The sequence below is a fragment of the Streptomyces sp. NPDC006691 genome (assembly GCF_042869955.1).
Taxonomy (GTDB): Bacteria; Actinomycetota; Actinomycetes; order Streptomycetales; family Streptomycetaceae; genus Streptomyces.
This window is the reverse complement of the sequence record NZ_JBIAGW010000006.1, coordinates 281,677-396,347: the sequence shown is the minus strand read 5'-3', so window position 1 is coordinate 396,347 and position 114,671 is coordinate 281,677. Positions and strand designations below refer to the sequence as shown.

Sequence of the window (114,671 nt, the reverse complement as noted above, 5' to 3'; positions counted from 1 at the left end):
CGTTGGCCACGCTGCGCGCGCTGCACCGGGGCCATGTGCTCTCCCTGCGCTGGGAGAACGTGGACGCGGTGCTCCGCAAGTACCGCCCGCTCGACCTGGAGTCGGTGCAGACCAAGATGGTCGGCACCGCACGGGGCGGCACATGTTTCGAGCACGTCACCCTCTACGCGGCTGCGCTGGAGCGACTCGGTTTCTCCTTCTTCGTGGTCCAGGGACGGGTCCGGATGGGCTCGCCCCGGATCAGGCCCGAGACGCACGCCATGGTGATCGTCGAGCTGGAGGGCGGGCGCTGGCTGAGTGACATCGGGTTCGGCGCGAGCCCCCTGGAGCCCATCGAACTGACCGACGCGACGGACTCCACGGACGGGGTGTGGGCCTACCGGCTGAGGCGCCAGGAGGTGTCGCCGGGCGAGACCGGATGGGCACTCCACCAACCCGCGGAGCGGCGCGAGGGAGTGGAGACGAGCGAGGACGGATGGATGGTCCGGCACACCTTCACCCTGCACCGGCAGTACCCCGTCGACCTCCAGGTCACCAACCACTTCGGCGCCTCCAGCCCGCACTCGGCCTTCAGCGACCGCCTCTACCTCCAGCGCCTGCACCCCGACCGGCTGTACTCCCTGGACAACCGTCTCCTCACCACGGTCCGGCCCGGGGTTCCGGGGGCGCCGGAGCGCAGGGAGCTGGAGGCCGCCGAGGTGCCCCGGGTGCTCGCCGACACCTTCGGCGTCGAGCTGTCGGCGCCGGACGTGGCGCTGCTGCTGCCCAAGCTGGTCCGGCCCTAGGCGAGGAGGCCGGTCATGCCCGCACGGGGGACGTCGAACGGCTGGGCACCTACAGCGTGCCGCCTCCGTCCACCGTCAGAACGGCTCCGGTGACGAAGGACGACTCCGCGCCGAGCAGGAAGCGCACGGCGTCGGCGATCTCGTGCGGCTCGCCGATCCTTCCGAGCGGCCGGTCGGCCGCCTCCGCGTAGAACTCGGCCACCGGTCGGCCGAGTTGCTGTGCCTCGCGTTCGAGCATGCCGGTGCGCACATCTCCCGGCGCCACGCAGTTGGCGCGGATGCCCGCCGACGCGTGGTCGAGCGCCATGGCCCGGGTCAGCATCACCACACCCGCCTTCGCCGCGCAGTAGGCGGCGGCGCGGCGGCCCGCGCGCAGCCCCCAGCCGGAGGCGATGGTGACGATCGAGCCGCCGCCCGCACGGGCGAGATGGGGGACCGCGGCCCGGCAGGTCAGGAACACGGAGTCGAGGTTGTCCTCGAAGCCGGCGCGCCAGTCCGCGGGGGACAGCTCGGTGATGTCGCCGCGCCGGATGCTCCCGGCGACCGTACAGAGCCCGTGCAGCGCGCCGAAGCGCGCCACCACGGACGCGACCAGGGCGGCGACGTCGTCGGGCCGGGACAGGTCGCAGCCGTACGCTTCGGCCCGGCCGCCGGCCGACCGCACCTCCAGGGCGACCTCGCGAGCCGCCTCCACATCGCGGTCCGCCACCGCGAGCGCGGTGCGGTGGTCCGCGAGCCCTCGGCACACCGCGGAGCCGATCCCGCCCCCGCCGCCGGTGACCAGCACGACGCGATCGCGCTCCGAGGCGTCCGTGCCTTCCCTCGCGCCCTCCGCTGTCGCTTCCCCCGGCCCGTTCATCGCGCGCCCCGCTCGGTGGCCGTGTCGGCGGTGGCCGTGCCCGCGGTGGCCGTGCCCGCGGTGGCCGTGCCGGTGGTGGCCGTGCCGGCGGTGGCCGTGTCCGCGGTGTGCGGTGCGGTGCCGATCACTTGGGCGAGCAGGGCCTTCTGGACGTGCAGCCGGTTCTCGGCCTGCTCGAAGATCAGCGAGCGGAGACCGTCCTTGACCTCGGCGTCCATCTCCTCGCCCCGGTTGCTCGGCATGCAGTCGAGGAACGGCGCGCCGGGCGCGGCGAGCGCCATGAGCGGTTCGGTGACCCGCCACCGGTCGGCGAGCCGGGTCCGCGCCTGCCACTCGTGCTGCCCGGGCAACCGCAGCGACTTCCAGCTCTGTACGTACACCGCGTCCGCGCCCCGCACCGCCTCCGCCATGTCCTCGCAGAAGTCGAGCCGCGCCCCGGAGCCGGCCGCGAGTGCCTGCGCCTCCTTGACGTACCGCTCGTCCAGCTCGAAGCCGGGCGGATGGGCGAAGGTGACCTGGTGGCCGAGCAGGGCCGCGGCCAGCAGCGAGGAGTGCAGCACGCCCGGTGTCTTCTGCCGCGAGGAGTACGCCCAGGTGTAGACGACCCGCCGCCCCGGCAGTTCGTCCCCGAACCGCTCGCGCAGGGTCAGCAGATCGGCCAGCACCTGGCAGGGGTGCTCCTCGTCGTCGAGGGCGTTGATGACGGGGATCGAGGAGTGCTCGGCCATGGTGTGCAGCCGCCGGTGGCCGGCGCCGTAGTCGGCCATGTCGTACCAGCGGACGACCAGCGCGCTGAGGTAGCGGCTGAGCACACCGGCCGTGTCCTCGACCGTCTCGTTGTTGGCAAGGCGCAGCTCTTCGGGCCCGTAGGTGTAGCTGCGGCCGCCGAGTTGGGCCGCGGCCACCTGGAAGGAGACGCGGGTACGGGTGGAGGGCACATGGAACAGCAGGCCCAGATCCGTGCCGGTGAGATGGGCGTGGGTGTCCTCGCCGCTCTTCATGTGTTCGGCGAGGGTGAGTACGGCGCGTAACTCGCCGGCGTCGAAGTCGGTCATTCCGAGTATGTGGCGTCCGAACACGGCGTCACCTCTTTCGTCGGTCGTGCGGGGGATGGTGGTGGGGCGGTGCGGAGCCGCACGGGGTGTGCGACTCCGGGGGCGCGCCGGGGTCCGGGGAGGCTGCCGCGAGCGGGGCGGAGCGTTCGCGCTGGCTCTCATGGGCGCGTTCGTGTCGGGAGAGCCACATCTCGACGAGCACCGCGGCGGCGAGCAGGGCGGCCGCGTAGGCGACGCTGACGCCCATGAACGGCAGCATCAGTACGGTCACCGCCGTGACCAGGTAGTTCGTCCAGCGCATGGGTCCGGTGCGTACGAGCCGCACGGCGGACAGGAAGGCGAGGAGAAAGACCAGGAGGTAGCAGGCGGACGAGGCCTTGATGAGGACGGACTCGTTGGAGTCGGTCGCCGCCAGCAGACCGAGGGTGAGGCTGTAGCCCGGTACGAGAGCGAGCAAGGCCCGGGCCGGGGTTCGGGTGCGGGGCGAGATCCGGCTCAGGCCACGGGGGAGGATGCCTTCGCGGGCCAGCGCGAAGACGACCCGGGAGGTGCCCAGGCACCAGGCGTTGGTGGTGAGAACGAGCAGCACGGCCGCGAGGAGATGGCCGAGGGTGGCATGGTCGGCCCCGGTGGCAAGTCTCAACAGGCGGGTGAATCCGGTGAGTTGACCCTCGGCGTCCTGGTCCACCGGCAGGGTGAGGGCGACCGTGAGCGCCATCGCGAAGTACAGCACCCCCACCACGCAGACGGCCCACAGGATCCCCCGGGGGAAGGTACGCGCCGGGTCGCGCACCTCCTCCGCGACGGGGGCCGCGTTCTCCCAGCCGATGAATCCGAAGAAGCAGATCAGCAGGCAGTCCCCGAGCGCCGGCCATCCGTGCGGGGCGAGCGGCCCGAGGTTGGCGGTGCTGCCGCCTGGCAGGGCCAGGGCGATGACGGCACACAGCACCCCGACCACGAGCACCAGGACCCCGAGCTGAACGCGCCCGCTGACCTCAAGGCCGAGCAGGTTGAGCGCGACGCAGCCGAGGATGACGAGCGCCCCGGCCGCGAGCGAGGCCCGGTTGGAGGCGCCCGGTGCCAGCGCCGCGAGCAGATAGCGGCCGGCGATCAGACCCAGTACCGGATTGGCCGCGAGCAGCGTCATCAGCAGGTACAGCGCGGCGACCCGGCCCGCTCGCCGCCCGAAGGCCGCCTCCACGAACTGGGCGACGCCCTTGCTCGTCGGATGCAGCGTCGAGAGCTTGGCGAAGACCAGCGCGAACGGATAGCTGTAGACGATCAGGATGCCCCAGGCCAGCAGCGACAGGGGCCCCGCCGTGGTCCACGCCAGGACCGGGATGACCAGCAGGCCGACTCCGAGGACGGAGGTCAGATAGTGGACGACGAGTTGGGGGACTCCGAGGTGCCGTCGCAGGACATGGGCCGCCACTGGGAACTCTCCTGTTCCGTTCCGCGGGAGGCAGTGTCCCCGGCCGGGTCCGCCCACAGGGCGTCCATGGTCTCGTGGGACAAGGGCTTGGCGAGGTCACGGCGCGCGGCATATCCCATGTTCACGATGAGTCGCCTGCCGCCGGTCACCGGATACACCCGGTGCAAGGTGGTGTCGGAGCGCAGGAAATAGAGGTCGCCGGGCCGGAGTTCGACGGAGTGAATGGGTTGTGACACGAAGTGCCGGTGCAGTTGCGGGTTTTCCTTGTCCCACTCCGTACGCGGTACGCACTGGACGAACCCGCCCTGTTCGAGCGGCGGGCAGTCGATCACCCAGACGAGGGCGAAGCTGTAGTCGTCCCAGTGCCAGCCGTGTGTGTCACCGGATCGGGTGAGCTCGGTGATGACGAACTGCTCGGGCGCGTAAGGGCATTCGAGGACGTCCTCTCCCGCTATGACACCCAGTGCCTCGCGAAGCCCCGTCGAGGAATACATCCGTGGAAGGATCCGGCCGTACTCGGCGATCTCGGCACGGCGTACGTTGTGCATGTGTCGAGGGGTGCCGCCGGTCTCGGTGAACTCCCCGTCCCTGCGCACAGCATGACGGATGATCAGCGCATCGGTCTCCTCCGCGACCAGCCTCTTGACGTCGTAGGGGGCGAGGAATCCGGTTTTCACGAAACCCTGTGTGAGGAATTCGCGGCGGGCCCGCTGGAGCCGGAGCGGGGGTACCTCGTGGACAAGATGGCGTTCCAGGGCGTCGACGACGCTGTCGACGCCTCCGCTTTCGTCGATCATGGCAATTCCGTTCCCCGATCTTCCCGGTGTCGCCATGGGTGTCAGGCCCGAAGTCACGCGTGCTTCCGGGGCCTTTGGTCGATTACCAGTGAACAGGGTCGAACTTCGGACACGAGGGTGACGGCGTGCATTCACGCCATCGCGCAATGGCTCAACTCCATTCGGCCGCGGGTACGCGGAGGTGCCCTGCCGCCCGCCGCCTTGACAGATTCCCGTATTCTGCGGGCAATTCCCTTCGGAATAGGGGGAACGGGTCACGGTGGAGGTGTCCGCGCCCCTATCATCCGCCGGCCTCGCCCCGGCGGGACGACCACGGGCCAGGGGGGAGGGCGTCCCGGCCTTCGACGACGCCGAGTAGTTGGCCGACGGGGCCAGGACGGGCCCAGGACGAGGGCGAGCGGAACCGGACGCCCGGGCGGTCCACGCCGCAGGCGTGCCCGATGCTGCCGGCGGTGTCACTCCCGCCCGGTCAGCCGGTCCAACTCGTCGGAGATCCGCTGCCGCAGCCCGTCGTGCCGGGGCGCGAGGGCGTGCCGCTCGTCGCGCCAGTTCTCCTCCGGGTAGCGCCAGACGGGTACGTGGACGAGGTCGGCCGGCTCCCATGCGAACCGCGGCCACACATGGGCGTGGAGGAATCCGTCCCTGTTGCCGAGGATCTCCAGGTTCACCCGACGGAACTCCGGGTCGAGCAGCCGGCAGGCGCGCTCGACGGCTTCGCCGAGCACGTCCATGTCGGCCAGGAAGTCCAGCCGCTTAGCCCTCGGCAGTTCGGACAGCCGCTCCACCCGGGGATCGTCGACCAGGAGCACCGAGTAGCCGGGCAGGAACTGCACATCGCCGATCGCGGCGAAGCCTGCCCTCAACCGCCGCAGCACCGTGGGGTTTTGACCGCGTAGGGCGCTCTCGATCCGGCTCGTGCGCCACTGATCCGTCATGGCGCGAGCCTACCCGGCGGCCCCGTCGACGAGTTTTGGTCCGGGGCGAAGCCGGAAGGACTGAAGCACCGATGCGGGCCGGTACGGCTACGGCCCGGGGCCGCGACGGCGGCCGGGCCACAGCGGCCGCATCCGACGCACCGGCCCCGACGAAAGGATCGCCATGTCATTCACCCACGTCCTCGCGGTGGCGCCCGTGACCGAGATGGAGGCGGCGGTGGCCTGGTAAGAGCGGCTCCTGGGGCGGCCCGCCGACAAGCGGCCGATGCCCGGGCTCGCCGACTGGCACGTCGCACCGTCCGGCTGGGTGTCGGTGTTCCAGTCCCCGGAACACGCGGGGTCGACACTGATCAACCTCGTCGTCGACGACCTCGACAAGGCGCTCGGCGACCTGGCCGAGCGGGGCATCACCGCTGGGGAGGTCCAGCCGGGCGCCCAGCGCGTGCGGTTCGCCGCCGTCCACGATCCCGACGGCAACCGCGTGACCCTGATCGAGAATCCGGTGTCCTAGGACGGCAGTTGCCCGGCGACGCCCTCTGCCCGGGGGCGTCATCCGTCCCGGGGACGCCCCCCCCCGCGGTGGGCGTCATGCGTCCCGGGACGTCATCCGCGGACGCGGGCGCCCGGCGGCCGACGCGCCATGAACACATCGACGGGGTCCTCGGACTCCACGGTGAACCCGTGACGCTCGTAGAGCCGCCGGGCGGCGCTGCCCTGCAGGACGTCGAGACGTACGGTCTGCCCATCGGCGTCGGTCCGCTCCAGCAGCGATCGCAGCACGGCCGAGCCGAGGCCGCGGCCCTGGACACCCGGAGCCAGATAGAAGTGCTCCAGCCACCGGCCCTCGTCGGCCGGACGCAGGGCCACACAGCCCGCGAGGGCGCCGTCGACCAACAGCACCGAGGTGTGCGGCGCGGAGAAGGCGTCCCGGAACCGCTGACGCACCCGATGCTCGTCGAACCGTCCCAGGCGCTCCAGATCCGGCCGCATCACCACGGCCCGCAGCTCCGCCATCGGCTCGACGTCGGCCGCTTCCGCCGGACGCAGGGACCAGGCCGGCGCCAGCTCGGGCCCGCCCCCGGGCAGCGCCCGGCCGCGCCGCCCCAGGTCCACTCCCATGCTCGTGTTCATGGCCGGGAGTATCTCAACGGGCTGGTCGGACCTGGTGCCGGGCCCCTACGCCCCCCCGCCCTCCGGCGCGGGAGATCATCTCTCCATGACTGATTCCCCGATCGACAGCGACCCCGCCGACACCATCGTCCTGATGTCGGATCCGAAGATCGCGGCCATCGCGGTGCGGGAGTGCGGCGAGCCCCTCGTGGACGTCCGCCTGGACGGTTCCCTTCTGTGCGACAGCTCCCGTGAGGATGCCGGGAGCGCGTTCGCGCACCTGCGCAAAGGCGTACTCGAACGGCTTCTGCGGGCGCAGGAGTCGCTGCCCGACGGACTGCGGCTGCTCTTCGTCGAGGGGTACCGCCCGCCGGCCCTCCAGCGCGCCTACTTCGAGGAGTACGCACAGGAACTGCGGACGCTGCACCCGGATTGGTCCGCCGAGCACATCCAGACGGCCGCGAGCCGGTACGTCTCGCCGCCCGGCATCGCGCCGCACAGCGCGGGCGCGGCCGTCGACCTCACGCTCGCCGACGCCGACGGCCGTGAGCTGGATCTGGGCACAGCGATGAATGCGACCCCGGAGGAGAGCGCGGGCGCCTGCTACACGGGGGCCGGAAACATCAGCGCCGAGGCGCGCGAGCACCGCACGGTCCTGGGTGCCGCGTTGACGGCGGCGGGGCTGGTCAACTACCCCACGGAGTGGTGGCACTGGTCGTACGGCGACCGCTACTGGGCGCTGGCCACCGGCCATCCGTACGCGCTGTACGGCCCCAGGGACCTGTAGGCCGGGGAGGGTACGCCCCGGGGGGCGCCCGGCCCCCGCCCGCCGACGCCGAGAGACCGGACAGAACCGCTCCCGGCCCCGACCAGAGGTAGGTCGGGTCGGAGCCGGGAGCGGGGTGCGGGGCGGAGCGGGTGCTACTTCTGCCAGCCGACTGTTTCCGGGAGGGGGCTGTAGAAGATGGTCGCGCCCACGTTGGCCAGGCCCTTCTTCACGCCGTACGTCGACGGGCCGCTGAACAGCGGCAGGAAGGCGTACTCCTGGAGCGCCTTCTGCTCGACCTTGTTGACCGCCGCGTTCTGCGCGTCGAGGTCGGCTATCTCGGTGGTGGCGGTGATCTCCTTGTTCAGCTCCGGCGTACCCGAGCCGGTGATGTTGGAGTCGTGGTCCGAGCAGTAGAAGTCGCACAGGTAGCGGGCGGCGAACGGGTCCATGGAGCGGTTGCCCGACAGGAAGAGGTCGAAGTCGCGCTCGCTGAGGATCTTGGAGAAGTCCGCGTCGTCGGCCTTCTTGATGACGAGGCGGACGCCGATCTGCTTCAGCATCTCGGTCAGCGCGCCGGCCGTCGCCTTGCCCAGCGCGTCGTCGCCGAGCAGCGTGTAGCCGACCTCCAGCTTTTTGCCGTCCTTCACACGCACACCGTCGCCTCCCGGCTTCCAACCCGCCGCGTCCAGAAGCTTCCTGGCGTCGTCCGGTGCGTATTTCAGGACGGCCGAGACGTTGTCCTGGTACCCCTTCTGGAAGCTGTGCAGCACGGCGGAACCCGGCAGCGGTTCCTTGTAGTCCAGGCCCTGGAACTGGATCTTCGCGATCTGGGCGCGGTCGACGCTCTCCTGGATGGCCTGGCGGACCGCCTTCTCCGACAGGATCGGAGACTTGGTGTTGAAGTTCAGCGAGTACTCGAAGGGGCTGCCGCCGCTGCGGATCTCCGTGCCGCTCAGGCCCTTGATCTGCTTGAGGCTCTCCGCGTCCACGGCGGACGTGTAGTCGAGCTGGCCGTTCTTGAACGCGTTGACCGCGGCCGCCGACTCCAGGTTGACGTACACGCGCTTGTCGAGCTTGCCCTTCTTGCCCCACCACTTCGGGTTGCGCACGAAGGTGATGTTGCCCGAGTGCTCGTCCCACGAGCCGACCGTGTACGGGCCCGCGCCCCACTCGGGGTGGGCCTTCTTGACGTACGCCTGGTTGAAGTTGTCGACCGTGGCGGCCTTGGGGTGCAGGAAGGTGGTGAACAGGCTGGACCAGGAGGCGTCCACGCCCTTGAAGGTGATGACGGCCTGCTTGGCGTCCTGGCCCTGCTCGACCGAGGTGATTCCGTCGTAGCCGGACGTGGTGGAGGCCGAAAAGGCCTTGTTGGAACCGTTGTTGGCCTTCCAGGTGGCCTCGATCGCGGTCCAGTCGATCGGGGTGCCGTCGTTGAAGACGGCCTTCGGGTTGATGGTCAGGACGACCTTCTGGTGGCCGCCCTCGACGGTCACCTTCACATCGCTGTAGTAGTCCGGGTTGTACTGCACCTCTCCCGTCGGCGAGTAGGTGATGGCATCGGCGTTGTACCAGGACCACACCCGCGACGCGGTGAGTGTCGCGTTCACGTTGAACGGGTTGCCCTGGTCGTCGAAGGTGCCGGCGGTCGTGTAGGTGCCGCCGTCCTTGATGTTGTCGTACGGCTGCGGGTTGTAGTCGGCGACCGACGACGCCGCCTTGGGAGCGTCCTTCGCGGCCGCGTCCGACGCGCTCTTCCCGGAGGAGGACTGGCACGCGGTGGCTGCGACGGATACGGCGGCGATGAGGGCGATGGGCAGGGCCAGTCTGGGGCGCATGGCGGGGTGGTTCCTCCGGGTCGGGACGACGGTTCGGTTCGGGGGCGTGACGGGCGCGCTTCAGCGGGAGAGGCCCGTGAGCCCGGGGCGGGTGGGCTCAGGCCGCGTGACAGGCGTACGTGTGGCCGGGCTGTCCGGCCACGACGCTCGGCACGGGACGTTCCGTACGACAGCGCTGCCGTACGTCCTCGCCGGCCAGCCGATACAGCGGGCAGCGGTCGACGAAGACACAGCCCGCGGGCAGCCTGGCGGCACTCGGCAACTCCCCGCGCAGCACGACGCGTTCACGCGTGCGCTCCCGCTGCGGGTCCGGAACCGGGATCGCGGAGAGCAGGGCCCGCGTGTAGGGGTGTCTGGGATCTGAGAAGAGCGCCTCGGTGTCGCCGGTCTCGACGATGTGGCCCAGATACATCACCGCGATGCGGTCGGAGATGTACCGGACGACGGCCAGGTCGTGGGCCACCACCAGATAGGCGAGCCCGAGTTCGCGCTTGAGCTGGGCCAGCAGGTTGATCACCCCGGCCTGCACCGAGACGTCCAGGGCCGAGAGGGGCTCGTCGAGCGCGAGGAGCTTGGGCTCGGTCGCCAACGCCCGCGCGATGCCGATGCGTTGACGCTGTCCGCCGGAGAGCGTGGCCGGGAAGCGGTCACTCACCGAGGCGTCGAGGCCGACCAGCGCCAGCAGCTCGCGAATGCGCGTACGGATCGCGTCCCGGCCTCGTCCGATGGCTTGCAGGGGTTCGGCGAGCAGTTGGTGGACGGGCAGACGTGGGTCGAGGGCGCCGAGCGGATCCTGCATCACGATCTGGACGTTCTGCCGCAACTCCTTTACGGCTGCGGCGGATTGGGCCGTTCCCACCTCGGTGCCGGCGATCTCGATCCGGCCGCTCTCGGGCCGTCCGAGCCGGAGGACCTCCAGCAGCGTCGTGGTCTTGCCGCTGCCCGACTCGCCCACCAGGCCCAGGGTCTCGCCGGCCCGCAGTTCGAAGCTCACTCCGTTCACGGCGTGCAGCGTGCCGACCCGGCGCTTGAGGAGCGCGCCCTTGGTGATGGGGAACGTCCTTACGAGGTCCTCGACGCGCAGCACCACGTCGCCGGCCGCGGCCCGAACCGGGCCCGGGTGCTCGTCGGCGATGTTGTCCGGCCCGGCGGGGTCGAGCCTGCCGTCGGCAACCTCCTCGGCACGCAGGCAGGCCACGTGCCCGTGTCCGGTGACCTCGCGCAGGGCGGGTTCTTCGGCGCGGCAGGCGTCCAGGGCGACGGCGCAGCGGCTCGCGAAGGGGCATCCGGGCGGGAGGTCCGACGGGGTGGGCGGCTCCCCGCCGATCGCGGCGAGCGGCCGGTGCACCCCGCTGTCCACGGTCGGCACGGCGGCGAGCAGCCGTGCGGTGTACGGCATCGTCGGGCGGCGGAACAGCTCGGTGACGCCGGCGCGCTCAACGAAGCGGCCCGCGTACATGACGGCGATGTCATCGGCGTACCCGGCGACGACTCCGAGGTCATGGGTGATGAGGACAAGGCCCGCGCCCGTCTCCCGCTGCGCGAGGCGCAGTACATCGAGGATCTGGGCCTGCACGGTGACGTCGAGCGCGGTGGTGGGCTCGTCGGCCACGAGCACGGACGGCTTGTTGGCGATCGCCATGGCGATGACGACCCGCTGGCGCATGCCGCCGGAGAACTCGTGCGGGAAGGACCCGGCCCGCTCGCGCGGATCGGGGATGCCGACGAGGTCGAGCAGTTCGACCGCCTGCTCCCAGGCCGCCTGTTTGGTCAGGTCCTGGTGGACCCGCAGTGCGTCGCACAGCAGTCGGCCCACGGAGTAGATCGGGGTGAGCGAGGACAGCGGGTCCTGGAAGACCATGCCGATGGACTTGCCGCGTACGCCGGACAGTTCCTTGTCGCCGAGGCCGACCAGGTTGCGTCCGCCGAGCAGTACCTCGCCACGCATCGTGGCGGAGGGAGGCAGCAGGCCCATGATGCCCATGGCGGTGGCCGACTTGCCCGAGCCGGACTCGCCGACGATGCCGAGGGTCCGGCCGGGCAGGAGGTCGAAGCCGACTCCCCGCACCGCTTCCACGGGGCCCGCCTCGGAGGGGAAGGAGATCCGCAGATCCCGTACCGACAGGACGGGGGTGATGCCGGTGGGGTGCGCCGGGTCGGTGCGGGTGGTCGTGAGGGTCATCGTCGGCCTCCTGCCGCGCCGGTCACGGACGTGGGGTCGAGGGCGTCGCGCAGTCCGTCGCCGATGAACGTCATCGACACGGTGAGCAGCACGACCAGACCCGCGGGGAAGGCGAACAGCCAGGGCGCGCTCGTCACCGTGCCCGCGCCGGCGGCGAGCATGGTGCCGAGCGAGACGTCCGGCGTCTGGACACCGAACCCGAGAAACGACAGGGCGGTTTCGCTGAGCACGGTCGCGACCACACCCAGCGTCAGGTTCACGATCAGGAGCGAGCCGAGGTTGGGAATGATGTGACGCACGATGATGCGCAGCGGGCGCACCCCCATGAATTCGGCGGCGGTCACGTAGTCGCGTTCGCGCAGCGACGTCGACACCGACCAGATCACCCGGGCCGTGGACATCCAGCCGAACACGGTGAGCACGACGATGAGGTCCCGCCAGTCACCGGCCAGCCGGTGCGAGACCAGGGCGAGGATGAGGAAGGAGGGGACGATGAGCAGGAAGTGGATGACCGCGAGGGTCGCCTTCTCGACCCGGCCACCGAAGTAGGCCGCGCCGGAGCCGATGACCGCCGCCAGGACCAGGGTCAGGACGGAGACGCTCACGGCGATCGCCAGCGAGCGCTGGAGCCCGTGCACGGCCGAGGCGTAGATGTCGTTGCCGCCCTGGTTGGTGCCGAACCAGTGGGCGGCGCTGGGCGGTTGGGTGAGCGCGGCGAAGTCGGCGTCGGAGTAGCTGTACGAGGTGAACAGGCCGCCGAACGCGCTGAACAGCAGGAGCAGCAGGAAGATCACCACCCCCGCGACCGCGAGGCGGTTGCGCAGGAAGCGCCGCAGGTACAGCCGGCCCAGGCCGATGCGCCGCTTGTCACGCGGTACGGGGAGCAGTGCTGCGGGGGGCACCTGGCCGAGGGGAGACGGGGTGGGGGCGCCGGTCGTCAGATCTGATGCCATGTCAGCTCACCCGCACCCGGGGGTCGAGGAAGACCGTGGCGATGTCGGCGAGGATCGCGCCGATCGCGGTCAGGGCGGCGGCGAAGGCGGCCGTCGCGACCGTGCCGTGCACGTCGTTCTTGCTGATGGTCTGCACGAAGTAGCGGCCCATGCCGTTCCAGCCGAAGATGGTCTCGGTGATGATGGCGCCGGTGAAGATGGCGGGCACGCTGAACGCCACGGACGTCGCCGTCGGGATGAGCGCCGTGCGCAGGGCGTGCCGGCGGATCGCCTGGGCCCGGGTGAGTCCGGTCGCCTGTGCGGTGCGCACGAAGTCGGCGTTGATGGTGTCGAGAAGCAGCGATCGCTGCGTCAGGTGATAGCCGACGTATCCCATCAGGGTCAGGGTGAGTGTGGGCAGGATCAGGTGCAGTAGCCGGTCCCCGATCGTGGGCAACAGGCCCTGCACATCGGGGGAGTTCTCACCGGCGACGTAAAGGAAGTGCAGTCCGGCATGCTGGTTCAGCCAGATGGCGACGAAGACCACGGCGAGCGCGGCGACCGAGGTCGGGATGTTGAACACCACGATGGACACGGCCTGCGAGACGCGGTCGGCCAAGCCGTACTGCCGCGAGGCGGTGTACACGCCGAGCGCGACGCCGACCACGACGGACAGGACCGTCGCGATGACGACCAGCTCCGCGCTGACCAGCGACCGGTAGCCGATCTCCCCGTTGACGGAGACGCCGGTGGGGGACTTGCCCCAGTCGAACCGGAGGACCACCGAGGTGACCCAGTCCCACCAGCGGTGCACCACCGGCACTCGCGGGTCCAGGTTGTACGGCGCCAGCGCCAGGTCGATCTGCGCCTCGCTGCGTACGGGCCTCAGGCCCTGGTAGTTCGACCGGGGGTCGAGGAACCAACTGGCAAGGAAATAGGTCGCGTTGGTCGCGACCGCGATCATCAGAAGCCAGCCGGCCGCCTTGCGGGTCACATGGCGCAGCACGCCCGCCACCTCCTCACCCGATGCGAGAAGTGCGCCGCGTGGGCGCTGGATCCGAGGGAGGTGAGCATGTGCCGTGAAGCCTTCTGGGGGAACGGAACGTGAGGTACCGAGGTGCGGTGTGACCACTTTGGTCCGTACCTTGCGGCCGGCGCCAGGCTGTGGCCGGTGCTGCCACGAGGTCGAAACACCACCGCAGTAAACCGCCCGGAATCAACCGGTTTGCTCGTACTCGCTCCAGGCTCGCGTTACGTTCCCTCCGGCCGCTGGCCGAGCAGGTACCAACTAGGTACCATGGTGGTATGCCGTCCTTGAACATCACCTTCACCGACGAGGAACTCGAAGCGGTCAGGGCAGCCGCGGCCGCAGACGGGAAGTCCCTGAAGCAGTACGTCCACGATCTGCCGCTGCGTGAACAGCAGCGCTTGCAGTTCGTCCGGTACGCGCTGTCCTGGGGCGAAGCACAGCGGGCCGAGTTCGACGAGGCCTTCCCGGACGAGGCGCCGCCCCACTCCCGCAGCGAGGGGGCGGACGCCGCCTGATGGTCCTCTACATCGACGTCCCGTGGCTCCTGGACGTCCAGGAGCAGGCTGTCCCCGAAGACGTGAGCGTCGCCGACTACTCCGCCCTCGTCGCGGCCGTGGCCCGGCACAAGACCCGCATCCCCCGCCCCGCGACCGCCGACCCGGAACCCTCCTGGCGCGCGGCGGCCCTGCTGCACACCCTGGTCCGCCTACAGCCGTTGCCGCACCGCAACAGCCTGTACGCCTGTCAGGTGACCGCGGCCTACATGTACGCCTCGGGCGAGGGGATCGACCCGCCGTACGGCGCGATGGTCGACCTCGTACGCGACATACAGGCGGGGAAGGTGAACGTCTACCAGGCCGCCGACCGGATCCGGGCCTGGCGCATCTGAGGGACTGGAACGGCCCCGCCCGGCTTCAGGGGGTGAGGAGTTCGCCCAGGCGCCGAGTCGCGAAGCGGGTGAGGGCGCGGCTGTTCATGAGCCGGCACTCGGCCCGGCCGATGGTGTGGGTGCGGACCTGGCCGGTGGCGGCGAACTCCTCGCCCACCCGCGGGAAGTGGGTGCTGTTGTCGTCGCCCACGTCGCGGGCCTCCACCCAGACCCGCTGCCCGTCGACCAGGTAGGGGAAGCGGCGCAGCTTGCGGCGGTGGTGGGGGACGCGGGACTCGGCGTGGTGGAGGAAGGAGTTGCGGTTGTGGCCGACGCCGAGCAGGAGGATGTCGGCATCCAGGTCGTGCAGGGCCTCGAAGGGTGACCCGGCACCGAGCGCGTAGGCCAGCGGCTGCCGGCCGGTGATGCTCCGGGCGGCGGGGCCGACGGCGGCCACGGATGCCTGGGGGTGGCTGCCGCGGAGCCTGCCGGGGTGGGCGAGGACGGCCGAGGGGACCGCGCCCATGGAGGTGGGCAGGGCGTCGTGGAAGAGGGGTATCTCGTCACGGGCCGCGGCCACTTTGTCGGAGGTGGGCTCGGTGGCTCGCGGATGCGGGTCACTGACCTCGGGGGTGAAGGTGGGCACGGCGAGGGTGCCGGCGGGGGAGAGGCAGTCGAGCAGCGCGCCGACGACCGTGCCGGCCCCGCCCAGAACCGGGCCGAACGCGGACAACGAGGCGTGCACGATCAGGGTCGAGCCCTCCCGCACACCCATGCGGCGCAACTCGGCGCACAGTCGGGCTCGGTCGAGTGGGACGGGGTTCGGGGTCGACATGGTTCTCCAACGTGCGGGGCCCGCATGGCGGACCGACTGTCTCGGACCGACTGTCTCGGACCGGGCGGTCGGTGGCTCGGTGCGGGAGGGGTGCGAGGTGATCGTGGTGAGGATCTTCGCACGGGCCGGAACGTGCGGTTCGGGTAGTGCGGGGGTGCGGCAGCGCAGGCGCCCGACAGGGCCGGCCCATCCCGCGATCGCGCGCGCACATCCGGCGCTTTCCACCCATATCCCCTATCGTCGAGAGCCCGGTCCCGGGGGCGAAGCCCTGACGGAGGAGTGCGGATCGTGGCGAAGGCGTACCTGGTGGGCAGTGGAATCGCGGGGCTCGCGGCGGCGGCGTTCCTGATCCGGGACGGAGGTTTCGCCGGACCCGACATCGTCCTCCTGGAGGAGCAGGACCGGGAGGGCGGAAGTCTCGACGCGGCCGGTTCGCCCGAGACCGGGTACACCATGCGCGGGGGCCGCATGTTCGAGGTGCACTTCGACTGCACCTACGACCTGCTGAGCTCGATCCCCTCGCTCGACGACCCGGCGAAGTCGGTGACCGAGGACACCTTCGCCTTCCACGACGACTTCGCGTGGGACGACCACGCCCGCCTCGTCGACGCGACGGGCAAGGTGATCGCCGCCCACTCGATGGGGTTCTCCGAACGCGACCGCCTGGAGCTGGTCAAGTGTGTGGCCACCCCGGAGCGGCAGTTGGACGGCAAGCGCATCACGGACTGCTTCAGCCCCGAATTCTTCACCACCAACTTCTGGTGGATGTGGTGCACCACGTTCGCCTTCGAACCGTGGCACAGCGCCATCGAGTTCCGCCGCTACCTGAACCGCTTCGTGCACCTCTTCAAGACCTTCGACAGCATGTCCGGCATCTACCGGACCCGGTTCAACCAGTTCGACTCGATCGTCCGGCCCCTGCTGAAGTGGCTGACCGACCAGGGGGTGACCCTCCAGCTCGGCACCCGCGTCACCGATGTGCGGCTCGCCGAGGGTGAGGCGCTCACCGCGACCGGGCTGACCTGGACCAGGGGCGGCAGGAGTGAGGAGATCGCGCTGGCCCCCGGTGACCTCGTCATGGTCACCAACGGGTCGATGACGGCCGGCTCCACCCTCGGCTCCACCGACACCGTCCCCGCCCTGGACACCTCCGGCGCCGCCGGGGCCTGGAAGCTGTGGGAGACCCTCGCCGCGAAACGGCCCGGCCTCGGCGACCCGGCCGTGTTCGACACCTCCGTCGCGGACTCCACCTGGGAGTCGTTCACGGTCACCACCAAGGACCCCACCTTCTTCAAGCTGATGGAGGAGTTCAGCGGCAGTGAGGCGGGCAAGGGCGGCCTGATCACCTTCAAGGACTCCAACTGGCTGCTGACCATCGTCCTCAACCATCAGCCGCACTTCCGCGAGCAGCCCGAGGACACCTTCGTCTGGTGGGGTTACGCCCTCTTCCCCGACAAGGAGGGCGATTTCGTCAAGAAGCCGATGGACCAGTGCACCGGCGCGGAGATCCTGGACGAGGTGCTCCAGCACCTCCGCTTCGAGCAGGGCCCGCAGATCCTGGAGAACTCGATCGTCATCCCGGCCCTGATGCCGTACATCACCAGCCAGTTCCTCGTCCGCAGCCACGGTGACCGCCCCGATGTCGTCCCCGAGGGGTCCACCAACCTGGCGTTCATCGGCCAGTACGCCGAGGTCCCCGAGGACGTGGTGTTCACCGTCGAGTACTCGGTGCGCACCGCCTGGACGGCCGTCGCGGGCCTCCTGCGCCCGGACAAGCAGCCGCCGCCCGTCTACAAGGGCCGCCACAGCCCCAAGGTGCTCGTCGAGGCGCTGGAGACACTGCACCGGCGGTGACCGACGGCCCACGTAGGCTCGGGGCATGGGCAGTGAGATGGGATTGCGGGAGCGGAAGCGGCGGCAGACGTACGAGGCGGTGTCGGAGGCCGCGATCGGGTTGTTCCTTGAGCGCGGCTTCGACAAGGTCTCCGTCGCGGAGGTCGCGGCGGCCGCCGGGATCTCCAAGCCGACCCTCTTCCGCTACTTCCCGGCCAAGGAGGACCTCGTACTGCACCGGTTCGCCGACCACGAGGACGAGGCGGCCCGCGTCGTGGCCGCGGGCCGGTCCGCGGGCCGGGCCCCGCTGCCCGCCCTGCACACCCACTTCCGCGCGGGCCTGGAACGTCAGGACCCGGTGACCGGGCTCTGCGACAACGCCCATGTCCGGGCGTATCACGCCCTGTTGTACGGCACCCCGAGCCTGGTGGCCCGGCTCTACGGATACCAGGGCCGATCCGAGCAGGCCCTGGCCGCCGAGCTCGGCGACGGGCTCGGGGCGCGCGTCGCGGCCGGCCAGATCATCGCCGTGCAGCGCATCCTCGCCGAGGAGAACTGGCGTCGGATCGCGGAGGGCGCGAGCGCCCGGGCCCTGCACGCGGAGGCACTGGACGCGGCGGACCGGGCGTTCCAGCATCTGGCGCGGGGGCTCGGGACCGAATACGGACAGGTGTGAACAGGTGTGACGCCGTGAGGTGGGTGGCCGGCCGGGGGCGCCGGCCCCGTCCGGGCAGCAGGTAACCCCTCAATTCGTTACCGAGTTAAAAATGTAACCAGGTTGCGTTATCGTGGTCCGCATGACGTCACCCGACCGGCGGCTCGACCGCGCACTCGACCAGGAGCGGACCTTCCACGACACCTGCCGGACGGCCCTCGCCGCGATGACCGAGGGTGCGGGCGAGCGTGTCGTCCTCGGCGAGAACGCCTTCGCCTCCGGCGCCGACGCCGAGGTGCTCGGCTATCAACTCCGCAGCTGGGCCAAGGAGTTGAGGGAAATGCCGCAGGGCCCGCTGTTCTTCGGTCGGCTCGACTTCGACGCGACGGCCGACGCCGGCCACGCCGGCCAGAGCTATCACATCGGCCGCCTCCGCATCAGCGAGCACCCCTCGGCCCCGCCCCTCGTCGTGGACTGGCGGGCCCCGGTCTCGCGCCGCTTCTACCAGGCGAGCGCACGCGACCCGCAGGGCGTCGAGGTCCGTCGAAGGTTCGGCTGGGCGCAGGGGAGCCGAGGGGCCGCCGAGGATCTGACGGGCCTGGAGGACGAGCGGCTCACGGCCGGCGAGGTGGCGAGCGGGGCGAGTGCGATCCTCACCGGGGAGATCGAGCGCCCCCGCGTCGGCCCCATGCGGGACATCGCCGCGACCATCCAGCCCGAGCAGGACGACCTCGTACGCTCCGACCTGGTCCAGTCCCTCTGCGTGCAGGGCGCCCCCGGCACCGGCAAGACCGCCGTCGGGCTGCACCGCGCCGCGTACCTGCTCTACACCTACCCGCAGCGCATCCAGCGCCGCGGCCTCCTGGTGCTCGGCCCCAACCGCACCTTCCTGACCTACGTCTGCGAAGTCCTCCCCGCGCTCGGCGAGAGTGACATCCGGCAGTCGACCGTGGACGAGGAGGTCGTGCGCGAGCTGCGCGGCCGGGAGGTGCGGGCGGTCGACGCGCCGGTGGCCGCGGCCGTCAAGCACGATGTGCGGATGGCCGAGGTGCTGCGCCGCGCGCTCTACGGACGGATCGTCAAGCCCCGCAACTCCGTCGCGCTGCGCGAGGGTTCGTACACCTGGCGAGTGGGGCGCGGCGAGCTCGAAGCGATCGTCGACGCGGTGCGCGAGGAGGCGCCCCCCTACGCGATCGGGCGGGAGCGGGTGCGCAGCCGGGCGGTCCGGACGATCCAGCTCCAGGCCGAACGCCGGGCCGGCCCCATGAACAACGTCTGGCTCCAGAAGATCACCCGGGCTCGTCCGGTCAAGGAGTACGTCGACACGGTGTGGCCGAAGGTGAAGCCGGAGGAGGTACTGGCCGAACTGCTCACCGACGCCGATGCGTTGGCCGCGGCGGCCGACGGCATCCTGGACCCCGGTGAGCAGAAGGCGTTGCTCTGGGCGAGGCCGCCGCGCTCGTGGAAGTCGGCGAAGTGGTCGGCGGCCGACCTGGTCCTGCTGGACGAGGTGTCCGGGCTCATCGAACACCCGGAGGGATATGGGCACATCGTCGTCGACGAGGCGCAGGACCTGTCCCCGATGCAGTGCCGTGCGATCGCCCGGCGCGCGGTGTTCGGTTCGCTGACGGTCCTCGGCGACCTGGCGCAGGGCACCACCCCGTGGGCCGCGCGCGACTGGCCCACCCAGCTGGCCCATCTGGGCAAGCCGGATGCCGTGGTGGTCCCGCTGACCACGGGGTTCCGGGTGCCGGCCGCGATCGTGGAACTCGCCAACCGGCTGCTGCCCGCGCTGGACGTGGACGTGCCGCCGGGTCAATCCCTGCGCAGGGACGGCCGGTTGGGCCGTCGGAAGGTGGCGGCGCCGGCCGAACTGGCCCCCGCGGTAATCGACGCGGTACGGGCCGCGCTCGGCCGCGAGGGCTCGGTGGGCGTGATCGCGGCCGAGCGCGATGTGCCCGCACTGACCGAGGCCCTCGCCTCGGCGGCCATCGACACGGCCGCCGGGTCCCGCGTCGCCGTGCTGCCCGCCACCTTGGCCAAGGGCCTCGAATACGACCACGTCGTGGCCGTCGAACCGGCCGGGATCGCCGCGGCGGAGGACCGGGGACTGCACCGCCTGTATGTGGTGCTGACGCGGGCGGTGTCGGGCCTGGAGATCGTCCACAGCGGACCCTTGCCCGACGAACTGGCCGACGCCGCAGCCTGACGGCGGCCCCGTGCCGCGCGGCAGCGCCGAGAACCGGACGGCGACCCCGCGGCGCTCACTGCCCTCGCGGTGGCCCGGCCTCGGCGTCGGCCATGACGCCGGGCACGGGTTCGGGGGCGGGACGGGCGGTGCGCATGCGGGTGAAGGCGTAGACACAGCCCGCGAGGGCCAGGTCGGACAGGAGCATGAAGCCGATCGAGTACGAGTTCTTCGCGCTGTAGATCGCGCCCATCACCAGCGGAGGTACGAAACCGCCGAGCCCGCCCATCGCTCCGACGATGCCGGTCACGCTGCCCACTTGGGGCTGGGGCGTCACCTGGGAGACCAGCGCGAAGACGCTGCCGCTCGCCGTGCCGAGGCCCGCGCCCATGCACAGCAGGGCGATGGTGCCACCCGGGTACAGGGTGGGGTCGAAGGCCTGCACGATCGCGAGCAGGGCGACCAGGCCGAGCGCGACGGCCGTCACCACGGCGGGGTGGATGCGGTCCGAGAGCCAGCCGCCGATCGGGCGGAAGACGACGGTCGCGAGCGCGAACCCCGCCGCCTTGGAGCCCGCGTCCGTCGGCGACAACGCGTACCAGGTCTTCAGGTACGTGGGCAGGTACACGCCGAACGCGACGATGCCGCCGAAGCCGATCGCGTACAGCGCCGACAGTTCCCACGTCACGCGCAGCCGTCCCGCGCTTCCGAGCCGGGCGGCGAGCGACGCCGTGGGGACCGGCCGGTCGGGCCGGTCCGTGATCAGCAGTGCCGCGAGGACGGCATAGGCGGCGAGGGCGATCGCCACGACGAGGAACGGCACGTGGTAGCCGTGCTTGGCGATGCGGGGCGTCAGATATCCGGACAGCGCCACGCCGCCCATGCCCATGCCGAACACGCCGAGCGCGAAGCCCCGCTTGTGCGGCGGGAACCAGGAGTTGACCAGCGGGATGCCGATCGCGAAGGTGGTGCCGCCGAGGCCCAGCAGGAAGCCGACCACCAGCATCAGGCCGTAGCTGTCGCGCGCCGGGATCAGCAGCAGGACCGGCACGATGGTGAGGGCCGACATCAGCGGGAACATCAGCTTCGCGCCGTAGCGGTCGGTCAGCGCACCGACCGGGATCCGCCCGAGCGACCCGACGAGCACCGGGACCGCGACGAGCAGCGACTGTTGCAGGGAACTGAGGTGCAGCCGGTCCTTGTACTCGCCGGCCAGCGGAGCGATCAGGTCCCATGCCCAGAACGTCAGCGTGAATCCGATCGTCGCCATCACCAGGTTGCGGTAGGCGGCGGCAGAGGGCTTGGTATCGGTGTCCACGCCACCAGTCAAGGTGCCCGGCCGCACCGCGGCGCGCCGGACTGGGCCGTACGGGGGAGGCCCGACGGCAGCCGTTCCGGGCCGGGACAGGTGCCCTGACCTGGCTGTCGTACCGGCCCGTTAGGCTCGGACCACTTGCCTGGAAGCACCTTCCCACAGGGGGAGACCATGACGATCCACCGGCCGGGCCTGCCCGGAGACCTGCCGGAGCCGGAGCTCCTGTGGGCGCGCTGGGGCATGCTCGCGGTCCTGGAGGCGTCGACCGAGGAGGAGAACACACCCTCCGTGCATCGCACGGGCCACTGGGCCGACGCCGGCGGGCTCCACCTCGACGACTGCGGCTGTACGTGGTGGACCCTTGACAGAAGGGGGCCGGGCCGGTTCGTGCTCTACGGGGAGGACGAGTCGAGCGACGTCAAGTGGCACAAGCCCGCCATCGACCTGCTGGCCGGCGCCCCGCACTGGCTCCCGTTCGAGAGGCTCCGCGATCTGATCGAGGGCTATGAGCTGGGCTGCGTCTACTGGTACGAGAACGAAGCCTGGGCGCGCTCCCCGTATCCCGAGAGCCTCGACGACGACGGCCTGGACTGCGGGATGAGCCGGTTCGTCGACCGGGGGGACGTGCTGGACGCCATCGACCTCGGCGGGAGCGCGGAAACGGAACCGGAGTTCCTCCTGGACCGGGCCGAACGGGCAGAGCTGACACCGGAGTTGGTGCAATCCATGGTCTCGGCGTCCGAGTACGACCACTGGGACCTCCCCGCCATGCTGCGGGCCCTGCGCCTCGCGGGTCTGGAGCCCGGCGGCGGGGAGGGTGGCGCCTCTGCTGATGATGCGTCAGAGGTCGCACATCCGCGCTGAGTTGAGCCGCCCTTGCCGAAGGCGGCTCAGGTTGCCCTCCGGCCGTTCGTCAGAGGATCTCGATGGAGTTGACCTTGGGCGGACGGTTCGGGAAGGTGATGTCGGTCCAGCGGTTGACCTTCACCGAATCGCCGTTGGCGTCGTAGTAGATCAGGTCGTTGTTGCCCGTGGAGATCCGGTCGACCCACCACCCGCCGAAGTTCGTCCGGCCCTTGTTCGCGTAGCAGTCGACGCTCTGCCTGCCGCCGCTGTGCGACCAGATCTTCAGGAAGTTCTCCCCGCCGCGGCATTCGACGTGGTCGATGGCGAAGGCGTTGCCGGTCGGCATGCCGAAGCTGATCGCCGCGGTCGCGGCGAACGCGACGGCGAGGGAGCGTGCGGCTTTCTTGCGCTTCGAGATCACGAGTTCTCCTTCGTGGGAGTTCATGCGAGGGTCGGGTCGAGTCCGAACCGAAAGGTCATTTCGCCCACGACGACGATCCTGTGAACTGGCTGTGCGGGGCAACGATGTTGGGGATACCCGGCCGGAATATGCCCGTGGATGTCCGGATCGGGGCGTGTTGGGTGATGTGAGTAGTTCTGGCGTCCGGTCCTTACACACACGTCCGCAGCTCTGGACACACCCGTCCCGGTGCCGGCACACGTCGAAGCGCGGGCCGGACGAATCCGGCCCGCGCTCGGGGGTGTTGGGGGTGACGGCTACTTCTGGCCCGTGTGCTGGTCCTCCCTGACCGCGCGGAGCTCGGGGAAGGGCATGCGGATCCGGGCCGCCAGATAGGAGAGGCCCGTCGTGCCCGCCGTGCCCCGCAGGGTGCCGACGGTGCGGTCCACGAGGGAGAGGTGGGTGATCTTCCAGCGCCAGAACGAGTAGCCGACGTCGAGCATCGCCTCGGCCAGGCGGTGCTCGACCCCCGCACCGGCCGCGCCCCGTTCGCACACCTCCTCGATGTCGGTCGCCCTCGCGGCCAGGGCCTTGAGGTAGGCGCTGTACAGCGGGCTCGTCGCCCCGTCGGACGCGGTGCCGAGCCGGTCGTCCAGGGCGCGGAAGCCACGCGACTGGGCGCCGCTCGCCGTGCCGAGATAGCCGCGGAACGCCGCGAAGTGCTGGATGGGCAGGCGTTCCAGGAGCCGTACGGTCTCGTCCAGGATCCGGACCATGCCGGTCACCCGGCCCAGGTGCTCCAGGGCGCGCTCGGGGCCGTCCCAGTCCGGTGAGCCGTCCGCCTCCGCCAGCGCGTCCACCGCCGCGTCGATGTCCACGGCCGCCTGCGCGAGCCAGAGTTCGCTCGTCTGGTGGGCCACGATGAAGAAGCGCTCGGCGGTTTCGACGGCCGGGTCCTTGTCCGCCGGGTAGAGCGGGTGCTGGAGGCCGAGCAGCTGCTCCAGACGGAGGTACCGCCCGTACTCGGGCGGGCTCACGGGTGCCCGCCGCTCGCCCGGCGCTCCGCGGTGTAGGTGAGCAGGCGCTCGACTCCGGTGTCCAGTTCCTGGGGGTCGCCGCAGAAGGCCAGGCGGACCAGGGTCCTCGCCCCCGGGGCGGGCTCGGCGGACAGCGTGCGGACCGACTCGGAGACCACCGGCCGCAGCGCGAACCCGGCGGCCGGCGCGAGACCCACGTCGTACCGTTCGAGCAGGCCCTGGACGAAGACCTCCGCGTCGTCGCACACCCCGGCGACGTCGAGCACCGCGTACCAGCCGCCCTGCGGGAGTTCCGCGAGCAGCCCGGCGTCCCGCAGGGCCGGCAGGGCCCGGTCGCGGTTGGCCCGCACCAGGGCCGCGTTGCGCACCGCGCTGTCGCGCGACTTGAGCGCGGTCAGGCCCGCGTACTGCACCGGCGTCGACGGGCTGACCAGGCTCGCCTCCTGCACCACCCGCATGGCGTCGGCGGCCCGGCGGTGCGGGGTCACCACATAGCCGAGCCGGTAGCCGGTCATGGCGAGGCTCTTGGAGAAGGAGAACGTCGAGGAGATCCGGCGCTCGTGTTCCGGAAGGCCGCGCTCCAGCGATGCGAACGAGGTGTGCTCGCCGTCGTAGACGAAGTGCTCGTACGCCTCGTCGCTGATGATCTGGAGGTCGTGTGCCCGGGCCACTGCCAGGATCGCGGCCAGCGCGTCGGCGTCGAGGACCGCTCCGGTCGGGTTGGCGGGGGAGTTGACGAGGATCGCCCGGGTCCGCGGGGTGACGGCCGCCCGGATGCCTTCGGCGGTCGGGCGGAAGTCCGGGCCCAGCGGATAGAAGACCGGGCGGAACCCGGCGAGCAGACACTGCTGGAGGTGGATCGGCCAGTGCAGTTCCGGCAGCAGCAGCTCGTCGCCGGGCTCGGCCAGGGACTGCATCAGGGCGGCCAGGCCCTGGCAGGAGCCGGGGGTCACGAAGATGTGGTCGGGCGAGGTGCGGTGGCCGTTCTCCATCTCCAGCTTGACGGCCAGCGCCTCGCGCAGCGCGGGCATCCCCTCGGCCGAGGTGTACGCGGTGCGGCCGGTGCGCACGGCCTCCGCCACGGCCTCGGCGACGTCCCGCGGCGGCTTGAAGTAGGGCTCTCCGACATGGAGTTTGATGACGGGCCGGCCGGTGGCCCGCTCCCTTCGCTCCGCCGCGTTGAAGACCTCGTGCAGGCAGGAGGAGGGGATGGTGCCGGCCCGCGACACGGCGTTCACGAACGTCCCTGACCGGCCACGGGGCCTTCGGCCGCGGCGACGGTGAACTCGTAGACGAAGAAGCTCTGGAGGGCCGGCTCACGGTCGCCGATGACGTGCTTGGCGCGCTGCTGGAAGCCGTTGACGGCCAGTTCGTGCTCGACGATCAGCGGGGAGAGCTTGTGCTCCTCCTCGAAGGAGGTGACCACGTCGTCCTTGGTGATCTGCATCTCCGCGATGGCGACCATCCAGTTGTCGCGCTCGATGGCGTAGTCGATGACGAACTTGTACCAGTTCCACAGGGTCTTGCGGCGGCGGGTCTCCAGCTCGCGGGACCACTCGGGCACCGTCCCGTCCTTGCGGTACGCCGCTATCTCCTCGTCGCTGGCCAGCAGGTAGCCGCCGCCCAGCTCGATGACCTCGGCGGACTTCAACCGTACGGCGTCCTCGGGAGTGCAGTACTCCGGACAGAACTCGTCGCCGAGGATCAACAGACCGTGCTCGCCCAGGAGTTGGCGGGCATGCGTCAGGTGGGTGTGCGGCAGGTGGTGGTGGCTGCCCCACGAGATCATCACGTCGAGCGGCTCCTGCCACTGCTCGAACGGGGAGCCGTACACCTCGGCGCCCGGCTTGTCCGCGAGGCGGTCGCGCGCCTGCTCCAGCGGGTTGCGCGCCACGTCGTTGGCGATGACCCGGCAGTCCGGCAGCCGGTCGGCGATCATCCCGGCGAGCACCCCCGAACCCGAGCCCACGTCCATGACGGTGAGCGGCCGCCCGAGTTCCGCGCGCCGGGCCGCGACGCGCTCCACGATGAGCAGGTCGCCGTCGGTGATGTCGGGGTGGCCGTCGCGCATGATGGCGCCCACGTCGATGGTGCGGAACTCCTCGCGGGTGTAGATGGTGCTTTCCTCGATGACTGTCTCGGTGGTGCCGTCAACGGTTTCCATGTGCCTGATTCCTTCCGCGTCGCCGCTTTCCGATTCGGTGATCACGCGCTACGTCCCCCGTCGATGGCGACCAGCGCACCGGTGACCCAGCCCGAGGCTTCCGGGTCCAGCAGATTGCACACCCACCCGGCGATGTCGTCGGGTGTTCCGAAGCGACCGAGCGGGGTCGCCTCGACCATGTCCGCGACCAGGTCGCGGGTGGCTCCCTCGTCGAGGCCCAGGTCCCCGTACATGGGGGTGTCCACCGGGCCCGGCAGAATGGCGTTGACCCTCACCAGCGGCGCGAGTTCACGCGCCAGCGAGCGGGTCAGACTGTTGAGCGCCGCCTTCGTCGCCCCGTACAGCGCGCGGTTGGGCATCGCGAGCGCCCCGCCGACCGACGAGACGTTCACCACGGCGCCCTGCCGTGCGCGCAGTTCGGGCAGCGCCGCGCGGATGAGGTGGACGGGGCCGAAGAGGTTGACGCCCAGCATGGCCTCCAGGTCGGAGAGGTCCGCCTTCTCGATCGGCGCGAACCGGGCGAGCCCCGCGTTGTTGACCAGGCCGTCCACCGCGCCGAACCGCTCGACGGCGGCCTCGGCCGCGGACCGCGCCCCCTGCTCGTCGCTGATGTCGGCGGGGTGGACCAGGGCCCGCTCCCCGCCCTCGGTGTCCGCCGCCTCGCGCAGCGCCTCGGCCCGGCGGCCGACCAGGGTCACCGACGCTCCGGCGGCCAGCAGCCGGCGGGCGACGGCCCGTCCGATCCCGGTTCCGGCGCCGGTGACCACCATGCTCTTTCCGTGGAGGCTCATGGACGTGTGGCCCACTTTCCTTGATCCGTGGACGGGCGGCCATCCGTGGACAGGCGACCTGGACGTGCGCTCCGACGGGAGGCGGCCGCGGGGGTCGCGGGCCGCGGACGTGCCGTCGCGGCTTACGTTAGGGCGCCGCCGGAAGAGGGAGCGGAATTCTTTCACTGGCCGAAAAGAACCCGGCCCCTGCGATGCGGGGGCGGCCCGGCCCCCGCATCGCGGGGCAACCGGGTGCCTGCGACGCGGCGGCCTACACGCGGCGGATGAGCGTGATGCCTTCCCGCACCGTGAGCACGACCTGCTCGACCCTCGGGTCGTCGCGCACCTTCTCGTTGAACGCCCGCAGCGCGACGGTGTCCTCGTTCTGGTCCAGCGGGTTGGCCACCCCGCCGAACTGGAGCACGTTGTCCGCCGCGATGACCCCGCGCTCCGAGAGCAGCGGCAGCACCCGGTCGTAGTACGCGCTGTAGCCCGTCTTGTCCGCGTCCAGGAAGACGAAGTCGAACGGGCCCTGGAGGTCGTCGAGTTGGTCGAGGGCCGGCCCCTCGCGCAGCTCGATCCGGTCCGCCCAGGGGGAGGCCGCGATGTGCCGGCGGGCGATCTCGGCGTGCACCGGGTCGATCTCGCACGTCACCAGGCTGCCGCCGGGCGGGAGTTGGGCCGCCATCGACAGCGCGGAGTAGCCGGTGAACGTGCCGATCTCCAGGACCCGGCGCGGGCGCAGCATGTGCAGCAGCATCGCGAGGAAGCGGCCCTCCATCGGGCCCACCATCATCTGCGGCAGATCGCAGACCTTGCGGGTCTCCTCGGCGAGCGCGGCCAGCCAGGGCGGCTCGCCGGTGGAGAACTCCTCGGCGTACGCGTCGACCTTCGGCCTGACGATCATGGGTTCTCCCTGTCGGCGGTGGTCAGCAGCCAGGAGGCGAGGGCCTCTTCCCGGCCGCGGAGGTAGAAGTGGTCCCCGTCGAAGAGGCGGAACGCGAAGGCGCCGCCGGTCACTTCGGCCCAGGCCCGTGCCTCGGGCTCGGTGACCTCGGGGTCCTTGTCGCCCAGGCACGCGGCGACCGCGCAGCTCACCCGGGTGTCGAGGCGCGGCCGGTAGCGCTCGACCAGGCGGTAGTCGGCCCGCAGGGTCGGCAGGACGACCTTGCGCACCTGCGCGTTGTCCAGCAGCGCGGCGGGAGTCGCGCCGAGCCGGGACAGTTCGTACCACAGGGCCGCGTCGTCCAGGTGCTTGTCGCCGGGCTTGTGGAAGCGGGGTGCCGGGCGGCCGGACACGGCGAGCAGGGACGGGCCCACGCCGTGCCGGGTCTCCAGGCGGGCGGCCACCTCGTGGGCGACGGCCGCGCCCATGCTGTGCCCGAAGAACAGCACCTCGCGGTCGAAGGCGGGCAGCAGCGCGTCGCTCACGCGCGCCACCAGGCGGTCCATGTCGTCGATGTGCGGCTCCTCCAGCCGGTCCTCGCGCCCGGGGTACTGCACGACGACCGGCTCCACCCACGGCGGCATGCGCTTGGCGAACGGACGGTAGAAGCTGGCCGAGCCGCCGCCGTGCGGAAAGATCACGAGCCGTCGGCGCGCGCCCGGCCGGGGCCAGTAGCAGCGGAACCAGGTGCGGTAGGGCGCGTCCGCGCCCGGTGGCCTGTTCACGGGCCGCTCCTCGGGGCGAGGCCGGGGGTGGGGCCGGGGTCGGGAGCAGGGGCGAACGGACCCGCGTCGACCGCGGCGCCGGCCAGTACTTCGGGCGCGCCGCCCCGGTGCAGACGTACGGGGCCGAACCGCTCGGTGGCCTCGGCGGTCAGCCGGCACAGCGCCAGGTGGTACTGGCCCTCCTTGGCGGGGTCCTCGCCCGACGCGACGGCCGTCCGCAGCGCCCCGAGCGCACGGGCCGCGGCCTGGGGCCACAGCTCGCCCAGGATCCCCCGCTGGTCCGGCGCGGTGGCCGGGCCGAGCGGTTCGGCGCTGGGGAAGGCGAAGGAGGGGTCCGCCGACTCGGCCAGGGTGGCGGTGGTGCGGATGTCCTGCGGCATGTGCGGGCGGGGGCTCCACAGCAGCGGGCCGTGGGTGTTGGCGAGGGTGAGATGGCCGCCCTCGGTGTGCAGGGTGATCCGGTGGAAGAGGTGGATGTGGTTGTCGGGGTCCCCGGGGTCCATGTCGTTCTGGAGCCGCAGGCTGAGCGGCACTCCGCCGACCACCCCGTCCAGGCTCCGGTACACGGGTGCCGAGTCCGTCAACTCGGCTGCTCCGGACGGCAGTTGTGAGGGACCACCCAGGACGAAGGGGCGTACTCCGCCCAGCAGGCGGCCGATGATGTCGAAGGTGGTGTAGAGCACCTGGAAGGAGCACGCCGCGTCGATGTGCAGCGGCCGCTGGCGGGCCAGCAGCCGGCGTGCCGTGGCGATGAACCTGCGCACCGGCTCCACGTGCGGGTAGTGCGTGTTCAGTCGGTAGGCCACCCGGTGTTCGCGGGCGGCCCGCAGGCAGTCGGCCAACTCCCGCTGGTGGAGCGGGTGTTCCTGGAGGACGTGGTGCCCGCGCGCCATCAGGTCCTGGGCGAGGCGGGCGCCGGGACCGCCGTTGATCCCGGCGCCCACGACGACGGCGCACGCCTCCACGTCCTTGGGCACGGCGTCCACCTCGGTGAACAGCGGCACCCCGTAGTGCTCGGCGACCCGGCGCGAGCGTTCACTGCCCCGGGCGAGCACGCCCGCCGGTTCGTACGGCGAGTCGGCGCGGGCGGCCCCGGCGAGGTAGATCCGGCCGAACTTGGTGCCGCACACCACCAGCCGGGGCCGCCGCCCGGCCGCGCTCACAGCTCGCCCTCCTCGGTGTCACCGGCTTCGGCGAGCGGAACGCGGTAGGTCTCGAACAAGGACACCTCGTCCAGCTTCGCCACCCGCTCCACCACCGAGGACGGGTCGAGCACATCGGCCGCGTAGTGCACACCGGTCGGCGCCGAGCCCTCCACCAGGGCGCTCGCCGCGAGGGCCGCGACGAGCCCGGTGAGCCGGTAGGTGTCCCCGGCCCGCAGCACGAGACTCCGGGTCGCGGGCGCCCCCGCATGACGCCCTGTCAGTTCCAGTGCGAAGAGCTGGTAGGGGGCGCGGCCGAACAGGTCCAGGGCGGCCGCGTCGATGAGTTCACGGGCGGCCGGCGCCAGATCGCTCTGGCCGGCCATGGCGCCCTGGAGCCGGCTGAGCGTCTTGAGCATGTGGGAGCCGCCGTCGAACACGTTGTACCAGTCCACCGTGGACAGGCCGAGGTCCCGGGCGAGCCGCTCGATCTCGTAGCTCAGATACGGGTAGGCGCTGACCGTGCCGGGGAAGAACGGGAGCCGCACATCGGCGAGCGGAGTGAGCGCGCGCAGCACCCGTGCCCCGTCCCGCCAGGCCGACTGGGCCTCCCCGTAGCCGCCGCCGAGACTGAGCAGATAGTCGGCGGCGCCCGCCGGGGTGAGCCGGTCCATGGTGCCCGCGTACGCGGTGAGCCGGCTCGGCTCGCTCAGGTCCTGGGCGGCGAGCCAGCGCGGAAGCAGACCGGTGAGGCCGGGCATCATGCCCGCCGTGAGCAGCGCGGTGCGGCCGCTCTCGGCCAGGCGCTGCTCGGACAGGGCCCGGTGCACGGGTTCGTCGCCGCCGGCGTCCACGTAGTCGGCGCCCGCCGCGAGGGCGACCTTGGCCACGGTGTCCAGGACGACGTAGGAGGGGCCCGCGCAGTTGACGACGATGTGGCTGCCCCGGCAGAAGGCGTCGAGCGAGGCCGCGTCGGCGGTGTCCGCAGGGGCGGACTCCACCGGACCCGGCCGGCCGGTCGCCTTGAGCCCGGCCGCCAGTGCCTCGGCCTGTCCGGGGTCGCGTCCGCCGATGCGCAGCGTCGCCCCGGGGTGTGCGGAGGCCAGTTCCTGGGCCACGACGCGGCCCACCGCGCCATAGCCGCCGAGGACCGCGATGGTCGGAGCGTTCACGCTTGGTTCTCCTTCTCCGTACGGACATCGGTGAGCAGGGCCGCGATACGGGCGGCGCGCGCCGGGTCCAGGCAGTCGAAGTGGGTGCCGGGGGCGTCGATCCTTCGCACCTCACCCAGACAGCCGGCGCTCCACCACTCGGTCATGTCCGCGCGCAGCGTCGGCCACAGCGCGATCTCGTCGGTGTGCAGGACCAGGGTGAGGTCGCCCGCGTACGCCTCCGGGCGGTGCGCCGCGCAGGCGTCGGCCAGTGCGCGTCCTGCCCGCAGCCGCGGACGCACGTCCTGGGCGTCGGTGCCGAGCGCGGCGGCGAGCGCCGCGAGCCGCTCCTGTTCGGGCCGGGCCGCGTACTGGCCGAAGGACCGGGCGAGTGGGGCGTGCGGGCCGTCGAGGCGGGCCAGGGCGCCGTCGGGCACCCGCCCCGGCGTCGCGGCGAGCACGGCGGCGAGCGCGGGCCCGACCAGGGTGTCCCCGGGCAGCCCGAGCACGGCCGGGTCGAGGCCCGCGCCGAGGGCGAAGAGGTACTCGGCGAACGCGTCGTCCTCGACCACCGCCGGCAGCGGATAGCTGCTGATCACCGTGAGGTCGACCTCGGCGCCGCCCTCCGCGAGCAGCCGTGCCGTCTCGGCCGCGAGCACCCCGCCCACATGCGCTCCCACCAGGTGGAAGCGGGTGTGGCCGGTGGCCCGCAGGGTCTTGGCCCGGTCATGGGCGATGCGCTCGACGAGCACGGCCGGTGTGGCGTCCGCGTAGTCGGTCAGCGGATGGCTCGCCGAGAGGTCGAGGAGCGGGCCCGCGTCCTCCAGCGGGGCGCACAGCGCGGCGTACCGCTCGGCCGTGCCGAACCCCTCGGCGCAGGTGGCCCACACACCCTCGTCGTCCGCGCCGCCGCCCAGGAACGCGGCGGGCGCTGCCGGGGCGCTCGGCTGCCCGGCGGTCTGCTCGCCGTCGATCTGGCCGGTGGCGAGCAGGGCGGCCAGCCGGGCCACGGAGGCGCCGTTGAGGACCTCGCGCAGCAGCTCGTCGAAGAAGGTGTGCTTGGCCTCGGCCACCTCCTCGCGCAGCACGCCCACCACCTGGGCGGCGAGCAGCGAGTCGCCGCCCGCCTCGTAGAACGTCTCCTCGCGGCCGACCGCCGTCGTGCCGAGCACCGTGCACCACGCGGCCTGGATGCGCTGCTCCAGGTCGGTCATGGGCACCCGGTCGCCCGCCCCGGCGCGCTGCTCGACCGCGCCCCTGGGCAGCAGCCAGGAGGCGAGGGTGCGCCGGTCCGTCTTGCCGTTGTCGGTCAGCGGCAGCGCGTCGACCAGCTGGAGGTGGGCCGGGACCATCTCCTCGGGCAGCCGCTCGGCGACGTGGCCGAGCACCTCGGCCGCGTTCACCGGCACCCGGTCCTGCTTGAACTGCACCGCGAAGACGTGCATGCCGATGGTGGACAGCGGGTCCTTGGTGTCCGGCAGGCACACCACGGTCTCGCCGCCGGCCCCCTCGATCAGGTCGAGCCACTGGTCACGGGCGACGAAGGTCTGGTCCGCTCCCTTGCGGACGTCCTCGAAGTCGCCGTTGGTGGCGTCGAAGAGGAACTCCATCGACGTCAGGATCTGGTAGTTGTCCCGGGTCGTCTCGATGAAGATGAGCCAGCCGCCCGGCGCGAGCATCTCCCGCATCCGGTCCAGGACCACCGAGGCGTCGCGCGAGTAGTGCATGACGTTGCCGCACAGGATGACGTCGAGTGAGTTGGGCTCGATGCCCTGCGGGCGGTACTCCTCGTTCATGTCGAAGAGCTGGTAGTTCACCCACGGGAAGTCGGTGAAGCGCTCGGCCGCCTTGTTCAGGAAGAACTGCGACACATCGGTGAACAGGTACGAGCAGTCGCTCCCGGCCAGCCGGGGCACCGCCTCGACGCTCACCCCGCCCACGCCCGCGCCGACTTCGAGCAGCCGCAGGGTGCCGCGCGGGGCGTGCTCCTGGGCGATCCGCTGGACGACGGAGGTCGCGACCCGGTTGAGGTAGGAGTTGAGGAAGCCCTCGGTGTAGGCCGCCTCCTGGATCTCCAACCGGCCCTCGGGGAAGAGGAGTTGAACGGGATCCTGCTCGTCGCGCAGCAGTTGCGGCAGATGGGCCGTGGCCGTGCGGAAGTAGCTGAGGAGTTCCGAGCCGTCCTGGGCGGTGGGCAGCGCCTCGTCCACCCGCAGCCACGCCGCGTCGACCGAACCGGGCTCGGCCCGCAGAAGGGCGCGGTACTCGCCGTCCTCGGGCGAGCGCTCCATATACCCCTCGCGTTCGAGAGCGGCGAGCCAGCGGCGCACCAGGCGGTGGTGCTTGGGCGCGACGCCCGCGGCCGACAGGATCGTCTCCAGCGTGTGCCGGTCGTCCGCCGTGGCGAACAGCCCGCTGTTCTGGAGCACGTCCATCATCGCGAGCAGCGCCGCCTCGTCCAGACGCCGGGCGAACCCGACGACCTGCTCGGCGTTCACCCCGGCCCGCACCTCCTCGCCGTCGGCGGTCACCGCCTCCACCAGGGCGCTGTCCCGCTCGGCCGCGCCCGCGGGCACGCGCGCGGTCTCGGCGAACGCCATCAGGCGCCGCTCCCACGGGCGTTCGCCCTCCACGAGCACGACACAGTCGGCCACGGCCGGGTGGCTGCGCAGGGCCGCCTCCACCTCCGCCGTCTCGATGCGGTGGCCCCGGATCTTCACTTGGCGGTCGTCCCGGCCGAGGAACTCGATCTCCCCGTCGGGCAGATACCGTCCCAGGTCCCCGGTGCGGTAGAGCCGCTCGCCGGTGCGCGGATGGGTCGGGAAGCGCTCGGTGGTCCGTGCCTCGTCGCCGAGGTAGCCGAGCGCGAGCCCGACGCCGGCGATGTACAGCTCGCCCGCCACCAGGTCGGGGCAGGGCGCCAGCGCCGCGTCCAGGACGTGGAAGCGCTGGTTGGTGAGCGGCCGCCCGTACGGGATGGAGGGCAGCCCGGGGGTCACCTCGCCGATGGGGTGCAGGATCGACCAGATCGACGCCTCGGTCGCGCCGCCGAGAGACGTCACGGTCAGGCCCGGCACCTTGGCGCGGATGGAGTCGGGCAGCGAGACCGGTATCCAGTCGCCGGACAGCAGCGCCAGGCGCAGCGAGGGCAGGGGAAGTGGTTCGGTGCCGAGGTACTCGTTCACCATGTGCAGCTGCGCGGGCACGGAGTTCCACAGGGTGACGCCGTGCCGGGCGACGAGGTCGGCCCAGTGCGAGGGGTCCGCGCGCCGGTCGGGATCGGGCAGGACGAGCGCGCCGCCCGCGGCAAGCACCCCGAACACGTCGTAGACGGACAGGTCGAAGCCGAGGTTGGCGAGGGCGAGGACGCGGTCGTCCGGGCCGACCGCGAACCGCTCGTTGATGTCGTCGATCGTGTTCACCGCGCCGCGGTGGCTGATCATGACGCCCTTGGGGCTGCCCGTGGACCCGGAGGTGTAGATGACGTAGGCGAGATCGTCGGGCGCCCGCGGCGGGGCGACCGGGGTCGTCGGCACCGGCTCCAGCGTGTCCACCTCGATGGCGGTGACGCCCTCGGGCAGGACGGTCCGGCCCGAACGCACCAGCGCGCAGCCGACCTTGGCGTCCCGGAGCATCTGCTCGCGGCGCGCCTCGGGCTGGTGGGTGTCGACGGGGACGTAGACGGCGCCGGCCAGCAGCGTGCCGAGGACGGCCACCACCTGTTCCCAGCTCTTGTCCATCACGACGCCGACCAGGTCGCCCGGCGCGCAGCCCGCGCCCTTGAGTGCGGCCGCGACGGCGTGCGCCCGGGCGGCCACCTCGCCATGGGTGAGGACCCTGTCGCCGCTGATCACGGCGGGGGTTTCGGGCGAGCGGGCGGCCGCCGCGAACGCGCCCTCGTGCAGCAGGGCTTCGGACAGCGGCCCCTCGGTGGCGTTGGCCACGGCGCGGCGGGCGCTCTGCTCGGCGGGCAGCTCGGCCGGCACCGCCAGGTCCCACACGCCGGGGTCGGCGGCCATCCGCTCCACGAGGGTGCGGAAGGAGGCGAACATCGCCTCCACCACTCCGTCCGCCAACACCCCTTCGCGAACGTCCCAGTTGAGCGAGAGGCCCTCGCCGTCCTCCATGACCTGGCAGTCGATCCACACCTGCGGGGTCTGGCTGATGCCGTGCACCAGCCGGCCCTCGGTGTCGTCGGCCGGTGCGGACGCGGCGTCCCCGAGCCCGATGGCACTGGTGAAGACGACCGGCATCAGGGCCGCGTCCTGCCCGCGCCTGCGGGCGATCTCGCGCATCACCTCGACACCGGTGAACAGCCGGTGGTCCAGGTCCTCGAAGAGCCGGCCCACCAGCTGCTTGCCCCGCTCGGCGAACGTGCCGCCGGACGAGCGGTCGACTTCGAGCAGCTCGACAGAGGTGAAGTCCCCTACCAGCGAGCCGACTTGGGGATGCAGCGGCAAGCGGTTCAGGAGGGTGAGGTCGAGCGTGAAGCGCTGCCGGTTGCACCAGCGGCCGACGACCTCCGCGTACGCGGCGAGCACCGCACCCGACGGGGTGAGGCCGCGCGCGGTCGCGGTGTCGCGCAGCGCCTGCCAGTCCGGCCGGGACAGCGCCATCCGATGGCGTACGAAGCGGGCCGGGCCCTCCGCGGCCGGGGCGTCCCGCATCGGGAACGCGGGGGCCGGGGGCAGCTCGTCGACGCGGTCCAGCCAGTAGGCGCGGTCGCGCTCGTATCGGGTGCTCTGACGCAGCCCGCGTTCGGCGAGCAGATAGTCCCGGAAGGTGACGGGCAGATCGGGCAGGGAAGCGGACGGGTCCGCGTACAGGGTGCGCAGCTCGTCGAGCAGGAGGTTGATCGAGACGTAGTCGGCGATCAGGAAGTCCAGCGAGACGTGCAGCAGCGCGTGGTCGGCGAAGAGGGTGGCCCGCAGCTCGAACAGCGGCCACACGCCGGCCGGCCTGATCTCGTGGTCCATCGCGTCCCGCTGCGCGGCCAGCGCCGCCCCGGCGTGCTCCGGGGTGGCCTCGCGCAGGTCGGTGACCTCGATGCGGTACGGGGCCACGGCCGTCAGAACCCGCTGGGAGCCCTCCTCGTCGACGACGGCCCGCAACATGTCGTGCCTCTCGACAAGGAGCTGCCAGGCCTGTTCCATCCGGGCCGGGTCGAGGCTGGTGAAGCGCAGCTCCCCGTACGCGTGGCAGGCGACGCCGCCGTACGCGAAGAGGTCCTTGCGGCCGAGCAGATAGGCGGTCTGCACATCGGTGAGCGGGAAGGGGGTGTGGCGGTCGTCGGGGTGGTGCACGACCGTGCTGCGGGTGCGCTCCGCGCGCAGGTGGTCGAGCACCTGCTCCTTGTGGGCGCGCAGCGCCGCGCGGCGCTCGTCGGTCAGCGCACCCTGGGGGGCGCGGAACCGCAGCCGTCCCGACTCCTCCCACAACTCGACCCCGGCGGCCTCCAGTTCGGCCAAGAGCCCGGCGATGTTCATAGGGTTCCCTCTTCCATGGCGGTCAGGGCGGTCGTGTTCCGTTGCTCCTGGACGAGCGCGGCGAGCGCGCTCACGGTGGGCGCGGCGAAGAACTGACGTAGTGTCAATCGCAGTCCGGTGGCGCGGTACAGCTCTTCGGCGGCCCGGGTGGCGGTGAGGCTGTCCCCGCCGAGCAGGAAGAAGCTCTCGCCGCGTCCCACCCGTTCGGTCTCCAGTACCGCGCCGAAGACGCCGGCGACCAGCTGCTCAAGCTCTCCTCGGGGAGGCTCGCCCCGGTCGGGACCGGCGCCCGCTCCGGACACGAGGTCGGTGAGGGCGGCGCGGTCCACCTTGCCGTTGGCGGTCAGCGGCAGCCGCTCCACGGCCTCGATCCGGTCCGGGATCATGTAGTGCGGCAGCCGTTCGACGAGCGTGGCGCGCAGCGCTTCGGTGTCGGGCGCCATGCCGGTGTCGGAGACGACGAAGGCGACGATGCGATGGCGCGGACGCTCCCCGACGGTCAGCGCCACCGCGCGGGCCACGCCCGGCGCCGAGCCGAGCGCCGCCTCGATCTCGCCCAGCTCGATCCGGTGCCCGCCCACCTTCACCTGATGGTCGGCGCGGCCCAGGAATTCGAGCACCGCCCCCGGCCGGTAGCGGCCGAGGTCGCCGGTGCGGTACCAGCGCTCTCCCGCGTGCGTGACGAACCGCTCGGCGGTGCGCACCGGATCGCCCCGGTAGCCCTCGGCCACGCCGGCGCCGCCGATCCACAGCTCACCGGGCACCCAGTCGGGGCAGTCCCGGGCGTGCGCGTCGGCCACGCGATAGCGCTGGTTGCGCAGGGGAGTGCCGTACGGAATGGACGGCCAGTTCTCCAACAGACCGTCCACCACATGGTAGTTGGACCAGATCGCGGCCTCGGTGGCGCCGCCCAGCGCGACCAGGCGACAGTGCGGGGCCCGTTCGGCGAGCCGGCCCGGCAGATCCAGACCCACCCAGTCGCCGGAGACCAGCGCCAGGCGCAGCCCGTCGAGCGCGGGCCCGTCGGCCGCTGCCACCAGGAGCATGTCGAGCAGTGCGGGCACCGTGTTCCACAGGGTCACCCCGTGGTCGCGGACCGAGCCGAGCCAGCGGTGCGCCTCGCGGCGGTCTTCCTCGGCGACGAGGACGAGCGCCCCGCCCGCCGACAGCGGCCCGAAGATGTCGTAGACGGACAGGTCGAAGTCGAGTGCGGAGACGGCCAGGACCCGGTCCTCGGCACCCACGCCGAACCGCTCGTTGATGTCCTCCACCGTGTTGGCCGCCGCCCGGTGGGTGATCTCGACGCCCTTCGGCTCGCCCGTCGAACCCGAGGTGAAGATGGTGTACGCGAGGCTGTCCTCGGCCACCTCGACGGGCCCGGCCAGCGGCTCGGCGCCGAACGCCGCTTCCACGTCGAGGAGTTGGACCCCTTCGGGCCAGTCCCCGGACGCGCCCCCGGTGAGCGCCACCCGCGCCCCGGCGTTGGCCAGGATGCGGGCGCGGCGCGCCGACGGCTGGTCCACGCCCACCGGAACGTACGCGGCTCCCGCGGCCAGCACACCGAGCACCGCGGCGATCTGGTCCGGCCCCTTGGGCAGGACGACGGCGACCATGTCCGCGGGCCGCACCTGCGCCTTCCGCAGCGCCCCGGCGACGGAGAGGGCGCGGGCGGCCAGGCCCGCGTAGTCCAGCGTGCCGGACCCGCCCCACAGCAGGGCGGGGCGCTCCGGTGCGGTGCGGGCCCGCGCGAAGAACGCCTGGTGCAGCAGCCCGCCGCCGGCCGGGGCCTCGGTGGCGTTGGCGGCGGCACGGGCCGCGCGCTGGGCGGCCGGGAGCGGCACGGTGACCTCGGCAGTCCAGTCCGCCGCGCACAAGGTGCGCAGCAGCCGCTCGTACGCACCGAACATGTCGGCCACGACGCCGTCCGGGAACAGTTCCTCCACCACGTCCCAGTTGATGGCGAGCCCGCCGTCCCGCTCGACCACCTGGCAGTCCAGCCAGACCTGCGGGGTCTGGGAGAGGCCGTAGACCTGCTCCCCGAACGGCATGCGCAGATCGGCGAGCTTGTCCGAGACGCCGAGCGTGCTGGTGAAGACGACCGGCATGGGGGAGTCCATCACCCCGTCGCGCAGGGCGAGTTCGCGAAGGACCCAGATCGCCGAGACCGAGCTGTGCTGGAGGCCGTCCCAGATCTGCTGCTGGAAGCGGCGCGCGGCGGACGCCCAGCCCTCGCCCGCCCGCGGCCGGTGGCCGACCAGGAGCAGCGAGGTGAAATCACCCACGATGTCGTTGATGTCGGGGTGGACCTCGCGCCGGTCGAACAGCGTGAGGTTCAACGTGACGTCCGGGTGCGCGCTCCAGGCGGCGAGGACGTCCGCGAACGCGGTGGCCAGCAGCGCGGAGGGCGTGAGCCCCACCTCGCGGCCCCGCGCGGTGAGCGTCGCCCAGGTGTCCGGCTCCAGGGCGAACTCGCGCCGGGCGAAGCGGGGCGCGGTCACCAGCGCCGGGTCCACGGCGAGCGGCAGCGCGGGTGCGGGCGGCAGGTCGTCGAGCCGGGCCCGCCAGTAGTCCCGGTCGGCCGCGAGGTCGTCGTCGGCGGGCGCGGCCTGGAGGACGTAGTCCCTGAACGACACGCCCAGGGAAGGGAGTTGGGTGCGCGGGGCGCGGTAGAGGGTGGACAGCTCCCAGAACAGGGTCATGATGCTCAGCGCGTCGAGCACGATGTAGTCGAAGCCGAAGGCGATCCGGGTTCTGCCGGCGCCGTAGCGCGTGGCGGCGATGTCGAACAGCGGCCAGCTGCCCACGTCGAAGACCCGGTGGTCCATGGCGGCGCGCTGGCGGGCGAGCGCCGACTCCTCGTCACCGGGCGCCGCGTCCGTGACGGTGAGGCGGAACCGGGGCACCTTCGGCAGGATCTTCTGGTTGCCGTCGTCGTCGAAGACGGCCCGCATCATCTCGTGCCGCTCCACCAGGCGGTTCCAGACGTCCTCCAGAAGGGCGAGGTCCACGTCCTGGCCGTCGAACTCCCAGTACCAGTACGAGCCGACGCCGCCCAGCGTGAAGTCGGAGCCCCGGCCCAGCCAGTAGGCGCGCTGGACGTCGGTCGCCGGGAACGGCTCGCCGCGCCGTGCCAGGTCGGCGGTGACGGTGGGCAGCCGGGTCGGGCGGCCCGGAGTGAGTCCGGCGGCGAAGTCCCGCAGGGTCGGAGCGGCGAACAGGCGCCCGAGGTCGGCGTCGTGCAGGCCCTCCGCCTTGAGCCGGGTGAGCAGCCGGGTGGCGAGCAGGCTGTCGCCGCCGAGCGCGAAGAAGTCGTCCGTGCGGCCCACCCGTTCGGTTCCGAGCAGTTCCGCCCAGAGCGCCGCGACGGCCGTCTCCACGGGGCCCTCCGGCGGCACATGGGCGGTGCTCGCGCGGGGCACGCCGGACAGCAGCTCCGTCAGCGCGGCGCGATCCACCTTCGCGTTGGCGTTGAGCGGCAGCGGGGCCACGGAGGTGATCCGGTCGGGAACCATGTGGGCGGGCAGCAGCGCGGCCAGATGCGCCCGCAAGGCGGTGAACCGCGCCACTCCGTCCGGGAGTTCACCTCTCTGCTCGCGCTCGGACGCGTCGGGGCCCAGCACCACGGCCGCGGCGAGCCGGCGCGGCTCGTCGCCGACGGGCACCACGGCGGCGGCCGTCACGTCCGGGTGCGAGAGCAGGGCGGCCTCGATCTCGCCGGGCTCGATGCGGTGCCCCCGGATCTTGACCTGGAAGTCGGACCTGCCGAGGAATTCGAGGGTGCCGTCCGGCCAGTAGCGGGCCAGGTCGCCCGTGCGGTACCAGCGCAGGCCCTCGTACCTGATGAACCGGTCGGCGGTGCGCTCCGGGTCCCCCCGGTATCCGTCGGCCACCGAGGCGCCGCCGATCCACAGCTCGCCCGGCACCCAGTCCGGCCGGTCGTGGCCGTACGGGTCGGCCACCCGGCACCGCTGATTGGCCAGTGGGACGCCGTACGGCACGCAACGTCCGTAAGGGACAGGCCTGTTGGTCTCGTACACGGTGGAGTGGATGGCGGTCTCGGTGGTGCCGCCGAGTCCGGCGAAGCGCAGCCCGGGGAAGACCTCTGCCGCCCGCTCGGCCAGGGCGACCGGCACCCGGTCGCCGCCGAGCAGGGCCACCCGGAGGCCGCGCGCGCCGCCCTCGGCCTCGGCGGCCTCCAGGAACATGGCGAACAGGGTCGGCACGCAGTTGACGACGGTGACGTCGTACTCCTGTGCCAGGGCGAGCCAGGCACGGGCGTCGCGCCGCTCGGGCTCGCTCACGACGACCACCGCGCCGCCCGCCGACAGGGGGCCGAAGATGTCGTACACGGACAGGTCGAAGTCGAGCGCGGAGACCGCGAGGGTCCGGTCGTCGGGCCCCACCGAGAAGTGCTCGCCCAGTGCGGCGATGGTGTTGCCGGCCGCCCGGTGGGAGACCACGACGCCCTTCGGCGCGCCGGTGGAACCCGAGGTGTAGATCAGGTACGCGGGTGCGCCGGTGTCCGGCGCCGCCGGCGCGTCGATTGGGCGCGCGGCGGCGGACTCGGCGAGCGTGGCGGCGGTGACCTCGGCGCGGGCGCCGCTGGACTGTTGGATGCGGGCGCGGCGCTCGGCGGGCTGGTCCACGCCGACCGGTACGTAGACGCCACCCGCCGCGAGGACTCCGAGGACGGCGACGATCTGGTCCGGGCCCTTGGGCAGGGTGACCAGGACCGTCTCGCCGGGCGTCAGACCGCGCTCGCGCAGCGCCCCGGCGAGCCGCAGGGCGCGGTCGGCGACCTCGCCGTAGCTGAGCGCGCCGTCGCGCGAGAGGAGTGCCGCCCGGCCGGGGTCGGCGGCGGCCCGCGCGAAGAACGCGGTGTGCAGCGGGGCGTCGGGCAGCTCGCGGGTGGTGGCGTTCGCCGCCGCGCGTACTTCGCGCTGCCGGGCGGGGAGCAGATCGGGCAGCGGGCCGTCCCAGTCGGCGCCCGGGGCGGTCAGACGGGACACCAGGGTGCGCAGGGCCGCGAACATCGCGTCCACGGCGCCCTCCGGGAAGAGCGCGTCCACCGCCTCCCAGTTGAGCCGGATCCCGTCGGCCTCCTCGACCACCTGGAGGTCCATCCACACCTGCGGGGTCTGCGAACTCATCCAGGCGGGCTCGCCCAGGACGCCGCGCACCTCCGGCCCGAACAGCTCGCCCATGCTGAGCGCACTGGTGAACACGACCGGGGCGAGGGCCGCGCCCCGCCGGGTACGGGCCAGGTCGCGCAGCACCTCGGTGCCGGGGTAGTCCCCGTGCGCGGCGGCCTCCCGGAAGGCCGCCTGCACCTGACGGGCCCGCGCGGCGAAGGAGTCCGCCTGCTGGGGCTCGACGGTCAGCAGCAGCAGACTCGTGAAGTCACCCACCAGGGAAGGGACTTCGGGATGTACGGGGTCGCGGTCGAAGAGCGGCAGATTGAGCAGGAAGCGCTCCTCGGCGCTCCACAGCGCCAGCACCTGGGCGTAACAGGCGGCGAGCGCCATGGAGGGGCTGACTCCGTGCGTGCGCGAAAGGGTCAGGAGCCGCTCGTGTTCGGCGGCGCCCAGCAGATGGCTGCGCCGGGTCGTGCGCGCGTCACGGATCTGCTCCGGGGCCGCCGCCAGGGGGAGTTGGGGTCCGCCCGGCAGCGTGGCGAGCCGCGACGTCCAGTAGGCGCGGTCCCGCTCCCGGCCCTCGGCGGGGTGTGCGGTGCGCTCGGCGAGGTAGCGCCGGTAGCTGTAGGCGGAGGGCTCGGGGCGCTCGTCCGGGCGGTCGTAGTGGCGGGCCAGATCCGCGATCACGATGCGGAAGCTCATCGCGTCGCAGACCAGCATGTCGATGTCGATGTGCAGCCGCCCGGCGCCGCCGGGGAGCAGGGTGAGCCGGACATCGAGGACCTGGCCGCGCGCCACGTCCATCCGCTGGTGCGACAACTCCCCGCGCAGGCGCGTGAGTTCGGCGTCGCACTCGTCGGACGGCAGGGCGCGCAGATCGTGCACGCCGGCCAGACCGGTGGGTGCCGGGTCGATCTGCTGGGTGCCGTCGTCGAGGAACCGGGCCCGCAGCATGGGGTGGCGGGTGGTGAGGGAGCGCAGCGCGGCATCGAGGCGCTCGGGCTCCAGGGCCGGGCCGTCGAACTCGAAATAGAAGTGGCTCCCGGAACCGAGCGCCTGGCCCTCGGCGCGGCCGATCCAGTAGGCGTGCTGCATGGGGGCCAGGGGAAACGGCGCCCGCTCGTCGAGCTCCGTGTACGCGTCGTCGCGGGCGGTCCCGTCGGCGGAGTCCCGGGGCTTGTCGCTGTCCCGGCCGCCGGGCCGGCCGCTCGCCAGCGTCCACCAGTCGCGGAGCCGGGGCTGCTCGATCAGCTCGCCGAACGTGACCGCCACGCCCTCCCGGCGCCACAGCCCGGCGAGCCGCATGACGCCCATCGAATCCAGCCCCCGGGCCACCAGGTCGTCGTCGTCGAGGATGGACGCGACAGGTTCCTCCAGCAGGTCCGCTACGGCCCTGCGCATGTCATCGAGCGAAATTCCCATGGGTGCCCCCGATGGTGGTCAACAGATCCGGCTGACGGGCAGATCCGCGTTCTTGGCGGCCAATTCGGCGGCGGCCACGAAACGCTGGACGAATTCCTCGGCGAAGGCGGGGGTGAAACGGCCCTCGTTGTAGAAGAGCAGGACGTGAAATCCCTCGCTGTGCGGCACCAGGACCAGTTCCAGCTCGAATCGGCTGCCCACTCCGTCGGGCACCAGGACTTCTATGTCGAGTTCGCCGACGGTGATGCTGTAGACCGGTTCGGCCAGCATCTGGAAGACGATGTCGTCGGCGCGCGCACCGTCGTTCGCCGCACCGGGAAGGGGCAGGAGCTGGTAGGGAATTCCCTGGTTGAGGAAGCCGCCCACGACGGTCGCGTGTGTGGTCTTGAGCGCGTCCAGGACCGGCGCGTCCGGGTTGAGGCGGGTCCGCAGGACGACCATGTTGGCGAGGAAGCCCACCGTACGGCGGGTCTGCGGGCGCAGCCGGTTGGCGTACAGGGACGCCACCGCGAGGTCGGTGCGGCCGGTCGTGCGGTGCAGCGTGGCGTAGTACAGGGTCAGCATGGCGGCGAACAGCGAACTGCCCTGGCCGACGGCCAGCGAACGCAGCGCCGCGACCGTCGCGTCGGACAGCTCGCCGCGCACGAGCGCGGTCCTGCGCGGCCCCGGGTCGGTCCGCGAGGGCAGTGGCGGCAGTGCCAGACCGTCCAGCTCCCGCCGCCAGTAGTCGAGTTGCTTCTTCAGCTCACCGCCCTCCAGGGCGCCGCGCTGCCAGTCGGCGAACTCGGTGAACTGCCAGCCGGGATCGGGAAGTTCCTCGGTCCCGCCGGCCAGCCGGTCGAGCACGGCGCACAGGTCCTGGAAGACCACGCCGCAGGACCAGGAGTCGGTGACCAGATGGTGCATGTTGACGCACAGCACGTGGTCGTCGTCGGCGACCTGCCACAGCGTGCAGCGCACCGCGTCCTCGGTGGCGTCGATCCGGGTGGCGAGCTCCTCGGAAACACGCGCCCGCACCGCGGATTCGGCATCCGGCTCGCCCCGCAGATCGACCTGCCGGATTTCCACCGGGTGCGGCTCCCGCACGATCTGGCGCAGCTTTCTGCCGCCGCCGCTGAATACCGTGCGCAAGGCGTCATGACGGGCCGAAACCCGGTTCAGCGCCTCGCTGAGAACGGAATGATCCAATGGACCTCGAATGCGGCACATCATGGGGCAGTTGAGGGCTCCGTCCTGACCGCGATAGCGATCGAGGAACCACAGCAGCCGTTGCCCCACGGAAGGTTCGGTCTCGCGCTCTTCGGAATTCCCCACGGCGCTCAAGCTACCGACCGTCACCGAGAGGGCTTCGGGGACTGAAAGATACTTGGCGGCATTGAAAGAAACCGCTGGTACCGCGCCGTGCGCTGCTAGCGTCCCCGCCATGCGGGACCTCGACATGACGACACCGGCACACACCCGGCTGTCCTGGGACTACACACCGCGCACGCCCCAGCTGCAACGCCTCTACCAGCGGGCCCAGGAGCAGCAGTGGAGTGCTGCCGAGGACGTGGACTGGACGGTGGCGGTGCCCTTCGGCGAACCGCTTCCGGACGGCACGGACTTCGCGCGCGCCTCCTTCGAGGCCTCGCCGATGGCGGTGCGCGGGCGGCCGATGTGGGACACCTTCCGCTGGGAGCTGCAGAGCTGGCTGGTCAGCCAGTTCCTGCACGGCGAACAGGCGGCGCTCGCCGCGGCCGCCCGGCTCGTCCAGGAGCTGCCCGACGTCGAGTCCAAGCTGTGCGCGGCGAGCCAGGTCACCGACGAGGCCCGGCACGTCGAGGCCTTCGCGCGCTATCTGCGGGAGAAGATCCCGCAGCCGTACGCCGTCAACGAGGCACTGCACGCCCTGCTGAGGGACGTCCTGTCCGACGCCCGCTGGGACATCACCGCGCTCGGCATGCAGATCGTCGTGGAAGCCCTCGCGATGGCGGCGTTCCGGCTCGCGGGCACCACCTTCCACGACCCGCTCATCCGCCGCATCACCACCCTGGTCGCCCGTGACGAGGCCCGGCACGTCTCGTTCGGTGTGCTCTCGCTGCGCGAGGTGCACCGCCAACTCACCAGCGCCGAACGGGCCGACCGCGAGGAACTGGTCCTCGACGCGGCCGCCCTCATGCGCCGGCGCTTCCTGCTCGGCGACCTCTGGGAGCGCCTGGAGGTCGACCACACGGCGGGCATCCAGTACGCGGCGACCGACCGGGCCATGGTCGCCTACCGGCGGACCGTGTTCACCCGGGTCGTGAGCGCGCTCGACCACATCGACCTGCTGACCGGCCGGGTCCGTCAGGGACTCGAACGGCTCGACCTGCTCGGCGACGGCTCGCCGGTGCGCCGGTCGGCCGGCCGGACCGGCTGAACTCGACGGAGGCATCCACCATGACCGCGCCCGACCGCTTCGCACCGAACCCGCGCTCCGCCGCGCCGCCCCGCGTCCCCGGAGCCCGCTCCGCGGCAGACCCGGCCGCGCCCCCGACCTCTGCCCAGGCGCTCTCCGTACGCCTCTTCATGGCCGGCCTCGGCGCGGCCGAACTCATGACCGCGTACCTGGGGCTGCGGCTCGGCCTGTACGACGTGCTCGCCGAGGGCGGCCCCGCGACGGCCCCGGAACTCGCCGAGCGGGCGGGCATCGCCCCGCGCTATGCCCGGGAGTGGCTGGAGCAGCAGGCGGCGGCCGGCATCCTGCTTGCGCAGAGCGGTGAAGTCCCGGCGGAACAACGGGTGTTCACCCTTCCGGCCGGGCACGCGGAGGCGCTGACCGACCCCGGCAGCCTCTTCTCGATCGCCCCGCTCGTGCTGCTGCCGATCGGCGGCATGGCCTCGGTCCTGCCCCAGCTCATCGAGGCGTTCCGCACCGGCGAAGGCATCGCGTACGAGCGGTTCGGTCCCGAACTGCGCGGCGGGCAGGCCGGGTTGAACCGCTCGGTCTTCCAGCACCAGCTGGCCGGCTGGATCGCCGCCACCCTGCCCGCGGTGCACGCCGCCCTCGGCGGGGAGGGCGGGGTGGTCGCGGACGTGGCCTGCGGCTCCGGCTATTCCTCCATCGCCCTCGCCCAGGCCTACCCCAAGGCGCGGGTGCACGGCCTCGACCTCGACGAGCGGTCGGTGTCCGACGCGCGGGAGAACGCGCGCGAGGCGGGCGTGGCCGACCGGGTGACCTTCGAGGTGCGCGACGCCGGCGACCGGGACCTCGCGGGCCGCTACGACCTGGTGTGCGTCTTCGACGCGCTGCACGACATGGCGCGGCCGGTGGAGGTGCTGCGCTCCTGCCGGGCGCTGCTCGCGCCGGGCGGCTCGGTGCTCCTGATGGAGCCCAACGTGGGGGAGCGGTTCACCGCTCCGGCCTCGGAGACCGAGCGCTTCCAGTACGCGGTGAGCCTGCTGCACTGTCTGCCGGTGGGCATGGCGGAGCAGCCCTCGGCCGCCACCGGCACGGTGATGCGCCCCGGCACGGTCCGCTCGTACGCCTCCGAGGCGGGGTTCGCACGGGTGCGGGTGCTGCCCGTGCGGCACACCTTCCACCGCCTGTACCAGCTGCTCTGACGCCTCCGCCGGCTGTACCGGCTGCTCCGGGACCGCGGCACTCGCGGCGGAGCGGCGCAGGGCCCGGACACCGCTGGGGTGTCCGGGCCCTGCGCCTTCGCGGGTCCTACTCCTTCGCGCCGCCCAGGAACTCGTCGAGCAGCATGTTGACCTCGGTGGGCTTCTCCAGGAGCGCCGCGTGCCCGCTGTTCTTGATCTCGCGGTACTCGCAGCCCGGGATGATCTTGGCGAGCTCGCGGGCCATCGGGTACGGGGACATGATGTCGTGCTCCATGCCGACCACGAGACACGGCACGGTGATCTCCGCGATGCGCTTCGGGTCGGGATCGTAGGACGCCGACGCCTCGGCATGGCCGAGCGCCCCGTGCCCGCCGGACTCGGCGAGTCCGCGCAGGCCCTCCAGGTACGGCCCGATGAAGGCGTCGCGGTTGAGGGCGCGCGGCCCGAACAGATACATCGCCCGGTAGATGCCCTCCATCACCGGCGGCATCACCACCCCCGCCCGCAGCCGCTCCAGGGCGTCCTCGCGGATCGCCCGGTGCAGCGCGCTCGGCTTCCACGGCACTCCGACCAGCGCGGCCCGGGTGAGCAACTCGGGCCGCTCAACGGCGAGTTCGAGAATGATGGTGGCACCGAGGGAGTAACCGACGATCGCGCAGGGGCCGATGTCGAGCTGCTCGATGAGGGCGGCCACGTCCTCGGCGAGACCCTCCATGGTGTACGGGGGCGGGGTCTCCTGCGACGGCGGCACACCCCGGTGGTCGAAGGTGATCACGCGGTGGCCGCGCTTGGTCAGGAACGGGACCTGCATCTGGTTGAACAGGTTCGCCTGGTGCTGTCCCGGGACGAGCAGCACGGGGCTGCCGTCGGGGTCTCCGAAGATGTCGTAGCTCAGGGTGACGCCGGTCTTGAGAGAGATCTCCACGCTGCCGTCCTTCACGGACTCGCCCGGCGGGCCGGGCGGGGATTCGGTGGGTGGGGCCCGGGGTGGGAGGGCCGGGGCCGGGCGGTCGGGGACCGGACCGGAGGAGCGGGGCCCGGGAGCCGGGCCGAAGGGCCGGGCCGGGGACCGCGCGGTGCGGTCGCCGGTCGGTGCGGCCCGCCCGCCGACGCTATCGGCGGGGAGCGGGGTGCGGTGCCGCCGGTGACAGGTCCTGTACAGAACCGCCCGTCACCAAGGACTCGAACGCGGCCCGCCCGGGCCCCTCCACGGGCGGTTCGGGCAGCGGGTGGTCGCGCAGGAAGGCGAGGATGCGCCGGGAGACGACCCGGTCCGCCATCAGTTCCTGAGGGGTCATCAGCATGTTGTAGAGGCGCAGTGCGGCATCCCGTACGTCCTCGTCGTCCTCCCGCAGCACCGCCATCGCCCGTACGAAACGGTTGGGCAGATCCTCGGCCGGCGCCGCGCGCTGTCCGAGCAGACCGGCCCGCAGCTGGGCGAACCGGGCCTCGTCCGTGGCGAGTTGGAGCCCGAACCAGCGCCCGGGATGGTCGGCGGTCCACTGCTCGAACGCCAGCAGCGCGGCGAGCGGGTCCCCGGCCGCGTCGTCCGCGACCCGGGCCAGCCGTTGTGCGTGGCTGAAGGCGAGGGAGGTGCCCCGGCCGAAGGTGGGGTTGGTCTGGACGGCGGCGTCGCCGAGCAGCACGAGCCCGGCCACGAACGGACGGCCCCGGTCGTCGAGCAGCCGCCGCCACCGGTTCTCGATGTTGCCCATCGGAGCCGGGTCGTCGATCGGGTCCCCGCGGTCGAGCCAGACCGCCGTGCGGGGCACCGCGGACAGGAAGCGGGTGAAGGTGGCCGGGTCCCGCAGCCGGTGGCGCAGCGGGTCGGACACGGCCACCGTCGCCGAGAGCTGGAAGGTGCCGTTGTCGCCGGGGAAGACCAGCGCGGTCGCGTAGTCCAGCTCGGCCACCTGCGGCACCGTGGTGGAGGGAAAGCGCCGGCCGGGACGCAGCCGGTAGTGCCGGGTCAGATAGAAGAAGCCGCACGGCTGCGCGGTCTCGCTCGGCACCGGCAGCGCCAGGTCCGAGAGCCAGCGGGCGACACGGGAGCGCCGGCCGCTCGCGTCGACCACCAGATCGCCCCGGAACTCCTCGCGCCCGGCGGTCAGCACCCCCACCACGCGTGGAATGCCCTGGGACTCACCCGAGAGCCGCAGTCCGGTGACCCGGGTGCCGTGCACGAAGGTGACCCCCGCCTGGGCCAGTGCCGCCCGTCGTAGCACCCCCTCGTACACCAGGCGCCGGGACAGGACGGTCGCGTCCGGCCGGCCCTCGTGCAGCGGTACCGGTACGGCGCCCCGGCCGGCCAGGGCCGTCAGGACGTCGGGGGCCTCCTCGCCGAGGACCCGGGTCGCCAGGGCGAGGAAGGCATGGCCCTGGCGGGCGTGCGGGACCTCGGGGCGCCGCCAGCGCAGGACGTCGTCGTCGGGGCTTCCGTCGGGCGGCGGCTCCCCGCTCTCCAGGACGGTGACCCGGTGACCGCGGCGCGCGGCGAACAGGGCGGCGGCCGATCCGGCGAGACCGCCGCCGATCACGATGACGTCGGTCATCGCGCGCTCACCTCGCGGCCACGCGGTGCGGCGCGTCCCAGGGGACCCGGTAGCCGTACACGTCGTCCGCGCTCTTCAGGCTCAGCCGCAGGAAGAAGGGGAGCATCAGATCGCGCATCGCCCGGCCCACCGGCCCGTTGGGCGTCATGTGGCCGCCGGTCTTGCGGGCCCGCTGGACCAGGCCCTCCACGCGCGGGCGCCGGATGCCCTCGAAGGCGGCGAACGCCCGCTGGGGATCGGGCTCGTCGCGCAGGCACGTGGCGAGGACCACGGCGTCCTCCATGCCGAGGGCCGCACCCTGGCCCAGGTGCGGCGAGATGGCGTGGGCCGCGTCGCCCATCAGACACACGTTCCGGCGGTGCCAGGTGGGCAGCGACGGCAGGTCGTAGAGCGGCCAGCGGCCTATCGGGCCCTCGGTCGCCCGCAGTATCCCGGCGACCACCCGGTGATCGGCCGCGTGCCGGCGCAGCAGTTCCGCCCGCCACTGCTCGTCGGTGATCGAGGCGGCCCAGCCCCGGGCGGGCTCCTCGGGCTCGGTGTGGTTCTCGAACCAGTACACCTCCCCGCCGGGCAGCACCTGGTAGCCGAAGAAGCCGCGCAGTCCGAACACCATCCGCAGGACGCCGTCCGCCTCACCGGCGCCCTTGGTCCGGGCGAAGCCGCCCGAGCCGACGCCCCGGGTGAAACTGGGAGCCGGAGCCTCGGGGAACACGGCCGCACGGACCGCGGAGTTGATCCCGTCGGCGCCGATCAGCACGGCGCCCTCGGCCGCCGAACCGTCCGCGAAGCGTGCCGTCACGCGGCCCGGCCCGTCCTGCTCCACCCCGACGACCCGTTTGCCGAACTCGACGGACACGCCCGCCTTCTCGGCCGCGTCGCGCAGCCCCTTGTTGAGCAGCCCGCGCTTGATGACCGTGGTCCGCTCGGGGTTCTTGCCGATGGTGCGGCCCCGGTGGTTGGCGAACACCAGCCGCGTGGTGGGCTCGCCCGCGCTCAGGACCTCGTCCGCGATGCCGAGGCTCTCCAGGACGCCGCGTCCGTTGGGCCCCAGGTTGATGAACGACCCGGCCGCGTCGTCCGGTTCCTCGCGGCCCTCGTACAGCACGGGCTCGTATCCGCAGCTCCGCAGGAACAGCGCGAGCACCGGGCCGGTGATCCCGCAGCCCGCGATGAGGACCCGCTGGTCGCCGGGGGTGTCGAAGGAACGTGCGTGGGGCATGGGCGTACTTCCTCCTTCGCCCGGTCGCCGGACTGGCCGGGACCGGAGCTAACCTGCAACGAAATTACGGAACTTACGGACCGTCACCAACGCGCAGAGCACACTGATGCCGACCGTCCACGCGACCGTGGCGAGCACCGGCACCAGGAGCGGCCCGCCGTGCGAGAGCCCCACCAGTGCCTCCACCGCCGTGGAGACCGGCTGCGCCGCCACCACCGGACGGATCGCGCTCGGAAAGGCGTCCAGCGGCATATAGCCCGACGACATCAACGTCAGCGCCAGCGTGGGCAGTTGGACCCACGCCATGATGACCGGCGGGTACGGGGCGGACAGTGCGGCCACCACCGCGATCGAGGTGCACATCAGGCCGAACAGCGCCACGAGGACGAAGAAGCCCACCGCCGCCCCGAAGCCCTGCTCGAAACGGAAGCCGGGCAGATAGGCGATGGCCGCCACCAGGAAGGCGATGCCGAGGATGCGCACCAGGTCGCCGAGCATCCGTCCGAACAGCATGGACAGGGCGTTGATCGGCATGGCCCGCAGCCGGTTGAAGACACCGCTGCGGATGTCCACCCAGAACGCGATCGCGCTGGATCCGATGGCCGAGAAGGCCGTGATCAGAATGATCAGCGGGGCCAGGCGTACGACGTAGCTCCCGCCCAGGGTGTCGTGCACCAGGATGTTGAACGCGGCGAGCAGCATGAACAGTTGGAGCAGTGGGAAGCCGAACGTGGCGAGCAGCATCATCGGGCTGCGCACGAAGAGCCTGAGCACCCGGCCCGCGATGATGCCGCTCTCCGCCCACAGGCCGCCGCCGTGGGTGGGAAGGGTGGCGGGCGCGCTGGTTGTCGCGGTCACTTGGTCACCTTCCGGAAGGCGCGCGCGGTGGTCCACCCGCACAGCAGGATCAGCCCGGCGCACCACACGAGGGCGGGCCAGACCCGGCCGGTGCCGGTGCTGCCGTCCGACAGCGCGCGCAGCGCCTCGATGACGGCGGAGACGGGGGAGGCGTTGACGACCGGCTGGAGCCAGCCGGGGAAGAGGCTGGCCGGCACGAACCCGGTCGAGACGACGAGCAGCGGCAGATAGGGCAGATACAGGCAGGCGGCCAAGGCCTCCTGGCTGCGCACGGTGAGACCGAGGGTCGCCGTGACCGCGGCCAGGGCCGCGGTGAACAGGACGGCGACCAGGAGGAAGCCGATCGCCGCCAACGGCCCTTCGTGGAACCGGAATCCGGCCAGGTGGGCCACGACCGTGATCACGACGGTGGAGATCACCGCCTCGACGGCGACGGTGAGCAGCCGTGCGGTGCCGAGCGCGGAACTGCTGATCGGCATCGTGCGCAGCCGGTTGAAGAGACCGCTGCCGCGGTCGGTGGCCAGGGCCATCGCCGAGGCGATCGCGATGAACATCAGGGCCTGGACCACCAGCGTGGGCGTCACCGAGGGGCCGTAGTCGATGCCCTTGGCGGAGAGCATGCCGCTGAAGGTGGCGTAGAAGATGCCGAAGAACACCAGTGGCTGGACGACGGTGCCGAAGAGCGCCGGCTTGCTGAAGGACCGCTTGAAGTCGCGTTCGGCGAGCACCTGGACATCGCTGAGGAAGGCCGGGCCCGCCGGGGCGGCCGGGGCCGGGGACGCTGCGGGGGCCGCGGGGGCGCTCATGAACGGTCCTCGCCCGCCGCGTCGAAGGCCGGTCCTTCGGAGCCCCGGTGGTCCTTGGTCAGTGCGAAGAACACGTCGTTGAGGGTCGGCGGGTGCACGGCGATGTCGTCGGCCTTCAGGGCCGCGCCGTCGAGCGCCCGCACGATCGCGGAGAGCTCGTCGGTGCCGCGCATCGGGACGACGAGGACGTCGTCGCGTTCCTTGACGCCCACGAAGCCCGCCAGCGCGCCGGCCGCGCGGGCCCGGTCGCCCGCGTCGGTGATCTGCACCTCGCAGACCGAGCCGCCCACGTCCCTCTTCAGCTCCTTGGGCGTGCCCTCGGCGATCACCCGGCCCTCGTCGATGACGACGATGCGTTCGGCGAGCGCGTCGGCCTCCTCCAGGTACTGCGTGGTCAGCAGGATGGCCATGCCGTCACGGGCCAACTGGTGCACCGCGTCCCACAGTGCCTGCCGGCTGCGCGGGTCGAGGCCCGTCGTCGGCTCGTCGAGTACCAGGATCGGCCGGGGCACGACCAGGCTCGCGGCCAGGTCGAGCCTGCGTCGCATGCCGCCCGAGTAGTGCCCGGCGGGCATGTCACCGGCCTCGGACAGGCCGAACTGGTCGAGGAGTTCGGCGGCGCGGGCGCTCGCGGCGGCCCGGGTCAGTCGCAGCAGGCGGCCGAAGAACACGAGGTTCTCGCGGCCGGTGAGCGTCTCGTCGACGGCGGCGAACTGGCCGGTGACCGCGACGCTCGCCCGGACGCCGGCCGGGTCGGTGGTGACGTCGTGCCCGGCGAGCCGGGCGGTGCCGCTGTCCGGCGTGAGCAGGGTGGTGAGGCAGTTGATGACGGTGGTTTTGCCCGCTCCGTTGGGCCCGAGCAGTCCGACGACGGTACCCGCGGCCACGGAGAACGACACGTCGTCCACTGCGGCCTTGGGCCCGAAACTCTTGCGGAGCCGATCGATCTCGATCGCCGCTTCGGCCACAGCAGGACCCCTTTCCTCACGCAGGAGGCTCCGCGGTCGCGGAACCTGTACGAACGGAACGCCGCAAAGGCGTTGTAATCGACTCATTGGGTACGCTCCGCGCCGCGACGGTAGCAACACATGCGGTGATGGGAGCCGTTGCTGTCAGAGATCTGTCAATCAGCCCACCAGGAGCTTCTGTTCCCTCAGTTGCGTGAGCACATAGGCCACCACGTCCTCGGTGGTGACGATGCCGCGGCCCGTCTCCTCGTCGATCGGCGGCAGGTCGAAGTCGTCCTCGATCGCGAACGCCAGCTCAAGCAGGGCCAGCGAGTGGTAGCCCAGGTCGTTGACCAGGTGGGCGGGCCGGTCGGTGGGCATCTCGTCGGCGTCCGGGGCGAGTTGACGCACCAGGGACAGGATGCTGTCGCGTACGGAGCTCTCGGTGTGGGCCATGTCCGTCTCTCCTACGTCCGGGTCGGGTCGGTTGGTGCGGCGCGATACGCGCGCCACAGGGAGCGGCGGCGGGGCTTGCCGCTGGAGGTCCAGGGGATCGAGCCGCGGGGCACCAGGTGCACCACCGTGCGGGCTCCGGTGGCGCCGCGCGCGAGCAGCCGGGCCAGGCGGTCGTCGGTGGCCCGGTCGCGCGGCCCGCCGTCGGCCTCGATCACCGCGACGGCCACCGGCCCCGCCGCGTCGTCGCCGAGGACGACGGCCGCGCCGCGCGGCAGGACGCCGGCCTCTCGGAGCGACTGCTCCAGGTCCTCGGCGAACACCCGGGTGCCGCGCACCTTCACACTGTCGCCGAGCCGGCCCTGCACGAAGAGCTCGCCGGAGTCGAGGAAACCGGCGTCCCCGGTGCGCAGTTCACCGCCCGTGAAACGGCTCCCGGTGCCCGCTTCGCCCAGGTGGCCGAGGCCGAGGGAGGGGCCGCGCACGATGATCTCGCCCACCGCTCCGTCCGGGAGCGGCCGGCCCCGTTCGTCCACGATGCGTACGGTCGTGCCCGGCAGCGGGGTGCCGCAGCCGACCACGGGGCCTTCGTGGCGCCAGCCGGTGCCGCGCCGCACCCCGGTCACCGCGAGAGTGGCCTCCGCCAGGCCGTAGGCGGGCAGCAGGGCCGTGCGGTCGAAGCCGTGCGGGGCGAGCAGGGCGGCGAAGCGGTCGAGCAGGCTCGGGGCCATGCGCTCGGCGCCCACCACCATCGAGGTCACGGCGGAAAGGTCCAGACCGACCAGTTGGCCGGGATGCACCTTGCGCAGGATGTGATCGAGGCCGAAGGCGGGCGTCGCGGTGACCGAGGCGCCCCGTTCGCCGAAGCAGCGCAGATGTTCCAGCGGACGGCGCACGAAGTCCTCGGGCCGCATCAGCCACAGGTCGTTGCCGGCCACCACCGGTCCGAGAAGGCACCCGACGAGGCCCATGTCGTGATGGACGGGCAGCCAACTCGCCCAGACGGAAGCAGGAGTGACGCCGAGCCAGGCCCGGATGACGGCCAGGTTGTCGCACAGCCCGTCCCACCCGATGCGTACGCCCCGCGCGGGACCGGTCGAGCCCGAGGTGAACTGCACCAGTGCGGTGCGGTCGTGCTCGATCTCGCCCGGCGCCGGCCCGTCGGGCCCGGGCGCGAGGAGCTCGGTGCTGCTCAGCGTGTCGATGCCCGCCGCCCGGGCGCCGCCGACCCCGTCGCCCACGACCAGACGCGGGCGGGCGGCGGTCAGCAGGGCGGCCATCCGCTCCTGGTGTCCGGTGGCGACGGGCCGGCCCGCGCCCTCCGGGGCGAGCGGCGCCGGAACGGCCCCCACGAGCAGGGCTCCGAAGAACGCCGCGACGAACGCCGGCCCCGACGGCAGCACCAGCGCCACCAGGTCGCCCCGGCCCACCCCGGCCTCCGTCAGCCGGCCGGCCGCGCGCCGCGCGTCGGCGGCCAGTTCCGGGTAGGAGCGGTGGTGCCAGCCCCCTTCGCGGGTGCTGAAGTGAATGCCCCGGGCGGCGGCGGGATCGCGGATCCATGCGAGCAACGGCCCCTCGGCCACGGCCTGTTCACCTCCCCGTTCGGTCCCCCATCAGGCTTCGCTGCGGGAGCCTAGGCACCCTCCGGCACGGGCCGGCGGATGCTGTTGAGTGTCTTTCACCGGCCCGGCGCCGAGGCGCCTTCGCGGCGGACTCTGGTTGTCCCGCGTGCGGGGAAGCCTCCTCGCGCTCACCCAACGGCGTACGCGCATCACCCGCGTACCGGCAGGAGGGGCCCATGCTGGACGGATTCGTCCCCTGGCCGAGCGAGTTCACCGAGCGGTACCGCGACCGTGGCTACCGGCAGGGCCGCACCCTGTACGACCTGCTGCTCGCCGCCGCCGAGGAGCACGGCCCGCGCACGGCTGTGGTCTCCGGTGCCACGAGGCTCACCTTCACTCAACTCGCCGCTCGATCCATGGAGTTGGCGTCCGGACTGCACGGGATCGGGATCCGGCCGCGCGACCGGGTGGTGGTCCAGCTCCCCAATCGCGCCGACTTCGTGGTGCTCTGCTTCGCCCTGTTCCGGCTCGGTGCCGTGCCGGTCATGGCACTGCCCGGCCACCGGCGCAACGAACTGGTGCACCTGTGCCGACGCGCCGAGGCCGTCGCCCTCGTGGTCCCGGACCGCTTCCAGGGCTATGACTTCCGTGTACTGGCTCGTGAAGTACGCGCGGAGATACCCGAGTTGGGGCATGTGCTGGTGTCCGGCGACGCGCAGGAGTTCACCGCCCTCGACTCGGTGCCGTGCCCGCCGGTCGACCTGGCCCCGGTCGACGCGGGCGAGGTCGCGCTGCTGCTCCTGTCCGGCGGCACCACGGGCCTGCCCAAGCTGATCCCACGCACCCACGACGACTACGCGTACAACGCGCTGGCCTGCGCCGATGCGCTGCGGGTCGATCAGGACAGCGCCTATCTCGCGGCCACCCCGGTCGCGCACAACGCGGCGCTCGGCTGCCCGGGCGTGCTCGGCACCCTGTTCCGCGGTGGCAAGGCGGTGCTCGCCGCGAGCCCCAGCCCGGACGAGGCGCTGCCCCTGCTGATCGAGGAGCGGGTCACCCTGACGACCCTGGTGCCGCCGCTCGTCATGATGTGGCTCGCGGACCCCGAGGTCCTGAAGGCGGACCTGTCGGGGCTGCTGCTCCAGGTGGGCAGCTCCAAGTTCCAGCCGGAGGTGGCGCGCCGGGTGCGCGAGGGGCTCGGGTGCCGGCTGACCCAGTGGTACGGGATCGGCGAGGGGCTGCTGACCCACACCCGGCTCGACGACCCGGACGAGGTCATCACCCACACCGAGGGCCGCCCGCTCTGCCCGGACGACGAGATCCTGGTGGTCGACGAGGAGGACCGGCCGGTGCCGGCGGGCGAGGTGGGCGAGCTGCTCACCCGGGGGCCGTACACCATCCGCGGCTACTACCGGGCGCCCGAGCACAACGCGCGGGCGTTCACCGACGACGGCTTCTTCCGCACCGGCGACCTGGTGCGGCTGCGCCCCGACGGCAACCTGGTGGTGATGGGACGGGCCAAGGACATCATCCACCGGGGCGGCGACAAGGTGTCCGCCGAGGAGGTCGAGGAGCATCTGCTGTCCCACCCCCAGGTGCGGGACGTCGCCGTGGTGGGCCTCGCCGACGAGATGCTGGGCGAGCGGATCTGCGCGTACGTCATCGCCGATCCGTCAACGGGCCCCAAAGAGCCGGGACTTGCGGGCCTGAAGGCGTATCTGCGGGAGCGGGGTCTCGCCTCCTACAAGGTGCCCGACCAGGTCGAGCGGGTGGACTCCTTCCCCAAGACGCCGGTGGGCAAGGTCGACAAGGCCGCGATGCGTGCGCACGGAAATCGCTGACGCGCTGCTGCGGGCCGTGCTGCCGCCCTGGGCGGTCGGCGCGGCCCGCGCCGACGACGTGTCCGGGCCGCTCTTCGCGGTGGAACGGGCGCTGTGCGAGGGAGCCGGGCCGCGCAGGGAAGGGGAGTTCACCACCGGCCGGTGGTGCGCGCACCGGGCGCTCGTCCGGCTCGGCGGGTCCCCGGTGGCGGTCGGCCGGGGCCCGCGCGGCGAACCGCTGTGGCCACCGGGAGTCCTCGGCAGCATCACGCACTGCCCGGGGTTCCGCGGGGCCGCGCTCTGCCGCGCCGGGCCGGCACGGGCGCTCGGCATCGACGCCGAGGTCGACGCTCCGCTGCCCGCACGGGTGCGGGACCGGCTGATCAGTACGGACGAGGCCGGGCGGATGCGGCCGGAAGTCGCCGGAGAGCGCTTGCTGTTCAGCGCCAAGGAGGCTGCTTACAAAGCGTGTTCGGCTCTCGTGGGCGACGGCCGCGTCCCGCGGCTGGCCGAACTGCGCATCCTGGTCGAGCCCGGCCGGCACGGACCGGGGACGAGCGGGCGCTTCCGCGTGCGGGTGCCCGCCCTGACCGTGGACCTGGACGGGCGGCACTTCGAAGGGCGGTGGAAGCGCTCCCACGGCCTGGTGCTCACCTCGTGCGTCATCCTGCGGCCCGGCACGGAGGTGCCCAGGGCGTGGAGGCCGGGCACGGAGGTGCCCACGGCACAGGGGTGAGGCACCGGGGGGCCCACGGCTCGGGGTCCGGCATGGAGGTGCCCACGACACGTCCCCGTCGTGTCGTGGGCACCTCCATCGGCCCTCAGACCAGATCGGCCTGGGACTCCAGTACGTAGCCCCGCCCCCACACGGTGCGTATGGAAAGGCCGAGCGGTTGTATTCGTTCCCTGGTCCGCATCATGTGCAGGTCCAGGGCGTTGCGCGTCCTCGATCCGTTGACCTGGCCGAGCCGGTAGCGCAGCGCCTCACGGGGAACGACCTCGCGGAAGTTCGGTACCAGCAGTTCCAGGAGTTCCGTCTGGGTGGGCGAGACCGTCACGGAACGGGAGGAGAAATGCAGTACCCCGCTCTCGTCCAGACACGGAAGCCGGTTCATTCGGTACCGTCGACTGAGGGCGTTCACCCGGGCTTGTAAGTCGTGCGCCGCGATCGGGGCCCTGACCCAGTCCTCGCAGACGTCCTCGCAGACGGGAGCCTCGGCTCTCGCCTCCACGACCAGTATGCGAGGCACGCCGATCGTGCGGTAGCGATCCCGCAGTTCCTGTTGCGCCGGCCATCTCAGTAACCGGACTTCTTCACGTGACAAGTACGCGCCCCTTCCACGCCCATGGAGTTATACGCTCACTCATCCCCGCATCCTGAAACCCGGAGCGGGAGCCACCCATCGATGAAATTGCGGCGCGAAGAGACGCCGGAGAACAGCCGGTTGCCGCCGGTCACATGGAGCACGCTCGACGAGCCGACGTGACAGCCCCGTTCAAGCCATTCACCTCGTGTGCGTGCCCGTGAAATTGTTGACCATTGGATCAGAATCGTTCGGCGCCCGTCGGGGCCTGACGACCGACGGAGGTCCTTCGCCGTAACGATTCAGCCGGGGTGGCCGATAAAGATCGGTGGCTGTCCCACCCCTGTCACCTTTCCTCCACGACGTGGTGCAAACCTACGCCGTGCCCCCCTCGCCTCCTCATATGAGCCGGACGAACAGGCTCAATCTAAGGGCTTGTGAGGGTCCGCGTCGCTAAATCTGTCACTCATATTTTGGCCACCGTCACCGTAAAGCGACGGGAACGCTCGCGTACGAGCGGAACGTCACGCTGGGTATCCGGACCACCTCGCCGGCGGGCTCGAACCGGGCGGCCCTGCCGAGCAGTTGACCCAGTGCGACCTGGGCCTCGACGCGCGCGAGGCCCGCGCCCAGGCAGTGGTGGGCGCCACCGCCGAAGCTCACGTGCGGGTTGGGGGAACGGCCCACATCCAGCCGTTCCGGGTCGGCGAACCGCTCCTCGTCGTGGTTGGCCGAACCCAGCAGGAGCACCACCACCCGCCCGGGCCGGATCGCGCGGTCCCCGATCTTGATCTCCTCCACGGCCATCCGGGCGGTCGCCTGGATCGGGGCGTCATAGCGCAGGAACTCGTCGACGGCGCTGGGCAGCAGACCGGGATCGGCGCGCAGCCTGGCCAGCTCGCGCGGATGGCCGAGCAGCGCCGCGCAGCTCGTCGCGATGAGGTTGGTGGTGGTCTCGAAGCCGGCGAAGAACAGGAAGATCGTGTTGTCCACGATCTCCTCCCGGCTCAGCCGCGCCTGCGGCTCGTCGGCGACCTCGGCCGTCAGCATCTGCGACAGCAGGTCGTCGCCGAGATTGCGCCCCCGCTCGTCGAGCAGCGCCCCGATGTACTCCCGCAGCCACGCGACGGCCGCGTGCGCGGCGGCCCGGTCCTCCTCGGCCACGTACAGCGCGAACGCCTTCGCCAGCTGGATGGCGTGCGGGCGCACCAGGTCCCGGTCCACCGGGGGAATTCCGACCAGTTCGCACACCACCATGACCGGAAGCGGAAAGGCGAGCTCGGTCACGGCGTCGAAAAGGCCGCCGTCCAGACCCGGGGCGAGCAGTGCCTCCACCTGCTGCTCGATGAAATCATGCATGCGCTGCACCAGACGCGGGCTGAACGCCTTTGCCATCAGGCGCCTCAGACGTGTGTGATCGGGCGCGTCGCGATCCAGGATTATTCGCTGGAAGAAGCTGTTCGCCGGGCCGTCGCCGATACTGAATTCATGGTATTCCGGCGGGTATTCGTGGCTCAGCCGGCGATCTCGAAGCAGCGGCACCACATCGGCGTACCGGCTGATCACCCACTGACCCGGGCCGCCCCGGCTCAGTGGCCCCGAGGCGCGCAGTTCCGCATAGACGGGGTACGGATCGGACAGTACTTCAGGGGCGCGTGAATTGAACCTCAGGGGCAGTTCCGAAGCCATGCCGCTCTCCTGTCGAAAGCCGTGATTTCGGCCCGGATCCTAGCAGCGGGAATCGCCCGTGCGGGACCGGACGACAGACAGGATCTCCCTTGTGGAGTTGTTCTGTCCCTTTCCTTTCAGGGCACGGAAAGACCGGGTCGGCTGTCCTACGCTGCCAGTTGTGACCGATGTGAGAGACAGGGAACTGCCCAGGTTCAGTCTTGACGACGCGGCTCTGCTGCGTGATCCCTATCCGGTCTACCGGAGGCTTCGCGAGGCGGGCCCCCTGTGCCGGGGAGGCCCGGCGCAGTGGGTCGTCACGCGGTACGACGAGGTGTCGCGGCTCCTGAAGGACCGCCGGCTCGGGCGGGCCTTCCCGGTCGAGTTCCAGGAGATGTCGGTCGGCGCCGGGCCTGCCGTGGACTTCCTGCGCGGCATCGTCATCGACCGGGACCCGCCCGACCACACGAGGCTGCGCCGGCTGCTCACCAAGGCGCTCCCGCCCACGACCGTGCGCACCCTGGGCGGCCTGATCGGCGACCTGGTGGACGAGCTTCTGACGGCCGCCGAGGAGCGCGGCTCCTTCGACGCCGTCACCGACCTCGCCCAGCCGCTGCCCGTCCTGGTGATGAGCACCCTGCTCGGCATCCCGCACGGCGACCGCGCCGAGGTCATGCGCCGCTCCCTCGACGTCGCCAAGGCCTTCGCCGTGTTCATCCCCGAGGAGGAACGCGCGGCGGCCCACGACGGGGTGCGCTGGCTGCGCGAGTACCTGCGCGGGCTACTGCGCCGGCGCCTCACCGACCCGGGCGACGACCTGCTCAGCGCGATCGCGCTGGCCCGGGACGACGAACACCGCCCGCTCACCGAGCAGGAGACCGTCGACAACGCGCTCTTCCTCTACTACGCGGGCTTCGAGACCACCACCAACCTCATCGCCACCGGCTGTCACGCGCTGATCCACCACCCCGACGAGCAGCGCCGGCTGCGCGCCGACCGTGCGTTGATGCCGACCGCCCTGGAGGAGTTCCTGCGCTGGGACGCCCCCATCCACACCACCACCCGCCTCACCCTGGAGCCGGTCGAGGTGGGCGGCCGGACCATTCGCGCCAACCGGGTCGTGGTGCTGCTCCTGGCGTCCGCCAACTTCGACGAGCGGCAGTTCGCCGACCCCGAGCGCCTGGATCTCGCCCGTCGGCCCAACGCCCATCTCAGCTTCGGCGGGGGCGCGCACCACTGCCTGGGCGCGATGCTGGCCCGGGTGGAGGGCTCGGCCGTGTTCGACCGGCTCCTCGACCGGCCCGGCCAACTGGAACCGGCCGGCGAGGCCGACTGGCAGCCGAGCGCCGCGGGCTTCCGCTTCCCGTTCTGCGCCTACCGCAGCATCCCGGTCGCCCGCACCACCTGACCGCGCGGGGCGCGCCCCCGCACCTGACGAACGGCGCCCACGACGAAGGGGGCCACCGGTGATCCGGTGGCCCCCTCGCGCTGCCCGGAGGTCAGCCGGCCGGAAGGATGTTGTGGTTGACCCGGAAGAGGTTCTCCGGGTCGTACGTCGCCTTCAGACGGCGGAGCCGGTCGAGATTGGGGCCGTAGGCGTCGCCCAGCCGCTGCGGCCCGTCGTCGCCGAGGTGGTTCACGTACACCCCGCCGGTCGTGTACGGGAGCACGCGCTCGTAGACCCGCTGGGTCCACTCCACGTTGGCCGCGTCGTCGGCCGGGTCCTCCCACTGGCTCAGCACACTGACCAGATAGCCGGTGCGGTGCGGGAACGCCGTTGCCTCCGGCGGGAGTTGGGCCATCACGCCGCCCATCAGACCGCCGCCGACGAGGGACAGCGCGGAGGGGTTGGTGGTGAAGCCCTCGCCCAGGATGTCGAGGGCCTCGGCGTGCAGCTCGTCGAAGTGGAAGGACCGGGCGTACAGACGCCGGCCGGCCACGGTGTTGTCGTCGAGCATCCGCTGCACGGCCAGGTACGGCATCCGGCCCACGTGGTTGAGCAGCGGCTTGCGGCCGAGGCCGCTCAGCGGCGCCACCGCCTCCTCGCCCCCGGCCTCCGGGTCGGCGTGGACGTAGCCGAGACCGACCGCCGGCTCGCCGTCCACGGTGAGGAAGGCGAAGGAGGTGGTCAGCGCGTCCGGCGCCGTCTTGTTGAACTCGCCCAGACGGCGGGCGACTTCACCCGTCTCCGCGACCGGGAAGGCCAGCAGCCCGGCGAGGCAGTCGCCCTGCGGATACAGCTTGTACTCGAAGGACGTGGCCACCCCGAAGTTGCCGCCGCCGCCGCGGATCGCCCAGAACAGGTCCGGGTCGTCCTCCAGGCTGGCCCGGCGCAGCGTCCCGTCGGCGAGCACCACGTCGGCGGAGATCAGGTTGTCGACGAGCAGTCCGCGGTAGCGGGCGAGCCAGCCGAGGCCGCCGCCGAGCGTCATGCCGCCGATCCCGATGTACGACTCCTGGGAGCCGGTGACCGCGAGGCCGTAGTGCATGGTCTCCGCGTCGAACTCGCCCTGCACCAGGCCGGGTTGGGCGAGCGCGGTGCGGCCCGACGGGTCGACCTTGACGCCCTTCATGGCGGACGTGTCGATGACCAGGCCGCCCTCGACGCTGCCGGTGCCGGCGAAGCAGTGCCCGCCGCCCGTCACCGCGAGCAGGATGTCGTGCTCACGGGCGAACCGCACGACGGTGGCGACGTCCGCCGCCCCCGCACAGCGGGCCAGCGCGCCCGGCCGCTTCTCGAAGTAGGCGTTCCAGATGGATTTCGCCTCGGTGTACTCCTGGTCCGCCTCGGTGATGAGGGGGCCGCGCAACTGCTCGCGCAACTCCTCGACGAGTCGCTCCGGGACAGTGTCGCCGGAGGTGGTGGTGAGCCGCATCGCGCCTCCCGTACGGCTGGACATCGAATGGTGCGGCCCATCCAACCCCGGCCCGGCAGGGCCCCCCACGGACCGGACAGAGTGCGGAAAGGTCCGCCGCGTGCGGCCGGTGGGACCGCCCCGCCTTAGGTACCGTGGGCCTCCCGCATGTTCCCGCGTCCACGGAGTGGCTCATGTACGTTCGCCGGATCGTTCCCAACTTCCCGTCCGAGGGCCAGGCCCTGGCCGAGAGTTCCGACTTCTACGGGGTGCTCGGCTTCGAGGAAGTGATGAACCACGGCTGGATCGTGACGCTGGCCTCCGAGGACAACCCGGCCGTGCAGCTGAGCCTGATGACCAAGGATGCGACGGCGCCGGTGATGCCCGACGTGAGCATCGAGGTCGAGGACGTGGACGCGGCGCACCGGGCGATGGTGGAGCGCGGGGCCGAGATCGTCCACCCCCTGACGGACGAGGAGTGGGGGGTGCGCCGCTTCTTCGTGCGCGACCCGAACGGCCGGGTCATCAACGTGCTCAGCCATTCCTGAGACCACTCCCGCCACTCCTGAAGGGCGGGCCGCCCCGGGCCGCCTCCGCGGGGCGGCCCGGGGCCGGTGCCGGGCCGGTGGAACAATGGGCGTTCCCTCACCGGCCCAGAAGTACAGACGTGGTTCAGGAGCGCCCGCCGCATGGATCTCAACCTGTTGCGCGTCCTGGACGCCCTGCTGCGGGAGAACAGCGTCACCCGCGCCGCGGAGCGCCTCGGCACCTCGCCCGCGGCCGTCAGCCGCACCCTCGCCCGGCTCCGACGGACCGTCGGCGATCCGCTCCTGGTCCGGGCCGGCCAGCGCATGGTCCCCACCCCGCGGGCGCTCGAACTACGCCAAGACGTCCGGGAGTTGCTCCAGTCCTGCGACAACGTACTGCGGCCGGGCGCGGGCTTCGATGCCGTACATCTGCGGCGGAGCTTCACCGTGCAGGCCGCCGATCTGCTGCTCGCCGGGCTTGCCGGGCCGCTGGCCGACCGGGTCCGCGCCGAGGCGCCGCACGTGGACGTGGTCTTCCTGCCCGAGGCGCTGGAGGGCGGCCCCGCGCTGCGGCACGGCACGGTGGACGTCGAGCTCGGCGTGCTCGGCCGGCTCGACCCGGAGGTCCGTACCCGGCACCTCACCCGGAAGGTGCTGGTGGGCGTGGCCCGCGGCGGCCATCCCCTCTTCGACGGGCCCATCGACGCCCGCCGTTTCGCCGCCGCGGGCCACATCGGCATCTCCCGGCACGGCAAGCGCAACGGCCCCATCGACGAGGCCCTCGCCGCGCTCGGGCTGGAACGCCGGGTGGCCGTCGTCGTGCCCAGCCACACCAGCGCGATGATCCTCGCCCGGGACACCGACCTCGTCGCGCTCACCCTGGCGGACTGGCTCCCCGCCACCACCGCCGCCCTCGGCCTGCGCACCTTCCCGATACCGCTCGATCTTGCCCCCCTCGACCTCGGCGTGGCCTGGCACCCCCGCAATTCGGCCGATCCCGGCCATCGTTGGTTCCGCGAGCACCTGGCGGGCGCCGTCCTCGCCCCGTCGGGGCCGGGTTCGGCCGGGCCCGACGCCGGGGCCTGAATTCGGCCAGAACACAGGAGTTGACCCATGGTCAGGATGTGTAACGTTCGATCCGAGTGAGCATCGGTGACGCGGGGCGAGGAGGGGGCCGTGAGCGGGGTAGTGATCCATCTGCCCGGGGGGAGGGGCGACGCACAGGGCGAGCCGTGCGGAGACGCGGTCACACTGCGGCTCGGCCCGGGCGAAGTGGCACGCTTCGGACGGGGATCGGCGACGACTCCGGTCGAGCTCCGCCTGGACGACGAGGCGATCTCCCGGCTCGCCGGCGAGATCAGGGTGACGGACGACCACTGGCAGCTCAGCAACCTCAGCGCGACCCAGAGCTATCTGGTGGAGAACCCGGAAGGGGCGGGGGAGTATCTGCGGGTGCCACCGAGACGGGCCGGCGCCCCCATCCCGTTCGAGTTCTCGCGGGTCGTGCTGCCCACCCGCAACACCTCCGTCGCCTTCCAGGTGTTCGCCCCCGACCACGTCTACCTGGACCCGGACGGACTGCACGGACAGTGGGGGAGCCGGACCGTCACCGCGTACTCCCTGGACGAGACGGCCCTGTACTTCCTCATCCTCGTAGCGCTCTGCGAACCGAGGCTGCGCGACGAGTCGCCGGTCGCGGTGCCGACCACGCCCCAGATCGTGGACCGGCTCAAGAACCACCCCGCGTGCGGCCGGCTCACGGCCAGGGCGGTCAGCTCGCACATCGACTACCTCGCCGACGAGAAGATGCGGATCAGCGCGCCCGCGGAGACCGGGCCCCGCAGGGAGGCCCGCCGCAACGGCAAACGCGAGGCGATCGTCGGGCTCGTCCTGCGCTTCGGCCTGGTCCGTGAGGAGCACCTCGCGCTCCTTCCGCCCCGGAGCGGCGCGGCCGGTCAGGAGCGGGGGACGGCCGGATGAGCCACGGACCCGCACCACGTGAGCACCGGCGGACCGGAGGAGGGGACGGTGCACGGTCCGGCCGACACCTCGGGAAGTGACCGCGCCGAACTCCTGCCACCCGGCTACCGGGTGGACCGCTGGGAGGTCACCGGGCCGATCGGAGCCGGCGGCTGGGCGACCGTCCACGCGGGGCGCCTGGTCGAGGGCCGGGAACAGGGGGTGCCGGGGGAGGAGTCCGTGGCGCTCAAGGTGCTGCCCACCGCAGGGCTGTCACCGCACCAGGCCCGCAAGGTCGCCGAGACCGCCCGGCGCGAGGTCGAGTTCGGCCGCGCTTCCTCGCATCCGCGACTGATCCGCCTGCTCGACACCTTCGTACTCGCCGAACCCGGACGTCCGCTCCTCGACGGCGCGATCGTGCTGGTCATGGAGCGGGCCGAACGCAGTCTGCGCGATCTGCTCGCCACCGGCGTGAGCGAGGCCGAGGGCGCCCGCCTCATCACGGAGATCTGCGAGGGCCTGGGACAGCTCCACCGCGACGGATGGGTGCACGGCGATCTCAAGCCCGACAACATCCTGCTCATGGCGGACGGCTCGGCGAAGCTCTCCGACTTCGGGCTCGTCACCCAGCTGACCGGCACCCACGGCACCCATGGCTACGCACCTCCCATGGGCACCTTCGACTACCTCCCGCCCGAGCGCTGGAAGGCGCCGCTCGGCGAGCAGGGGGTCGAGATCCGGCCGAGTGCCGACATCTGGGCGCTCGGCATCACCGTCCACGAACTGTTCGCGTCCGGCGCCTCCCCCTTCCCCGGCGCGACCCCCATGGCGCGCGGCGCGGCGACCCAGGAGTACGCCGACGGCCGGACGCCGCTGCGCCTCGACGGCGCGCTGCCGCCGTTCTGGCGCGCGCTGACCGCCGACTGCCTCGCTCCGACGCACTCCGCCCGCGCCCCGCACACCGCCGAAAGCCTGCTGGCCCGCATCGCCGAGCGGCCGATGCCACAGGCATCGCCCCTCGCACGGGCCGGGCTGCGCCGTGGCCGAAGACGAGCCGCGTTCGCCGCCCTCGCGGTGTGCGCGGTGGGCGCCACGGTCTGGCCGCACCTCGCGCACGGCACCGCATCCGACGACCCGAGCGCCGACCCCCCCGGCCGCATCGAGGTGTTCAACGCCGAGCCCAGCTGCCGGGGCCGCAGCGACCGCAACGCCGATTGCAGTCTCGGCCTGGCGATCGACCCGATGCGGCCCTACACGGTCGACAACGTGGTGGCGACCCGGGTGTGGCACGGCGACGAACTGGGTGTCGACTGCCGGCTCCCCCTCGGCATGCCGATCATCGACGAGGCGGACACGCACTCCGCCGAGTGGTACCGGGTCAGGCTGCCCCGGGTCGACGCCGGCCGGAGCACCGCCTGGCTGCCGGCCGTCCGCACCAAGGACCACCCCTCCGTCCCCGACTGCCCGGCGCCCACGCCCACCGGGTGAGGCGTGCGCGAACGGTGCGGCGGCAGCAAGCCGCACCGCATCGGGTCGTCGGCGGTCCCCGGCCTGCCGCCTCGGCTCTCGCCGGTCCGCTGCCACCGGCCACAGTCCACCGCGGACCGGGCCGGCTGTCACTCCGGATGGTTCCGGATGCCGCCCGCGGCGCACCACGGCTAGCTTGCGGATCGTCGCCCCGGGCTGCCGCGCGGGCCGGCACCTCTTCAACCGACTCCCGCGCAGGCGTACTTACTCGTGTCCCACCCGTCTTTCACCGTTCAGGAGGATCCGTTGAGCGAGCAGCATCGCCCCACCCGCAGGAATGTCCTCAAGGCCGTCGGCGGCGCAGGCGCCGCGCTGGCCCTCGGCGCCGGGACCGTACTGTCGACGGCGTCGACGGCCAGCGCCGCCGACGACGGATTCGGACTGCGCATCGTGGAGCGCGGCGAGGGCGACCCCCGTATGTGGTACTACCGCTTCCAGACCGCCGAGATCGGCTGGAACCCCGCGGTCAACGTCCTGCTCCCCGACGACTACCACTCCAGCGGCCGCACCTACCCCGTCCTCTATCTGCTGCACGGCGGCGGCGACGGCCAGGACTTCATCACCTTCGACCGCCTCGGCATCCGCGACTGGACGGCCGGCAAACCGGTCATCGTGGTGATGCCCGACGGCGGCCACGCGGGCTGGTACTCCAACCCGGTCAGCTCCACGGTCGGCCCGCGCAACTGGGAGAGCTTCCACATCAACCAGCTGATCCCGTGGATCGACGCGAACTTCCGCACCTTCGCGGAGTACGACGGCCGGGCCGTCTCCGGGTTCTCGATGGGCGGCTTCGGCGCGTTGAAGTACGCCGCCAAGTACTGGGGCCACTTCGCCTCGGTGAGCGCGCACTCGGGGCCGGCCAGCCTCCGGGGCTACGCGGGCGGCATCGCCGGTGGCGTCGTGCAGTGGGCCAACGCCTCCTCCGCCGCCATCGAGCTGGGCGGCGGCACCGTCTACGGCGTGCCGTGGGACCAGAACCGGGTCAGCATGGACAACCCGTGCGAGCGGGTCGAGAGCTACCGCGACAAGCGGATCTACCTGGTGGCCGGCACCAGCCCCGAGCCCACCTTCTGGGACACTTTCAACGAGACCGCCGTGCTCGAAACCCAGCGGGAGTGGCGCGGCTACCTCGACCGGGCCGGTATTCCCTGCGAGTGGTACGAGGTGCCGGGCGGTCACTTCGTGCGGCCCGACCTGTTCGTCCGCGACCTGGACGGGATCGTCGCGCGCCTGCGCAAGGCGTAGCCGCACCGGGGCAGTTGGTGCGGCAGGCGGTACCGGCCCCGGCGGGAACACCAGGGGCGCCGGTGCCGTGCGAGGGCCGGTGGGCTGCCGGGCTCCGGGCGGGAGCAGGACTCCCGGGGCCCGGCCCGTGCGCGCCGTGGCCGGGCTCGGGACGCCGACGGCGGAAGCGGCCGGGACCACCGCCAGATCCCTAGACCTTGGCCAGAACCTTCAGCACCGCCTCGTAGTCGGGCTCCGACGAGATCTCATCGACCAACTCGGCGTGGATGACCCGGTTCGCGGCGTCCAGGACGATCACGGCGCGGGCGGTCAGGCCCGCGAGGGGGCCGTCGGCGAGGGCGACTCCGTACGCGGTGTGAAATTCCCGCCCGCGCATCGTCGACAGGGCGACCACCGAGTCCAGGCCTTCGGCCCCGCAGAACCGGGCCTGGGCGAACGGCAGGTCCGCCGACACGCACACGACCACCGTGTCGGTCAGTTCGCCGGCGAGCTCGTTGAACCTGCGGACGGACGCCGCACAGGTGCCGGTGTCGACGCTCGGGAAGATGTTGAGGACCTTGCGGGTGTCCCCGAGGGACGACAGCGATACGTCCGACAGATCCTTGCCCACGAGCGTGAACGGCCGTACCGCATCGCCCACTTGGGGGAAGTCCCCCTCGACGGCGACGGCGGTTCCCCTGCGGTGAACGGTGCTCGGCATAGGGCTCTCCAGTCGTCACGAAGCGTATTTCGACCACGTCAGTCGTTGGGGTCGATGTGCCCAGGTTGGCTGACGATCATGCCGAGAACCACCTTCGACCTGCAAAGTTTCCGCTAAGCACCCGCCCCGCACCGGGGTTGGCGGCGCACCTCCCAAAAACCTCCAGGACACCACCGGCCACATCCCATGATGTGCCGCACTCCGGCCCTTGAGGAAGCGCATGCCACAGACCGAGCACCCCGTCCGCGTCCCCGAGCTCGCGGTTCCGGGCCGCCCGCGGCGCAGAGACCGGATCCGGCCATTCTCCGCAGACATTCGCGCAAAGTCTGGATCCGGCCATTCTTTGGATGTATTCCTGACGGCACCCGGTCGAGCCTGCACGTACCGTTTCTTAACCCGTTGTGCATGTGATTGAGGTCGCAGCGGACCCCGATGACCGTCGGTCAAGATCGTTGCTAGGGTCGCATCCAGCGGTCCGGGGGCACATGACTGACGTGAATGGCATTGCCTGCTCGGCCCGGGTGAACAGCCTCGACGAATGGGATATATCGTCGAGTGGGTGCGGCGTTCCAACGATCTTGGACTATTGCGTACCGGCACAATGGAAAGGCATGGTCGCATGACCTACGATGTAAGTGGTGTAATCGGCGAACTGAAGAGCCGTAATTTGCTGCCCAGTGAATACGAGACGGTATTCGCAAGCGGTTCTCTGATTCGCGGATGGGGAAACCCGACCAGCGATCTCGATGTGCATGTGGTCACCAAAGATGTATGGAACAGCAGTATCGACGAGACCAACCACGTGGCGCTTGAACCCAACACGCTCCAGTACGAGGGCACGTTCGTGGACGGGCGCCGCTGGGACGTCGAATACTGGACGGCCTCGCAGCTCGACCAGGTGCTTGCCAAGATCACTCCCGAGCAGTTCGCCGACGAGCAGGGAACCTGGCGCACCCTCAGCTATCACGAGATAGCCCTGCTCGAACGTCTCCCCTATGCCGCCGCCGCGGACGACGGGCAGTGGCTCAAGCGCACCCGCGCCACCCTCGCCTCCTCGGCGCACCGCTCGGTGCTGATCGTCAACTCGCTCAGGCAGGCGGACAGTTACACCGAGGACGTCGCAGGTCAGATCGCCCGCGGAGATCTGCACAGCGCCGTCATCGCGGCCCGGACCGCCTTCAGCCACGCCGTGGACGCGCTCCAGGCGAGCCTCGGCCAGTTCGGCAGCCTGTGGCCCAAGTGGCGGGCCCGTCGGATGCAGATCCTCGATCCCGAGCTGCTTCCGTTCGACGCGTACTGGGCGATCGAGACCATGCGGTCCTTCGACCCGGACAACCCGCAGAAGTGGATCGAGGAGACCATCGCCGTCTGCCAGCGCATTTCGATGGAGGTGACCGTCTGATGAGTGGCGACCGCACCGCCCCCGTGGGGCCGGCCACCGTGGCCTCCCTGCCGCTGAATGTGAAGATCAGGAATCATCGCGGGAAGACGATCGTCGGCGGATATCAGCACTTCTACGAGCTCACCGAATCGGCCACCTTCATTTGGCGCCAGATAGACGGGGTCCGCACGGTGACGGACATTGCGCGGCTCATCGCGGAAGAATACGACATCGATCAGGCGACCGTCGTCGATGACGTTGTGGAACTGTTCACCGAGCTGGCCGAGCACGATGTCATCAAGATAAGTGAGAAGAGTCCTGGCTCTGAGGTGTGAAGAGAAGTCGCGGGGGTGTCTCTCTTTTCCGCCTGAGTAGGGCCCTCACCCCAGGGGGTATGGAATGCTGGACGATCTCCAGTTCGGTGTCTTCGGTCCGTTGACGGTACGGCGCAATGGGCACGTCACAGAAATTCCCCAGGCCAAGCACAGAATTGTCCTGGCGGCTCTGCTGCTCCGCGCCAACCGTGCGGTCACGCAGGAGGAACTCATACAGCATCTGTGGGGCGACGAGCCCCCGCTGACCGCGCGCAAAACCCTCCAGGGATACATCGCCCGGCTGCGCAAGGTCCTCGGTCCCGACGCCGTGGTCAGCCGTTCCTCCGGCTACGCGATCGACGTGGACAGCGACCGCCTGGACCTCGGCCGCTTCGAGCGGCTCCTGGCCCAGGCCCACCGGGCCGGTGACGCGGAAGAGCGTGCCCGCCTCTTTCGCGCCGCGCTCGACGAGACCGGTGGCATCCCGCTGGTCGACATCCCCTCGGAGAATCTCCAACAGGGCGACGGTGCGGCCCTGTTGGAACGCTGGTTGAACGCGACCGAACACTGGGCCGACGCGGAAATGGCGGTGGGCCGGCACGCGGAGGTACTGCCGCGGCTCAAAGCGCTCGTCTCCGAACACCCTTTCCGGGAAAGCGCTTTGAGCCGCCTGATGAAAGCGCTCTACGGGGCCGGCCGACAGGCGGACGCACTGGCGACGTACCAGGAAGCCCGTCAACTGCTCGACCGGGAACTGGGGGTGGACCCCGGCGAAGAACTCCGCGGCGCCCACCAGCACATACTGGGCGGCCTGCAAGGAGGGCAGCAACGGCCGGAACAGGACGCTTCCGCACCGGCCCCCAGCGGGCCCGCACACCGCGCGCCCCTGTTCTCCCTGCCGCCCAGCCTCGCCGAGTTCGCCCGGCCCCGGCTGGAAGCGGACATCGTGCGAAGGCTGCTCCAGGACCCGGCCCCGGCTTCGGGGACGCAGTCCCGGGGCACCGGGCCGCACCCCAAGACGCTGACGCTGCACGGCGGCGCCGGTGTCGGCAAGACCACCATGGCCGTGCGGGTCGCACACGCCGTCAGCGAGCACTTCCCCGACGGCCGGCTGTACGTGGAACTCGAAGGCGACGCGGGGCCGCGCGCGGCCGGTGACGTCCTGCGCGAACTGGTCTGCGCCCTGGGTGTGCAGCCCGCCGCCGTCCCCGAGGAGCCCGCGTCCCTGCTGGCCCTGTACCGCGGGCTGCTCGCGCACCGGCGCATCCTGATCGTCCTCGACGGGGCGGCGAACGAGGCCCAGGTGCGGCCGCTGCTTCCCTCGTCCGACACCTGCGCCGCCCTGGTGACCAGTGTCGCGATGCTGCCCACGCTCGGTGGCACCGAGCACGTCCGGCTCGGACTGCTCAACCCCGCCGAGGCGGCCGACATCCTGGGGCGCATGATCGGGCCCGAGCGGGTCCGCGCCGAGCAGGAGGCCGCCCGGGAGCTGATCGAGCGGTGCGGGGCGCTCCCCCTGGCCGTACGGATCGTCGGCGCCCGGCTGCTGGAACGGCCGCACTGGCAGCTGGCCCAGATGTCGGAGCGGCTGCGCCTGGAGGCCAGGCGGCTCGACGAGCTGACCGTGGGCGAGCTCAGTGTGCGCGACAGCCTCGCCCTGAGCTACCGCGGCGTCGGCGTGCCCGAGCGCAGGGCGTTCCGGTTGCTCAGCCTGCTGGAGATGCCCTCGTTCCCCGTGCGGGTCGCGGCCGCCGCACTCGGCCTCCCGGCCGACCGGACGGAGGAGCGCCTGGAGTGGCTGACGGCCCGTCACCTCTTGGAGGCGGACTTCGTCGTGGGCAGCGGTGTCCGCTACTCCTTCCACCCGCTCGTCCGGCTCTACGCCCGCGAGCGCACCTTCGACGAGGACTCCGTGCACAGCCGGCACGAAACCGTGCGCAACGCCCTGCGCGCCTGGTACGACAGCCCCGCCCGACCACCGGCCCCCGCACGGGCCACCCCACCGGGCCTCGGGCCCACCCTCCTGGGCAACCCCGCGCCACCCGTGGCGCTCAGCACCGTCTGACTCCGACCGCCCCAGCGAACCGGCACAGCCGTACCCCGCCCCCCGCCGGAGCCCCGGCGGCCCCCACCGCGACCCCGGGCCGCCCGACCACGCCCACGCGGGCCGACCCGGCCCCGACGGCCCCACAGAACCAAGGAGAGCGGCGTTGATCGAACGCTATTCCCGGCCGGAGATGGCCGAACTCTGGACCGAGGAGACGAAGTACGCCACCTGGGTCCGGGTGGAAGTGCTGGCGACCGCCGCGCAGGTGGAGCTCGGCGTGGTGCCCCCGGAGGCATTCGAGGTCATCCGGCGCGCCCCCGTCCCGACGGTCGAGCGGATCAGGGAGTGCGAGAGCACGCGCGACCACGAGATCCTCGCCTTCCTCGCCGCGTACACCGAGAACATGCCCTCCGACGCCGCCCGTTGGGTTCACCACGGGATGACCAGCTACGACCTCGTCGACACCTCGCTCGGACACATCCTGGCGCGCTCCTGCGACCTCGTGCTGAACGCGGCGCGTACGCTCGCCCAACTCCTCGTCGGGCGCGCCCTGGAGCACTGGGACACTCCGTGCATCGCCCGCACCCACGGCATCCACGCGGAGCCGACCACCTTCGGGCAGAAGCTGGCCGTCCACGCACATGCCCTGCACCGCTGCCTGACCCAGCTCGCCGCGGCCCGGACCGCGGTCGCGGTGGGCACGCTCTCCGGGCCGGTGGGCACCTACGCGCACATCTCCCCGCAGGTGGAGGAGCGCGTGTGCGCCGAACTCGGCCTGGGCGTCGAGCCCGTACCCACCCAGGTGGTCGCCCGCGACCGGCACGCCCAGCTGCTCTCCGCGCTCGCGGTGACGGGCGCCGTCGTCGAGCAGTTCGCCCTGGAGATGCGGATGCTGCAACGCACCGAGGTGGGGGAGGTCGACGAGCCCCGCACCAGCGCCTACCAGGGCTCCAGCGCGATGCCCCACAAGCGCAACCCGACGACGAGCGAGCGGCTGTGCGGACTCGCCCGGATCCTGCGGGCCAACGCGGGAGCGGCCTACGAGAACATCGCGCTCTGGCACGAACGCGATCTCGCCCACTCCTCGGTCGAGCGGGTCATCCTGCCGGACAGCCTGACCGTCGCGCACTACCAACTCGCCTCCGCCGCCGACCTGCTGAGCGGCCTGCGGGTCTTCCCCGACCGCATGGCGCGCAACATCGGCACGACCCTCGGTCTCGTCTACAGCTCAGAGATCTATCTCGACCTCGTCTCCGAGGGGGCGGACCGCGAGGAGGCCTACCGCCTGGTGCAGGCGGCCGCCACCGAGGCCTGGTCGGCCGGTACCGGCCTGGCCGAAAGCCTCGCGAGCCGTGGTGTCACGGTCCGGGAGGGACAGCTCGACCCCCAGCGGTTCCTCGGCAACCGCGCCCATCTGAAGTCCCGCCTCGAAGCACTGAGCAAGGAGTTGCAGCAGCATGTGGACATGTGAGCAGGTCGTCGGCGCGAGCCTCGACGTCGAGGAAGTCCTCGCCCTGTACCGGGCCTCCACCCTCGCCGAACGCCGCCCGGTCGACGATGTCGAGCGGTTCACCAAGATGCTGGCCGGCGCCGACCTGGTGATCACGGCGCGGCTCGACGGCCGGCTCATCGGCATCGCCCGCTCGCTGACCGACGGCGCCTATGCGACCTACCTCAGTGACATCGCTGTCGACGTCGCCCACCAACGCCGGGGCGTGGGACGGGACTTGATCCGGGCCACCCAGGAGGCGGCGCCGCGCGCCAAGCTGGTGCTGCTCTCCGCCCCCGCCGCCGTCGACTACTACCCGCACATCGGGTTCAAGCGCCACGAGTCGGCCTGGACCCTCGACGCGCTCGGCTGAGTCCGCCCGGGCTGCCCGTGCCGCCTGCCCCCACTGCCGCATCGAATCGACGTAGGTGACCACCATGCTTCTCAAGACACCCGGGTTCGACGCCCTGGTCAAAGCGGCGGCGGAGCGGGCCCGCACCTGTGGGCTCGCGGCCGACGCCATCCGGATCGCCACCACCCTGGATGGCAAGGTGCCCGAGCAGGTCGGCCGGGCGGCACTGGGACTCCGCGAGCGCCTGTACGTGGAACTCGCCGAGTCACAGGACGCCGGCTTCGACGCGGCGGCCGACTCCGGCGGGGACGTACTGCTCCTGACGGAGACCGGCAAACTCAAGGTCCGGCCGGAGGGCAGCCGCCCCGCCGAGCAGGACCACGCCCTCGGCGCGGTGAAGTGGTCCCACCGGCCCCGCTCGCTCGACCGGGCCTGGAACACGGCGGGGGAGGTGCAGCGCCTCCAGTTCGAGGAGATCGCCCGCTGGCTCGCGGCCCGGGGCGACGAGGACGTCCGGGCCCGTATCGACGCGCTCGACCACGCCCTGGTGCACATGGCACCGGTGCTGCTGTACGTGGGCGACGAGCAGGTCTACAGCAATCTCGGCAGGTTCGCCAACCTGCCGGGCCGCTCCCTTTCCCCCGGTGCGCCGGGCTCGCTGCTCACCACGCTCAGGGAGACACCGGTCGCGCGGTGGCCCGCGGAGCACGCCGCCTTCGTCGTGTGTCTGCACGCCCTCATATCCTCCGGATCCCCGGTCAGGGCCGAGGAGTTCAACGGGATCCAGCTGGCCCCGGACCAGCTGATCACCTTCCTGGAAGAGCGCATCGTCTCCTACGGCCAGGAGATCCCCGATCTGCGCGCCCGCTCCACGGGTGACCGCCTCGACCGGCTGGCCGAGGTCTGCGCGCGGGGCCGTGCGGACCTACTGAGTGCCGGAACCGTCTTCTACCGGACCATCAACGGCGTGACCCTGCACAAGCGCGAACAGATCATGCGGGAGCCGGTCACTGCGGCCGAACTTCCGCTCCCGGTGCGGGAGTTGCTCGGTGAATCCGCCGGGAGGACCCTGCCGCCGGACGCCTCCGCGGACGAGCTGCGGGCCCTGGTGGAATCCGCTGTCGAGCCGGTGTCCCGCGCCGCCGCGCCCGCCGGATTCAGCAGTGGATACGAGGCCTTCCTGCACCGGTTCTTCGCCACCGTGGCCGACGCCATGGGCTGCGACGTGGTGATGGGCCGTGGCCCCAAGTCCGTTGCCGCGCTGCACAGCCGGGTGCCCGCGGCCGACCGCGCCGGCCTGGCCACCCGGGACTTCTACTGCTGCGTGGCGCCCAGCACGTCCTTCGCGGGCCGCTTCGGCGGCGACGGGGACGGCCTCGCCCGCGTCCTGTCCGCCTACAGCGCGCGGATGCGGTACAACACCTGGCACTATCTGCCGCACAGCATGTCCTGGACGGAGGAGATACCGGGCCGGGACGACTGGTTCTTCGCCCCGATGATGCCCGACATCACCAACTGGTCGGACCAGCACCACACCGGGCACGTCGCCTTCGGCGTCCGCCACGCGCTGCGCATCCCGCTCGGCATCGTCCTGGAGGGCCGGTACCGGCCCGGCATCCACGACCTGCGGCTGATGCGGACCTCGGGCGCCGAGTACGAGCCGGCGGATCTGCGCGCCGCGATCGCCGTCGGGAACGTCCAGGCGATGTTCCATCAGACCGCCGCCGATCGGCAGTGGGAGATCCGCGACTTCGACAACGCCTGGTACCGGGTCTTCCATGGAGCATGAGACCGGCCCCGAGAGCATCGACGGCATCCGCTCCCGCTACCGTGACGGCGGCCTGCTCCCGTCGCGGTACGTGGCCGACACGCTCGACCTCCTGGACCGCTGGGAGCCGCGTATCGGCGCCTTCCTGACCGTCGCCCGGGACCGCGCCCTGGCCGAGGCGGCGAGCGCCGACCGGCTGATCGAGACGCGGGGACACGAGGCCTGGCGGGAGCGTCCGCTCCTCGGGATGCCCGTCTCGGTCAAGGACCTCACGGCCACCGAGGGCATCCGCACCACCCGGGGCTCCCTGCTGCACCGGGCCACCGTCCCGGACAAGGACGCCCCGGCGGTGGCCCGGCTCCGGGCGGCCGGCGCCATCGTGATCGGCAAGACCAACACCAGCGAGGGCGGCTGGAGCGCGGCCGGGAACAACCGCCTCCAAGGACCCACCCGCAACCCGTGGAACCCCTCGCTCACCTCGGGCGGCTCCAGCGCGGGGGCCGCCGCCTCGATCGCCGCCGGCATCGGTGTGGCGGCGACCGGCACCGACGGCGCGGGCTCCATCCGGATTCCCGCCGCGTTCTGCGGAGTCGTCGGGTTCAAGCCCACCCGCGGCCGCGTCCCGTACGTACCGCACAGCCCGGACGGCCTGTCCCACCTGGGGCCGCTCACCCGGACCGTCGCCGACGCGGCGTTGCTGACGGAGGTGATGTCCGGGTACGACCCGCGCGACCCCCAGTCGTTCGGAGTGCCCGCGGGCTCGCCTGCCCGGGACCTGGACGCCTGCGCGGACCGGCTGCCGCCGTTGCGGATCGGCTGGATCGCCTCGCTCGGCGAACCGGCTCCGGCACCCGAGCTGGTCCGGCGGGTGCGCCGGGCCGTGGCGGCCCTGGAAGCCCGCGGGCATGTGGTCGAGGAGATCGCGCCCCCCTTCGAGGACCCGTACTCCTGTCTGGAGACGATCCTGGCCGCCGCGGAAGCAGCCGCCCACGGCCCCGACCCGGACCGGGTCGCGCCCCTGCTCGACCCGGGCCGCCTCCGTGTGATCGAGTACGGACTCGGGCTCGGCGCCGCCGAGTTGGCGAGGGCGTACGAGCGGCGCGGCGTGCTGCGCGGCCAGGCGCTCACGCTGATGGAGCACTACGACCTGCTCGCCATGCCGACCGTGGCCGTGCCGCCCTTCGCCGCCGAACTCCACGAACCGCCCGTACGCGTCGACAAGGGAGGCCTGTCCTGGCTGGGCTGGGTGCCCGAGGCCTATGTCTTCAACCTGACCGGCCAGCCGGCCGTGACCGTTCCGGCGGGCCTGAGCGACACCGGGCTGCCCCTCGGCCTCCAACTGGTGGGCGGGCTCGGCGAGGACCGCCGCGTCCTCGCCGCCGCCCATCAACTCGAACAGACGAACCCCTGGCACCACTGGTACGCCGAGCTCGCGAAGCGATGCCAGGAGGAGGAGACACGATGACGAGGACCAGAGCCCAATCCCAGGACAGCGAGCGCCGCTACGCGCGGTTCGCCACCGGCAGCGTGGGCTTCGTGGAGCGGCACGGGCTGTGGGACGAGGGCCGGCGCGAAGCCGCTGCGGACCTGGAAGAGCGCTTGGACGCGCTGGAGTTCGTACGCGTGGGCTTCGGGGACCCGCACGGCCTGATGCGGTCCAAGACGCTGACCGTCGAGGCCTTCAAGGTGGCCCTGCGCAACGGGCTCGACATGAGCCCGGGACCGTTCGTCTTCGACACCGGACACGCGGTGGGCGTCGACTTCTTCGCCCCCGAGGGCGGCATCGGAGTACCCGAACTGACCGGTGCCGGTGACTTCCTGATCGTCCCCGACCCGCTCACCTTCCGCGTACTGCCCTACACCGAGGCGCCGACCGGCTGGGTGGTCGCGGACGAGTACCTGCGCGACGGCAGTCCGCACCCGCTGTCCAGCCGGGCCGTGCTGCGCCGCGCCTGCGGGCGGGCCGCACGGCGGGGCCTGGCGTTCGTGGTCGGCCTCGAAGTCGAGTGGTACCTGACCCGGCTGACCGGAACCACCGACGCCACCTCGGTCGGCGGCTTCGGCATCCAGGGCGAGCCGCCCGCGGTCCAACCGGTCGACGGGGGCTACCAGTTCAACCTCGACACGCTCACCGACGGCCTCATGCCGGTGATCGCTCCGCTGGCGCGCGCCCTGCGCGATCTCGGCCTGCCGCTGCGCACCGTCGAGCACGAATCGGGGCCCGGCCAGCTGGAGTTCACCTTCAGCCCGATGAACGGCCTGGACGCGGGCGACGCCATGCTGCTGCTGCGCACCGTCATCAAGCAGATGTGCGCACGGCTCGGCCACCACGCCAGCTTCATGGCCCTTCCCGGTCTCTCCGGATTCGACGCCAGCGGCTGGCACCTGCACCAGTCGCTCTTCGACGTGGCGGCCGACCGCAACGCCTTCGTGGCGACGGAAGGCACCGCCCCGCTGTCGGACATCGGGCTCGGCTATGTAGCCGGGCTCCTGGAGCACGCCGCCGACACCACCCTGCTCGCCGTACCGACCGTCAACGGCTACCGGCGGATCAGGGGGCAGTTCTCGCTCGCCCCCGACCGGGTCGTGTGGAGCAGGGAGAACCGCGGGGCCCTGGTACGGGTGCTCGGCGGCCCGGGCGAGGAGTCCACCCACATCGAGAACCGCCTGGGCGAGCCCTGCGCCAACCCCTATCTGTATCTGGCGGCCCAGCTCGGTGCCGGACTCGACGGCATCGAGCGCGGGCTGCGGCCCGGCGGTGAGGCCGCCGACCCGCACGGCGCGACGGCCGCCCCCCTGCCGGGGGACCTGCCCGCGGCGATCGGGCGCCTGGAGAACAGCGCGCTCTGCCTCGACCTCCTGGGCAAGCACCTGCGCGACTGTCTGGTCCAGCTCAAGCGCAGCGAGGCCACCCGTTTCCAGGACTGGCTGGCGACGGCCGGACCCGGCACCCCGGGCGCGGTCACCGCATGGGAGCACCGTGAGTACTTCGGCGCCTACTGACCACCGGCACACGGACGAAGCGGCCTTCGGGACCCGCGCCGCGAAGGCGCCACCCGAGGGCCGCCCGGCCGACCAGACGCTTCCGCACGGCACCGGCCCGTGGCGGACCCGAGATGAGGACTGAACTGTGATCATTGCGATGGACGGACCCGACGGAGCCGGCAAGAGCAGCCAGGTCAAGCGGCTCGCCAGCTGGGCGGACAGCCAGGGCCTCTCCTTCCGGGTGGTGGGCAAATGGCAGGTGTTCGAGGAGGCCCAGGTGCCCCAGGCCCGCTTCCTGCGCGGCAGCAGCCTGGACGAACTCCGCGTCTGCATCGCCGAAATGCCCAACCCGGCCCGGATGCTGTACCTGGGCTGGCTCAACACCCTTGCCGCGGAACGCGCCAGGGCCGCGGAGGAGGACCTGGTCGTCCTCGACGGCTACTGGGTCAAGCACGCGGCCACCGAGCTGCTCGCCGGCTGCCACAAGGGCCTGGTGGACGCCATCGTGGACGCGACCGCGCCCGTGGACATGGTCGTCTTCTTCGACGTGACGCCCGAGGAGGCGCTGCGGCGCAAGAAGGGGGACATCACCCCCTACGAGTGCGGACGTGACCCCGAGTGCCGGCCCGAGCGGTTCCTCGCCCACCAGGCGGCGGTGCGTGACATCATGCTGGAGTGGGTCGAGGACCGCGGCTGGGACGTCATCCGCGCCAACACCGCGGACGCCGCCCACCACCAGTTGCGCAAGCTGCTCGTTCCGCGGCTGGAAGAAGCCGCGGCCACCCGCGCGGCGGCCCTGTGATGGCACGCCGCCCCGCCACCCTGCGCAGGAGTCTGTCGGCGGCCCTGTTCGTCCGCTACCTCGGGGCCGGCGTGTGGGCGCCGCTCCAAGTGCTGTTCTTCGTCAGGTCGGTGGGCCTGTCCACGAGCCATGTCGTGCTCGGCCTCACCGCGGCCGGGCTCGCCGGACTCGCCGCCGGGCCGGTGGTCGGACGCCTGGCCGACCGGTTCGGGCCGCGCGAGGTCGGCATCGCGGGCCTAGTGGCGCAGGCGGCCGCGGCGGCCGCCCTGATGACGGTCCGGGGGATGGCCGGCTTCCTCGTCGTCATCACGCTCATCGCGCTCGGGCGCGGCGCGTTCCCCGCGATCAGCGGCGCCCTGGTGGCCCATGTCGGAGGCGACGACAGGGTCGCCTTCCGGGCCCGCATCTACTCCCTCCAGAACCTGGCGATGGTCACCGGCTCGCTGCTCGGCGGCCTGGTGCTCCAGGCGGACACCCGGCTCGCCTACACCATCGCGATCGGCGCCGACGTGGTCTCCTACCTGGCCGCCGCCCTGCTGGTCGCACGGCTGCCCCATCTGCCCCCGGTGCCCCGGGAGCACGGCAGCGGCCGTCGCTACGCCCTGACGGACCGGCCGTTCCTCGCGGTGAGCCTCCTGTCGGGCGTCCTGGTGATGTTCGACGTGTTCCTCACGGTCCTGATGCCGGTGTGGATCGCCGAACACACCGAGGCACCCCGCTGGACGGTGTCCCTGATCTTCGCCCTGAGCTGCACACTCGTCGTGCTGTGCCAGACGCGCGTGGCCAAGGGCGTGGACACCCCGCGCGACGGCGCCCGGACCATGCGGCGCAGCGGGCCGGTCATCGCGGCCGCGATGCTGCTCGTCTTCGCCGCCGCCCATGTGCCCCCGTACGCGGCGATGACCCTGCTCCTGGTCGGCGCGGCGGTGCTGACCCTCGGCGAAATGCTGTTCACGGCCGGGGAGTACGCCCTGTCGTTCGGGCTCGCACCCGATCACGCGCAGGGGGAGTATCAGGGCGTGTTCGCGGTGGGCGTGGGCATCGGCGGGGCGGTCGCGCCCACCGTCCTGAACGCGCTGTGCCTGGTCGCCGGGCCGCCCGGCTGGTTCGCGCTCGCCGCGCTCATGGTGACGGCGGGCGTCCTGGTGCCCCCGGTCGCCGGGGTCGCCGAGCGCAGCCGCCCGGCCCGTCCGCCGGCCACCGTCACCGGCACCGCGACCTGAACGGCCGCCGGGGGCAGGCCGATTGGGGCCGCGGCGTCAGCCCCTGGCGGTCACCAGCCGGACGACGGGCGACTCGATGCCCGGGTCGATCGCGGCGAACGTCTCGCGGCGCTCCTTCTCCTCGGCCCGTACCCGGTCGAGCATCGGGCCCGACCACGGAGCGTCCAGGACCAGCGCCCACAGCGGCTGGAGGTGGCCGCCCCGGGCCACCTTGGCGTCCAGCGAGTCGCAGCTCATGTCGAGATGCCGGTAGCCGTGCTCGGCCGCGTACCGGACGGCCTGGTAGTAGGTCAGGTTGAAGTAGACCGAGGCGGCCCGGGCCATCGAGTCGTCCACTCCGTGCGAGCGGCCGTACATGACATCGCCCCAGAAGAAGAACTGGGTGAACCCGACCATGCGATCGTCCTGATAGGCCGCCAGAATGCGGCAGTTGTCGTCGAACAGGGCGACCTGCGCGGTGAACCGCTCGCTCTCGCCCTCGTCCGTGACGTCGTGCCCGTAGCGGCGCAGCACCTGCGCGGAGAGCGGCCCGAGGTCCTCGTGGCACTCGGAGAGCAGTCGCACCTCGGCCCGGCAGCCGGCCTCCTCGAAGCGCCGGATCTCCTTGCGGACCGCGGCGAACCGGCGCGAGCTGAGCCGCTCGCGATAGCCGTCCATGCCGGTCGGGTCGACGGGGATGACCGCGGTCGCGTCCATCAGGACGAGCCGGTCACCCGGCGCGAGGACCGGCAGGAGCTGCTCCACCGATGCGTCGGTGACGTACAGCATCGCCGCGAGACCGCCGTCCGCCGCACGCCGCTCGCGCAGGCGGTCGAGGAGCGCGCGCAGGGCCGCCCGGGCCAGCGGCGCGGGCGTTCCCGGTGCGACCAGGGCCTCGCTGGTGTAGCCGAGGCGGGTGCCGCCGAGCAGCAGCGGCCGGTCCTCGCAGGTGGGCTCGGCGACGCCGGGGAACAGTACGGCGGGATCGTAGAAGTGCGGCACCTTCGCGGTGAACCGGTGGACGGGCAGCGCGGCGAGGCGTCGCCCGCCCGCCGCGGCGACCAGGTGGCCGGGAACGGAGTCCCGCAGCTCCTCGCCGTAGCGCAGCCAGGTGTGGCCGGAATACAGCGAGGCGTCGCCGGCCAGGGCGTCCCAGGCGGCGGGCTCGACCTCGTTGACCGAGGCGAGCTCATCGATGTGTATGTCCTCGACCCGCGCCCGTTCCGTCACGGAGCACCTCCCTGTTCGCCTGCCGTCGCGCCGCACGGCGCCTCACGTTAGGCGGTGATCACCGCTCGGTGTGGTCGAGTACGCGAAATCCGGACACCCCGCGGTCGATGCGCAGATAGGAAAGCCGGGCACGGGTGGCACCGCGGCGCGCGAACATCTCGGCGACCTCGGAGCTCAGCGCCTGGGCGTCGGCGTCCGGATCCGCGTCGAGCAGGTCGGAGACGGTGGTCTGCACCAGGTCCGAGCCGGGGTCGACCGCCATCGCGTCGGTGAGGGACACCACGAGAGCGCATCCGTGGGTCTCGGCCCAGTCGCGCAGCTCCTTCGCCATGAGCACTTCGTCGCCCGCCTGGAACAGGAGCGCGGTCAGATGGGCGGTGCCGTGCGGTGCCAGCCGCCGCGGCAGGCCCTCCAGGACCCGGCGGCCGACGCTGAACCCGTCCTCGCCGCCCTGCTCCGCGGCCTCCTGGCCCGGCGGGATCGGCGTCGGCAGGAACGGGATGTTGGCGACGACCCGGTCGAAGGGGCGGGCGTCGGGAGCGAGGGGCGCGTAGAGGTCGCCCGCCAGCACCTCGACCCGGTCCGCCACGCCGTTGAGTTCGGCGTTGAGCGCGGCCACCCGCGCCACGTCGTCGAACAGCTCCACCATCGTCGCCCGGGCGCCGAGCTGGGCCGCGATCAGCCCCTGGAAGCCCGGCCCCGCACACAGGTCGAGGACCCGGGAGCCCGGCCGGCAGGAGATGCGCCGGGCCAGTGCGAGCGAGTCCGGGCCGAAGTAGTGGCGCACCTGGAAGAGGCTCGGCGGCTCCGCGAAGAGCCATACCCCCTGGGCCCGGAACAGGCTCACATCGAGCAACTGGGCCTCGTTGTCCTGCTGGAGGGCGACCCCGTACTCCTGGAGCCGTGGCAGCGCGGCCGCCACCGCCGCCGGCAGCCGGTCCACCTTCGCGGGCCTGCCGAGCAGGAGGAACCCGGCGGTCGTGCGGAGTTCTCCGTCGAGCAGGTCGACGGCGCGTGCCCACTCGGCGAGGTCCACGGAATCGGCGGAGAAGCCCGCCAGGAACTCGGCGAGGCCCAGCTCCTCCAGTGCGGTGACGAGCGGCGTGAGGATCGCGTTCACCGGGCCGTCCCGGCCGGCTGCTCCTGCGGCAGGCCGATCCAGGTGCGCAGGAGCAGCCGGCCCCCGCCGTCGGAGCCGTCGTCCTCGAAGGGGGTGCGGCCGTGCACGATCGAGCGGTTGTCGATGAAGATCATCTCGCCGGGGGCGAGCCGGCCGTGGGTCTGGAGATCGCGCCGGTCCAGCAGCTCGTCGAGGAGGTCGAGCGCCGTGATCTGGTCCTTCGACAAGGGCGGGATCCCCGGATGGCCGTGGCCGATCTCGATGTAGTCGCGCAGGTAGTACACCCGCTCGCGGCCACCGCTGAACTCCAGTACGGGCCGCTCCACGGTCAGTGGAAAGCCGGGGGCGTCGTCCCGGGTGTCGAAGTGGACCGGCAGCCGCAGCGCCGCCAACTCCTCGGGGTGGTCCGCCAGAAGCTCCAGGAGGTCGCTGACGTGGACCGTCACCAGGGCGCCGCCGCTGCGCGCCTGCCGGTGGCAGAACAGCGCGAAGACATCGGGCAGGCGCCCGGGGCGATGGGCCGCGTCCGTGTGCAGGCTGCCGCCCTGGCGGCTGTCCGAGTAGCGGCCGGTCGCGCCCTCGCCGAGCCTCACCCCGCGGTCGCGGACGTCCCGGAGCAGCGCCCCGTGCCCGTCCTGCGGCAGGAGGTCCCCGGTGAGCCGGGAGACGGCCACGGTGAAGCCCCGCGCCTGCTCCTCGGTGAGGTGGTCCAGACCCGCCAGGACGAAGAACCCGGGCCGGGCGTCCAGGTGCCGCCTCGTGTACTCCTTGAGCGTTCGGCCGAACTCCCGGTACCAGGAGGCGTGTTGGTCCCGCTCGGTGCTGTGGGCCAGCGCGAGGGCGAGCTCCGCGTCGACCTGGTGGCGGACACCCGAGAACGGGTCGGTGCTGTGCATCTCAGACTCCCAGTGCTTGGCCGGTGCGGGGTTCCCCGGTCAGATCGCAGTGGCGCAGCCATGCGGCTATGTCCGCCCCGCAGTGCGCGACCCCCGTTATCTCGCTGCCCTCGACCGCTTCGAGTACGGCCCGGGCCAAGGTGGCCCGGTCGTCACCCGTGGCGAGGATCTGGGTGACGATGTTGTCCAGGACGACGGGCCGGCTCACATCGAGCGCGCAGTTGTACAGCGCCCCCGGCGTCGGCGCGAGCGACAGGGACTCGATGGTGCCGGGCCCCTCGATGAACACCCTGGCCTCCACACAGTGCACCCCGCGGTCGGCCGTGATGGCGCCGGGGGAGAGCAGTCCGCCCTCGGCCAGCTCGATCTGAAGGGCCACCACGTCGATGCCGGTCTGCGCCTCGCACATCCGATAGGCCAGCGGGAGGCGGCCGTTGACCTCAAGGAAGTAGTGGCTGTGGGCGTCGACGATGAACTCCACCGTCGCGACGTTCCGCAGCCCCATCCCCGTCACGAGCCGGGCCGAGTCCGCACGCATCCGTGCGAGCCGGTCGGGCCCCACCCCCTGCACGGGCGAGGCTTCGAGCAGCTTCATGCTCCCGTCGACCAGCAGGCTCTCGCGCTCCCCGAGGAAGACGACGGTGCCGGCGTCGTCGAGCGCCACGGTGACCCCGACCACGCGGCCCTTCTCCACATAGCGCTCGGCGTACCAGTCGGTCCCGTCGTCCAGGGCCAGGACCGAGAGCGCGTCCTCGGTGTCCCTCGCCGTCTGGAGGATGCGCACGCCGAGGCCGCCGCACCCGTCGACGGGCTTGAGGATGACGGGCAGGCCGATGTCCTGGATCAGCGCGGCGATCGCCTCGGGCCCGGCCGCGTGCGGCAGCACGGGCAGGCCAAGCCGGCCGGCCGTGGCGACCGCGCGCTCCTTGTCCCGGGCCTCGGCCAGGACCGCGGCGCCCGGCCCGATGTAGGCGATGCCCGCGGCCGCGAGCCGCTCGGGGAGCTCGGGGTCCTCGGCGAGGGCGCCGTACCCCGGGTAGACGGCGTCCGCGCCGCAGTCGAGCGCCGCGGCCACGATCCGGCCCACATCGTCGTACGTCTCGGCGAGGCCGGTGCCCGGGAGGTACGCGCAGCCGTCCGCCGCGAAGGAGTGAAGGCGCTGGGGGTCGGACGTGGCGGCTACGGCGATGGGCGACCAACCCTGGTTGCGGAAGGTCTCGATGGCACGCGCGGCGATCGCGCCGCGATTGGCGATCAGGACTTTTCTCATGGCCTTCTCCCAGTCGGGCTCTCGGTCGGGCGCGTCAGCTCAGGGCCCGGTAGTGCGTGACCAGACGGCGCTGGTCGTCGAGGACGTGAAAGGCGAGCCCGGGTGCCAGTTCGAAGTCGACGGCGTCGCGGCCCTCGAACGGAAGCGGCACGGTGGAGGCGACGCCGGGCGCCACGAGCAGGGGCAGCCCCGCGAAGGTGGTGGCCGCCGCCGTGTGCGCGTGACCGCACAGCAGCGCGACGACCTGCGGATGGCGGACCAGGACCTCGGCCAACCGTGCCTCCTGGAACTGCCGCAGCCGGTCCACGTGGGGCGTGTGCAGCACCACCGGCGGGTGGTGGAAGCACACGAACACCGGCCGGTCGGCGCTCTCGCCGCCCAGGGTCTCGTCCAGCCAGGCCAGCGTCCGGTCACTGATCAGACCCTCGTCGCTGCCCGGGATGGTGGAGTCGCACAGCAGGAAGGTCGCGCCCTTGGTGCGCACGACCTGGTTCAGCTCGTCGTCGTCGGGCTTCTCGTCGAGCAGCCCGGTGCGGAACGGAGCCCTGCGGTCGTGGTTGCCGGGAAGGACGAGCACCGGGTAGGGCAGCGCGAAGAGCTCCTTCGCCTGCTGGTACTCCTGCGGCGCGGCGTGATCGGCGATGTCGCCGGTGACGAGAACGGCGTCCAGCGGTCCCGGCAGATCGCGCAGATACGACATCACGCGCTCGGCACGCTCGGTGGCCCGCGGGCCGGTGTCCAGGTGGAGATCGCTGACGTGGGCGATGGAGATCACGGCAAGTCCTTACGGGACAGGGCGACTTGACCCTTGAACCGCGCGGTCACCTCGGCATTGGTGTGGGCCGATGTGACACGCGGCGGAGTGGCGCCGCCTTTGGCGATGAATACGGCGATCAGGTGCGGGCCGGGAAGGTCCGCCACCTTCGCCATATGATCGTCGATCTCCGCCTCGGTCCGACAGGTCTCGCCCGTGCGATAACCCGCCGCGAGCGCCAGGTCGGCCCACCGCATGGACGAACCCCGTGTGCGCTGGCCGCCCGTGGAGTCGTAGGAGCCGTTGTCGAGCACGATGTGGGTGAGGTTCTCCGGGCGCCGCTCGCCGACCAGGGCGAGCCCGCCGAGGTGCATCACCGCGGCGCCGTCCCCGTCGATGACCGCGACCCGCTCACCGGGACGGTTCAGGGCGGTGCCGAGCCCGAGGCCGATGGCGTGTCCCATGGAACCCTGCATGTAGAAGTTCCGGCCGCTGTCGCGCACGCCGAACAGCTCTCGGCTGATCATGCCGGTGGTGCTGTAGACAAGGGCTTCGTCCAGATGGCGTGCCAGCGCCGTCACCGCGGTCCGCCGGTCGAGCGGGGCCCGGGACGGCTCGGCCGGCACCACGCAGGTGCCGACGGTCTTCGCCGGTACGAGGACCACGAACTGGCGCTGCCGCGCGCGCTCCTCCTCCGCCCGCGCGAGCAGCGCCGTCAGGCTCTGTTCGGTGGGTTCCAGGATGCCGTGGGCCACCCCGACGGATTCGAGCACGCCGATGGTCGCGGCGCCCATCGCCGCGTGGTGCGGCTCGTCGTCCTCGGCGTTCGGCCAGCCCCGCAGGCTCACGAAGAGCAGCAGCGGTATCTCGTACGCCATGCTCAGCGAGGTCAGCGGGTCGAGCAGATTGCCGAGGCCCGAATTCTGCGCCAGGACCGCCGACTTGACGCCGCTGAGCTCCGAACCCGCGGCCATGGAGAGGGCGATGCCCTCGTTGGGGGCGGGTACATAGCTGCCGCGCTGTTCGAGGAGGGCGAAGGGACCCTTGAGGAAGGAGCAGGGCACCCCGCTGAAGAAGCCGTAGCCGTGCCGGTCCAGCTCCGCGCAGAAGAACTCGGCGCTGATCATGCGCTCCACTCCTCCCAGCGCGAGACCCGCGTCAGACCGAACAGCTCCTTCATCGAGGTGATGGACCCCTCAACACCCGCCGTTCCGCCGTGCAGTTGGATCTCGGTCAGCACATCGCGCATCGCCGAGACCGAGGCGCGCAGGGTGTGGTTGGCGTAGATCACCATCGAGACGCCGGCCGCCTGGGCCTCGGCGAGGTCCCAGTGCGGATAGGTGGTCGGCACCACGACGATCGGGGTGCGCGCCTGCCAGGCCTGGAGGAACTCGACGATCTCGGCGGGCGTGGACTTCTTGGAGTGGATGAGGATGGCATCCGCGCCGGCGTCGGCGTACAGGTGTGCGCGGCGCAGGGCCTCCTCCTGGCCGCGGCCCGCGATGAGCGCCTCGACGCGGGCGACCACCGTGAAGTCCGGGTTGCGCCTGGCCCGTACGCCCGCCTCGATGCGGCCGGCGAACTCCTCGGCCGCCTCCAGGTCCTGGCCGCCGCGCAGAAAGCTGTTCCGCTTGGGGAACAGCTTGTCCTCGAAGCAGACGCCCGCGATGTCGGCGGACTCGAACTGCTGGACCGTGCGCACCACATTGATCTTGCCGCCGAAGCCGGTGTCGCAGTCGGCGAGCAGCGGCAGGCCGGTCGTCTGGTTGGCGTGCGAGGACGCTTCGAGGAGTTCGGCCATGGTGAGCAGGCCGAGGTCCGGCAGACCGCGCGACGCGGAGATCTCGAAGCTCGACGCCCACAGGCCGTCGAAGCCGGCCTCCTCGATGAGGAGGGCGGTGAGGGCGTCGCGGCATCCGACGATGCGGGCCGTCTCGGGCCGCTCCAGGAGCTCGCGGAACAGGGCTGCCTTGGTCACTGTGTCCCCGCCCTCTGCGCGAAGTGCGTGTGGTTGGTGCCCGCCACCGGGGCCGCCGGCGTCTGGAACACGCAGTGCCAGTGGAACGAGCCGGGCTTGGAGTGTTCGGCGTCCTGGGCGCTGATCAGCTGGAATCCCTCGTGCAGGCGCAGCAGGTCGGCCGCGTCGACATACATGTGCGGATGCACCTTGTCGTCCGTCGCGCCCGGCTGGCAGAAGGTGTTGGGGCTCACCTCGTCGCCCTTGCCGTACTCGCCGTTGCGCTTGGAGAGCATCGTGCACTGGTAGACACCGCCCGGCCGCAGCACCCGGCGGACCTCGGCCAGGGTCTTGGCCAGGCTCGCCTCGTCGCCGTGGTAGACCACGTTGAAGGCGAGTACATAGTCGAAACTGCCATCCGGGTAAGGGAGTTCGGTGAAGTCGCCGACATCGAGGGTCACCTGGAGGGAGCGCTCGGCGCTGTCGGCGCCGGCCGCTTCGAGGGCGGCGGGCGCCCGGTCGATCCCGGTGCTGACGAAACCCTCCTCCGCGAAGAAGAGCGCGTGCCGGCCGATTCCGCAGCCGAGGTCGAGCGCGTCCTTGGCGCCGAGCGCGCGCAGCCGGGTGGCCTCTTCCACGACCCAGGGGTGGGGGCGGGACCAGTCGGCGCGGCCGCTGTCAGTGCGCCAGACCTCGTCCCAGTAGAGATGGGCTGTCATGGGTGACCTCGTTCGTCATTACGTCCGTACATCCAGGTCCGGATGCCGATTCCGATGGGGGTGGGGTGCGGTCAGCCGGCGGACGCGACCGGCTGCGGTACGACGTCCAGGAGGCCGGCCTCCAGGGATTCGTCGAGCAGCGGCCGCATCTCCTGGAGGTCGCAGCCGACGGAGGCCACGACGTCCGCGAGGGTGCGCCGGCCGTCCAGGCCGCGCAGCAGCCGCAGCCAGTCCAGGTGCGTGACCTGGTCGATGACGAAGCGCAGGCTGCCGTCGACGACGACGTAGGACGTGTGCGTCTCCTCGGCGTCGTCCAGGACCAGGACGCCTTCGGCGCGCCGCAGGACGGACTCCTCGCCGACCTCGGTGCGTGCGAAGAGTCCGAGCACCTCGGGGCCCTCGAAGTCCGTGACCCGGAGCTCGTAGGGCGCGGGGCCGGTGGAGGGGCGGCTGGCGGGCGGATCCACCGTCATGTGGTCGAGCAGCCCCAGGTTCACCACGCGCATCAGCAGTTCGACGTGTCCCGAGCCCTGGTCGTGCTCCAGGCGGCGCAGGGCGCGGCGCATGTTCGTGCCGTCCAGGTACTGCGCGGCCCGGGGCGAGGAGAGGGCCTCCTCGATCAGCTCGTCGTCGTGCTGGGCGAGCATCCTGGTGAAGGCGCGGTGGGTGTGCCGCACCCCTTCGCCTTCGTAGAAGGCCAGTTTGGGCCTGCTGATGACCTCGGCGGGCAGGATGTCCTTCACCGCGTCACGGATGATCTGCTTGTCCCAGAACAGCTGCTTGCGGTAGGCGCGCGGCACGGTGGCGAGCAGCTCGATGATGCGGTGGTCCAGGAACGGGACGCGGGCCTCGACACCGTTGGCGGACGCGGTCCGGTCCTCCACCCAGAAGTTGTACTGCTGCATGTCGCGGAACTTCCAGGCCAGATACGACCCGTACGGGTCGTCGACCGCGCCCGGCTGATAGGCGTCGACCGCGCGGTCGCTGAGCAGCGGCAGATCGGTTCCCTCCCACCACACCGAGACGGGGGACTGGGAACCGAGGGCCTTGCGGCGGGCGAGCGTGCGCAGGTTGGTGGTGAAGTCGTCCCATCCGCCGCCGCCGGCCAGGCTGACGCTGTAGCCGCCGCTGAACTCGTCGGCGCCCGAGCCCAGGAGGATCGCCTTCAGGCCGGGCCGCTCGGCGCGGGCGAAGCGGTACATCTCGCTCTTGTAGAACTGCTCGGGCCCGCACTGCGGGGACTCCATGAGCCACAGCAGCCGCTTCCACTCGTCGGCGGAGGGGATCCGGTCGGCGCCGAAGGCGACCTGGTGGTTGGGCAGACCCAGGAGGGCTGCGGTCTGCTGCGCGTACTGGGCGTCCTTGTTGACGACGGTGCTGCCGGTCAGGGCGGAGAAGGTGTGCAGGCCGGTGTGGGCGGACAGCGCGGAGATCGCCGCCGAGTCGAGGCCGCCGCTCAGGAAGACACCGATCTCGGCGTCGGCGACCAGACATTCGCGCACGGACGAGGCGAGCAGTTCGGCCATGCTCTGGACGAAGAAGCTCTCGGGAAGGTGGTCCGCCTCGGCGGGAGTGGGCAGCTCCCAGTAGCGGTGCACCCGGGTCGCGCCGTCGCGCAGGCTGATGTCGACGATCGCGCCGGAGGGCACGTGGTCGACCTCCTTGAACCACGTCACCGGGTCGTCGTCGGTCATCGCGGGTGCGGCGCTGAGCCCCTGGTCGGCGAGTGCCCGGGCCCAGTCGAGCTCACGGGGGCACTCGGGGTGCTGGAACAGGGCCTTGATCTCGGACCCGAACAGTACCTTCCCGCGGCTGCGGTTGAGGAAGAGCGGCTTGATGCCGAGGCGGTCACGGGCGAGCAGCAGCCGCTGCTCGCGCAGGTCGATGACCGCTATGCCGAACATTCCCCGCACGTCGTCGAGGAAGTCGAGGCCCTTTTCCAGATAGAGGTGGAGCAGGACCTCGCAGTCGGACTCACTGCGGAACTTCGCCCGGCCCTCAAGGCTCTTGGTGAGTTCCTTGTAGTTGTAGATCTCGCCGTTCGCGGCGAGGATGACGTTTCCGTCCTCGCTGACGAAGGGCTGACGGCCACCCTCGGGGTCGATCAGGGCGAGCCGTGTGAACGACATACAGGCCTGTTCCGTGTGGTGGAACTGCATGTCATCGGGGCCACGGGGGCGCAGGGCACGGGCCATGTCGCGCAGAATCCGGTCGGCCGACTCCGCCAGACCACTTCCATCTGTATGGGCGAATCCAGCAATTCCGCACATGTGGCTTCCGACTCCCGTGTGAATTTCTGCGTATGGAGTGGACATGCCACGCCCCTCGATGAGAGGCGTGGCATGTGGGTCACTACTAGCGAACGGTAGCGACGATGGTGCCCTGCTCGACCTGCTTGGCCTCGGGCTTGGTGTAAACCTTCATGTCATTCACCTCCGTGCGATGTGTTCGGCTCTTACTGGTGAAGAGCTTGCAAGAGGCCGGTTGCGCGGTGGTGGCGTGCCGGTGGCGCGCCGGTGTTCCGGCGCCGGAGCCCCCAACTGCCGCCCCCGCGCTGTATAGATGGGTGATCCCGAGGCGGCACGACAGGAGGACATGTCCATGGGCGAGGAGATCGAACGGCGCTTCCTGGTGGCGGGCGAGGTGCCCGACGGCAGCACGCTCAGGACCGAACGGATCGAGCAGGGGTACCTGCCCCTGGACGTGGCCGGCGCCGAGGTCCGCGTCCGACGCCGTGGCGGTCAGGTCCTCATGACGGTGAAGGGCGGTACCGGCCTGGTCAGGACGGAGTGCGAGGAGCCGATTCCGCCGGCCCTCTTCGACGCCCTGTGGCCCCTGACCGAAGCGGCCCGCGTCGCCAAGGAGCGCCGCACGGTCGCCCTGGCGGGCGGGAGGACGGCCGAAGTGGACGACTTCTGGGGGCGGCTCGCCGGACTCGTCATGGCGGAGGTCGAGTTCGAGACCGCCGAAGCGGCGCACGCCTTCCGCCCGCCGTCCTGGTTCGGCCGGGAGGTCACGGACGACGCCCGGTACCAGAACCGCTCGCTCGCACGCGGCGAAGGGGTTCCCGAGTCCGCGGGGCCGGACGTCGGCGACGGCTCCTGAGGCCTGCCCCTCAGAGGCCTTCGCCCTCGACCCGGTGCAGCACACCCCGGGCGTCCCGCGTGTACACCCGCTCCCGGTTCTTCGCGATCTTCCGCTCGACCTCGGTCTCCAGGTCGATGCCGCTCATCTCGGCCAGGGCGGTCAAGTACAGGAAGACGTCCGCCAACTCCTCGCCGTAGTCGGGGAGTTGCTTGCGCCAGGCCGTGAACGCCTCGCCCACCTCGGCGGTGAGGAGGCCGAACTCCAGTGGCACATCAGTGGTGTTGAAGCCTTTCTCCCGTTTGTTCTCCCAGGCGAGACGCTGGGCTGAGCGGATGTCCACGAGGCCTCCGGCATGCGGCTTTGGGTGTGCGGTGGGACCCTACAGCGAGCCCGCCCGACCCCGTACACGGCGAGCCCCTGCCCGGCCGGCCCGGAGGCGCGGGAACCACCGGCAGGGGTGGGAAAACGGGAGAAACGGGGAAGCGGACACACGGCAGCGGAAAACGGAGCCGCCCCGGCGGCAGTACGGAGGCAGTCAGCGTGCGCATCGATCTTTCCGGGCGGACGGCCCTGGTGACCGGATCCACCCAGGGCATCGGCGCGGCCATCGCGTCCGGGCTCGCGGCGGCCGGAGCGCGGGTCGCCGTGAACGGCCGCGGCGCGAAGTCGGTGGGCGAGGCCATCGAGCGCCTGGGCAAGGACGGCGGCGACTTCGTGGCGGCCCCTGGTGACATCGCCACGGACGAGGGCGCGGCGGCCGTCTTCGAGGCCGTGCCGCAGGCCGACATCCTGGTGAACAACCTCGGCATCTTCGGCGCCAGGCCCGCGCTGGAGATCGACGACGCCGAGTGGCGGCGCTACTTCGAGATCAACGTCCTGACCGCCGTCCGGATGACCCGCCGCTACCTGCCCGGGATGGTCGAGCGCTCCTGGGGCCGGATCCAGAACATCGCCAGCGACTCGGCGGTGGTGGTGCCCGCCGAGATGATCCAGTACGGCATGTCGAAGACCGCGCTGCTCGCCGTCGCGCGGGGCTTCGCCAAGGAGGCCGCGGGCACCGGCGTCACGGTGAACTCGGTCATCGCGGGGCCCACCCACACCGGTGGCGTGGAGGACTTCGTGTACTCGCTCGTGGACCGCGACCTGCCGTGGGACGAGGCCCAGCGCGCCTTCATGCGCGAGTACCGGCCGCAGTCGCTGATCCAGCGGCTCATCGAGCCCGAGGAGATCGCGCACATGGTCGTCTACCTCAGCTCGCCCTTCGCCTCCGCCACCACGGGCGGTGCGCTGCGGGTGGACGGCGGATACGTCGACTCGATCCTGCCGTAGGCGCGGATCCCGCCCCGGGCGGAGAGCCGGGCGGAGAGCCGGGCCCCGAGGCCGGATCGGGGCGCCCGTTCCCCCGGAAGACCCAACGCGCGCCACGAATCTCTCCGTGCCTCCCCGGGCGGCTGCCGGGAGGCACGGAGAGTTCGGGCGTCAAGGCCGCGCCGGGCCGGAGTCAGCCGCGGCGGCCCGAGACCAGGCGGTAGAGGAAGAGCACGATCACCGAGCCCACGATCGCGGTGATCCAGGTCGACAGGTGGAAGAAGCCCTTCACCCCGTCGACTCCGAAGACGAGCTGGCCGAGCCAGCCGCCGAGCAGACCGCCCACGATGCCGATCACCATGGTGACCAGACAGCCGCCGGGGTCCTTGCCCGGGGTCAGCGCCTTGGCGATGGCTCCTGCGATGAGCCCGATGACGATCCAGGCGATGATGCCCATAACGGAAACCCGATTCCTTTCGTTGCGCGACCCGGTGGTACCGCCGACCGGGTGGTGGCAGCGGGGAGCCGGTCCCCCCGTTCGCCTTCGAGCCGGTACCCCCGGCCGGCGCCCGCGCACGGGACCAACGGCCTTCATGCCGTGACCGAAGGTCCCCGACCGGGGGGCTCCGGCCGGGGCAGACGGCACGGAGAACGTCCCCGGTACCGGATTGGTCGCACATGCCGATGGAAGAAGACGACGCCAGCCGCCCGACCGCGGAGCGGGGCGGCGCGCCCGGGGAGCCCCACGGGGGCCATGGCGCGCACGCGCGCAAGCGGGGCGCGGGCGGTACCTGGGCGGACTTCAAGGACTCGCCGTTCTTTCCGGCGGTCGTCCTGGTCTTCATCCTGGCCGCGGCCGCGGGCCTGTTCGCCGGCTCGTACACGTACACCATGGCCAATCCGACGCCGCACCACATTCCCACCGCCGTGGTCGCGCCGCCCGGCTCGCCCGAGGCGAAGCAGTTCGTCGCCGGGATGGACAAGGCCCTGAACGCCTCCCTGGACGTGCACGCGTACCCGGACGTCCCCGCCGCGCGGCAGGCCATGGAGGAGCAGACCGTCTTCGCGATCCTCGACGTCCGGCCGACCGGGGTGCGCATGGACGTGGCGGGCGCGGCCGGCGCGTCCGTGGCGCAGGTCCTCGCCCAGGCGGCGCCCCCGGTGGCCAAGGCCGTCGGCGTACCGGTGACGATCACCGATGTGAAGCCGCTCCAGAAGGGCGACCCGCGCGGCCTCGCGCTGTTCTACATCTCCCTCGCCGCCGTGGTGCTCGGCTTCGTCGGCTCCATCCAGCTGAGCGTGCACGCCCGGACGCTCAACCCGCTGGAGCGGATCGCGTTCACGGTGGCCTACTCACTCCTCGGCGGCTTCGCCATCGCGGCGGTGGTCGACTGGGGACTCGGCGCGGTACGGCTCCCGTTCGCCGAGTCGTGGCTGATCCTCGCGTTCACGATGTTCACCTCCGGGATGGTCTTCACCATGTTCAACACCCTCATCGGACGCTGGGCGATGCTGCCCACCTGGGGGCTCATGGTGCTGCTCGGCAACCCCTCGTCGGGAGGCGCGGTGTCCTGGCCGCTGCTGCCCTCGCTCCTCGGCCACATCGGGCGCTGGCTGCCGCCGGGCGCGTCCGTGAACGCCCAGCACACGGCCGTGTACTTCGCCGACGCCCAGCACGCCTTCCCGTTCCTGGTCCTGGCCGGCTGGTCGCTGCTGTCCTGCGCGGTGTTCTGGTTCTGGCGCCACCGCCACCCCGGCGGCCGTGACCGCCCGGCCCCGGCGCACGGGGCGGCACCGGCCGCCTGACGCGACGGGGCCCACCGGGGCCCGGGTGACAGTGCCGTTGCGATCCCCGGCTTTTCGAGTGGCTTTGGGCCCTGGACCGGCCGGGTGTCCGAGTACGCCGGCACAGGAAGGGCGCCCAGCGCAGACGCCTCACGTCGTAGCGGCAGGCTCAGTGCTTCCGGATCAGGCGTGGCGGAGTGAGGCATGGATGCGGGCGATGGCCCGCAGCACCTGGTCGCGATTCCTGGCCTGCTTCATCCACGCGGGCAGGCGGCCCACCACGGTCATCTTCCGGCCGTGGTCGTGCCAGGGAATCCCTGGTGTGGGGAGATCGAACTCATCGAACCATTGCGCGAGCCAAGCACCGACGGCTCCCACGGGAGACATCTCAGGCTCAATGGCCGAGCCGCGCCATGGCCTGCTCCGGACAGCGGCGCAGCGTCACCGGGCGCACTTCGCCCGGCCCCAGGTGCCGGACGTCGCCGGCCGCCACCAGCTCGGCCATGGCGCCCACCGCTCCTCGACGGGGGCGCCGGATGGTGCCGGTGTGCGCAGTAGAGGTCGATGTGATCGCCCCCAACCCGCCGCAGTGAGGCGTGACAGGCCGTCCGTACGTACGTAACCGGCCGAGGTGTCCACGACGTCCACCCGTCCCGACGCCGTCGTGGCGCGGCCCCAACTTCGTTGCCACGACGGTGTGTTCCCGCTCGCTCGCTCGTCCGGCCCGCCTGTCAGTGCCAGGTGCCAGGATCGCCCGCATGGACGCAGACACTATCGACTGGCGGCGCTTCCTCACCCGATGGAGCGCGGAGTGGGCCGACGCGCGGCGCGACGAGGTGGACCCGAGCCCGGAGGACGAGGTGGCCCAGCGGGAGAGATGGCTCGGTTACGCGCCGGCGGACGGGGCGGACATCGCGGCCCTGGAGGAACGGCTGGGCTGTGAACTGCCGCCCTCCTACTGCGCGTTCCTCCAAGTGAGCAACGGCTGGCGGCACGCGGGCGGCTTCGTCTGGAAGCTCGCCGGAACCGAGGACGTGCACTGGCACGAGGACGTCCATCACCTCGGTGAGACCTTCGACGCCTCCTGGGGTGACGAGGACAACCCGCCGGAGGTGCGGGCGCAGGTCGGCCTGTGGGCCCGGGCGCTTCAGCTGCACGTCGAGTCGGACGCGACCTATCTGCTGCTCGACCCGGCGGACGTGGGTCCGGACGGCGAGTGGGCGGTCCGGGAGTGGGCGGGCTGGCATGCCGCCGAGCCATGCAGGTATCCGTCGTTCGCGGCCTACATGGTCGCCATGCACCAGCAGTTCCACCACTTGGCCGCCGGGAGCCGGGGGCAGCGGACCATCGATTTCGTGAACGACACCACGCGTGAGCAGGACGCGGTGGTCGGTCGGGCCCGGACCTTGGCACTGCGCGGCGACTACGAGGAGGCTGCGCGCCTGCTGACGGATGCCGCGAAGTACGGCCGACCCCATGCGGACGAACTCCTGGACCAGATAGCGAGGTTGGGCGGTGTGTTCGGCGTCCGGCGACCGCAACCGCTGCCCTGCGACTCGGCCTTCCTGTCCGATCTCCTTCCGCTCGCCGCCGCCGAGCTCCGCGACAGCGGTCGTGGGGCGGATGGCCGGCTCTTCGCCCACCCCGAGTTCTTTCCCGATACGGCGCGGGCCGCGGCGGACATCCTGCGCGAGATGGAAGCGGGGACCTGGCGCTACGCCCCGGGCGGCGCGTTCGGCGAGGCCGTCGACGAGGCCCGGGAGAAGGCACGTTGGGGCGACGCCGACACCGCCTGGCGCGTCCTGCGTGCCGCCCTTCCGTGCTGGGAGTCGCTCGGCCCCGACCACATCGCGCCGCTGGGCCTGCTCGCCGACCCCGTCCTCGCCATGGTGCTCACCCCTGAGCGGCGTCTGGAACTCCTCGCCACACCACGCGGTGGTGAGCAGGGCCACATGCCGAGTCCCACCGGCGACCTGGACCCGGGCGGGCTGTCCTGGCTGGTCCGCCCCGATGGCTTGGGCCATGGCCGGCGGTCCGGCTTCCGGTTCGTCCTGGTCGAAGGGGTCGCGCCCGCCGAACTGCCGGAGCTGATCGGATCCAGCACGGTGCTGGCCCCGCCTCAGCGCACGTGGGACATTCACCATCCACCTGGCCTGCGGCAGCCGTCCCAGCGTGACGACAGGGCGCTGTTGAGCGTCGGACGCGCGGCACCCGGCTGGAGCTTCGGCATCGACGTGGAGCTCCATCCCTTCGTCGCGGATCGGCTGGTCTCGCCCGCCCCGGCCGCATCGACGCGCGGCGGCCACGCGATCGTGGTGTGGTACGAGCCACGCCCGGGAGCCGAGGTCTTCCACCTTTCGGTGGCCCGGGCCGGGGATCTTCTGTATGCCTTCACCGTGCGAGCAGGTGCGGTCGCGGAGGTCACCGGCGCTCTCCCCGCCGAGCTCGTCCCGCACGCACTCGGCTTCACCAACCCCGGCGAACAGGCCCAGCGGGCCGCGGCGGCCCGTGCGCTGGACGTCGTCGCCGGGCGCCACGGCCTCACGCTGCCGCGGCTGGCCCTGACCCAGGGCCGGCTGCACTCCTTCGAGTCGGTGTCCTGGTCGCGACCGCCGGGCCCCGGGGACTTCTGCTGGACGGCTGCCAGCGACTGACCACGCCCCTGGGTCGAGCTCCAATTTCCCTATGGAGAGGCCCCGTTGAGGGTCCGTGGCCGCCGCCTTGACGTGTCGGGCTCAGTCGTCCGTGTCGGAGACGGTCGCGCTGACCGGTGTGCCCGCCTCGATCGTGCGGCTGACGGTGCACAGGCGGTCGTGCGAGGTCTTCACGGCGCGGGGGAGGATCGCCCGGGCGCGATCCCCGGACGGCCCTTCCGGGAAGGTGACGGAGAAGGTGACGTCGAGGTCCGACATCCGGTTGCCGTCCTCGTCCTCGACCTTGTTGCCCTTGACCGTGACGGTGAACGTCGCCGGATCGGCGTGACGGCTCGTGGCGACCTCGACGTCGGCCGCGGTGCAGCCGCCGATCGCCGCAAGGAAGAGCTCGACCGGTGTGAAGTCGGTACCCGAGCCGGTGCCGAATTCCAGCGTGCCTTCGCGGGCGTTGGTCGCGGTGAACCGGCCGGAGCCGGATCGCTCGATGGTGAGGGAGCGCAGCGAATCGTCAGTCATGGCGACGACGGTAACCGCGGGCCCACACCGGAGGAGGGAGCCCCGCCGCACCGCGGCGGGGCCCGCGACCGCGGCCTCAGTCGCCGGGCGCGCCCGGACCGTAGGCCGCCGCGATGTCCTCGGAACCGGCCCACTTGCTGTAGGTGGGCGACTGGGGCCAGCCGTCGGGGGAGTCCTGCCACTCCTCCTGGCGGCCGTAGGGAAGCGCATCGATGAGGGAAAACGTGTGGCCTAGCTGCTCGACGCCGCGGCCGGTGGTGTGCCAGGTGCGGTAGACGGTGTCCCCGTCGCGCAGGAAGACGTTGACCGCGAAGCCCCCGCCGGGCGGAGCGCCGACGTCCGCGCCGAACGGGCTGTTCGCCGTGGAGTACCAGGCCATCTTGTTGCCGACCCGGCGCTTGTACGCGAGGGCCTCGTCGATCGGCCCCTGGGTGACGATGACGAACCGGGCGTCGTAGGCGGCCAGGAACTCCAGGCGGGTGAACTGCGAGGTGAACCCCGTACAGCCCGAGCACTGCCACTTCTTGCCGGAGAACCACATGTGGTTGTAGACGATCAGCTGGGGCCTGCCGTCGAAGACGTCCGCGAGGCGCACCGGTCCCTCCTCCCCTTCGAGGGTGTAGTCGGGCATCTCCACCATCGGCAGAGCGCGACGCTGGGCGGCGATGGCGTCGAGCTGCCGGGTGGCGGCCTTCTCCTGTACGCGCAGCTCGTCGAGCCGACGCTGCCAGGTCTCGGCATCGACGACGGGCGGCAGTGCCTGATCGGTCATGGGTTCCTCCGGAGTCACGGCGGGGTACGGCGGGCCTGTACAGCCCCTAGGTAGGGACCGCTCTGATAGGTGGACCGCGCCCGGCCGCGTATCTCATCGCTGCCGTCGCATTCATTCGACACCGAGCCGCGCGTGATCCGGCCAATCTCCGAGCCGGTCGGCGACGAACCACAGGTGACCGATTGTGTTCCGGGGTGAAGGTGATGACGGACCAGGAGTTCGAGGCTCTAATGGCGCAGGCGAAGGCCGCCGCCCGACAGGCCGGCTTTCCCGCACCGCCGCCCCCCGAGGACGAGGACTACACCCATCGCAGCCAGCACGCCGAGTTCGGCGCCGCAGCGCATTGACCGCGCGTGCAGTACTCCCCACGTGCAGTACCGTCGGGCCCCCGTGGAGCAGCCCCCACGCGCGCTGCTGGCCGCCTGGACGGGCGATCAGCCCGCGCGAGCGGCCCGCACGACCAATCCCCTGCGAAGGGACCTGCGAGGGGCCCCACCGCGACCATCTGTACGCCCCGCAGCAGAGAGGCAGCCCTGCCCGATGAGCCACGTACCGCCCATGGACACCGACCCGCTCGCGCCGAGGGGAGGTGCCGCGGGAAGGGTGGTCTGGAGGAAGTCACCGAGGGCCCTCGCCCGGCTGCTTTCCGGCTCCGGCGCGGCGCCCGAGGCGGTCGTCCTGGTCCTGCACGGCGGGCGCTCGGAAGCGCTGACCCCGCCGCCACGCCTCAACCTCCCCGCCGCCCGCATGCGCCCCTTCAGCTCGCAGATCGCCGGGGCGAGCCGCGCCCACCGTGTGCTCGTGGGGGAGGTGCGCTATCGCTACCGCGGGTGGAACGGGGCCCGTGGCGACGCCGCCCGGGACGCGCGCGAGGCCTTGGCGGAGGTGGGCCGCACGGTGGGCGACGACGTCCCCGTGGTCCTGGTCGGGCACTCCATGGGCGGGCGGGCCGCACTGCTCGTCGCCGGACATCCTCAGGTGCGAGGCGTGGTGGCCCTGGCCCCCTGGTGCCCGCCCGGCGAGCCGGTGGCCCACCTCGCCCACCGGCGGGTCGTGGTGCTGCACGACGAGAGCGACCGGGTGACTTCGGCCCGGCAGTCGTGGGCGTTCCTCGACCGAGCGGGTCGGGCCGGCGCGACGACCGAGGCCATCAGCATGCCCAGCGGCGGTCACGCCATGGTGCGAGGCGGCCGCGCATGGCATCGCACCACCGCGGCCGCCGTGCTGGACATGCTCGAACTACCGCCCCGGCAGGGCCACTTGAGGCCACGCTGAGACGGACGACGCCCCACCGGGCCGATCTCCGGACCGCAACGGCTCCCGGGAGGGCAAGGGGGTGTCGCTTGATACCTGATACTCCCCAATGTCTGCTGAATGTCTCCTGGCGGGTAAATGTCTACTGACAGGTAGAATAAATCGGGCGAAAGCGGCAATCCGCATGTGCCCGGGCCTCGAATCATGGGTATGGCGTGGGCTTCTCTCCGCCCGGTCACGTCCCTCGGGCACGCGGCAGACAGTCGCGGGGAAGCCAGGATCCGTCCGCTCGTCCGGTCGCTTCCGCGCCTTGGCCAAGGAGGAACCATGGACACCAGCCGTATTCGGCGCACAGTGCTCGCGGGTGCTGCCGCCGTCGTACTCCCTGCCTCGCTCATCGCCCTCGCCCCGGCGGCGTTCGCCGACAGCACTCCAGGCCCCTTCGGGACGGCCTGTGCGGGTGTGCCCAAGGGCGGTGCGGGCAGTTTCGCCGGTATGGCCAAGGACCCGGTCGCGACGGCCGCCTCCCACAACCCGGCCCTGTCCACTCTCGTCACCGCGGTGAAGAAGGCCGGTCTGGTGGACACCCTGAACAACGCGAAGAACATCACCGTCTTCGCGCCCACCAACGACGCCTTCAACAAGATCCCGAAGGCTCAGCTGGACAAGGTGCTGAACGACAAGGCCATGCTGACCAAGATCCTCACCTACCACGTGGTGGGCCAGAAGGTCACCCCCGACCAGCTGGCGAAGGGCAGTTTCAAGACCCTTGAGGGGAGCACCCTGAAGACCACGGGCTCCGGCACCTCGTACAAGGTCAACGCCAGTGCCTCCGTCGTCTGCGGCAACGTGCCGACGGCGAATGCCACCGTCTACATCATCGACAGCGTGCTGATGCCCGGCATGCCCGGCATGCCCGGCATGTCCGGCAAGTAGGAGCCGAGCCGCCGCACATCGCGTGCGGCTCCACACCCCCACGTCCCCCAGCGCCCCGAACCGGGCCTGGGGGACGTCGCCGTGAGAGCGCGGCCCGGTGCGGAGCCGGCGACGGTGATCCCGGGGCATCCCGCCACGGTGACCCCCGGGGCATCCCGCCACGGTGACCCCCGGGGCAATCCGGCGGCGGCACGGTGACGAATCAAGGGGGCAGGAGGTCGCGACAGCCGGCCTTCGTTTCCCGAGAGCGGGCCGCCATGTTGGTACTGATCCTGATCGGACTCCTGGGCGGGCTGATCACCGCGGTGTCACCGTGCATCCTGCCGGTCCTGCCCGTGGTGTTCCTGGCGGGCGGCCCCGCGGCGGACACCGGGCCCCGCCCGGGCGAGGGGAAGGCCGAGGAGCCGGCACAAGGTGCCACCGGGGCCACGAGCACGCTCGTGGCCGACCCCGAAGCGGCTCCCCGGCGCACGCGCAACCGGCGGCCCTACGCGGTGGTCGCGGGCCTGGTGCTCAGCTTCAGCTTCTTCACGCTGCTCGGCGTCACCCTGCTCTCGGCCCTCGGGCTGCCGCAGGACATCCTGCGTTATGTCGGCCTGGGCCTGCTGGTGCTGATCGGGTTCGGGCTCATCTTCCCGCCCATCGAGCGGCTCCTGGAGAAGCCGTTCGCCCGCCTCCCGCAGCGGCAGGTCAACAAGGGCGGCAGCGCGTTCGTCCTCGGCCTCGGACTCGGACTCCTGTACGTGCCGTGTGCCGGGCCCGTCCTGGCGGCGATCACGGTGGCCGGAGCGCGAGGGCGGATCAGCGGTGAGATCGTCGAGCTGACGGTCTCGTTCGCCGTCGGCACGGCGATCCCGCTGCTCGCCTTCGCGCTCGCGGGACGACGCGTGGCCGAGCGCGTCGCGGCCTTCCGCACCCGGGCCCGCGCATTCCGCATGGTCGCCGGTGTGCTGATGGTCGCCCTCGCGTTCGCCCTGGCGTTCAACGTCACGGACGCCGTCCAGCGTGCCCTGCCCGACTACACATCGGCGGCGCAGAAGAAGGTCGAGGACAGCGACACGGCCCGCCAGCAGCTGTCCGGGCTCTACGACAACTCCAACAAGGAGCTGTCCCGCTGCGAGGACGGCATCGGCCAACTGCGCTCCTGCGGCAAGGCTCCCGCCATCGACGGCATCGCCAAATGGCTCAACACCCCCGGCGGAGCGCCCATCGACCTCGCGGCCCAGCGCGGCAAGGTCGTACTCATCGACTTCTGGACCTACTCCTGCATCAACTGCCAGCGCAGCCTGCCGCACATCGAGGCGTGGAACGCCGCGTACAAGGCGTACGGGCTCGAAGTGATCGGCGTGCACTCACCGGAGTTCCCCTTCGAGAAGGACCCGGGCAACGTCGCGAGCCAGGCCAGGAAGCTCGGCGTGACCTACCCGGTCGCCCTCGACAACAAGCTGACCACCTGGGACAACTACCGCAACCGCTTCTGGCCCGCCAAGTACCTCATCGACGCCGACGGAACGGTCCGCTACTTCAAGTTCGGCGAGGGGCAGTACGACCAGACCGAGAACCTGATCCGCACGCTCCTGAAGCAGGCCGACCCGAAGGTGCAACTGCCGCCCAAGACCGGCCAGAAGGCCGACGTCCTGACCGCGGACCGCACCCCGGAGACGTATCTGAGCAATCTGCGCATCCAGGGCTACGTCGGAACCGCGCTCGTCGACGACAGGCCGGCCACCTACCGCTTCCCGGCCACCATCCCGCTCAACAGCCTCTCCCTGGACGGTACGTGGACGGCGGGATACGACCACTTCACCGCCGGTGAGAACGCGCGCCTCGCCTTCACCTACCGGGCCAGGAACGTCAACCTGGTCCTGGGTGGCGACGGGCCGGTGACGGTACTCGTCAACGGCAAGGTCACCAAGACCGTACAGGTGCACGGCGCGCCCTCCCTGTACGCCCTCGTCAACGACGACAAGCCCGCCCGGGCGAACCTCGAACTCCGCGTGGCCCCGGGAGTGGAGGGCTACGCCTTCACCTTCGGCTAGCCGAGGGCCGCGGGGGCCGGTGCGGGCATCGAGGCCGGTGCCCGCACCGGCCGCGGTCGTCCGCCGGCGCACGGGGCGGCGGAGTCACGCGTCAGGGGCGCCCGTAGGCTGGCGGTGTCCGCCGCGGGTGCGGAAGCCGGCCCGTCGGCGGAGCGCCCGCCCGGCAGCCAAGACCAGGTCCGCCGGTCGAGACTTCGTCCGCCGGCCAAGAACCCGTCCGCCAGTCAAGAACCCGTGCGGCAGACCCTCGTGTGTCCGCCGGCCAAGAGAAGGCAGCAGCCAGCCCCCGATGTCTCCGCGCCTGCCACGCCCCCGCGTTCTCGTCCTCGCCCTCGTGCTCTGCCTCGGCGCGGGAGGAGCCGCCTGGTACGCGCTGCCCGAGCACGACGACGGGCCGGGACCCGTCGCCATCAGGGTCGACCAGGGCGGCTATGCCGGCCAAGAGCCCAAGGCCGCCTTCGCGATGGGGCCGCGGGACAAGCTGGCCGGGGCGCACTTCGAGGTGGTCGACGAGGCCGGGCGGGCCGTACTCGACGGCGCTCCCGGCCCCCGTACGGGATCCTGGAACCGGGCGTACGACACCGTGCGGCCCCTCGACCTGTCCGCCCTCACCAAGCCCGGCACCTACCGGCTGCGCCTGACCGGCACCGCCGACGCCGTCTCGCCCCGGTTCACCGTGGCGCCGGCGGGCGAGCTCATGAAGAACCTGGCGGCCGACAACGTCCGCTTCTTCCAGGCGCAGCGCGACGGCGCCGACATCGTTCCGGGCGAACTCGGCCGCAAACCCTCCCACCTCGCGGACCGCTCGGCGCAGGTGTACGCCACGCCCCACTACAACGACGACGGCACCCGGCTGACTGCCCCGCTGCGGAGGACAGGGCAATCCGTCGATGTGTCGGGAGGGTGGTTCGACGCGGGGGACTACCTCAAGTTCACCCACACCGCGTCCTACGCCACGGACGAACTGCTTCTCGCGCAAAGGGCGTTGCCCGACACCCCCGGGCTCGCGGCGGAGGCCCGGCACGGCCTGTCCTGGCTCGACAAGATGTGGGACGGCCGCACCCGAACGCTCTACGCGCAGGTCGGCCTGGGCGCCGGCGACAAGAAGCTGCACGGCGACCACGACGTGTGGCGCCTGCCGGAGGCGGACGACGCCCGGCAGGCGCAGGACGGTGACGCGGACCAACTGGTCGCACTCCGGCCCGTCTTCCGCGCCAACCAGCCCGGCGCGCCCATCAGCCCGAACCTGGCCGGCCGGGTCGCCGCCGCCTTCGCGCTGGCCGCACAGATCGACGCGGCCCATGATCCGGCCGGCGCCCGGCAGTGGCTGGGCAAGGCCGTCGCCGTCTACGGCCAGGCCGACACGCACAGCCCCCACCGACTGGTGACCACCTTCCCGCACGCCTTCTACAGCGAGGACTCCTGGCAGGACGACATGGAGTTCGGCGCCGTCGAACTCGCGCTGGCCGCACAGCGGTTGGGAGACGACAGGGCCGAGGAGTGGCACACGCAGGCCGGCAAATGGGCGCGCGCCTACCTGTCCTTTGGCAGTCCCGGCACACTCGACGTCTCCGACGTGAGCGCGCTCGCCCACGCGGACCTGCTGCGCCTGGGCCCCTCGGACGCGGTCGCCGCCGACCTGCGAAGGCAGCTCGCCGACGGCGAACGCCGTGCCGCGAAGGACCCCTTCCGCGCCGGAGCGGTCTACACGGACTTCGACGCCGTGCCGCACACCTTCGGCCTCGTGGCCACGGCCGCCCTCTACGCCAAGGCCACCGGCGACCACCGCTTCGACGCCTTCGCCGGGCAGCAGCGGGGCTGGGCGCTCGGCGCCAACGCCTGGGGGACGAGCTTCATGATCGGCACCGGCGAGGTGTTCCCGCACTGCCCGGCCCATCAGGTGGCCAACTTGGCGGGCAGTCCCACCGGCCGGGGCGCGCTGTTGCGGGGCGCGGTCGTCAACGGGCCCAACGGGGCCAAGAAGCTCTCCGGCGACGAGACCCTGGAATCGACGCGCCCGTGTGCGGCGGGCGACGCCGAGTGGAAGCGGTTCGACGGCAAGGGCGCCCGGTACGTCGACCGGGTGGGAGCCTGGCAGACGGTCGAGCCCGCCGACGACTTCGGCTCGACGGCACTCCTGGCCTTCGCCCTGTCCGGCGCCACGACATGACGACCGGCGGGCAGCGGCACTCGACCGCGTGAACCGCCCGGCGGGGCGCGGAGGAGCGTGACGAGGTCGCGGCACGACGCTTGTTGGCGCCGCGGACGCGCCCTACGGTGACGCCATGACCTCGGACCGCGGCGCCAGCCCCATGCTCGGCACAGGTCCGAGGGCGGCAGATGCGAGGGCGGCCGGGGCGCGGCCTGCCGATCGGGCCGAGCACCTGCTCGGCTCCGGTGGACGGTTGGTGGTCCACGGCCCCTGGGGGTCGGGAAAGTCCGTGGTGCTCTCGGAGCTGGCCCGGCGAGCCGTCGAGGACGGTGTGCCGGTGCTGCGGATGGCCGCCGCCCCCGGGGACCAGGATCTCGCGTATGCCGCGCTCGCCACCCTGTTCGTCGTCCGGCCGCGGGCGATGGCCGAAGCCGTGGTGGAAGACAAGCGCGGAGCCCTCGCCGCCGCCATCGGACGTGCCGGGCCGCGGGGCGTGGCCGGGGACCCGCTCGCGGTTCGTCTCGCCCTGACGGACCTCTTCGCCTCCCTGACGCGGGACGGTCCTCCGCTCCTGCTGATCGACGACGCGCTGTGGCTCGACGCGGCGGGTGCCGAGGCGCTCGGGCACGCCCTGCGTGCCCCGGCTGCCGAACGGTTGAGAGTGGTCGTCGCCGAGCGCGGCTGTCACGAGACGTCGCTCGCGGGCCGGCTGTGCGGCGATCACGCGATACGGCTGCCGCTCGAACCGCTCACCGTCGACGACGTGGCGGACGTTCTCAACTCCCATGGTCTGCCGCATGGTTGGGCCTTGAAGGTCCATCGGTACACCGGGGGCAACCCGGCGTTGGTGCGGGCGATGGTCATCGGGCAGCTGCGTCACCGGCCGGATCCCCGGGGCCGCGTCGCACCAACGGTGCCGGACACGGTGGGTGCCGCCGCCGACGTATGGCTGGGCACCGTGGGCCCCCGGACACGGGCGACACTTCTGACCGCCGCCCTGGCGCACCGCCCGACCCCCGCCCTGCTGCGACGGGCCGGATGCGCGGATGCCACCGAGCGACAGCTCGCCGATGCGCGCAACGCCGGGATCGTACGGATCGGACCGACGGGCGTCGTCGAGTTCGCAGCGCCGGCGCTGCGGCACGCGGCCGCGCACAGCATGACGCGTTCCGGCTCGGCCGCCGCTCATCGGGCACTGGCCGCAGCGGCGGACGACCCGGTGTACGCCGTCCGCCACCGTCTCCTGGCCTCGGACGCCTTCGACCGCGCACTCGCGGAATCGGGAGAGCGGGCGGCGCGGCAGGCCGGTTCGCGCGGCGAGCGGGCGCTGGCCGCGGAGCTCCTGCTCCTGTCCGCCGACCGCACCCCCGCCGAGCATCGCGGGGACCGCATGCGCCGCCTCGCGGCTGCCGCCTCGCACGCGGCGGCGAGCGGCAGCTTCGATCTGGCCGTGCGGGTCGCCGACGCGGTGCGAGCAGCCGGGGCGGGCCGGGTGGAACAGGTCGGGGCGCTCCTCGCGGTGATCGACGCGGGCGGTCAGGCCATGGCAGAACTGGACGACATCATCGCGCGGGCCCGTGAACGGGCGGGCGACGACCCCGCACTCCTCGCGGCCGTCCAGCTCCGGGTCGCCGTACGGACGAACCTGTGCGACGGACTGCCGGGCAGCGCCCGCGCGGCCGCCGACCGTGCGGTGCGGATGGCCCGCGACGGGGGCGACCTCGCGCTCGAAGCCGCGGCCCTCGCCATGCGGGCCCGCATGGAGCGGATCACCGGGCACCCCGGCTCCACCCGGACCCTGGCCACCGCGCTCGCCCTCGCGGTGCCCGCCGAGCGGGTCGGCATCCGCAACAGCCCGCAGTACCTGGCCGCGCGGCACGCCGTGTTCGACGACCGGCTCGGCTTCGCCCGCGAGGAGCTGCTGCGGCTGCTGCCGCTCGCCGAGCGCACCGGCGACGCGGAGGACCTGCAAGAGGTGCTGCGCAGTCTGGCCGAGGTCGACGCGCGCTCGGGGGCGTGCGTACAGGCACTGGAGTGGAGCGAACGGGCCCTGAGCCAGTGCGCCGGAGCGGGCCTGTCACCGGGGCCGGCCTCCTACACGGCGGCCCTCGTCCAGAGCGCCGGGGGAAGCTTCGCCGAGGCCGCCGCACACGCCGCGCGGGGCGTGCGCGTCTCGCGGGAGGAGCGCGATCTGGTCTTCACCTCGCGCAACCTGTTCGCACTGGGGACCGTACGCCTGATCACCGGGCGTCCGCACCAGGCGGCCGAGGCCCTGCGCGAGGTGGCCGCTCTGGAAGCGGAACAACAGGTGCGCGACGCGACGGCACTGCGCTGGCAGCCCGAGCTGATCGAGACACTGGTGGCTCTGGGACGCATGGACGAGGCCCGGACCCTGCTGGCACGGGTACGGCGGGCCATGGGCTCCTCGGCGCTCAGCACCGGCGCGGGCGCGGCGCTGGCCAGGGCCGAGGCCACGTACCGCGACCGGACCGGCGAACCGGAACCGGCCCGTGCCCTGCTGGACACCTCGCTCGTCCAATTCCGGGCCCTGGGGCTCCAGTTGGAGGAGGGTCGCACTCTCCTCCACCTGGCCCGCCTCGAACGCGGACGGCGTCGGCAGGCCGCCGCACGGGAGGCGGCGCACCGTGCCCACGCGCTCTTCGCCCGCATCCACGCCCACCCCTGGGTCGCTCTCCTGAGCACTCCGGCCGCCCCCGTCGCCGGCCCGCTGACCGACGCGGAGGCCGGACTCGCGGCGATCGTGGCCGAGGGGGCGACCAACCAGGAAGCCGCGAACCGCCTCCACCTGTCGGTGAAGACGGTCGAGGCCATGCTGAGCCGCATCTACCGCAAGCTCGCCGTCCGGTCACGGACCGAACTCGGGCCCGCCCTGCGGAGGTTGGAATCCTCTCGATGACGTGGGGCGGCAACTCGGGCCGCCGCCGCGCGCTGCGCTCAGGTCACGGTCCACTGGAAGGACGTGCTGCCGCGCGTGCCGTTGGCCTCGGTCGCGGTCACGGTGACCGCGGTCGTGCCCCTGGCGGTCGGCGTGCCGGAGACCAGGCCGGTCTTCGCGTCGATGCTCACGCCCGCGGGCAGTCCGGTGGCGCCGAAGGTCACGGCGCCGCCGTCACTGGCCTTCGCCCGAATGGTGAAGGAGAAGATCCAGTACCCGACCCAACTCGACTGGTTTCCGGGGCTGTTGACGGTGACCGTGCCACTGCCGCCCGCCGGGTTCACCGTCCATCCGAAGGACGCGCTGCCTGCGGCCTTCGACTGGTCGGTGGCCGTGACCGTGACCTGGTAGGTGCCGGCCGCCGTGGGGGTGCCGGAGATCAGACCGGTGGCGGAGTCGATGGTGAGGCCGGCCGGAAGCCCTGTCGCGGTGTAGGTCAGGGTGGCGCCGGAGGTGGTGTCCGTGGCGGCCATCTGGAGGCGGGCGGGGCTCGCGACCGTGCCTGTCTGGTCACCGGGGTTGGTCACGGTCACGGCGCCGCCGGGCGCGCCGCCGGTGGCGAGCCGCACACCCAGGTCGCTCAGCGCGTTGGTGACCGGGTAGAAGCTGCTCACGGTGTCACTGCCGCCGCTCACCACGCCGAGCGCCGTCGAGCCGTCGTACAGGCCGCCGCCGCTGTCGCCGGACTGGGTGAGGTTACCGGTCTGGATCAGGTGGTTGACCACCACACCGTTGTCGTAAGTGACAGTCTGGTCGACCGCGTTGACGGTGCCGCAGGTGGTGCCGGAGGTCGCCCCGTTCTTGCACACGCTCTCGCCGACCCGTGCCGTGCCGACCTTGGTGAACGTGGTGGTGTCGGGGGTCAGGGCGTTGGTCACGAGGCTCGCGTCGGTGCCGTTCGGACCGACCTTCACGGTCTTGCCGATGAAGTCGCCCGCGGGCGTCTGCCATCCGTTGGCGGCCTTGCAGTGGCCGGCCGTCAGCACGTAATTGTTCTGCCCGTCCGTGACGTTGAAGCCGATCGAGCACCAACTGCCGGTATTTCCGACCACCTGGAGCTTGTCGCCGGTGTGCGTGGTGCTCTGCTGCACCATCCTGCCCCTGGTGTGCTCGACGCGGACCGTACTGCCGAGGGCGGTCGCCTTCGCGAGCAGTCGTTCCAGGTCCGGGCCATGCGCCGCGTCGCTGACGGTGAGGACGACCTGCCCGGCCGCCGGGTCAAGTCCGTAGGCCGTGTTGGGCACGGCGGGCAGGGCGGCCAGTTCGGACCTGGCCACCTCCGACCGTGCCGGGGCGTGTGACGGTCGCGCGGGGGCGTCGGAGCCCTGGGCCGCGAAGGCCGGCGGCACGGACAGCGCCGCGGCAGCGGCCGCCACACACAGTGCGGCGGCGCCGGCGCGTCTGGATATGTTCATTCCACACCTCTCGAAGGTCGGGGAGAGCGGTGCGGACATACTCGATCCGCCCAGGAGGGCGTGGCATCGGGGAAATCCCTTGTGCTTGGCGGCGACGGGACGAGGGGGGGCGGAGCGCCCCGCCCGCGGGAGGGGATGAAGAATGGACCGACAGGGATCCATCCACGACGGGAGTTCTTCCATGAATCCGTGTGCCACCGGCCGGCGCGTCCTGGTCAGCGGTGCCTCACGAGGACTCGGCCGCGCCGTCTGCAAGGCCTTCGCCGCCAACGGTGACCGGGTCGCCGTGCACTACGGCTCGCGCGAGGACGAGGCGAGGGCGACGCTGGAGTCGCTGGAGGGGGAGGGGCACGGACTCGTCGGGGGCGACCTGTCGGACCCGGCGGGGGCGGCGGGCGTGGAGTCCGCGGCGGCCGAACTGCTCGGCGGTGTCGATGTGCTGGTCAACAACGCGGCCGTGAACCTGCCCCATCCACTCGCCGAGACCTCGTACGAGGAGTGGGTGGACGTGTGGCAGCGGCACGTCACGGTGAACCTGCTGGGCACGGCCCATCTCAGCTACCTCGTGGGGCGCCGGATGATCGAGCAGGAGACGGGCGGCCGGATCATCAACATCGGTTCGCGCGGCGCGTTCAAGGGCGAGCCCGACCATCCCGCGTACGGCGCCACGAAGGCGGCCGTGCACGCGCTCGGCCAGTCGCTCGCCGTCTCGCTGGCCCCGTACGGGATCGGTGTCGCCTCCGTCGCCCCCGGCTTCTTCGACACCGAACGGGTGGCGCCCCGCCTGGACGGGGCCGAAGGCGCGGCGATCCGGGCGCAGAGCCCGTTCGGCCGGGTGGCGTCGGCCCGGGAGATCGCGGCGGCCGTGCTGTGGCTGGCCTCGCCCGAGGCCGAGTGGGCGTCGGGCGCGGTCCTCGACCTGAACGGGGCGTCCTACCTCCGTACGTGACGCAGGGCGCTGCGCGGCGGGTCCAGCCACCCGGAGGCACTGGCCGGTGTCCTCGGCACCATCCCCGCCCGTGGGCCGGCACGACGGACGACATGGCCGACGCCCTTGTGTACCTGCTGACCACCCGCGGCTCCTCCCTCACCGTTCACCGGGCAGCAACTCATCGTCGACGCGGACCACTTCACGGGGCGATCGCCCCCACCCCCATCGCCAGCCGCCCACACGCCGACGCACCCTGCCCACGTCGTGTGCCGCCCACCGATCCGCTGTGCCCCTGGACGCGCTCTTCTCCGAGGCACTCGCGCTGCGTACGGTGACGTCATGACGCCCCGTACCGGACGCGCCGTCGTCCTGGAGGAGTTCAACGCCCCATTGAAGCTACGGGAGTTCGCGCTGCCCCCGGCCCCGGACGGCGGCATGATCGTCGCGTGCGGCTACGGCGGTGTCTGCGGCACCGATCTGCACTTGCGGCAGGGGCACCTCGATATCCCGGTCCCGCTCGTCCTCGGCCATGAAGGCCTGGGCGTCATAGGGGAGTTGGGTGCCGGTGCGCACCGCGACGCCACCGGAGCGCCGCTCGCGGTCGGTGACACGGTGATGTGGGCCTCCTCCATCGCCTGCGGTGTCTGCCCGCCCTGCCGGCTGCACCGCGAACCGACCCTGTGCGAGCAACGCCGCACCTACGGCGTCAACCGCGCCGTCGACAGTGGTCCGGAGCTCTCCGGAGCGTGGGCCGACCACATCGTGCTACAGCCCGGCACCGCCGTCATCAAGGTGCCCGACGGCATCGACCCGCTCGCAGCCATGTCGCTGGCCTGCGCCGGGCCCACCGTGGCCCACGCCCTGTACGAGCGGCGGCCGGTGCGGCTGGGCGAGAGCGTGGTGGTGCAGGGCAGCGGGCCCGTCGGCCTCGCGGCGGCCGCGTTCGCGCAGCTGGCAGGGGCCGCGCAGGTCATCGTCGTCGGCGGACCGGCCGGCCGCCTTGACCTGGCTGCCGCCGCCGGCATCGGCGACATCCATCTGAACATCGCCGACGCCGACGACCCCGATGAGATCCTGCGCGAGGTACGGACAGCCACCGGCGGGGACGGCGCCGACCTGGTAATCGAGTGCGCCGGGGTGCCGGTCGCCGTCGGACAGGGTCTCACCCTCGCCCGCCGGGGTGGCAGCTACCTCATCATCGGCCAGTACACGGACGCCGGGGACACCCTGATCAACCCGCACCAGATCGTCCACCGGCAGCTGGACGTCATCGGCTCCTGGGCCTTCACCGGCGCCCATCTCGTCGAATACGTCCGCCTGCTGCCGGCCCTCACCACCCGGTTCGACCTGGCGAGCCTGGTGACACGGTTCCCCCTGGAACAGCACACCGAAGCGCTCAGCGCGGTCGCCGAAGGGTCGGTGATGAAGGCGGTGCTCACCTCCTGACACCCACCCCACAGGCTCACTTCCTGACGCACCGCCCTCCGCGATACGCGGGTGACCGGTGAAGGCGACGGCCCGACAGCAGCCCACCGGCGCGCGATCGGGCCGTCGCCGCTGCCCGCGCGTGCCGTCCGCCCACGCCGCACCGGCTCAGCCGACCAGCGACCCCAGCGCCGATTCCGTCGCCCGGTCGTCAGGAAGATAGGCGAGCAGATGGTGGCCCGGCTCGTCGACCGCTGCGAGTTTGACGTACCGCAGACGCAGATCACCGGCCACCGGATGACGGAAGTGACGTACGGCGGGATGGAAGGCCGAGGTCTCGCGATGTCCGTACCAACGCGCCGCATCCGGGTCGGCGAGCAGCTCCGCGGTGATCTCGGCATACCGGCCGTCCTCAGGATGCCGGGCCGCCTTCGCCCGGAACTGGCCCAGCAGGCTCCGCGCCTCGTGCTCCCAACTGGCCAGCAGTGTGCGGGCGGGCGGCCAGCGGAACACCAGCCACAGCAGATTGCGCTGCTTGGGCGCCAGCCGTGCCAGATCGGTGAGCAGTGCCGTGTACCCGGAGTTCCAGGCCAGCAGGTCCCAGTGCGGGTCGAGCACCACGGCCGGGTTCGGCGCCAGCGACTCCACCAGGGACAGCAGGTTGCGCGACACCCACCCCGGCGGCTGCTCCGCCGGAGCGGCCTGCGCCACGAAGGACATCACGTGCGCGGTCTCGTCCGCGTCGAGGTGCAGCGCCCGTGCCACCGACCTGAGCACCTGCTCCGACGTACGCACACGCCCCTGCTCCAGCCACGCGTACCAGCAACTGCTGATCCCCGCCAGCGCCGCCACCTCTTCGCGCCGTAGCCCGGGGGTACGCCGCCGTGGTGAACCGGGGAGCCCCACATCGGCCGGCGCCAGCCGCTCACGCCGAGAGCGCAGAAACGCGCCCAACTCGCGGTCCGGGCCGTTGACTCCTCCGCCGCTCATCCTCGCTCCCCCTTGCACCGCGGACGTCCACCCGGGGGGTGTGCAACACGCCCTCAGGGTGTGAGCAAGGGTAATCGGCTGGGGCGCCGCCTTGATCGCCGGCGGTGGTGAGCTGGAGCTGCCGGTTCGTCAGCACCGGCAGGCACGCCACAAGGAGCCCCATGGACACCACCGACTCGGCACGCACCACCCCCGCACCCCTCGCGATCCCACCCGAACCCTCGCTTTTCGGCGCCTCGCCGCGGCTGCTGCGCGCCGCCGGATTCGTCAGCAACTTCGACCGCTTCTGCATCACCCCCATGCTGCTGCTCATCGGCACACAGCTCGGCGTCTCGCTGCCCACGGTGATGCTCGCGGCCAGCGGCTACTTCCTCGCCTACGGTCTGATGCAGCCGGTCTGGGGTCTGGCGAGCGACCGACTCGGCCGGGTGCGTGTGATGCGGATTTCCCTGGCAGGCGCCGCCGTCGCGGCACTCTGCTCGGTGATCGCGCCCGACGCGGCGGTGCTGATCGCGGCGCGCGTCGCGGCCGGCGCGTTCTTCGCCGCTTCCATCGCCGCATCCATCACGTACATCGGCGACACCGTCCCCGCCGCGGTCCGCCAACGCCCGCTCAGCGAACTGATGACCGCGTTCGCCCTGGGCACCGCCGCGGCCACCGTCGTCGCAGGCGCACTCGCGCATTACGTCGGCTGGCGGCTGGTCTTCGCCCTGCCCGGCCTGATCGCCGCCTATCTGGCCCTCGCCCTGCGCCGCCTGCCGGAGCCGCCGAGGGCGGCGCCCGGTGCTCTGCTCGCCCCGTTCAAGGTTGTTCTGCGGTCCCGTTGGCAGTGGTACGTCATGGCCGTCGCCATGCTCGAAGGCGCCGTCCTTCTCGGCTTCTTGACCTACATCGCGCCGGCCCTTGAGGCCCAGGGCGCCTCGGCGACCCTGGCCGGTGCGGTGTCCGCCCTGTACGGCGTGGGCTCCATGGCCGCGTCCCAGACGGTCAAGCGGCTGGTCGGACGCTGGACACCGGTGCGACTGATCGTGGCCGGCGGGGTGCAGATGGCCCTGGCCTTCGGCCTGGCCGCGTCCAGCCGATCGGTGCCCGCACTGGTGGCGTGCACGCTGCTGCTCGGCGGCGGCTGGTCGTTCATGCACTCCACGATCCAGTCCTGGGCCACCGGCCTGTCCCCGGCGGCCCGCGCCACCGGCGTCGCGATGTTCGGCCTGGCCCTCTACGTAGGCAGCGCTCTGGCCAGTGCCCTCGCCGCCGGGCCTGCCGAACACCAAGCGTACGGGGACCTGTTCCTGACCGCCGCGATCCTCACCGTCCCGCTGACGGTCGCTGCGGCCGTGGGACGTTCCCGCTACCGGAGCTGACCATTCCTGGATCTGGCCGAGGCGGCCAAGCTCGGCGGGGGCGAGCCGGGCGAGCCGGGCGCGGACAGGGCGGTTGCTTCTTCCCGCGTTCCCTGCCGAGCTTCAGCGCGGGCTGGGCGCAGTAGCTTGACGGCAGACGCCAGGGGCCGTGGCTCCTGGAAGGCGTGAGGCCGGGTGGGCCGGGGACATACCCCGTCCCAGGCATCCCCGTACTCCGCATCCAATACCTCGACCAGCCCGTCCCCGGTGAGCTCCCCGACCGGCCCCGCCGTCCGCTTCGACCAGCGGATCGCGGCCGCGATCCGCGCCGCCAGCGCCTCAACTCCGAGCCCTCGGGCCAGCGTCACGCTGTAGCCGGCGCTGGGTGGCCTCGCGTCACGAGACACGGTCTTCGTCGGGCTGGAGGTGGCGTTGGCCGGCACTGGGTGGATGGCTGCGAAGTGGTTGAGGCCGCGGTCGAGGAGGGCGGGCGTGGACCGCTTGCCGCGCGGGTGCTGCGAGCGGACCGTCCCAGTCCGCTCGCAGCCACTGGTGAGGCCCGCCGCCTCGGGCTGGGTGAACCCGTGTGCACCGGCGGC

At 71.8% G+C, this 114,671-nt stretch carries 94 protein-coding genes (1 of these 94 running past the window's edge); 42 read left to right on the top strand and 52 right to left on the bottom strand.

The window, feature by feature from the left end; all coding sequences use genetic code 11:
• On the top strand, nt 1-785 hold the 3' portion of the coding sequence (locus ACFYNP_RS17300) for an arylamine N-acetyltransferase (RefSeq protein WP_388412573.1). It extends 73 nt beyond the left edge of the window; 785 of the gene's 858 nt are visible here — the last part of the coding sequence; its start codon lies off the left edge, out of view; it ends in the stop codon at nt 783-785.
• A 49-nt stretch (nt 786-834) separates the two neighbouring features.
• On the opposite strand, the gene ACFYNP_RS17295 is transcribed toward ACFYNP_RS17300, so the two are convergent.
• The 5 genes from ACFYNP_RS17295 to ACFYNP_RS17275 form a co-directional block, all read right to left on the bottom strand.
• Nucleotides 835-1,644: an SDR family NAD(P)-dependent oxidoreductase gene (locus tag ACFYNP_RS17295; protein WP_388786231.1), complete on the bottom strand. Its 810-nt coding sequence runs from the start codon at nt 1,642-1,644 to the stop codon at nt 835-837.
• Nucleotides 1,641-2,723 carry an ornithine carbamoyltransferase gene (locus ACFYNP_RS17290; protein ID WP_388786229.1) on the bottom strand — a complete coding sequence of 361 codons (1,083 nt, stop codon included), beginning with the start codon at nt 2,721-2,723 and terminating at the stop codon, nt 1,641-1,643. Before ACFYNP_RS17290 ends, ACFYNP_RS17295 begins: the two co-directional genes overlap by 4 nt.
• Before the next feature lie 4 nt (nt 2,724-2,727).
• Nucleotides 2,728-4,131 carry an APC family permease gene (locus tag ACFYNP_RS17285; RefSeq protein ID WP_388786228.1) on the bottom strand — a complete coding sequence of 468 codons (1,404 nt, stop codon included), beginning with the start codon at nt 4,129-4,131 and terminating at the stop codon, nt 2,728-2,730.
• Nucleotides 4,071-4,928: an ArpA protein gene (locus tag ACFYNP_RS17280; protein WP_388786226.1), complete on the bottom strand. Its 858-nt coding sequence runs from the start codon at nt 4,926-4,928 to the stop codon at nt 4,071-4,073. The genes ACFYNP_RS17285 and ACFYNP_RS17280 overlap by 61 nt, the downstream gene beginning before the upstream one ends.
• A gap of 455 nt (nt 4,929-5,383) precedes the next feature.
• A complete protein-coding gene (locus tag ACFYNP_RS17275; RefSeq protein ID WP_388412565.1) occupies nt 5,384-5,863 on the bottom strand; it encodes a diadenosine tetraphosphate hydrolase in 480 nt (159 codons plus the stop codon).
• A gap of 265 nt (nt 5,864-6,128) precedes the next feature.
• On the opposite strand from ACFYNP_RS17275, the gene ACFYNP_RS17270 reads away from it, so the two are divergent.
• Complete coding sequence (locus ACFYNP_RS17270; protein ID WP_388786224.1) at nt 6,129-6,374, top strand: VOC family protein; 246 nt, start codon at nt 6,129-6,131, stop codon at nt 6,372-6,374.
• A gap of 92 nt (nt 6,375-6,466) precedes the next feature.
• Here the strand turns inward: ACFYNP_RS17270 and ACFYNP_RS17265 are convergent, their stop codons facing one another.
• Complete coding sequence (locus ACFYNP_RS17265) at nt 6,467-6,877, bottom strand: GNAT family N-acetyltransferase (RefSeq protein WP_388786287.1); 411 nt, start codon at nt 6,875-6,877, stop codon at nt 6,467-6,469.
• 202 nt (nt 6,878-7,079) lie between these two features.
• Here ACFYNP_RS17265 and ACFYNP_RS17260 point away from each other — a divergent pair, with 202 nt between their 5' ends.
• Nucleotides 7,080-7,760 (top strand): M15 family metallopeptidase, encoded by a 681-nt coding sequence (locus ACFYNP_RS17260; protein ID WP_388412561.1) that lies wholly within the window; start codon nt 7,080-7,082, stop codon nt 7,758-7,760.
• Nucleotides 7,761-7,894: 134 nt separating this feature from the next.
• Here the strand turns inward: ACFYNP_RS17260 and ACFYNP_RS17255 are convergent, their stop codons facing one another.
• From ACFYNP_RS17255 to ACFYNP_RS17240, 4 genes are all read right to left on the bottom strand, one after another.
• Nucleotides 7,895-9,577 carry an ABC transporter family substrate-binding protein gene (locus tag ACFYNP_RS17255; RefSeq protein WP_388412559.1) on the bottom strand — a complete coding sequence of 561 codons (1,683 nt, stop codon included), beginning with the start codon at nt 9,575-9,577 and terminating at the stop codon, nt 7,895-7,897.
• Between the two features lie 97 nt (nt 9,578-9,674).
• Entirely contained in the window at nt 9,675-11,759 is a 2,085-nt protein-coding gene (locus ACFYNP_RS17250; protein WP_388786222.1) for a dipeptide ABC transporter ATP-binding protein, read from the bottom strand.
• A complete protein-coding gene (locus tag ACFYNP_RS17245) occupies nt 11,756-12,712 on the bottom strand; it encodes an ABC transporter permease (RefSeq protein ID WP_388786220.1) in 957 nt (318 codons plus the stop codon). The genes ACFYNP_RS17250 and ACFYNP_RS17245 overlap by 4 nt, the downstream gene beginning before the upstream one ends.
• Nucleotide 12,713: 1 nt before the next feature.
• Nucleotides 12,714-13,697 carry an ABC transporter permease gene (locus ACFYNP_RS17240; RefSeq protein ID WP_388412553.1) on the bottom strand — a complete coding sequence of 328 codons (984 nt, stop codon included), beginning with the start codon at nt 13,695-13,697 and terminating at the stop codon, nt 12,714-12,716.
• Nucleotides 13,698-13,996: 299 nt separating this feature from the next.
• On the opposite strand from ACFYNP_RS17240, the gene ACFYNP_RS17235 reads away from it, so the two are divergent.
• Together ACFYNP_RS17235 and ACFYNP_RS17230 are read left to right on the top strand one after the other, a co-directional pair.
• Nucleotides 13,997-14,236 carry a hypothetical protein gene (locus ACFYNP_RS17235; protein WP_100573205.1) on the top strand — a complete coding sequence of 80 codons (240 nt, stop codon included), beginning with the start codon at nt 13,997-13,999 and terminating at the stop codon, nt 14,234-14,236.
• Nucleotides 14,236-14,610 carry a hypothetical protein gene (locus ACFYNP_RS17230; RefSeq protein ID WP_053730628.1) on the top strand — a complete coding sequence of 125 codons (375 nt, stop codon included), beginning with the start codon at nt 14,236-14,238 and terminating at the stop codon, nt 14,608-14,610. The genes ACFYNP_RS17235 and ACFYNP_RS17230 overlap by 1 nt, the downstream gene beginning before the upstream one ends.
• Before the next feature lie 25 nt (nt 14,611-14,635).
• Here the strand turns inward: ACFYNP_RS17230 and ACFYNP_RS17225 are convergent, their stop codons facing one another.
• Entirely contained in the window at nt 14,636-15,424 is a 789-nt protein-coding gene (locus ACFYNP_RS17225) for an aminoglycoside N(3)-acetyltransferase (RefSeq protein WP_388786218.1), read from the bottom strand.
• A 288-nt stretch (nt 15,425-15,712) separates the two neighbouring features.
• Between ACFYNP_RS17225 and ACFYNP_RS17220 the strand changes: the two genes are divergently transcribed.
• The 3 genes from ACFYNP_RS17220 to ACFYNP_RS17210 all read left to right on the top strand — a co-directional run bounded on the left by ACFYNP_RS17220 (nt 15,713) and on the right by ACFYNP_RS17210 (nt 20,121).
• On the top strand, nt 15,713-17,278 hold the full coding sequence (locus ACFYNP_RS17220) for an oleate hydratase (protein ID WP_388786216.1): 1,566 nt from the start codon (nt 15,713-15,715) through the stop codon (nt 17,276-17,278).
• A 25-nt stretch (nt 17,279-17,303) separates the two neighbouring features.
• The gene (locus ACFYNP_RS17215; RefSeq protein WP_388786214.1) at nt 17,304-17,933 is read left to right on the top strand and encodes a TetR family transcriptional regulator; all 630 of its coding nucleotides are present in this window, start codon (nt 17,304-17,306) and stop codon (nt 17,931-17,933) included.
• A gap of 121 nt (nt 17,934-18,054) precedes the next feature.
• On the top strand, nt 18,055-20,121 hold the full coding sequence (locus tag ACFYNP_RS17210; protein WP_388786213.1) for a HelD family protein: 2,067 nt from the start codon (nt 18,055-18,057) through the stop codon (nt 20,119-20,121).
• Nucleotides 20,122-20,176: 55 nt separating this feature from the next.
• Here the strand turns inward: ACFYNP_RS17210 and ACFYNP_RS17205 are convergent, their stop codons facing one another.
• Nucleotides 20,177-21,370 carry a nitrate/nitrite transporter gene (locus tag ACFYNP_RS17205; protein ID WP_388786286.1) on the bottom strand — a complete coding sequence of 398 codons (1,194 nt, stop codon included), beginning with the start codon at nt 21,368-21,370 and terminating at the stop codon, nt 20,177-20,179.
• A 216-nt stretch (nt 21,371-21,586) separates the two neighbouring features.
• Between ACFYNP_RS17205 and ACFYNP_RS17200 the strand changes: the two genes are divergently transcribed.
• Nucleotides 21,587-22,279, top strand: a complete 693-nt coding sequence (locus tag ACFYNP_RS17200; protein ID WP_388786212.1) for a hypothetical protein — start codon at nt 21,587-21,589, stop codon at nt 22,277-22,279.
• A 49-nt stretch (nt 22,280-22,328) separates the two neighbouring features.
• Here ACFYNP_RS17200 and ACFYNP_RS17195 read toward each other — a convergent pair whose 3' ends face one another.
• From ACFYNP_RS17195 to ACFYNP_RS17140, 12 genes are all read right to left on the bottom strand, one after another.
• Complete coding sequence (locus ACFYNP_RS17195) at nt 22,329-22,682, bottom strand: beta/gamma crystallin domain-containing protein (RefSeq protein ID WP_161252240.1); 354 nt, start codon at nt 22,680-22,682, stop codon at nt 22,329-22,331.
• A 296-nt stretch (nt 22,683-22,978) separates the two neighbouring features.
• Entirely contained in the window at nt 22,979-23,698 is a 720-nt protein-coding gene (locus tag ACFYNP_RS17190; protein ID WP_388412542.1) for a tryptophan 2,3-dioxygenase family protein, read from the bottom strand.
• The gene (locus ACFYNP_RS17185) at nt 23,695-24,936 is read right to left on the bottom strand and encodes a pyridoxal phosphate-dependent aminotransferase (RefSeq protein ID WP_388786210.1); all 1,242 of its coding nucleotides are present in this window, start codon (nt 24,934-24,936) and stop codon (nt 23,695-23,697) included. Before ACFYNP_RS17185 ends, ACFYNP_RS17190 begins: the two co-directional genes overlap by 4 nt.
• Nucleotides 24,933-25,862 (bottom strand): class I SAM-dependent methyltransferase, encoded by a 930-nt coding sequence (locus ACFYNP_RS17180; RefSeq protein WP_388412538.1) that lies wholly within the window; start codon nt 25,860-25,862, stop codon nt 24,933-24,935. The genes ACFYNP_RS17185 and ACFYNP_RS17180 overlap by 4 nt, the downstream gene beginning before the upstream one ends.
• Before the next feature lie 41 nt (nt 25,863-25,903).
• Nucleotides 25,904-26,653, bottom strand: a complete 750-nt coding sequence (locus ACFYNP_RS17175; RefSeq protein WP_388412536.1) for an SDR family NAD(P)-dependent oxidoreductase — start codon at nt 26,651-26,653, stop codon at nt 25,904-25,906.
• A 250-nt stretch (nt 26,654-26,903) separates the two neighbouring features.
• Nucleotides 26,904-27,539 carry an O-methyltransferase gene (locus tag ACFYNP_RS17170; protein WP_388786208.1) on the bottom strand — a complete coding sequence of 212 codons (636 nt, stop codon included), beginning with the start codon at nt 27,537-27,539 and terminating at the stop codon, nt 26,904-26,906.
• On the bottom strand, nt 27,536-28,303 hold the full coding sequence (locus tag ACFYNP_RS17165) for a thioesterase II family protein (RefSeq protein WP_388786206.1): 768 nt from the start codon (nt 28,301-28,303) through the stop codon (nt 27,536-27,538). The genes ACFYNP_RS17170 and ACFYNP_RS17165 overlap by 4 nt, the downstream gene beginning before the upstream one ends.
• Nucleotides 28,300-29,466 (bottom strand): Gfo/Idh/MocA family oxidoreductase, encoded by a 1,167-nt coding sequence (locus tag ACFYNP_RS17160; protein WP_388786204.1) that lies wholly within the window; start codon nt 29,464-29,466, stop codon nt 28,300-28,302. The genes ACFYNP_RS17165 and ACFYNP_RS17160 overlap by 4 nt, the downstream gene beginning before the upstream one ends.
• Nucleotides 29,463-30,617, bottom strand: a complete 1,155-nt coding sequence (locus ACFYNP_RS17155; protein WP_388412529.1) for a saccharopine dehydrogenase NADP-binding domain-containing protein — start codon at nt 30,615-30,617, stop codon at nt 29,463-29,465. Before ACFYNP_RS17155 ends, ACFYNP_RS17160 begins: the two co-directional genes overlap by 4 nt.
• Nucleotides 30,614-36,082 (bottom strand): amino acid adenylation domain-containing protein, encoded by a 5,469-nt coding sequence (locus tag ACFYNP_RS17150; protein ID WP_388786202.1) that lies wholly within the window; start codon nt 36,080-36,082, stop codon nt 30,614-30,616. The genes ACFYNP_RS17155 and ACFYNP_RS17150 overlap by 4 nt, the downstream gene beginning before the upstream one ends.
• Nucleotides 36,079-42,618 carry an amino acid adenylation domain-containing protein gene (locus tag ACFYNP_RS17145; protein WP_388786200.1) on the bottom strand — a complete coding sequence of 2,180 codons (6,540 nt, stop codon included), beginning with the start codon at nt 42,616-42,618 and terminating at the stop codon, nt 36,079-36,081. Before ACFYNP_RS17145 ends, ACFYNP_RS17150 begins: the two co-directional genes overlap by 4 nt.
• Before the next feature lie 39 nt (nt 42,619-42,657).
• A complete protein-coding gene (locus ACFYNP_RS17140; RefSeq protein WP_388786284.1) occupies nt 42,658-44,064 on the bottom strand; it encodes a condensation domain-containing protein in 1,407 nt (468 codons plus the stop codon).
• Here ACFYNP_RS17140 and ACFYNP_RS17135 point away from each other — a divergent pair.
• Together ACFYNP_RS17135 and ACFYNP_RS17130 are read left to right on the top strand one after the other, a co-directional pair.
• Entirely contained in the window at nt 44,063-45,037 is a 975-nt protein-coding gene (locus ACFYNP_RS17135; RefSeq protein ID WP_388786198.1) for a ferritin-like domain-containing protein, read from the top strand. The genes ACFYNP_RS17140 and ACFYNP_RS17135 overlap by 2 nt on opposite strands.
• 20 nt (nt 45,038-45,057) lie before the next feature.
• Nucleotides 45,058-46,221, top strand: coding sequence for a class I SAM-dependent methyltransferase (locus ACFYNP_RS17130; RefSeq protein WP_388786197.1), 1,164 nt, complete (start codon nt 45,058-45,060; stop codon nt 46,219-46,221).
• Between the two features lie 106 nt (nt 46,222-46,327).
• Here the strand turns inward: ACFYNP_RS17130 and ACFYNP_RS17125 are convergent, their stop codons facing one another.
• The 8 genes from ACFYNP_RS17125 to ACFYNP_RS17090 form a co-directional block, all read right to left on the bottom strand.
• Nucleotides 46,328-47,146: an alpha/beta fold hydrolase gene (locus ACFYNP_RS17125; protein ID WP_388412520.1), complete on the bottom strand. Its 819-nt coding sequence runs from the start codon at nt 47,144-47,146 to the stop codon at nt 46,328-46,330.
• A gap of 187 nt (nt 47,147-47,333) precedes the next feature.
• Nucleotides 47,334-48,773, bottom strand: coding sequence for an NAD(P)/FAD-dependent oxidoreductase (locus ACFYNP_RS17120; protein ID WP_388412518.1), 1,440 nt, complete (start codon nt 48,771-48,773; stop codon nt 47,334-47,336).
• Between the two features lie 7 nt (nt 48,774-48,780).
• Nucleotides 48,781-49,992 carry an FAD-dependent oxidoreductase gene (locus ACFYNP_RS17115; protein ID WP_388786195.1) on the bottom strand — a complete coding sequence of 404 codons (1,212 nt, stop codon included), beginning with the start codon at nt 49,990-49,992 and terminating at the stop codon, nt 48,781-48,783.
• Nucleotides 49,993-50,040: 48 nt separating this feature from the next.
• Nucleotides 50,041-50,850, bottom strand: a complete 810-nt coding sequence (locus ACFYNP_RS17110) for an ABC transporter permease (protein ID WP_388412514.1) — start codon at nt 50,848-50,850, stop codon at nt 50,041-50,043.
• Nucleotides 50,847-51,656: an ABC transporter permease gene (locus tag ACFYNP_RS17105; RefSeq protein WP_388412512.1), complete on the bottom strand. Its 810-nt coding sequence runs from the start codon at nt 51,654-51,656 to the stop codon at nt 50,847-50,849. The genes ACFYNP_RS17110 and ACFYNP_RS17105 overlap by 4 nt, the downstream gene beginning before the upstream one ends.
• Nucleotides 51,653-52,624, bottom strand: coding sequence for an ATP-binding cassette domain-containing protein (locus ACFYNP_RS17100; RefSeq protein WP_388412510.1), 972 nt, complete (start codon nt 52,622-52,624; stop codon nt 51,653-51,655). Before ACFYNP_RS17100 ends, ACFYNP_RS17105 begins: the two co-directional genes overlap by 4 nt.
• Before the next feature lie 159 nt (nt 52,625-52,783).
• On the bottom strand, nt 52,784-53,059 hold the full coding sequence (locus tag ACFYNP_RS17095; RefSeq protein WP_100573228.1) for a hypothetical protein: 276 nt from the start codon (nt 53,057-53,059) through the stop codon (nt 52,784-52,786).
• A gap of 11 nt (nt 53,060-53,070) precedes the next feature.
• The gene (locus tag ACFYNP_RS17090; protein ID WP_388786194.1) at nt 53,071-54,639 is read right to left on the bottom strand and encodes an AMP-binding protein; all 1,569 of its coding nucleotides are present in this window, start codon (nt 54,637-54,639) and stop codon (nt 53,071-53,073) included.
• Nucleotides 54,640-54,854: 215 nt separating this feature from the next.
• On the opposite strand from ACFYNP_RS17090, the gene ACFYNP_RS17085 reads away from it, so the two are divergent.
• Nucleotides 54,855-56,459: a (2,3-dihydroxybenzoyl)adenylate synthase gene (locus ACFYNP_RS17085; RefSeq protein WP_388786192.1), complete on the top strand. Its 1,605-nt coding sequence runs from the start codon at nt 54,855-54,857 to the stop codon at nt 56,457-56,459.
• Nucleotides 56,440-57,174: a 4'-phosphopantetheinyl transferase gene (locus ACFYNP_RS17080; RefSeq protein WP_388786190.1), complete on the top strand. Its 735-nt coding sequence runs from the start codon at nt 56,440-56,442 to the stop codon at nt 57,172-57,174. Before ACFYNP_RS17085 ends, ACFYNP_RS17080 begins: the two co-directional genes overlap by 20 nt.
• 85 nt (nt 57,175-57,259) lie before the next feature.
• On the opposite strand, the gene ACFYNP_RS17075 is transcribed toward ACFYNP_RS17080, so the two are convergent.
• Nucleotides 57,260-57,553: a helix-turn-helix domain-containing protein gene (locus ACFYNP_RS17075; protein WP_237549674.1), complete on the bottom strand. Its 294-nt coding sequence runs from the start codon at nt 57,551-57,553 to the stop codon at nt 57,260-57,262.
• Nucleotides 57,554-58,225: 672 nt separating this feature from the next.
• Complete coding sequence (locus ACFYNP_RS17070) at nt 58,226-59,431, bottom strand: cytochrome P450 (RefSeq protein WP_388412504.1); 1,206 nt, start codon at nt 59,429-59,431, stop codon at nt 58,226-58,228.
• A 160-nt stretch (nt 59,432-59,591) separates the two neighbouring features.
• On the opposite strand from ACFYNP_RS17070, the gene ACFYNP_RS17065 reads away from it, so the two are divergent.
• Nucleotides 59,592-60,818 carry a cytochrome P450 gene (locus tag ACFYNP_RS17065; RefSeq protein ID WP_388786188.1) on the top strand — a complete coding sequence of 409 codons (1,227 nt, stop codon included), beginning with the start codon at nt 59,592-59,594 and terminating at the stop codon, nt 60,816-60,818.
• 91 nt (nt 60,819-60,909) lie between these two features.
• Here the strand turns inward: ACFYNP_RS17065 and ACFYNP_RS17060 are convergent, their stop codons facing one another.
• On the bottom strand, nt 60,910-62,310 hold the full coding sequence (locus ACFYNP_RS17060; protein WP_388786186.1) for an FAD-binding oxidoreductase: 1,401 nt from the start codon (nt 62,308-62,310) through the stop codon (nt 60,910-60,912).
• Nucleotides 62,311-62,459: 149 nt separating this feature from the next.
• Between ACFYNP_RS17060 and ACFYNP_RS17055 the strand changes: the two genes are divergently transcribed.
• From ACFYNP_RS17055 to ACFYNP_RS17035, 5 genes are all read left to right on the top strand, one after another.
• Nucleotides 62,460-62,813 (top strand): VOC family protein, encoded by a 354-nt coding sequence (locus ACFYNP_RS17055; protein WP_388412499.1) that lies wholly within the window; start codon nt 62,460-62,462, stop codon nt 62,811-62,813.
• 141 nt (nt 62,814-62,954) lie between these two features.
• Nucleotides 62,955-63,878 (top strand): LysR family transcriptional regulator, encoded by a 924-nt coding sequence (locus tag ACFYNP_RS17050; protein ID WP_388786184.1) that lies wholly within the window; start codon nt 62,955-62,957, stop codon nt 63,876-63,878.
• A gap of 90 nt (nt 63,879-63,968) precedes the next feature.
• Nucleotides 63,969-64,772, top strand: a complete 804-nt coding sequence (locus ACFYNP_RS17045; protein WP_388786183.1) for a serine/threonine protein kinase — start codon at nt 63,969-63,971, stop codon at nt 64,770-64,772.
• Nucleotides 64,773-64,820: 48 nt separating this feature from the next.
• Nucleotides 64,821-66,239, top strand: coding sequence for a serine/threonine-protein kinase (locus tag ACFYNP_RS17040; protein ID WP_388786182.1), 1,419 nt, complete (start codon nt 64,821-64,823; stop codon nt 66,237-66,239).
• 285 nt (nt 66,240-66,524) lie between these two features.
• Nucleotides 66,525-67,523 (top strand): alpha/beta hydrolase, encoded by a 999-nt coding sequence (locus ACFYNP_RS17035; protein ID WP_388412491.1) that lies wholly within the window; start codon nt 66,525-66,527, stop codon nt 67,521-67,523.
• Nucleotides 67,524-67,713: 190 nt separating this feature from the next.
• On the opposite strand, the gene tpx is transcribed toward ACFYNP_RS17035, so the two are convergent.
• A complete protein-coding gene (tpx, locus tag ACFYNP_RS17030) occupies nt 67,714-68,223 on the bottom strand; it encodes a thiol peroxidase (protein ID WP_388786181.1) in 510 nt (169 codons plus the stop codon).
• Between the two features lie 754 nt (nt 68,224-68,977).
• Here tpx and ACFYNP_RS17025 point away from each other — a divergent pair.
• The 10 genes from ACFYNP_RS17025 (at nt 68,978) to ACFYNP_RS16980 (ending at nt 80,584) form a co-directional block, all read left to right on the top strand.
• Entirely contained in the window at nt 68,978-69,625 is a 648-nt protein-coding gene (locus tag ACFYNP_RS17025; protein WP_388412487.1) for a hypothetical protein, read from the top strand.
• Nucleotides 69,625-69,939 (top strand): PqqD family protein, encoded by a 315-nt coding sequence (locus tag ACFYNP_RS17020; RefSeq protein ID WP_388412485.1) that lies wholly within the window; start codon nt 69,625-69,627, stop codon nt 69,937-69,939. Before ACFYNP_RS17025 ends, ACFYNP_RS17020 begins: the two co-directional genes overlap by 1 nt.
• 64 nt (nt 69,940-70,003) lie before the next feature.
• Nucleotides 70,004-71,983: a BTAD domain-containing putative transcriptional regulator gene (locus tag ACFYNP_RS17015; RefSeq protein WP_388786180.1), complete on the top strand. Its 1,980-nt coding sequence runs from the start codon at nt 70,004-70,006 to the stop codon at nt 71,981-71,983.
• A 145-nt stretch (nt 71,984-72,128) separates the two neighbouring features.
• Nucleotides 72,129-73,436 carry an adenylosuccinate lyase gene (gene purB / locus ACFYNP_RS17010; RefSeq protein ID WP_388412481.1) on the top strand — a complete coding sequence of 436 codons (1,308 nt, stop codon included), beginning with the start codon at nt 72,129-72,131 and terminating at the stop codon, nt 73,434-73,436.
• Nucleotides 73,423-73,827, top strand: a complete 405-nt coding sequence (locus tag ACFYNP_RS17005; RefSeq protein WP_388786178.1) for a GNAT family N-acetyltransferase — start codon at nt 73,423-73,425, stop codon at nt 73,825-73,827. The genes purB and ACFYNP_RS17005 overlap by 14 nt, the downstream gene beginning before the upstream one ends.
• Nucleotides 73,828-73,891: 64 nt before the next feature.
• Nucleotides 73,892-75,595: a hypothetical protein gene (locus ACFYNP_RS17000; RefSeq protein ID WP_388786177.1), complete on the top strand. Its 1,704-nt coding sequence runs from the start codon at nt 73,892-73,894 to the stop codon at nt 75,593-75,595.
• Nucleotides 75,585-77,039 (top strand): amidase, encoded by a 1,455-nt coding sequence (locus ACFYNP_RS16995; protein WP_388786175.1) that lies wholly within the window; start codon nt 75,585-75,587, stop codon nt 77,037-77,039. The genes ACFYNP_RS17000 and ACFYNP_RS16995 overlap by 11 nt, the downstream gene beginning before the upstream one ends.
• Entirely contained in the window at nt 77,036-78,577 is a 1,542-nt protein-coding gene (locus ACFYNP_RS16990) for a glutamine synthetase family protein (protein ID WP_388412473.1), read from the top strand. The genes ACFYNP_RS16995 and ACFYNP_RS16990 overlap by 4 nt, the downstream gene beginning before the upstream one ends.
• A 139-nt stretch (nt 78,578-78,716) precedes the next feature.
• Nucleotides 78,717-79,361, top strand: coding sequence for a hypothetical protein (locus tag ACFYNP_RS16985; protein WP_388786173.1), 645 nt, complete (start codon nt 78,717-78,719; stop codon nt 79,359-79,361).
• Nucleotides 79,361-80,584, top strand: coding sequence for an MFS transporter (locus ACFYNP_RS16980; RefSeq protein WP_388786171.1), 1,224 nt, complete (start codon nt 79,361-79,363; stop codon nt 80,582-80,584). Before ACFYNP_RS16985 ends, ACFYNP_RS16980 begins: the two co-directional genes overlap by 1 nt.
• Before the next feature lie 36 nt (nt 80,585-80,620).
• On the opposite strand, the gene ACFYNP_RS16975 is transcribed toward ACFYNP_RS16980, so the two are convergent.
• The 9 genes from ACFYNP_RS16975 to asnB all read right to left on the bottom strand — a co-directional run bounded on the left by ACFYNP_RS16975 (nt 80,621) and on the right by asnB (nt 90,779).
• Nucleotides 80,621-81,793, bottom strand: coding sequence for a GNAT family N-acetyltransferase (locus ACFYNP_RS16975; RefSeq protein WP_388786169.1), 1,173 nt, complete (start codon nt 81,791-81,793; stop codon nt 80,621-80,623).
• 58 nt (nt 81,794-81,851) lie between these two features.
• The gene (locus ACFYNP_RS16970; protein WP_388786167.1) at nt 81,852-82,913 is read right to left on the bottom strand and encodes a 50S ribosomal protein L11 methyltransferase; all 1,062 of its coding nucleotides are present in this window, start codon (nt 82,911-82,913) and stop codon (nt 81,852-81,854) included.
• Entirely contained in the window at nt 82,910-83,809 is a 900-nt protein-coding gene (locus ACFYNP_RS16965; protein ID WP_388412464.1) for a TauD/TfdA family dioxygenase, read from the bottom strand. Before ACFYNP_RS16965 ends, ACFYNP_RS16970 begins: the two co-directional genes overlap by 4 nt.
• A gap of 1 nt (nt 83,810) precedes the next feature.
• Nucleotides 83,811-85,079: a biotin carboxylase N-terminal domain-containing protein gene (locus ACFYNP_RS16960; protein ID WP_388786165.1), complete on the bottom strand. Its 1,269-nt coding sequence runs from the start codon at nt 85,077-85,079 to the stop codon at nt 83,811-83,813.
• A 34-nt stretch (nt 85,080-85,113) separates the two neighbouring features.
• On the bottom strand, nt 85,114-85,854 hold the full coding sequence (locus ACFYNP_RS16955; protein WP_388412460.1) for a metallophosphoesterase: 741 nt from the start codon (nt 85,852-85,854) through the stop codon (nt 85,114-85,116).
• Nucleotides 85,851-86,960 (bottom strand): phosphonopyruvate decarboxylase, encoded by a 1,110-nt coding sequence (aepY, locus tag ACFYNP_RS16950; protein ID WP_388786163.1) that lies wholly within the window; start codon nt 86,958-86,960, stop codon nt 85,851-85,853. The genes ACFYNP_RS16955 and aepY overlap by 4 nt, the downstream gene beginning before the upstream one ends.
• Nucleotides 86,957-87,811: an isocitrate lyase/phosphoenolpyruvate mutase family protein gene (locus tag ACFYNP_RS16945; RefSeq protein WP_388412456.1), complete on the bottom strand. Its 855-nt coding sequence runs from the start codon at nt 87,809-87,811 to the stop codon at nt 86,957-86,959. The genes aepY and ACFYNP_RS16945 overlap by 4 nt, the downstream gene beginning before the upstream one ends.
• On the bottom strand, nt 87,808-88,509 hold the full coding sequence (locus ACFYNP_RS16940; RefSeq protein ID WP_388412454.1) for a class I SAM-dependent methyltransferase: 702 nt from the start codon (nt 88,507-88,509) through the stop codon (nt 87,808-87,810). The genes ACFYNP_RS16945 and ACFYNP_RS16940 overlap by 4 nt, the downstream gene beginning before the upstream one ends.
• Before the next feature lie 71 nt (nt 88,510-88,580).
• Nucleotides 88,581-90,779 (bottom strand): asparagine synthase (glutamine-hydrolyzing), encoded by a 2,199-nt coding sequence (asnB, locus tag ACFYNP_RS16935; RefSeq protein ID WP_388786161.1) that lies wholly within the window; start codon nt 90,777-90,779, stop codon nt 88,581-88,583.
• 292 nt (nt 90,780-91,071) lie between these two features.
• Here asnB and ACFYNP_RS16930 point away from each other — a divergent pair, with 292 nt between their 5' ends.
• Nucleotides 91,072-91,614: a CYTH domain-containing protein gene (locus tag ACFYNP_RS16930; RefSeq protein WP_388786159.1), complete on the top strand. Its 543-nt coding sequence runs from the start codon at nt 91,072-91,074 to the stop codon at nt 91,612-91,614.
• A 10-nt stretch (nt 91,615-91,624) separates the two neighbouring features.
• On the opposite strand, the gene ACFYNP_RS16925 is transcribed toward ACFYNP_RS16930, so the two are convergent.
• Entirely contained in the window at nt 91,625-91,936 is a 312-nt protein-coding gene (locus ACFYNP_RS16925) for a MazG-like family protein (RefSeq protein ID WP_388786157.1), read from the bottom strand.
• 200 nt (nt 91,937-92,136) lie between these two features.
• On the opposite strand from ACFYNP_RS16925, the gene ACFYNP_RS16920 reads away from it, so the two are divergent.
• Nucleotides 92,137-92,925 (top strand): SDR family NAD(P)-dependent oxidoreductase, encoded by a 789-nt coding sequence (locus tag ACFYNP_RS16920; RefSeq protein WP_388786155.1) that lies wholly within the window; start codon nt 92,137-92,139, stop codon nt 92,923-92,925.
• Between the two features lie 172 nt (nt 92,926-93,097).
• Here the strand turns inward: ACFYNP_RS16920 and ACFYNP_RS16915 are convergent, their stop codons facing one another.
• Entirely contained in the window at nt 93,098-93,361 is a 264-nt protein-coding gene (locus ACFYNP_RS16915) for a GlsB/YeaQ/YmgE family stress response membrane protein (protein WP_100573259.1), read from the bottom strand.
• Nucleotides 93,362-93,588: 227 nt separating this feature from the next.
• Here ACFYNP_RS16915 and ACFYNP_RS16910 point away from each other — a divergent pair, with 227 nt between their 5' ends.
• Nucleotides 93,589-94,710, top strand: coding sequence for an ABC transporter permease (locus ACFYNP_RS16910; RefSeq protein WP_388786282.1), 1,122 nt, complete (start codon nt 93,589-93,591; stop codon nt 94,708-94,710).
• 162 nt (nt 94,711-94,872) lie between these two features.
• On the opposite strand, the gene ACFYNP_RS16905 is transcribed toward ACFYNP_RS16910, so the two are convergent.
• Nucleotides 94,873-95,076, bottom strand: coding sequence for a hypothetical protein (locus ACFYNP_RS16905; RefSeq protein ID WP_388786154.1), 204 nt, complete (start codon nt 95,074-95,076; stop codon nt 94,873-94,875).
• 371 nt (nt 95,077-95,447) lie between these two features.
• Between ACFYNP_RS16905 and ACFYNP_RS16900 the strand changes: the two genes are divergently transcribed.
• The gene (locus ACFYNP_RS16900) at nt 95,448-97,343 is read left to right on the top strand and encodes an SMI1/KNR4 family protein (protein ID WP_388786152.1); all 1,896 of its coding nucleotides are present in this window, start codon (nt 95,448-95,450) and stop codon (nt 97,341-97,343) included.
• Nucleotides 97,344-97,424: 81 nt separating this feature from the next.
• Here ACFYNP_RS16900 and ACFYNP_RS16895 read toward each other — a convergent pair whose 3' ends face one another.
• Entirely contained in the window at nt 97,425-97,859 is a 435-nt protein-coding gene (locus ACFYNP_RS16895; protein WP_388786150.1) for an OsmC family protein, read from the bottom strand.
• Between the two features lie 76 nt (nt 97,860-97,935).
• Nucleotides 97,936-98,631, bottom strand: coding sequence for a DUF899 domain-containing protein (locus tag ACFYNP_RS16890; RefSeq protein ID WP_388786148.1), 696 nt, complete (start codon nt 98,629-98,631; stop codon nt 97,936-97,938).
• A 203-nt stretch (nt 98,632-98,834) separates the two neighbouring features.
• On the opposite strand from ACFYNP_RS16890, the gene ACFYNP_RS16885 reads away from it, so the two are divergent.
• From ACFYNP_RS16885 to ACFYNP_RS16860, 6 genes are all read left to right on the top strand, one after another.
• Complete coding sequence (locus tag ACFYNP_RS16885; RefSeq protein ID WP_388786146.1) at nt 98,835-98,978, top strand: hypothetical protein; 144 nt, start codon at nt 98,835-98,837, stop codon at nt 98,976-98,978.
• Nucleotides 98,979-99,171: 193 nt separating this feature from the next.
• Nucleotides 99,172-99,906: a dienelactone hydrolase family protein gene (locus ACFYNP_RS16880; RefSeq protein ID WP_388786144.1), complete on the top strand. Its 735-nt coding sequence runs from the start codon at nt 99,172-99,174 to the stop codon at nt 99,904-99,906.
• A 306-nt stretch (nt 99,907-100,212) separates the two neighbouring features.
• Entirely contained in the window at nt 100,213-100,821 is a 609-nt protein-coding gene (locus tag ACFYNP_RS16875) for a fasciclin domain-containing protein (protein ID WP_388786142.1), read from the top strand.
• 257 nt (nt 100,822-101,078) lie between these two features.
• Nucleotides 101,079-102,860, top strand: coding sequence for a cytochrome c biogenesis protein CcdA (locus ACFYNP_RS16870; protein ID WP_388786140.1), 1,782 nt, complete (start codon nt 101,079-101,081; stop codon nt 102,858-102,860).
• Between the two features lie 289 nt (nt 102,861-103,149).
• Nucleotides 103,150-105,030 carry a glycoside hydrolase family 9 protein gene (locus ACFYNP_RS16865; protein WP_388786139.1) on the top strand — a complete coding sequence of 627 codons (1,881 nt, stop codon included), beginning with the start codon at nt 103,150-103,152 and terminating at the stop codon, nt 105,028-105,030.
• Nucleotides 105,031-105,145: 115 nt separating this feature from the next.
• The gene (locus ACFYNP_RS16860; RefSeq protein WP_388786137.1) at nt 105,146-107,929 is read left to right on the top strand and encodes an AAA family ATPase; all 2,784 of its coding nucleotides are present in this window, start codon (nt 105,146-105,148) and stop codon (nt 107,927-107,929) included.
• Nucleotides 107,930-107,967: 38 nt separating this feature from the next.
• On the opposite strand, the gene ACFYNP_RS16855 is transcribed toward ACFYNP_RS16860, so the two are convergent.
• Nucleotides 107,968-109,383: a putative Ig domain-containing protein gene (locus ACFYNP_RS16855; protein ID WP_388786135.1), complete on the bottom strand. Its 1,416-nt coding sequence runs from the start codon at nt 109,381-109,383 to the stop codon at nt 107,968-107,970.
• Between the two features lie 181 nt (nt 109,384-109,564).
• Here ACFYNP_RS16855 and ACFYNP_RS16850 point away from each other — a divergent pair, with 181 nt between their 5' ends.
• Together ACFYNP_RS16850 and ACFYNP_RS16845 are read left to right on the top strand one after the other, a co-directional pair.
• The gene (locus tag ACFYNP_RS16850) at nt 109,565-110,332 is read left to right on the top strand and encodes an SDR family NAD(P)-dependent oxidoreductase (protein ID WP_388786133.1); all 768 of its coding nucleotides are present in this window, start codon (nt 109,565-109,567) and stop codon (nt 110,330-110,332) included.
• Nucleotides 110,333-110,653: 321 nt separating this feature from the next.
• Nucleotides 110,654-111,760, top strand: a complete 1,107-nt coding sequence (locus ACFYNP_RS16845; RefSeq protein ID WP_388786131.1) for a zinc-binding dehydrogenase — start codon at nt 110,654-110,656, stop codon at nt 111,758-111,760.
• A 147-nt stretch (nt 111,761-111,907) separates the two neighbouring features.
• Here ACFYNP_RS16845 and ACFYNP_RS16840 read toward each other — a convergent pair whose 3' ends face one another.
• The gene (locus ACFYNP_RS16840; protein ID WP_388786129.1) at nt 111,908-112,729 is read right to left on the bottom strand and encodes a helix-turn-helix domain-containing protein; all 822 of its coding nucleotides are present in this window, start codon (nt 112,727-112,729) and stop codon (nt 111,908-111,910) included.
• Nucleotides 112,730-112,890: 161 nt separating this feature from the next.
• On the opposite strand from ACFYNP_RS16840, the gene ACFYNP_RS16835 reads away from it, so the two are divergent.
• Nucleotides 112,891-114,093 (top strand): MFS transporter, encoded by a 1,203-nt coding sequence (locus ACFYNP_RS16835; RefSeq protein WP_388786128.1) that lies wholly within the window; start codon nt 112,891-112,893, stop codon nt 114,091-114,093.
• Nucleotides 114,094-114,671 lie beyond the last annotated feature (578 nt).

What these genes read in the sequence shown, in the direction of transcription:
- ACFYNP_RS17260 (WP_388412561.1), top strand. Translation starts at nt 7,080, where the DNA reads ATGACTGATTCCCCGATCGACAGCGACCCCGCCGACACCATCGTCCTG.
- ACFYNP_RS17140 (WP_388786284.1), bottom strand. Translation starts at nt 44,064, where the DNA reads ATGGCGGGGACGCTAGCAGCGCACGGCGCGGTACCAGCGGTTTCTTTC.
- ACFYNP_RS17000 (WP_388786177.1), top strand. Translation starts at nt 73,892, where the DNA reads ATGCTTCTCAAGACACCCGGGTTCGACGCCCTGGTCAAAGCGGCGGCG.
- ACFYNP_RS16895 (WP_388786150.1), bottom strand. Translation starts at nt 97,859, where the DNA reads ATGACTGACGATTCGCTGCGCTCCCTCACCATCGAGCGATCCGGCTCC.
- ACFYNP_RS17070 (WP_388412504.1), bottom strand. Translation starts at nt 59,431, where the DNA reads ATGGCTTCGGAACTGCCCCTGAGGTTCAATTCACGCGCCCCTGAAGTA.
- ACFYNP_RS17095 (WP_100573228.1), bottom strand. Translation starts at nt 53,059, where the DNA reads ATGGCCCACACCGAGAGCTCCGTACGCGACAGCATCCTGTCCCTGGTG.
- ACFYNP_RS16910 (WP_388786282.1), top strand. Translation starts at nt 93,589, where the DNA reads ATGGAAGAAGACGACGCCAGCCGCCCGACCGCGGAGCGGGGCGGCGCG.
- ACFYNP_RS17230 (WP_053730628.1), top strand. Translation starts at nt 14,236, where the DNA reads ATGGTCCTCTACATCGACGTCCCGTGGCTCCTGGACGTCCAGGAGCAG.
- ACFYNP_RS17265 (WP_388786287.1), bottom strand. Translation starts at nt 6,877, where the DNA reads ATGGCGGAGCTGCGGGCCGTGGTGATGCGGCCGGATCTGGAGCGCCTG.
- ACFYNP_RS16930 (WP_388786159.1), top strand. Translation starts at nt 91,072, where the DNA reads ATGGGTGATCCCGAGGCGGCACGACAGGAGGACATGTCCATGGGCGAG.
- asnB (WP_388786161.1), bottom strand. Translation starts at nt 90,779, where the DNA reads ATGTGCGGAATTGCTGGATTCGCCCATACAGATGGAAGTGGTCTGGCG.
- ACFYNP_RS17135 (WP_388786198.1), top strand. Translation starts at nt 44,063, where the DNA reads ATGCGGGACCTCGACATGACGACACCGGCACACACCCGGCTGTCCTGG.
- ACFYNP_RS17075 (WP_237549674.1), bottom strand. Translation starts at nt 57,553, where the DNA reads ATGAACCGGCTTCCGTGTCTGGACGAGAGCGGGGTACTGCATTTCTCC.
- ACFYNP_RS17245 (WP_388786220.1), bottom strand. Translation starts at nt 12,712, where the DNA reads ATGGCATCAGATCTGACGACCGGCGCCCCCACCCCGTCTCCCCTCGGC.
- ACFYNP_RS17145 (WP_388786200.1), bottom strand. Translation starts at nt 42,618, where the DNA reads ATGCGCAGGGCCGTAGCGGACCTGCTGGAGGAACCTGTCGCGTCCATC.
- ACFYNP_RS16855 (WP_388786135.1), bottom strand. Translation starts at nt 109,383, where the DNA reads ATGAACATATCCAGACGCGCCGGCGCCGCCGCACTGTGTGTGGCGGCC.
- ACFYNP_RS17020 (WP_388412485.1), top strand. Translation starts at nt 69,625, where the DNA reads ATGAGTGGCGACCGCACCGCCCCCGTGGGGCCGGCCACCGTGGCCTCC.
- ACFYNP_RS17270 (WP_388786224.1), top strand. Translation starts at nt 6,129, where the DNA reads ATGCCCGGGCTCGCCGACTGGCACGTCGCACCGTCCGGCTGGGTGTCG.
- ACFYNP_RS17205 (WP_388786286.1), bottom strand. Translation starts at nt 21,370, where the DNA reads ATGGCGACGATCGGATTCACGCTGACGTTCTGGGCATGGGACCTGATC.
- ACFYNP_RS16940 (WP_388412454.1), bottom strand. Translation starts at nt 88,509, where the DNA reads ATGACAGCCCATCTCTACTGGGACGAGGTCTGGCGCACTGACAGCGGC.
- ACFYNP_RS17295 (WP_388786231.1), bottom strand. Translation starts at nt 1,644, where the DNA reads ATGAACGGGCCGGGGGAAGCGACAGCGGAGGGCGCGAGGGAAGGCACG.
- ACFYNP_RS17225 (WP_388786218.1), bottom strand. Translation starts at nt 15,424, where the DNA reads ATGTCGACCCCGAACCCCGTCCCACTCGACCGAGCCCGACTGTGCGCC.
- ACFYNP_RS17235 (WP_100573205.1), top strand. Translation starts at nt 13,997, where the DNA reads ATGCCGTCCTTGAACATCACCTTCACCGACGAGGAACTCGAAGCGGTC.
- ACFYNP_RS16865 (WP_388786139.1), top strand. Translation starts at nt 103,150, where the DNA reads ATGTCTCCGCGCCTGCCACGCCCCCGCGTTCTCGTCCTCGCCCTCGTG.
- aepY (WP_388786163.1), bottom strand. Translation starts at nt 86,960, where the DNA reads ATGATCAGCGCCGAGTTCTTCTGCGCGGAGCTGGACCGGCACGGCTAC.
- ACFYNP_RS17015 (WP_388786180.1), top strand. Translation starts at nt 70,004, where the DNA reads ATGCTGGACGATCTCCAGTTCGGTGTCTTCGGTCCGTTGACGGTACGG.
- ACFYNP_RS16890 (WP_388786148.1), bottom strand. Translation starts at nt 98,631, where the DNA reads ATGACCGATCAGGCACTGCCGCCCGTCGTCGATGCCGAGACCTGGCAG.
- tpx (WP_388786181.1), bottom strand. Translation starts at nt 68,223, where the DNA reads ATGCCGAGCACCGTTCACCGCAGGGGAACCGCCGTCGCCGTCGAGGGG.
- ACFYNP_RS16835 (WP_388786128.1), top strand. Translation starts at nt 112,891, where the DNA reads ATGGACACCACCGACTCGGCACGCACCACCCCCGCACCCCTCGCGATC.
- ACFYNP_RS16860 (WP_388786137.1), top strand. Translation starts at nt 105,146, where the DNA reads ATGACCTCGGACCGCGGCGCCAGCCCCATGCTCGGCACAGGTCCGAGG.
- ACFYNP_RS17005 (WP_388786178.1), top strand. Translation starts at nt 73,423, where the DNA reads ATGTGGACATGTGAGCAGGTCGTCGGCGCGAGCCTCGACGTCGAGGAA.
- ACFYNP_RS17175 (WP_388412536.1), bottom strand. Translation starts at nt 26,653, where the DNA reads ATGAGCCTCCACGGAAAGAGCATGGTGGTCACCGGCGCCGGAACCGGG.
- ACFYNP_RS17130 (WP_388786197.1), top strand. Translation starts at nt 45,058, where the DNA reads ATGACCGCGCCCGACCGCTTCGCACCGAACCCGCGCTCCGCCGCGCCG.
- ACFYNP_RS16990 (WP_388412473.1), top strand. Translation starts at nt 77,036, where the DNA reads ATGACGAGGACCAGAGCCCAATCCCAGGACAGCGAGCGCCGCTACGCG.
- ACFYNP_RS17210 (WP_388786213.1), top strand. Translation starts at nt 18,055, where the DNA reads ATGACGTCACCCGACCGGCGGCTCGACCGCGCACTCGACCAGGAGCGG.
- ACFYNP_RS17180 (WP_388412538.1), bottom strand. Translation starts at nt 25,862, where the DNA reads ATGGAAACCGTTGACGGCACCACCGAGACAGTCATCGAGGAAAGCACC.
- ACFYNP_RS16885 (WP_388786146.1), top strand. Translation starts at nt 98,835, where the DNA reads ATGACGGACCAGGAGTTCGAGGCTCTAATGGCGCAGGCGAAGGCCGCC.
- ACFYNP_RS16965 (WP_388412464.1), bottom strand. Translation starts at nt 83,809, where the DNA reads ATGCACAGCACCGACCCGTTCTCGGGTGTCCGCCACCAGGTCGACGCG.
- ACFYNP_RS16840 (WP_388786129.1), bottom strand. Translation starts at nt 112,729, where the DNA reads ATGAGCGGCGGAGGAGTCAACGGCCCGGACCGCGAGTTGGGCGCGTTT.
- ACFYNP_RS17170 (WP_388786208.1), bottom strand. Translation starts at nt 27,539, where the DNA reads ATGATCGTCAGGCCGAAGGTCGACGCGTACGCCGAGGAGTTCTCCACC.
- ACFYNP_RS17150 (WP_388786202.1), bottom strand. Translation starts at nt 36,082, where the DNA reads ATGAACATCGCCGGGCTCTTGGCCGAACTGGAGGCCGCCGGGGTCGAG.
- ACFYNP_RS16980 (WP_388786171.1), top strand. Translation starts at nt 79,361, where the DNA reads ATGGCACGCCGCCCCGCCACCCTGCGCAGGAGTCTGTCGGCGGCCCTG.
- ACFYNP_RS17280 (WP_388786226.1), bottom strand. Translation starts at nt 4,928, where the DNA reads ATGATCGACGAAAGCGGAGGCGTCGACAGCGTCGTCGACGCCCTGGAA.
- ACFYNP_RS16995 (WP_388786175.1), top strand. Translation starts at nt 75,585, where the DNA reads ATGGAGCATGAGACCGGCCCCGAGAGCATCGACGGCATCCGCTCCCGC.
- ACFYNP_RS16905 (WP_388786154.1), bottom strand. Translation starts at nt 95,076, where the DNA reads ATGTCTCCCGTGGGAGCCGTCGGTGCTTGGCTCGCGCAATGGTTCGAT.
- ACFYNP_RS17215 (WP_388786214.1), top strand. Translation starts at nt 17,304, where the DNA reads ATGGGCAGTGAGATGGGATTGCGGGAGCGGAAGCGGCGGCAGACGTAC.
- ACFYNP_RS16880 (WP_388786144.1), top strand. Translation starts at nt 99,172, where the DNA reads ATGAGCCACGTACCGCCCATGGACACCGACCCGCTCGCGCCGAGGGGA.
- ACFYNP_RS17200 (WP_388786212.1), top strand. Translation starts at nt 21,587, where the DNA reads ATGACGATCCACCGGCCGGGCCTGCCCGGAGACCTGCCGGAGCCGGAG.
- ACFYNP_RS17055 (WP_388412499.1), top strand. Translation starts at nt 62,460, where the DNA reads ATGTACGTTCGCCGGATCGTTCCCAACTTCCCGTCCGAGGGCCAGGCC.
- ACFYNP_RS17120 (WP_388412518.1), bottom strand. Translation starts at nt 48,773, where the DNA reads ATGACCGACGTCATCGTGATCGGCGGCGGTCTCGCCGGATCGGCCGCC.
- ACFYNP_RS16870 (WP_388786140.1), top strand. Translation starts at nt 101,079, where the DNA reads ATGTTGGTACTGATCCTGATCGGACTCCTGGGCGGGCTGATCACCGCG.
- ACFYNP_RS17115 (WP_388786195.1), bottom strand. Translation starts at nt 49,992, where the DNA reads ATGCCCCACGCACGTTCCTTCGACACCCCCGGCGACCAGCGGGTCCTC.
- ACFYNP_RS17105 (WP_388412512.1), bottom strand. Translation starts at nt 51,656, where the DNA reads ATGAGCGCCCCCGCGGCCCCCGCAGCGTCCCCGGCCCCGGCCGCCCCG.
- ACFYNP_RS17085 (WP_388786192.1), top strand. Translation starts at nt 54,855, where the DNA reads ATGCTGGACGGATTCGTCCCCTGGCCGAGCGAGTTCACCGAGCGGTAC.
- ACFYNP_RS17250 (WP_388786222.1), bottom strand. Translation starts at nt 11,759, where the DNA reads ATGACCCTCACGACCACCCGCACCGACCCGGCGCACCCCACCGGCATC.
- ACFYNP_RS17255 (WP_388412559.1), bottom strand. Translation starts at nt 9,577, where the DNA reads ATGCGCCCCAGACTGGCCCTGCCCATCGCCCTCATCGCCGCCGTATCC.
- ACFYNP_RS16960 (WP_388786165.1), bottom strand. Translation starts at nt 85,079, where the DNA reads ATGAGAAAAGTCCTGATCGCCAATCGCGGCGCGATCGCCGCGCGTGCC.
- ACFYNP_RS16850 (WP_388786133.1), top strand. Translation starts at nt 109,565, where the DNA reads ATGAATCCGTGTGCCACCGGCCGGCGCGTCCTGGTCAGCGGTGCCTCA.
- ACFYNP_RS17060 (WP_388786186.1), bottom strand. Translation starts at nt 62,310, where the DNA reads ATGTCCAGCCGTACGGGAGGCGCGATGCGGCTCACCACCACCTCCGGC.
- ACFYNP_RS17050 (WP_388786184.1), top strand. Translation starts at nt 62,955, where the DNA reads ATGGATCTCAACCTGTTGCGCGTCCTGGACGCCCTGCTGCGGGAGAAC.
- ACFYNP_RS16985 (WP_388786173.1), top strand. Translation starts at nt 78,717, where the DNA reads ATGGACGGACCCGACGGAGCCGGCAAGAGCAGCCAGGTCAAGCGGCTC.
- ACFYNP_RS16900 (WP_388786152.1), top strand. Translation starts at nt 95,448, where the DNA reads ATGGACGCAGACACTATCGACTGGCGGCGCTTCCTCACCCGATGGAGC.
- ACFYNP_RS16875 (WP_388786142.1), top strand. Translation starts at nt 100,213, where the DNA reads ATGGACACCAGCCGTATTCGGCGCACAGTGCTCGCGGGTGCTGCCGCC.
- ACFYNP_RS17275 (WP_388412565.1), bottom strand. Translation starts at nt 5,863, where the DNA reads ATGACGGATCAGTGGCGCACGAGCCGGATCGAGAGCGCCCTACGCGGT.
- ACFYNP_RS16915 (WP_100573259.1), bottom strand. Translation starts at nt 93,361, where the DNA reads ATGGGCATCATCGCCTGGATCGTCATCGGGCTCATCGCAGGAGCCATC.
- ACFYNP_RS16845 (WP_388786131.1), top strand. Translation starts at nt 110,654, where the DNA reads ATGACGCCCCGTACCGGACGCGCCGTCGTCCTGGAGGAGTTCAACGCC.